Here is a 113,541-nt window from a genome sequence, read left to right on the forward strand (position 1 = left end):
AGGCGGAGGGTCGCCCTCGTACTGGACGTACTTGGGCGATCCCGACAACGCAGCGAGTGTGCGTGCTGGGCGTCGCAGGCCAGGCGGGACTTTCGCAACACGCCCTAGCCGCCGTAGCGCCGGTGGCGGGCCGCGTAGTCGCGCAGGGCGCGCAGGAAGTCGACCTTGCGGAAAGCGGGCCAGAAGACTTCGCAGAAGTAGTACTCGGAGTGGGCGCTCTGCCAGAGCATGAACCCGGACAGCCGCTGCTCGCCGCTGGTGCGGATGACGAGGTCGGGGTCGGGCTGGCCGCGCGTGTAGAGGTGTTCGGAGATGTGTTCGACGTCCACGATCTCGGCCAGCTCCTCGAAGCTGGTGCCCTTGTCCGCGTGCTCCAGCAGCAGGGAGCGGACCGCGTCGGCGATCTCCTGGCGGCCCCCGTAGCCGACGGCGACGTTCACGAGTATGCCGTCGCGTACGCCGTGGGTCGCCTGTTCGGCCTCCTTGAGCACGGACTGGGTGCGGGCGGGCAGCAGATCCAGCGTGCCGACGTGGTGGACGCGCCAGCGGCCGTCGGCGGCGAGGTCGCTGACGGCGTTCTCGATGATGCCGAGGAGGGGGACCAGCTCCTCCTCGGGACGGTCCAGGTTGTCGGTGGACAGCAGCCAGAGGGTGACGACCTCGACATCCGTCTCGGCGCACCAGCCCAGCAGCTCCTGGATCTTGCTCGCACCGGCCTTGTGACCCTGCTCGGTCGTGCCGCCCGACGCCTTGGCCCAGCGGCGGTTGCCGTCGAGGATGACTCCGATGTGCTTCGGCACCTGGGAGTGGTCGAGTCGGCCTTCCACCCGGCGTGCGTAGAGCCTGTACACCAGGTCACGCAAGTTCACAGAGTCCACCTCTCGGTTTATATCGGGCTCACCCGCCCCGGTCCGGGGCTCATCGGACCGTGGGTTCGGGGACCCGGCGCACTTCCGGGTCCGTACGGGTGACGCGGCCGGCCCCGGCCCCCGCCCCGTGCGGGGCACTGCTTCCGGGCCGTGCGGCGATCCCCTGAAGTCGCCACAGTACTGCGGACGGGCCACGGCGGCCCAACCTGGACTGTCACAAGTCCGTGATAAGGAGAGACGCGTGACTGATTCCCCTTCTTTTCTGCCCTCCGAGGACCGTTACGAGTCGATGGAGTACCGGCGCAGCGGCCGTTCGGGTCTGAAGCTCCCGGCGGTCTCGCTGGGTCTGTGGCACAACTTCGGCGACGACCGCACCCTCGATTCGCAGCGCGCGATCCTGCGCCGCGCCTTCGACCTGGGGGTCACCCACTTCGATCTGGCGAACAACTACGGCCCGCCGCCCGGGGCGGCGGAGCTGAACTTCGGCAGGATCTTCGCCGAGGACTTCTCCCGCCACCGCGACGAGCTGGTCATCTCCACCAAGGCGGGCCATCTGATGCACCCCGGGCCGTACGGGGAGTGGGGTTCCCGGAAGTATCTGCTGTCCTCGCTGGACGCGTCCCTGCGCCGGATGGGGCTGGAGTACGTCGACATCTTCTACTCGCACCGCTTCGACCCGGACACCCCGCTTGAGGAGACGATGGGGGCGCTGGCCTCGGCCGTGCAGCAGGGGAAGGCGCTCTACGCCGGTGTGTCGTCGTACAACGCCGAGCGGACGGCGGAGGCGGCGCGGCTGCTGCGGGAGACGGGGGTGCCCGCGCTCATCCACCAGCCCTCGTACTCGATGATCAACCGCTGGATCGAGGACGACGGGCTCCTCGATGTGCTGGAGACGGCGGGCATGGGCTGCATCTCCTTCGTGCCGCTGGCGCAGGGGTTGCTGACCGGCAAGTACCTCAACGGCATCCCGGAGGGCTCTCGGGCCACCCAGGGCAAGTCGCTGGACCCGGGCCTGCTGTCGGACGAGGTCGTCCGCCGGCTGAACGGGCTGAACGGCATCGCCGCCCGCCGAGGGCAGTCGCTGGCGCAGCTGGCGCTGTGCTGGGTGCTGCGGGATCCGCGGATGACCTCGGCACTGATCGGCGCGTCGAGCGTGGGACAGCTGGAGGAGAACGTCGCCGCGCTGACGGGCCCGCGGCTGACGGCGGAGGAGCTGACGGAGATCGACGCCTTCGCCGTGGACACCGAGGGCACGGACATCTGGGGCGCGCGCGGCTGAGGGCGTATCCCCCGGGGCCGGCTGGGGGCGTACCTCCGGGGGCGGCCCCGGTGGGCGCCGGCCGGGCGGACCCGGCGCCGGACAGAGAACCGGGCCGGTCCGTGGGGGGGATACGGACCGGCCCGAGGGGGGGTTTCCACCATAACCCTTCGCCGGGGCGGTCGCGGGGGTGTGCCGTCCCACAGGCCCCCGGGACGCCGTGTCCGCTGCGGCAGACGGCGGGCGCGCGAGGGGGCGCGAACCGTGCGGCGACCGGGTTCCCGGCCGGTGGAGCAGCGGATTTCCGGGCCGCGGGCGGTGCCAGGAGCCGTTACCCCCCACGAGGGACCCCCGGATGGGCGCGGAGTTGACGTCGTGTCGCGTGTCCCGGCATATCGCGTGATGGGCGGACCCGGGTGCCCCCGCACCGGCGGCCCCGGTGCGGGGCGGCCGACCGCGTCCGAGGGCGCGCGGACGCACCCGGCCCTCAGGCCGTGGGCTGCTTCATCTTGTGCCGGATGATCACTTCCATGAAGGTGTTGCCCCACTCCCCGAGCGGCTCCAGCGCTTTGTTGAGGGCGTCGCCCAGTTCGGTGAGGGAGTACTCCACCCGCGGCGGCACCTCCCGGTAGACCTCGCGGTGGACGATTCCGTCCGCCTCCAGCTCCCGGAGCTGCTGGATCAGCATCTTCTCGCTGACCCCGGGCACGTTCCGCCGCAGTTCACCGAAGCGCAGGGTCCCCCGGTCGTCCAGGGCCCACAGGATGAGCGGCTTCCACTTTCCTCCGACGACGTCCACGGCGGCGTCCAGACCACAGTGGTACGCCGGCTTGATCCTGGTCACGGCAACTCCTCGGACGACCTCAATACTTACCGTTCCGCCAGTACACCATCCCAGAGGACCCCAGGGGAACTAGGACAGAATCCGTCCTATACGGATCCTAGGGTCGGCCCATGACCACACGCGAGGTGACCTGGACCGGGGCGAACGCCCGAACACTGGAGCGGCAGGGGCTGAGCACGCCCGCGAGCGGCTCTCCGGCCGGCCCGCCCCCGGGAGATCCGGCCGGCCCGGCGGCCGACGGGGCCCTCCCCGGCTCCCCCGCCGGGGTGACGGCCGCCATGCTCGGGGCCCACGCCCAGGTGCTCTCCGCCGCCGAGCTGTCCGTGGCGACGCGCCTCGGCGGCGGCGCGACCCGGACGACGGTCCGGGACGCGCTGTGGAAGGAGGGCAGCCTGGTGAAGACGTACGGTCCGCGCGGCACCGTCCATCTGCTGGCGCGGGAGGATCTGCCGATGTGGACCGGGGCACTGTCCGCGATTCCCGGCGGCCGGGCCACCGCGCCCGGGCCGGCCGGTATGTCGGACGAGCAGACCGAGCAGGTCGTCGAGGCCATCGGGGACGCGCTCCACGGCACCTCCCTGACCGTCGACGAGCTGACCGACGCGATCGTGGAGCGCACCGGCTCCTGGGCGGGCGATCCGGTGATGGAGGCGTTCCAGACACTGTGGCCGCGCTGGCGGCAGGTGACCCATCTGGCCGCGCACCGGGGTGTGCTCGCGTTCGGCCCGAACAAGGGGCGCAAGGCGGCCTACACGAATCCGGAGATCACCCCGCTCGACGGACCCGCCGCGCTGGACGAGCTGGTCCGCCGCTATCTCGTGGCCTACGGACCCGCGACCCCGGCCCACTTCGCCAAGTGGCTCGCCGCGCCGAAGGGATGGGCGAACAGCGTGTTCACGGCGTCGGCGGAACAGGGGCTGATCGAGGAGGTGGCGTACGAGGGGGAGCGGGCCTGGATCGCGGCGGGCGACGGCTCGTTCCCGCGGGCGGCGCCGTCCGGCGTACGGCTGCTGCCGTACTTCGACGCGTACACGATCGCCTCGCAGCCCCGCGAACTGCTGTTCGCGGGATCGGCGTACCGGCGCGCGCTGGCCGGCGGACAGGCGGGGAACTACCCGGTCGTCCTCGTCGACGGAACCGTGCGCGGGGTGTGGCACCAGAAGCGGTCCGGGAAGCGGATCGCCGTGACGGTGGAGCCGATCGGGGACGAGCTGGAGCGGTCGCGGAACCGGCGGGAGCTGGCGGAGCAGGTGGAGCGGGTCGGCATGATCCTGGAGGGGACGGCGGAGTTGACGGTCGGTGAGGTCACGGTCGGTGCGCACGCCTGACCACGGACGGGATCACCGTCCCGTCGCGGCGGCGGCCGGGCGGCGGTCCGCGAGACGACGGCCGGCCGGTCGGCTTCCGGTCGGGGGCGCCGGGTCACGGTCGGTTCGGGGCGGGTACGCGGTCGGCCTGTGACGGGAGCGGGTACGCGGTCGGTCCGCCCGGCCGGGGGCGAGGTCACGGCCGGTCCGCCCGGTGACGCGTGCGCGGGGTCAGCGGCGGTCCGCGTGCCCGGCCGGGTGCCGCAGCCGCAGCAGGGTGATGCCGTCGCGCTCGGCGATCCGCCGGTAGCCGTACGTCCGCTGGGCGGCCTCCAGTTCGCCGGTCTGCTGCTCGGGCGGATAGGGCCAGTGGCCCGCGCGGTAGGGCCATGCCTCGGGGGGCCTGCTGTCGTGGATGATCCACTCGGCGGTGGGCCGGGGCAGCTTGCCCCGGTCGTACTCGTACAGCCGGGCGTCCACCGGGAACGTCGGGAAGAGGACGACCTCGCAGCGCGAAGTGAGCTGCGGTACGAGCCCGTTGGACGCGGCGACGGTCGATCCGTCGGGGATCTTCGCCAGCAGCTCGCGGGCCGCCTCGATATGGGACGTCGTCCGCCAGGTCGCCCGCTGGGCGAGCTGCGCCAGCGGAAAGCTCGGCAGCATGACCAGGGTCACGGCGAGCACGGTCGCGAGGGACGCCCGGACATGGCGGGCCGCCAGCGGATGGTCCGTACCCCGCCAGCGCCGCAGGGTGTCGACGAGTCCGGCGAACACGATCGGCATCAGGACCGCGCTGTAGTGGAACGACGTGCCCCAGTGGAAGCCGTTCTGCGACAGCATCCGCCAGGCCAGGGTGGGCAGCGCGAGCAGCGCCAGCGGTGAGCGCAGGGCGAGCAGCGCCGACGGCGCGAAGACGAGGATCAGCGTCATGGCCTTGATGTCCGGCCGCAGCGCGTCCAGCGGGGCGAAGGCGATGGTGGTCAGCAGGGAGGTGTGGGTGCCCTCGCCGAGGTTCTCGCCGTGCGCGTAACCGCCCGCCGGGTTGAACGCGGGCAGCAGCAGCTTGATCTCGATGACGGACGCGGCGACCCCGGCGACCGCGGTGAGGATGCCGAGCCGGCGCGGGCCCTTCCAGGCGATGACGCAGCCGAGCGCGGCGAGGGTGAGCCCGAGGTCCTCCTTGATCAGCACCAGCGGCGCTCCCCAGGCCACCGCGGCGCCCCATCGCCGCTGCCCCAGGGCGACGACGGCGAACGAGACCAGCGGTACGGCGAGGGCGACCTCGTGGAAGTCGAACGCGACGGCCGATGAGATGCCCCAGCTCAGTCCGTAGCCGAGGGCGACGGCATGCGCCGAGCGGCGGCCGAGCGTGCGCAGGGCCCAGCCGACCAGCGGTACGGCCCCGAGGGCGATCAGCGCGGACTGCGCGACGAGAAGGGCCAGCGGGGACGGCCAGACCCGGTAGAGGGGGGCGAGAACGGCGATGGCGGGGTGGAAGTGGTCGCCCAGCAGATTGAAGTCCTCGCCGCGCAAGGGGACGAGAGGGGGGCGCAGTTGGGAGTAGGACCGTACGGCCTGCTCGAAGATACCGAGGTCGTAGCCGGTGGTACGCATCAGGAGGTGCCGGCGCACGGCGACGGTGGCGTACAGCGCGCAGAGTGCCGCGGCCCAGCTCCAGGGGACCAGGGCGGCGGGGAAGCGGGCAGCGGGGCGTGATCCGGGCTCCGGCGAGGGCGCGGGGATGAGAACGCGCAGCACACCGCGCCGGACCGCCGGGTTGTCAGAAAATGTCCGCATACATCCGGATGCTAGACGGGGTTGACGGTGCTGTTATCTCAGGCGCGGGCGTGTCCCGGGGCCCGGTGGGGGGTGCGTGGGACCGCGGCTCAGGTGTGCGCGGTGAGCGCGCCGAGGAGCAGGCCCGCCAGCGCGCCGCCGATCATGAACGGCCCGAACGGGATCGCGGTCCCGCGCCCGGCCCGCCCGAGGGCCATCAGCCCGATCCCGTACAGCGAGCCGAGCAGGAACCCGGCGAACGCGCCCGTGAAGAGGGTGCTCCAGCCGTACCAGCCGAGGACGACGCCGAGAGAGAGGGCGAGTTTGACGTCACCGAAGCCGAGACCGTTCGGGTTGATCAGGAACAGCACCAGATACGTGGCCCCGAGGACCAGCCCGCCGAGCAGGGCGGTGGACCAGGAACCGCCCGCACCCGGCAGCGGCGACACGGCTCCGAGCAGTCCGGCGGCCGCAGCCGCGAGCGGAAGGGTGAGCTGATCGGGAAGGCGGTGGACCCGGCGGTCGACGACGGCGAGCAGTACGGCGAACGGCACGAGCAGCAGCCACACCGCCAGCTCGGGGCGGGGACCGGTGGCGGCGGCGAGGGCGGCGCAGGGCAGGGCGGTGAGGAGGGGGGCGAGGGGGGCGCCTTCGGCGGTACGGAGGGCGGGCGCGGGGGGCCCGGTGTCCGGTCGGCCGGTCACGGGGGGCCGGGCGTCCGGACCGCCGGGCGCGGGAGGCCCGGCGTCGTGACCGCCGGTCAGGGGAGGCCGGGAGTCCGGACCGCCGGTCTCAGGGGTCCCGGTGTCCGGTCGGCAGGATCCGCACCGCCCACCGCCGATCCAGCCGCGCGCAGGCCCGGTGAACGGGTGCCCGGCCGGGCAGCTGTCACGCCACGCCTCCTCCGGCTCGACGGAGAGCCGGTACGCGGCCCGGGGGACGAGCAGGCCCGCGCCCGCGCCCCAGAGGGCGGCGACGGCGATCAGCGTGACGTACACGGCAGAGAGGTTAGGGGTCCGTCCGCACCCGGTCATGGGCCCGGGGGCCCACTCCCCGCGGCCGCCCGGGCACTACGGTCGGGTCATGGGTCGACGGCGTCAATGGCGGGACGGCACGGGCACCTTGCGCGTCGACGGGCAGGGTCCGCCGGTGCCGGTCGAGATCGCGGCGACGTACGGGACACGGCGGCGGGGGCTGCTGGGCCGGGACGGCATCGACGGCGCGATGCTGCTGACCCCGTGCAACAGCGTCCACAGCTTCCGGATGCGCTTCCCCCTCGATGTCGCCTACCTGACGGCCGACTTGACGGTCCTCCACGTCCACCTGCTGCCGCCCGGACGGCTGGCACGCCCCCGCTTCCGGGCGCGCCACGTCCTGGAGGCGGAGGCGGGGGCGATGGCGCGCTGGGGGGTCCGTACGGGCAGCCAACTGGCGATCGCGCCCGAAACGCTCCGGGAGCCGTGAAGGGCCGCAGCAACCGCCCCGCCGGACGGCGGTCGAGGCGCACGGTTCCTCGCACGGTCCTCAGGCGCCGGGAGAAGTGGCGGCGCCCGGGGCGCCGGGTCAGTGAGCGGGCGGCTCCCACGCGCTCGCGCGGCGTCGGCTGCCGAGCGTCCAGACCACCAGGCCCAGCACCAGCACCGTCCCGGTACCGATACCCGAGAGGCCGATCACCCTCATCGTCGCCCTGCTCCCGTCCGTATCGCGCACGCCCCCGCCCGGCACCGCCGCCGCCTGCCGGTCCTCGTCCGAGACACCGAATCCCGCGGCGAACTCGTCACCGGCGTACGCGGGTCCCGGCCGGGCCTCTCCCTCCACGGCCACCCGCAGGGTCAGCGGCAGGGGGTTCCCGGCCCGTTCGTCGACGGAGACCCGGACGTAGTACCAGCCGGCGAACCGCATCGCACCGGTGTTGGCCTCGTCCGAGGTGCGGTTGGCGAAGGCGACCGGCGCCGTGGCCAGCGACGCCTTCGCGGACGAGCCCGAAGCCGCCGCGTCCGCGCTCTCGACGAAGCCGCGCGCCGTATTGAAGAGGGAGAGCCGCAGTCCGTCGGCGACCGTCGGCGCCCCGGCCCCGCTCCCGCTCCCGCCGAACTCGGCGTCGAGGAACAGCTGCTGGCCCCAGTCCACGGGCACCTTGTAGAAGCGGCTCTCGCCGGGGCCGAGCCGGTCTCGCCACACCCCGCGCCCGACGGCGGGGGCGTCGTTGAACCCCGTGCCGCCCCCGGTGGTCCTGGCCTCCCCGGACGTCTCCCCCGGCGGCCGGGAACTCCATGACGAGGGTGCCGACGGCGCGGTCTCACCGTCCTTCAGGCCGGGCTCGGACATGAACTTCAGCTCCACCGGCCAACTCTCGGCATCCGTACCGGACTTCGAGTCGATCCACTCGACGGTGTAGAGGTACGGCCCGGCCTCCTGGCAGGCGCGGCCCCGGCCGATCCTGCGGGTGGAGTAGTCGGCGACGGGCCGCGCCGTGGCACCGCCGAAGGTGATGTCGGTGCTGTCGCTGCACTGCTCGCGGTCGGCGGACTCCAGCGTGACCCTGATGCCGTCCGTACCGGCGACCTCGCTGCCGGGCGGCGGGGCCAGTACGGCGGATACGTAGGCGTTGCTCGTGGCGTCCAGATCGACCTGGTAGTACTTCCGCTCACCGGCGGAGATCGTGTCGGTGTACGTCCCCGGCTCCAGCGGCGGGGCCTTCGACACGGCCGTCGCCCCTTTCACCGGCCGTGCGTCGGGGGCCGTTTCATACGCGGGGGCCGCCCACCCGGGCACGGCCGCGGGGGTCGTCCAGCCGGGCGCGGCGGCACCGGCCGGCCGCGCGAACGGGACGAGGAGCTGGGCGAGGGCGAGCACGAGCAGCCCCCCGGCCCTGGCCGCTCTGCCCCGCGCGGTGGTTCCCCGGCCCCCCGTGATCGGCCCGGCGGCCGTTCTCCCGGCCGCCGCCACGGCGGTCGTCGCCCTGCCCCGGCTCATCCGCGCGCTCCTCAGCCCACTGGGTCGACAGTCCATGCGACCGTCCCCGTGCGCTCGACGGCCGGGCCGCAGCGTACTGCGGTCCGGGTGTCGAACGCATGAGTGATGCAACAGACCGTGCCGGCGCCCGTTCGGCCGGTGTTCACCGGAGCGGTGTCCGACCGGGCGCCGCCCGGGTCGACGGTGTCGGCCGGAACCGGGTGCGACGCAGGGGGGCCGACTCGGCGACGCGTTCAGGCGTGCCCCTCAGGCCGTGCCGCCGCCGCCCGTCGGGAAGGTGACCTCGACCCGGCGGTTCTTCCTGCGGCCCTCCTCCGTCGCGTTGTCGGCGATCGGATAGTCCTCGCTGTAGCCACGGACGTCGTAGGTGATCCCGGCGTCGTTCAACTGCTGGGTCAGCACCCCGTGCACCGCGTCGGCACGCTGTTTGGAGAGCACCTTGCCGTGTTCGTACGTACCGAGGTTGTCCGTGAAGCCGAAGACCCGCACCCTCTTGGCGTTGCTCTTCTTGATCTCGGCGACGATCGCCGAGACACGGCCGCCGGCCTCGGGCGTCAGCTTGGCGCTGTTCTTGCCGAAGAGGACCTCGGCCTGCAGCGCGAACGTCAGCGAGGTGGGCGTCTCCTGGCGGCGCTCCTCACCGCCCTCGGTCTCGACGATCGACACGACGTCCAGGACCCGCGGCTCGGCGAGCGTGGCACCGTCCCGCATCTTCAGCCCGGGGTCGTCGCCGTCGATCCGTGGTGGCGGGGAGGCCGGTTCCACGCCCGGGGGCGGGCCGGGGGTCTCGTCGGCCGCTGCTCCGGGCGCGGCGGTGAGCTGCGCTCCCGTGACGAGGACCAGCGCGGCGAGCGTCACGGCCGCGGGGTGCCGCGGCCCGGGGGACCTCCGCACCGGACGTGCCCCCGACACCCCGCCGGCGCGCCCAGCGCTCTCGGCGGCACCCATCAGGAGATCTCAATCGTGACGGTGGGCATCAGCGGGATCTGTACGTCGACCTCGTCGGTCCCTTCGGGCGGAGAGGGGAACTGGGCGAAGAAATCGACGGCCTGGCCCGTCTCCAGAGTGCTCAGACCCGTGGTGGTGAGCGGAAACCCGTCGGTGTCGCGGAGCACGTAATAGCGCTTCTTGTCCTTCTTGTCCACCAGCGTCATTCCGGCGAACGACGGTCCGGTCTGTTTGACCCTGGTCTCCTCTCCGCTCCACTGGAGCGGTGGTGCCTGCACATTCCCACTGGTGTTCTTGACCGATCCGGAGACCGTCAGAAAGCCCCCGCCGTCACGGACGGCGCTGTTGATGACGAACTGGAAACCGTTGGAGCCGTTGACGGTGGCGAGGGTCTTGCTGGAGTCGGGCACAACCGTGCCGCCGTCCTCGGTCTCGCCGGGCTTCTCCGAACTGCCCGAGGACGTCGATGCCGTGGCCGCGCCCTTCTCGTCCGAGCCGTCGCCACCGCTGCCGCACGCCGTCAGGGAGAGCGGCAGCGCCGCGGCCACCAGGGCGGCGGCCACCGCTCTGCGGGTCTTCGCTCCGTGCCGAGTACTCATCAGTGCTGTTCCTTTGCGTTCGGTCGCGGTCGGTCAGTCCTCAGCCAGTCGGACAGCGAGGAGGTCGGACATCTCGGGGAGGGATTCCCTGTTCTCCGGGTCGAGTTCGAAGTCACCGTCTTCGCACAGGAGTTTCCCGACGGGAGGGATGTCGGCGGGCTCGCCCTCGTCGTCGCCGGGAGACGGCTCCCCGTCGCCGGAGGACGGATCCCCGGGCGGAGGCTCGCTCTCGGGCGGGCTCGACGGGAGGTCGGGCTCGCTGGGCTCGAAGGTGCACAGAGGTTCCACGACGGCGGTGGCCGTGGCCTCGGCGTGCTCCTTGTCGGTGCCCGGCAGCACCGTGTCCCCCACGGGCTTCAGGGAACGGACCCGGACGGTGAACCCCCAGCGGCCGTCGCCCAGTTCAGCGCACTCCAGCACCGACGACCCGTTCTCGGCCGCGAGCGGACCGGCCGCGGCGCAGCCGCTGTCGCCGAGCGGCTCCCCGGAGAGGAGCCGGCGCAGGAAGTCGGGGTCGAAGGGCCCCTCCCACAGGCTGTCGCCGAGACCGTCCCGGGATTCCTGGGCGGCGGCGAGCGCGGCGGCGTCCGCGCCGGACTGGGCGCCGTTACGAGTGGCACCCGCCTGTCCGACGGCGAAGAAGGCGAGCGCGAGAAAGAGCAGGCCCGCCACCATTGCGATATAGATGGGGGCGGCCTGCCCTGCGTCATGCGTACGGCCGGTGAGCGGCCGGGCGGTTACTTCCCGCCACCGCCGCCGGAACCCAAGATTCCGGCCACCTTGCTCTTCAGGCCGTTGGCGATGTCGTTCGCCACACCCGAGCCCACGATCGCAGCGATGATCAGCGCCACCAGCACGATGACACCCACGTACTCGACCGAGCCCTGGCCCCGGTCGCGGCGCTCCTTCAAGGTCCGGGCAGTCGATGCCGTCCACGCCCCGAGGAGTACCCGGGTCCTGACCATGGCCCTCAGCGTCGTGTTCGGCATCGTGTTCCTCCTGGCCCGTGCGGACGGCAGCACCCGTGCAGATGGCAGCGCGAGGACTGTACGCCGTTCCGGTGCGGAGAAGAATGGGCCTCAGGGCCCAATACCGGGCCCAATCGGCGGACTCGGCCCGAAAACCGGAGACCTGCCGGGAATCAGGGGCGGGCTCCCGCTCGGGGTGTACGGGATGTGCCTCGGGCTGTACGGGATCTACGGGGTGCCCCGTGGACGCGGTCATGCCGGGCCCGCCCCCCTTCGGGCGAGCCCGTGCCAGATGGCGATGGCCTCGCCCCTGCTGCCCGCGTTCAGCTTGGCGAAGATGCGGTTGATGTGGTTCTTGACCGTCTTCTGGCTGATGAAGCAGGAAGCGGCGATCTGCTGATTGGTCAGTCCGGACGCGATCAGCTCCATCACCTCCACCTCCCGCCGGCTCAGTTCGGTGAGGACTCCCCGGAGTCTCTCGGCCACTCCGGGCACCGGACTCGAATGTCCCACATCCGATTGCGTATGCGAAGAGCGTTGAGGAAAGTCGAGCGCCGATCCCAGCCCGTCCGGCAGCGGGGAACTCTCGCCCGGCGCAGCGGACTTCCCCGCCGGACGGCCGCCGTCCCGTACCGGAGGGCCGGACTCCCGGACCGCCCCCCGCACCCCGGCCAGCAGCGCACCGCTCGCGGAGTGGCTGAAGGCGGCGCGGCCCGCCGTGATGTCCCGTACCGCGGTGACCAGTTGGTCGGCCGTGAACTCACCGTGCACGAGGTAGCCCCCCGCGCCCCGCCGCAGCGCCTCGTGGACGATCTCACTCTCACTGCTGTACGTCATCATCAGCACCGGGGCCAGCCGCACCAGATACGGCAGCGCCGAGATGCCGTCGACACCCGGCATCCGGACATCCAGCAGCACCACGTCAGGGCGGTGCCGCACCACGGCCTCGTACGCCTGTCGCCCGTCGGCCGCCTCCGCGACGACGTCGAGATCGGCGCGGTCCTGGAGCAGGGCGGTCAGGCCCGCCCGTACGACCGGGTTGTCATCGGCGACGACGACCCGCAGCGGCCGGGACGGCACCGGGTCCGGGAGTACCGGGAACCCGTCGGCCGTGAGCGGTGGCGCGGTGGCCGACGGCGCTCCCCCCGTGCGGCCGGAGCCGATCGGGGCGGCGTGCGAGGACGTGCGCTGCGAGACATGCGACTGACGGGTCCGGATCTGTCGTGAGCTGTGCGCGTGGTCGTCCGGCATGGCTGCAGCCTCCTCTCGGAAGGGGGACGGTCAGTGGTGGAGGGGCGCCCAGCGCGGGGACGCCCCGGCGGACGGGGTGTACGGGAAGGACGGTGGGTACGCGACGGAGGGTTCACGCCCCCGGGGCTCGGCGGACGGGACCCAGGCATGGGGCGGGGCCTGGGCCTGAGGCGGGGCCTGGGCCTGGGACGGGGCCTCGGATCGGGACGGGGACGGAGACGGCTGAGAGTACGGAGAGGGCGGACGGTACGGAGGAGGCGGAACCGGCCCCGCAGGACGGTCGGGGGCCGGACCCGCCCGGTCCGCAGCCGGGGCCGCTCTGCCGGGGGCCGGGGCCGAGGCCTCTCTGCCAGGGGCCGGGCGGACCGGACCCCTCGGCGGCGGTTCCGGCGCGGCCACCGGCAGTTCCAGGAGCACCTCCGTTCCCTTCGCCGCCCGCCCCCGCCCGATCCGGATCCGCGCCCCGATGGACGCCGCCCGCTCCACCATTCCGACCAGGCCGAAGTGCCCGGCGCGCCGCAGTCCTTCGAGGGTGGTGCCGGGAGGCAGGCCCGTACCGTCGTCGTACACACTGACCCGCAGCAGATCGCCGACCACGCCCGCCGAAACATCGAGCCGGGCCGCGCGGCCGTGGCGGTGCGCGTTCTCCATCGCCTCCGCCGCGACGGTCAGCACCTGGCGGGCGATCGGCACCGGTACGGCACGGGCCTCGCCGATACGGGTGAATCCGGCCCGCACCCCGGTCCTGCGGGCGAAGTCGTCCGTACGGGCGCCCAGTTCGGCGACGACGTCCACACCGCCGTCCAGGCCGGACCCCCGGCGCAGATCGGAGAGCAGTTCCCGGGACTCGGCGGCGGCCCGGCGGGCCGAGCGGGCGACCAGTTCGGCCTGGTGCCGGACCGTGAGCGGGTCCACCCGGTCGGCGCTGCCCGCCAGGCCGTCGGCCGCGAGCGCGAGCCCGTACAGGGTCTTGGCCACGGAGTCGTGCATCTCGCGGGCGAGCCGGGCGCGCTCCTCCTCGATCGCCTCCCCGACCGCGAGCCGGGCGCGGGCCTCGGTCAGCGCCTGGCTCGCCGCGCCGAAACCGAGCATCAGATTCCGCAGAGTGCTGCCCATGGCCCCGCTCAGGACGCACAGCCCCGGCAGCAGCAGGGCGGTGAAGCGCGCGTCGGCGTGCACGTTGACCGCGTACGCGGCGGCGATGATGAGCGACTGGAGCACCGCGAACACCGCCGCGCCCCGCCAGCCGGAGATCAGCCCGGCGAGCAGCGGGGTGCAGATGGTGACGTACGCGAGGGTCGAGTCGGGCGACGCGGTGACCAGCAGCAGCGCGCCGAACGTCATATCGGCCCCGAGCAGCCAGGGATGGCGCAGCAGCACGGGCCCGAAGCGCTCCCAGTCGCGCAGGAGGACGTACGAGGTCATGAACGTGACCAGGACCGCGGCGCCGACCAGCCAGCTCGCCGGGCCGGGCCGGGAGCCGGCGAGCGCGAAGGGCGCGGCCAGGACGATCATCGCGAGCCGGAAGCCGAAGACCTGGCGGCACAGCGCCTGGAGGGCGTTGACCTGGATGGGGAGAGGCGGCGTACGGCCGGGCCCCGCGGCCGCGGCCGGCGGCAGCGCACCGGTGTGACCACCGCTGAGGACCGGCTTTCCGGAGGACCGGCCCGGGACCCTGCCCAGGGATCCTCGGGCTCGCCGAAGGGTTCCGCCGACGGCTCGGCGGACCGCCCGGCGGACGTTCCGGTGGGCGGCTCGGCGGACGTTCCGGTCGGCGGCTCGGCGGACGGACTGGTGGGCGGCTCGGCCGATCGGGCCGGAGGGTTCAGAGAGCGGTCCGGAGGGTTCGGAGGACGGTTCGGAGTCGGGGGATCGTTTCGAGGTCGGGGTCATGGGGTTCACCTCCCGTTCACTGGTTTCCGTATGCAATGAGTACCGTCGGCGCGCGGGCGCGGTCCGGGGACGGCCGGATCAGCCCCCCAGGACGTCTCCGAGGTCCACCCCGGAGCCGTAGTAGAAGCTCATGACGATGAGGATCATGGTCGCGGGGAGCATGATCAGCGTGACCACGAGTGTGGACTTGGGAACCGCCTTGGCCGCGTCGCGCCGGGCGTTCTGGGCGTCCGTGCGGCGCATGTCGGTGGCGATCTGGATGAGGGTGTCGACGATCGGCGCGCCCAGCTCCTCGCCCTGCTGGAGGGCGGTGACGAACATCGACACCTGGTCGGAGTCATTGCGGCGGCGCAGCTGGTCGAACGCGTCACGGCGGCTCACGCCCATGTCCATCTGGCGCAGGGTGATGTGGATTTCGTCGGCCCAGGGGCCCTCGTACTTCTCCGCGACGCGTTCCAGGGCCTGGCGGAAGCCGAGCCCGGCGGAGACGACGACGGCGAGGACGTCGAGGAAGTCGGGCAGGGTGCGCTCGATGTCGGCCCGGCGTCTGCGGGTGGCGGCCCGGATGATGACGTCGGTCCAGGTCAGACCGAAGACCAGGGCGAGGATCGCGATCACGAACTGTCCGCGGAGCAGCATCGAGAACGCGGCCAGCACCCCCAGGAATCCGTACACCGCCCGGCGGGCCGCGTAGCGGTCCACGGTCATGCCGCCCGGGTTGCCCGCCTTGTCGAGCCGCCGGCGCAGGGCGTCGACCCGCTTGGGCCCCATGGCGCGCAGCACGGCGGGGGCGTAGCGCATGCCGAGCCGGTCGATGCCCGAGCCGACCGCGGTCGTCCGGGTGGAGCCCACCTCCAGCGCGAGGACGAGGTCTCCGGGGAGCTTGGCGTCGGCGCGGTACATCCGGATGCCGTGGAAGATCCCGTACACGGCGAGCGCGAGGAGCGCGGCGAGCAGCAGTCCCATCATCGGCTCCTTTCCTCAGACCTGGATCCGGGACATACGGCGGATGAGCATGCCGCCCACCGCGTACAGCGCGATGGAGACGAGCGTGGCGAGCTGGCCCAGCACCGAGCCGGTCATCTTGTCCAGGGCACCGGGTGTCATGGCGTTGATCATCAGCAGGAAGCCGAAGCCGAGCAGGGGCACGGCGAGGGCGGTGACCTTGATCTGGGAGAGCATGGTGGTGACCTCGCGGCGGGTCTCCTTGCGCTCCTCCAGGGTCTCGGTGAGGTTGCGCAGCGAGGTGACGACCTGGCCGCCTGCCCGGTTGGCGAGGATGAGCGTGGTGACGAGGACGATGAGTTCCCGGGAGGGCAGCCGGTCGCCGAGTTCGCCGAGCGCCTCGTCGAGGCTGCGGCCGACCGCGAGCTGATCGGCGACGATGCCCAGTTCGTGGCCCGCCGGGTCGTCGAGCTCCTCGGCCGCCATGGCGAGCGCGGTGCGCAGGGCGAGACCGGCCTGGGTGGCGTTGGCGAGGACGCGGGTGAACTCGGGGAGCTGGTTGATGAACGCCTCGGTCCGCTTGGCCTGCTGCCAGTCGAGGAACGCCTTGGCGCCCCAGAGACCCGCGATCGCGGCGAGCACCCCGAAGAAGGGCGTGAAGACCGCGCTGATCACGAAGTACAGGGCGAGCAGGGCGAGGACGGTGGCGACGACGTACTCGCCCGGTGTCAGATCGAGGCCCGTCGCGGCGATCTTCCGTTCGACGCGCCGGCCGGCGCGGGTGCCGCGCACCCTCCGGTCGATGCCGGTGAAGCGCCGCCGCCGCCCCGGGAGGGCGGGGAGCTGTCCGGTCTGGGACATGCGCTCGACGAGGGCCTGTCGCTGTGCGCGGCCCGACGCGTAGGTGTGCACGCCGATGACACAGAGCACACAGGCGAGCAGTGCGACTCCGATCGTCAGGAGCGGAAGGTTGTTCATGTCGGGCGCGACCTTCTCCGGTGGGTGGTGGGGGGCGGGTGTCAGGCGGTCGTTCTGCGGACGAGGAGCCGGTCGTCCGAGTCCGCGACGCCGAAGACCAGGGGCAGCACCTCGTTCTTGAGGTGCAGGCGCTCGGCGACCCGGCGCGGCACCGGGTGGTAGGTAAAGGAACCGTGGACCCGGCCGTCGGCGGACATGGGCCGGGCGTCGAAGCGGCAGACGGACACGATGCGGTACTCCTCGCGCCCGTACGAGTCGACGACGGCGATCTCGGTGACCTTGCGGGTGCCGTCGGCGTGCCGGGTGAGCTGGACGATGACATCGACGGCGCTGTTGATCTGGTCCTTGATCGCCACGAAGGGGATCTCGACCTCGGACATCGACGCCAGGGTCTGGAGCCGCATCAGCGCGTCCTCGGCGCTGTTGGCGTGGACGGTGGCGAGCGAGCCGTCGTGGCCGGTGGACATCGCCTGGAGCATGTCGAGGGTCTCGCCGCCGCGGACCTCACCGACGATGATGCGGTCGGGGCGCATGCGCAGGGAGTTGCGGACGAGGTCGCGGATGGTGACACGGCCCTTGCCCTCGACGTTGGGCGGGCGGCTCTCCAGGGTGATCACATGGGACTGCTGGAGCTGGAGTTCGGCGGAGTCCTCGATGGTGACGATGCGCTCGCCCTCGGGGATCAGCCCGGAGAGGGTGTTGAGGAGGGTGGTCTTCCCGGTGCCGGTGGCGCCGGAGACGATCACATTGAACTTGGCCCGCACCAGGCTCGCCAGCAACAGGGTCATCTGCTCGTCGAGCGAGCCGATGCCGATCATCTCCTGGAGGGTGAAGGCGCGGGGGAAGCGGCGGATGGTGAGGACCGGGCCGCTGAGGGAGAGCGGGGGGATGATGACGTTGACACGCTCCCCGGACGGCAGCCGGGCGTCGACCATCGGATTGGCCTCGTCCACCCGGCGGTTGACGGTGGAGACAATGCGTTCGATGGTCTGCATCAGCTGGTCGGTGGAGGAGAAGCGCATCGGGAGCAGTTCGAGCCGTCCACCGCGCTCGACGTAGACCTGCTCGGGCCCGTTCACCATGATTTCGCTGATGGAGGCGTCTTCGAGGAGCGGTTCCAGGATGCCGAGGCCGAGCGCTTCGTCGACGACCCGGCGGATCAGCTGGGAGCGCTCGACGCTGGAGAGCACGGGGCCCTCACGGCTGATGATGTGGCCGAGGACGCGTTCCAGCCGGGCGCGGCGGTCGGCCGCGGCGAGGGTGGACATCTCGGCGAGGTCGATCTCCTCCAGGAGTTTGGCGCGGTAGACGCCGACGAGGCGGTTGACCTCGCCCCGGCTGTCCGCCGGTTCGGGGCTGCTGATGCGCGCCCGCAGGCTCATGTCCTCAACTCCCAGGTCTCGCAGGTGCGGTGGTGGTACGGGGGACGCGCGACGGCGGTACGGGGCTGTACGGGCCGGTACGGGGGCGGGTCGTATCGCCGTGGCTCGCCGGTCGTGGCGGATGGGGCCGTGGTGGATCGTCGGGTCGTGGCGGTCGGGTCGTCGCGGATGGGTGGTGGTGTCGATCGTCGGGTCGTCTCGGATGGGGGGACAGGGGGCTGCCGGGCCGGGTCTCGGTCGGGGCCGAGCGGCGTGTCGGTCGGATCGGGTCGGTCACGGGGGCGGGCGGGTCGGGTCGGTCGTACGGGTCGGGCGCGGCGCGTCGGCCACGCGGTGGCTGGTCTTGGCGGACGTACGGGCGCTCTCGGCGTGTCGTCCTGTCGGCGGTGACGGTCGCGGGGTCCCGGCCCCGGGCCCCGGCGGACGGTGAGCGGTGGGCAGCGGGCCAGGGGACACGGGTCAGTGGGTCCGCGAGCCAGGGTCACGGGTCAGTCGCAGGGCATGGTCACGGTCCTCCTGGCCGGGTCGAAGGCGAAGACGGGCAGGATCCGGGGAACCTGCACCCTGACCGTCACCGAGATCTCGTCGTCCCCGCCGCCGCATCCGCCGTGGTCGAAGTCCGCGCCGTCGGCGAGCCAGTCGCTCATGGCCGCCGTGCCCGCCGCCACCGCCCGGCCCTCGCCGTCCTTCGTCGCGGCCGTCCGGGCCGCGGCGCGCGCGGCCGTACCGGCCTGCTGGGCGGTGTACGCGACCAGGCCGAGCTGGATCGCGGCGAGGCCGACGAGGAGCAGCAGCGTGATCACGCCCGCGTACTCCACGGCGGCCTGCCCCCGGTCCTTCCCCGGCCGCCTCATCGGTCCGGGTCCTCGTCCGGCGCGGCGGCCTCGCCGCTGACGGTGAGGGGCAGATTCGCGGCACCCGGGAAGAGCACGGGTACGCGCAGTGCGACGGTGACCTTGTACAGATCGCCCACGACACGGCAGTCGGGAGCGACTCCGCTCCAGGCGGACGGGAGGTCCTCGCGCGCCGCCGCCGCACACGCCTCGGCTCCCCCGACGGCACCCGCACGGGCCGCCGCGTCGGCCGCGTTGCCCGCGAGGGAGAACGTGTAGCCGGTGAGGGCCGCCTGCCACAGCAGGGCGAGGGTCACCAGGATGAGCGGGAGCGTGCCGGTGAACTCGACGGCGGCCTGCCCCCGGTCGTCCCGCGACCGCCATGCCGACGCGAGCCGCACACGGCGGACCTGCCACGCCGACGCGACCGGCGCACGGCGGACCCGCCGCGCCCGGGCGCCCCTCAGTCGGCCGCCGAGCCGCGGCCGTGCCTCCCGGCGCCCTTCGTCCCGCGGGCATGGTAGAGATCTCATGGCGCCATGTGCCCCCTTGCCGCCGTCATTTCGACCGTGCCCGCCGGACACCGATCGAACCCCTGTCACCGCGGAAGCGGCCCTGCCTCTGTTCCCCTTCCGGAGCGGGGCGTACGAGCCCCAGCTCGCCCGCGAGCCCCCACAGGGCCTGTTTCACCGCGGACTTGGCCTCCAGGTCCTGCATCCGCCCGGCGTCCACGACCGGCTGGAGTTCCTTGAAGGCCGCGGGGACGGCGGTCTTCGCGACCTTCGTACCGGTGATCTTCTCGATCAGCGGTGGCTGGATCTCGGTGGAGCGGGTGTGCCGGTTGACCACGACGACCGTCTCCTCCGCCTTGCGGATCTGGAGGCGGTCCCACATGCGGACCATGCGCTTGGCGGCCCGCACGGCGACCACGTCCGGGGTGGTCACCAGCAGGGTGGTGTCGGCCATCTCGATGGCCGCCGCGTTGCCGGCGGTCATCTGCGTACCGCAGTCGACGACGACCACGTCGTGGCGGTTGCGCAGGGCGCTGATGATCTGGCGTACGGCCCGGTCGTTGACCTCCTCGCCGCGCTCGCCCTCGCCCGGCGCGAGCAGCAGCCCGATCCCGGTCTGGTGGGCGAACAGCGCGTCCTGGAGAACGCGGGGCGACAGATCCTGGATCCCGGCGAGGTCCACGACGGAGCGCCGGAACTGGACGTCGAGATACGAGGCCACATCACCGGCCTGGAGGTCGAGATCGGCCAGCGCGACCGACAGCCCGGACGCCTGGGCCGCCAGCGCCAGCTGGACCGCGGTCACGGTGGTGCCGACCCCGCCCTTGGCCCCGCTGACGGTGACGACCGTGCCGCCGGGGCCGGTGAAGACCTCCGCGCCGTGCCCGAGGTGGCGGCGCACCCCGGTGGACCAGGCCGCCGCCGCCTGCACCCGCTGGGCGAGTTCCTCGTACGAGAGGGGGATCCCGACCAGACCGCGCGCGCCGGAGTCCATGGCGGCCGAGTAGAGGCCGGGACCGGCGTCGGCGGACACCAGGACGACACCGACGGCGGGGAAGCGGAGTGCCACTTCCCGGATCAGTTCGAGGGCGGGGACCGGTCCGATGCGCTCGTGGACGAGCACGACCTCGGGCAGTTCGTCGAGGGATTCGGCCGCCAGCCTGGCCAGCAGGTCGAGCAGCGAGGTCGAGTCACCCACCGGAGCGGCCGGCTCCACATCGGGCAGCTGGCTCAGGAGGGTGGTGACGGACCGGGCGGCGTCGGGGTCGCCGACGACCGGGAGGATGCGTGTGGGCATACAGCACTCACCTGTTCTTGTCTTCATCGAGGGTGTAGGTGCTGTCGCCCGGACGCAATGCTGCGGGGCTCCCCTTGGCGAGAAGGGCCAGCCGCACATTCTCCGCGAACGACTCCGCGTACGCGAGACGCTGGGCGTCGGCGGTGCCGAGGGCGAAGGTGATCGGCACGGCCTCGCGGACGCCGCTGCCGCGGTTGTCCTTCTTGGGTTCGAGGGGGGTGAGGCGGCCGACGTCGATGACCCGCGCGTTGGGGACGATGATCCGGGACTCGTTGGGGTCGCTCTGCCGGCGGCCGGAGAAGGTGGCGAAGATGTTCACCAGGTCGCCCGGGGTGATCTTGCCCGCCACTCCGGTGGCGGCGTCGATCATGATCGCGATCTCCTGCTCGCCGGGGGCCAGCGCGGGCCTGTCGACGATCATGTCCTCCTGGAGCAGCGATCCCTTCCTGAGCCGGGTGACGGCTATCTTCCCGTTGACCGCCGAGACATCGGTCACCGCGCTGTCGGAGAGCCAGCGCCGGGGAATCGAGACCTTTTCGAACTGGCCGGGCCGCAGTTCCGTGTACGGGGACACATCGGCCTTGATCCGGTAGGCGGAGACCTCCGGTCCGACCTTGGAATTCACGTCGCTGATCACGGAAATCACCCCGGCGAACGCGGCGAGTGCGCAGAGAACCGAGACGATGAGAAGGATGACGCCTCGGCGTTGGCGTGAATTCATGGGCTGGGGAACCTCGTTCGCAGACAGGGACTGACACAGAAGCGGACAGGGCTGGAGTGAACGGCGGTCGCCGGCGGTCGTCCGCGTCCGTTCCGGAGTGCGGATCCCCACCTTCTCCGGAGCGCGGATCCAAACCCGCTCCGGGGTGCGGGGCCGAATCCGGAAGCGACGGTCCGGCAGGCCGCCGCGATCGGTGCGAACCGCCCGGCGGCAGCGGGCTCAGGGTCCGTGGTACGCGGGTGTTCCATGGTCCAGGACACCGGAATTCCGGTTCGGGTGCGCACTGCGGTACGGGTTCTGCGGATCGTCCGCCCGATGGTTTCCGGCCGCGGCGAGCGGAGCGGAACAGAAACCGCAGCGGTCACCGATGAGTTCGATTCCGCACCAGGTGCACACCTCTCTGCGTACGGACGAGACCAGCTGGTAGAGAATGGAGATATCGGGCAGGAACGCGGCGAATTCGATCAGCTTGGCGGTGCCCCACCAGCCCGGCGAGTCCGCCGGGAGCGTGGCCTCCTCCAGCCCCTGGGTCCGCCACTGCGGGGCCAGCGTGCGGTCGACCCAGTCGGACTGCGTCTGCCCTTTCGCCACCACCATCCGGGTGGCGAAATCGGGTCCGCCGAGCCGTCCGGTGCCCGCGCCGATCCTGATCAGTTCGGGACGCGGATGCGCGAGCACACCGAACTGGGAGCCCGGCACCCAGGATTTGGCGTGGGCCTTCAGGCTCACCGGCACCCGGTCGAGACGGGTGACGGAATGCAGGAGCGCTCCGGCATAGACGTAGTGGGAGAGCAGACGGGCCGCGGAGGCGATAATTCCGGCGCCGAAGTCACAGATCGACAACTGCCTCAGCTGCCTCACGAGTACGGCGATGCCGAGCGGCGGAAGATCCAGTTTCAGCAGCGCGAGCCGATTGCTCTCCAGCACCGACCGGATGGTGTGCAGCCTGCGTTCATGAGCCACGGGAATGGACGCCGGATAGAGCGCCACGGCATAGCCGTACTGTTCGAGGAGAACGGTCATGTCGGCCAGCGCGGCGTCCAGCGGCTGAACATCCGGAGACGGGAGCAGGGTCGCCGTCGGTGTGTGCTGGTCCATCGGCGGTAGCACCAGATCTGCGCTGGTGACAGCTATTGCGGTCGGCACGCTGGTTCCCCGTTCGGCTCCGGTCTCCGGGGGTCCCGTGACCGCAGATACGTACTGCGCTGCTCCTGCATCTGCACTTTATCCACGACTTAAGAGCCAGAGAACACCTTCTTGAACACAGAGCCGCAACCTGTGCACGCTCCGCACAGGCCAAAGCGGGTGAAAAGGTGATGTTCCCTCAGCCGTATGACAGAGATGGGCCACGGGTCGGACGAGAACGCGGATATCAGGCCCCTCATCCACCCGGATTGGCCAAAAATCGATGATGTGAATGCCCCCTTCCGCGCGGCTCCCGTGCGGCACTCCGCCGGGCGAATCAGTGACACAGGTCTTGACAACCCTATTGGTCTGGACCAGTTTTACGACCAGCGGTGGCCACCGTCGACGATCCCCACTTCACCTCCTCCCCCCAACTCCCCCACTGGAGGCAGCACGTGGACCCCACAAAACGTTCACGAAGATGGCTCGGCGGAGCCCTGGCGCTCGCCGTGGGCGCCGGACTCACGCTCGTGGGCATCACGGGAACCGCCCAGGCGGCCGACGTCAACGTCGCCAAGAACGCCGGCTTCGAGTCGGGGCTCTCCAACTGGACCTGCTCCTCGGGCACCGGAGCCAATACCGCGACCCCCGTCCGCACCGGCGCGTCCGCCCTGAAGGCGACCCCGGCCGGCATGGACAACGCCAAGTGCACCCAGACCGTGGCCGTGAAGCCCAACTCGACGTACTCCCTGGGCGCATGGGTCCAGGGCAGCTACGTCTACCTGGGCGCCGGCGGAACCGGCACCACGGACGTCTCCACCTGGTCCCCCGGCGGCAGCGGCTGGAGCCAGCTCTCCACCACCTTCCGCACCGGCCCGAGCACCACGTCCGTCACCGTCTACACCCACGGCTGGTACGGCCAGTCCGCGTACTACGTCGACGACGTGAGCGTCTTCGGACCCGACGGAGGCGGCGGCCAGGACCCCGACCCCGTCGTGCCGCCGCCGCCCACGGGGCTGGCCGCGGGCACCGCCACCTCCTCGACCATCGCCCTGAACTGGGGCGCCGCCTCCGGAGCGACCGGCTACAACGTCTACCGCGACGGCGCCAAGATCCTCTCGGTGGGCGGGACGTCGGCGACCGTGACCAACCTGGCCGCGGACACCGCGTACCAGTTCCAGGTGACGGCCACCAACAGCGCGGGCGAGTCGGCGAAGTCGGCCGCGGTCACCGCGAAGACCCTGCCTGGCGGCACCAACCCGCGCCCGCCCGTGCCGAAGCACGCGCTGACCGGGTACTGGCAGAACTTCAACAACGGCGCCACCGTGCAGAAGCTCCGCGACGTCCAGGCGCAGTACGACATCATCGCGGTGGCCTTCGCCGACGCGACCACCACGCCCGGCCAGCTGACCTTCAACCTCAGCTCGGCGCTCGGCTACGCCAACGTGGACGAGTTCAAGGCGGACGTGGCCGCCAAGAAGGCGGCGGGCAAGTCGGTCGTCCTCTCGGTCGGCGGCGAGCTGGGCAATGTCTCGATCAACAGTGACGCCTCGGCGACCGCCTTCGCCGACAGCGCCTGGGCACTGATGCAGGAGTACGGCTTCAGCGGTGTCGACATCGACCTGGAGCACGGCATCAACGCCCTGTATCTGACGAAGGCGCTGCGCCAGCTCTCCGCCAAGGCGGGCCCGGGCATGGTGCTGACGATGGCCCCGCAGACGCTGGACATGCAGTCGACCGGCACCCAGTACTTCCAGCTGGCGCTGAACGTGAAGGACATCCTCACCGTCGTCAACACGCAGTACTACAACAGCGGCGCGATGCTCGGCTGCGACGGCAAGGTCTACTCGCAGGGCACGGTGGACTTCCTCACCGGGCTCGCCTGCATCCAGCTGGAGGGCGGTCTCGACCCGTCACAGGTCGGCCTCGGGGTCCCGGCCTCCACCCGGGGCGCGGGCAGCGGCTACATCTCCCCGTCCATCGTGAACAACGCGCTGGACTGCCTGACCCGCGGCACGGGCTGCGGCACCTTCAAGCCGGCCAGGACCTACCCGTCCCTGCGCGGCGCGATGACCTGGTCCACGAACTGGGACGCGACCGCCGGGAACGCCTGGTCGAACGCGGTCGGACCGCATGTGCACGCCCTGCCCTAGGGCGTGTTTCGAAAGTAGCGTCGTCCGCCCGGAGGGCGGGGCCTGCGGCGTCCGGTGCGTGCAATCGCAAGGCGGAGGGTCGCCCTCGTACTGGACGTACTTGGGCGATTCCGACAACGCAGCGAGTGTGCGTGCTGGGCGTCGCAGGCCAGGCGGGACTTTCGCAACACGCCCTAGCGTCTAGTACGCGAGGGCGCACCAACCTGTCGTACCGACCGCCACCCCCACGCCCAAGGTCGTACGACGCAGGCAGCAGCGCCACCGTCCTGTCCCGGTGGCGCTGCTGCGCGTTTCCGCGCGCTCGCCGGGGCGTTCCCGGGCGCGTCTCCCGCGCACCGCCACGGCCGCCTGATCCGCCCTCGCGCCCGGGAGAACCCGTGTGCGACGGCGGATACGCGCCACTGGGGCAGGGCAACCAACGTACGGACGACGAGGGTTGATCGGTACGCTGCTGCCGGATGTCACGGCAGGGGGAAACGGGGACATGAGCGGGAGTGGACCGCGGCTGCTGCCGCTCGGTGACGGGGACCCGGCGGAGCTGGGGTCGTACCGCCTCCTCGGAAGGCTCGGGTCAGGCGGTATGGGACGGGTCTATCTGGCCCGTTCGACGACCGACGGACGGCTCGTCGCGGTCAAGTCGCTGCTCGCCGAGGGCACCGTCAGCGACACCGACCGGCGCCGGTTCGCCCGGGAGGTCGCGCTCGCCGGGCGGGTCGAGAGCGCGTACACCGCCAGGGTCCGCGACTCCGACCCGCTGGCCGAGTGCCCGTGGATGGCCATCGACTACATCGCCGCGCCCTCGCTGGCGCAGTTGGTGCAGTTCGCGGGGGTGCTGCCCGCGCCCGCCGTGCGCTGGGTCGCGGCCGGGACGACCGCCGCGCTGTTCACCCTCCACCGGGAGGGCATCGTCCACCGGGACGTGAAGCCCCAGAACATTCTGCTGCCCATGTCCGGCGCGCGCGTCATCGACTTCGGCATCTCCCATGCGACGGACCTCACCCGGACCTCGGTGACGCTGGGCACGATCGCCTTCACCTCCCCCGAACAGGCCAGGGGCGAGCCGTCCACCGCCGCGTCCGACATCTACTCCCTCGGCGCCACGCTGTTCCATCTCGCGGTCGGCCGTCCTCCCTACCCGGAGGGCGAGGACACCCTGCGGCTGCTGGCCAGGGTCTCGCGCGGGGACCTCGACACCACCGGTCTGCCCGGTGATCTCACCCGTCTCGTCCACCGCTGCCTCGCCCTCGACCCGGGCGAGCGCCCCCAGCCCGGCGATCTGCTCGCCGACTTCGCCATGGAACTCGCCGCTCCCTCGGCCTCGGCGACGGGCCGCCACTGGCTCCCGGAGAGCTGGGCACGGCTGATGGCGGAGTACGAGATTGAGGGCGCGGCCCTGGCGGGCGAGGGGTCCTCGGCGACGCGTGTGCTGCGCGGGGGCCGCGCGGGCGCCCCACCGGCGGCCCCCGCGCCGGCCGGGCCGCCCCCGCCGGAGCCGGCCGTACCGACTCCCACGGCCGCGGTGACTCCGGTACCGCCGGACGCCCCACCGGCGGAGCCCTCGGCCACGCCGCACCCACAGCCCTCGCCGGAGGCGGGAGCGGGACCGGCGGCGGACGGACCGGCCGGGAGCGGCGAGATCGCCGATGCCCTCACCGTCGACGGCACCGGCCCACGCGCTCACACACCACGCCCCGGGACCGCGCCCACGCCCGGGCCCGCCACCCCGGCACCGGCGCCCGCGTCAGCCCCCGTACTCCCGCCCGTGCCTCCGCCTGCTGCCGAGCCGGGGTCCGGGTCACGGCCGGCCGGCCGGTGGTCGCGGGAAGCCGTCATCACCCTGACGGGGATGGTGGTGGTCCTCGCCGTCCTGGTGTCCCTCTCCGTCCCGGGGCTCATCGGGGTACTCGCCGCTCCGCCCTGGAGTGGGGGCGACAAGGACGACGGCGCCGGCGGGAGCAGCCCCTCCGCTTCCGCCCCGGCCTCCCGGCCGTATGTCGCCCCGACCTTCTCCGCGGCCGCCGCCCCCGAGCTGACGCCCGGTCAATGTGTCGCGTTCCCGGCGGCCGACGCGGCCGAGCCGTGCGACTCCGAGGACGCCGAGTATGTGATCACCGACGTCCTCAGGGAGCCGGTTTCGGACCCGGTCCCCACCGGCTGCCCCGTGGGGACGGGGCTGGAGCACGTCGTCCACTCCGCGGAGGGCGAGTGGACCGTGGTCTGCGTACGGAAGCGCTGAGCGACCGGCCTCCGGTCCGGGCGGCGGACGCCGGGCGCGCACGGCTCCGGCACCACCGGGTCCCGCCCCGTCCGGGACCCAGCGCGGGCGGACCGCTCGGCCCCGGCCCGGCGCGGCCCGCTCAGTCCAGTACCGCCAGCGCGTCGATCTCGATCAGCAGACCGGCCGGCAGTCCGACGTACACCGTCGTACGCGCGGACGCGGGCGCCTTGAGACCCTGCTCCTCGAAGTACGCGTTGTAGATCTCGTTCATCTCGGCGAAGTGGTCCACGTCCGTCAGGTAGACGCGCGTCATCATCACGTCGTCCCAGCTCGCGCCGCCCTCCTCCAGGATCGCCTTGACATTGGCGAACGTCTGGAGGGTCTGCTCGCGCAGGGTCGGCCCGGCGGGCGTCGGAGCCTGGCCGTCGACCGCCGGGAGGAAGCCGACCTGACCGGCGACCTGGAGGATGTTGCCCTTGCGGACACCGTGGGAGAACCTGGCCGGCGGGGCGGTGTGCGTGGCGGGGGTGATCGCGGTCTTCTCGGTCATCGGGTTTTCCTTCGCGGATGTCGGTCGGTGATACGGGCGGACGAGCAGTCGTCGTACGGGCGGTCGGTCCGGTGCCGGGTCGGCTCAGTGCGGGGTGACGGACCCGGAGTACTCCCGGCTGATCGCGTCGGCGGTCCGCCGCACCAGCGGGAGCAGGGTGAGGAGTTCCTCCGCGGTGACCACGACGTTCGGTGCGGAGACCGACATCGCGGCGACGACCCTGCCCGCCGCACCGCGGATCGGCGCGCCGATGCAGTTGATGGACTCCTCGTGGCCGCCGAGGTCGGAGGCCCATCCCTGTTCGCGTACGGCCACGAGTTCCCTCAGGAACGCCGCCGCGTTCGGCGTCGAACGGGATGTGTACAGGGGGTAGTCGAGCTTCTCGGCGATCAGCCGCCGCTCGGACTCGGGCAGATCGGCGATGAGGAGCTTGGCCACGGCCGCGACGGTGATCGCGACGGGCTTGCCGATCCGTGAGTACATCCGTACGGGGTACCGGCTCTCCACCTTGTCGATGTAGAGGACCTCGCTCTCCTCGTACACCGCGAGATGGACCGTGTGTCCGATCTGCTCATTGAGGGTGACGAGGTGCGGATGGGCGATCTCGCGGACGTCGAGGTTCTCGACGGCCTCCTGCGCGAGCGCGAACAGCCGGGCCCCGAGGCGGTAGCGCTGGTCCTGCTGGCGGTAGACGAGCCCGTGGTCGTGGAGGGTGCGCAGCAGCCTCAGCGCGGTGGACTTGTGCACGCCCAGGCGCTGGGCGACCTGTCCGAGGTCCGCGGGGCCCTGGGCGAGCAGCGGCAGGATGCTGAGCGCGCGGTCGACGGTCTGGCTCATGGCGTACGTACCTCCTCATCCACGGCTGAGGTCCAGCCGGGGCCGAGACGAAGTGTGCCCCAGGCCGCGTCGTCGAGTGCCACGAGGCGGTCGGCACGGGCGGTCGCGGGAGGTGTGCCGAGATCCCCGGGTACGGTGAGCGCGGCGGCGGCCATGAGGTGCCCGTGGCGCAGCCGGTCGCGTACGGGCAGGGCGCGCAAGGCGGCGGAGAGATACCCGGCGGCGAAGGCGTCGCCCGCGCCGATGGGTGCGATCACCTCCACCCGGGGGGCGCTCACGAAGGTCACGGTGTCCTCCGGCGCGGGGCCCGGGTCCGCCCCCGGCCGGGCGCCGTCCCGAACCGCGCCGGCCCCCTCCCGTACGGCCCGGCCCCCGTCCCCCTCCGCGCGGTGCCCGGGGGTCCACTGCCCGGGGCGGCCCGGTGTCCCGGCCTCCGGCGGGCCGGGGCGGACCCCCTCGCGGGTGAAGACGGTCGCCCCGCGCGCGCCCTGCTTGACGACGACCGTCTCCGGTTCGGGCAGGGCCGCGCGGACCGCGTCCGCGCCCCGCACACCCCACGCGGCCTCCGCCTCGTCCTCGCCGACGAAGACGAGGTCGGCTCCCCGGGCGAGGTCGAGGAGGACGTGCGCGGCGGCGGGATCGGGCCACAGGCGGGGGCGGTGGTTGACGTCGAAGGAGACGAGCGGGCGGCCGGCGCGCGGGCGGGTGAGACGGCGCATCAGGTCCAGGCAGTCGGCGGAGAGCGCGGCCGTGATACCCGAGAGATGCAGCACGCGCGCGCCGGTGACATCGGCTTCGGCGACCGTGGCGGGGGACATCGCGGAGGCCGCCGAGCCCGCCCGGTAGTAGACGACCTCGTGCCCGTCCGCCGAGCGGTCGGTCGCGGTGCGGAAGTAGATTCCGGTGGGCCGCCAGGGATCACGTCCGACGGCGGAGGTGTCGACGCCGTACGAGGAGATCTCCCGGATCAGATGGTCGCCGAAGCCGTCCGAGCCGACGCGGCTGACCCACTTCACCCGGTGCCCCGAGGCCGCGAGGGCGCACGCGACATTGGACTCCGCGCCGCCGATCGCGCGCGCGAAGGAGGGGACGTCGGCGAGGCGCCCCGGTCGCGAGGGAAGGAACGTGACCATGGACTCGCCGAGGCAGATCACCTCTGTGACGTCCGCGGCGGCGGATCCGGTCACGCTGCTCACCCTGGGGCTCCTCGCGGGGTCTGGGACCGTCGGGTCCATTGACCCGGCGCTGCGCCGGATGTTAGACAGCATTGAGCGATATGCGCAACGACCGTTGCGTATCTTGCAACAGTCATACCAGAAGGAGACATGCATGGCCGCCGATCAGCCGGGCCGGCTCCGGCACGAGCGCGTCGATCACCGCTTCAAGGCGCTGCCGCCGGACGCCGACGGACTGACCGTCGCCGAGCTGGCGGCCCAGCGGCGCGATCTGTTCGGCGGCGGCTTCACCACTCCCGTACTGGCGCTGTCCGCCGAGGCCGTCGAGCACAATCTCGCCCTCCTCCAGACCTACTCCGAGCGCCACGGCCTCGCCTTCGCCCCGCACGGCAAGACCTCCATGTCGCCGCAGCTCTTCGCCCGCCAGCTGGAGCACGGCGCGTGGGGCATCACCGCGGCCGTACCCCACCAGGCCCGGGTCTACCGCGCCCACGGCATCCAGCGCATCTTTCTCGCCAACGAGGTCGTCGACGCGGCCGCCCTGCGCTGGCTCGCCGGGGAGCTGGAGCGGGACCCAGGCTTCCGCTTCGTCTGCTACGTGGACTCCGTGCGCGGTGTCGAGCTGATGAACGAGGCCCTCACCGGCGCGGGGGCGGTCCGCCCCCTCGATGTCGTCGTCGAGCTGGGCGCGGGCGAGGGCGCCCGCACCGGGGTGCGTACGGAGGCCGGGTGCGCCGCCGTCGCCGACGCCGTCGCCGCGGCACCGGCCCTGCGGCTCGTGGGCGTCGCCGGGTACGAGGGCGAGGTCCCCGGGGCCGACGGCGAGAGTGTGCGCGCCTGGCTGCGCCGGCTGGTCGCGCTGGCCGTGTCCTTCGACGCGGAGGGCCGGTTCCGGGACGTGGGAACCCCGTCCGGGCACGGCTCCGGAGAAGACCGCATCATCGTCAGCGCGGGCGGCAGCGCCTGGTTCGACGCGGTCGCGGACGTCCTCGCCGAGATCCCGGAGCTGTCCCGCCCGGTGCTGCGGCTGCTGCGCTCGGGGGCGTACGTCTCGCACGACGACGGCCACTACCGCCGTCTCACCCCGTTCAACCGGGTCCCCGGCGAGGGCTCCCTCCACAGCGCCCTGCGGCTGTGGGCCCAGGTCGTCTCCCGGCCCTCGGCCGAGCAGGCGTTCGTCAACGCGGGCAAGCGGGACGCCGCGTACGACCTCGATCTGCCCGAGGCCCAGGTCGTCCGCGACGCCCGCACCGGGGAGACCCGCCCGGCCACGGGCATCGAGATCAGCGGCCTCTCGGACCAGCACGGCTGGGTCCGCACCGCCCCCGGGGCCGACCTGGAGGTGGGCGACTGGATCGGCATGGGCCTGTCCCACCCCTGTACCTCCTTCGACAAGTGGCAGCTGATCCCGCTGGTCGAGGCCGACGGCACGGTCACCGACTACCTCCGTACCTTCTTCTGACCGGGCCCGTGACCATGGATCTCCTCATCCGGGACGCCGGGGTCGTCGACGGCAGCGGCCGGGCCTCCTACCGCGCCGACGTCGGCGTACGGGACGGCCGGATCGCCGCCATCCGCCGCGAGGGCGACCCGCCGCTCTCCGGCGCCCGCACCCTCGACGCGTCCGGTCTCGCCCTCGCCCCCGGCTTCATCGACATGCACGCCCACAGCGACCTCGCCCTGCTGCGCGACCCCGCGCACGAGGCCAAGGCCGCCCAGGGCGTCACCCTCGAAGTCCTCGGCCAGGACGGCCTGTCGTACGCCCCCGTCGACGACCGCACCCTCGACGGCGTCCGCCGCGCGATCAGCGGCTGGAACGGCGGCGGCCCCGGCGACACGTCCGTCGACTTCGACTGGCGCACCGTCGGCGAGTACCTCGACCGTCTCGACCGGGGCGTCGCCGTCAACGCCGCCTATCTGGTCCCGCAGGGCACGGTCCGGATGTACGCGGTCGGCTGGGACGACCGCCCCGCCACCCCCGCCGAGCTGGACCTCATGCGGCGGCTCGTCGCCGAGGGACTGGAGCAGGGCGCGGTCGGCATGTCGTCCGGCCTGACCTACACCCCCGGCATGTACGCGCCCGACTCCGAACTCACCGAGCTGTGCCGGGTGGTGGCCGCCCACGACGGCTACTACTGCCCCCACCACCGCTCCTACGGCGCCGGCGCGCTCCAGGCGTACGAGGAGATGGTCCGGCTCGCCCGGGACGCGGGCTGCGCCCTGCATCTCGCCCACGCCACCATGAACTTCGGTGTGAACAAGGGGAAGGCGGGCGACCTGCTCGCCCTGCTGGACGACGCGCTCGCCCGGGGCGCCGACATCTCTCTCGACACCTATCCGTACACCCCCGGCTCCACCACGCTCGTGGCGACCCTGCCGAGCTGGGCGAGCGAGGGCGGCCCCGACGCGCTGCTGGCGCGGCTGCGGGACGACGGGACGGCCGAGCGGATCCGCCACCATCTGGAGGTGACCGGCTCGGACGGCTGCCACGGTGTGCCGATGGAGTGGGAGACGATCGAGATCTCAGGGGTGACCGATCCGGCGCTCGGCGCGTATGTCGGGCGGACGGTCGAGCAGTCCGCGCGGGAGCGCGGCGAGGCGCCCTGGGCGACCGCCCGGCGGCTGCTCGTCGAGGACCGGCTCGGCACGACGATCCTCCAGCACGTCGGTCACGAGGAGAACGTCCGGGCGATCATGCGCCACCGGGTCCACACCGGTGGCAGTGACGGCATCCTCCAGGGCGACAAGCCGCACCCGCGCGCCTACGGCACCTTCCCGCACTATCTGGGCCGGTACGCGCGCGAGCTGGGCATCCTCTCGCTGGAGGAGGCGGTCGCGCATCTCACCTCCCGTCCGGCCGCCCGGCTGCGGCTGCCCGACCGCGGGCTGGTGACCGAGGGCTACCGCGCGGACCTCGTCCTCTTCGACCCGGCGACGGTGGCCGCGGGCTCGACGTTCGCCTCCCCGCGTACGCTCCCGGTCGGCATCCCCCATGTCCTGATCGACGGCCGGTTCGTGATCGATGACGGGGTACGGACGGACGTCCTGGCGGGCCGGTCGGTCCGCCGCACCCCCGGCCGCCGCTGACCGGACGCGACCGAGGGACCCCCGGAGGCGGGGGTACCGACCCGCCGCCCGCGGACACGCGCCGCGGGGTGGAGTCCGGCCGGGCGTCCGCGGCCCGGGGCCCGGGGCCACCGACGGTGGGCGGCGCCCGCGGCCTCGGGTGACGAGGTCAGGCACCCGCTGCCCGGGGTGGACGGGCGGTCCGGCGCCCGCACCCGCGCGCCGTCCCACGGACCGTCACCGGGAGCGGTCGGGCGGTCCGCCGGGCGGCCCGCACCGCTCGCCGGCACCGGTGGTCACACGCGCCCGCGGACACGGGCGCTGCCGGTCATCACCCACCGGGCAGAAACCGCCCGGTGACAACCGTGAGGGGCGCGAGCACTCCCCCCGGCGGCGGCTTGACCGGATTCCGGTCGATCTCCCCGCCCGCGGTGCCGGTGCCATGGCCACCGTGGTGCGACTCCGGGGCGGCGTACGCGCCCGTGCCGCCGACGAGGGCCGAGACCGCCAGGGCGCGGATCAGCGCGGCTTTCCTCTAGTCCGTCGTGCTGAGCGCAACGGACCCGGCCCGCGCCGGGGCGAAGGCGGGCGCGGAGGGCGGCCTGCGCCCGATCCGGCGAACAGTTTCCCTCTGATCCGTTACCACCTACGGGTTACGGCGTTGACACGATGAAGGCCGCAAGTCCTGCGGCCGATGTTCTGATCTGCAAGGAGAACTGATGTCGCGTATCGCGAAGGCTGCTGCCGTCGTCGCCGGCTCGGGTGCCATCCTGGCGGGCGGCGCCGGTCTGGCCGCCGCTGACGCCGGAGCGCACGGTGCCGCCGCCCACTCCCCCGGCGTGCTCTCGGGCAATGTGCTCCAGGTGCCCGTGAACATCCCGGTGGGTGTCTGCGGCAACACCGTGAACGTGATCGCGCTGCTGAACCCGACGTTCGGCAACGCGTGCGTGTACGGCGGGGGCGAAAGCGCCTACGGCCACTGAGCCACCCCCTCCGAGGGCCTCTTCTTCCGGATCCGTCCGGGAGAGGGGGCCCTCGGTCGTTCCCGGGCCCCTCCGCACCACCGGTCCCGGCCGTGCGGAGGGCCTCGCCGCGTGCGGACGGCGGGCCGGGGAAGCAGGCCCCGCCCCCGTACGGCGCGAGACCCGGGCACAGGTCCCCGCCCCGCGCGGACGGATCCGAGACGGCCGGGTCCGGTACCCGGGGCGGGGCGGGAGTGGGACCGGAGCCGGCCGGGCGCGGCCCGCCCGAACGGGCCGTGACACGCTTCCCCGGCAGGTCGTGCCGACCGGGGCGGCGGAGCGCTACTCGTAGCGGTAGTGGCGTGTGTGGTCCAGCAACTCCGAGGGCCTCACGCCCCACGGCGGCATCGGCTCGTCCAGCGCGAAGACCCGCCCGTGCTGGGGATCGCCCTCGGGCAGCCGGGTCCGGGGGAGATAGCCGGAGCCGGGGTGGGCCCGCTGCCAGCGGATCCAGAGCAGATCGATATAGGCGTGGTGGAGCCAGAACACCGGGTCGTTGGGCGAGGTCGCGCCCAGCATCAGGCCGCCCACCCAGCGGTGCACCCGGTTGTGGTTGCGCCACCGCTCGGTGCTCCCGGCGCTCCACCCCTCGATGGCGTTGCGGAACCCGGTGCGCGCGGTGGAGTCCCAGGGGGCCGCGTCGTAGAGCGGCTCCTCGATCGCCCGGGCCACATCGGCCTTCGTCGGCAGGGACACCGGGTTCGACGGCCGGCCGAGGTCGCGGGTGAGATAGCGGCCGTCGGTGACGCGCGAGTTGATGCGCCAGTTCCCGTTCGCGTACGCGAAGGGCCCGGTCATCACCTGCCGGTCGCCCAGCCTGCCTGTACCGCCGAGGAAGTCGTCCGCCCACAGCGACGACGCGGGCGAGTCGTCCGTCGTCCAGTCCCAGTACGGAAGGGACACGCCGGGGTCGACCTGCTGGAGCGCGCGCTCGAACTCCAGCAGGTACCTGCGGTGCCAGGGGAAGAACGAGGGCGTCATATGAGCCGCCCTCGGGCGGTCCTCGGCGTCGGGGACATAGAAGTCGCCGTGCATCCTGACGAACTCGTCGTACCGCCCCGAGCGCTTGACCGCCAGCAGGGCGTCGACGAGCCGTTTCTTCTCCGTACGGGTCAGATTCCGCTGGTTCTTGCGGGTGTGCACCTGTGCCGTCCCTCCCGGTTTCCGTGGCTGTGCGGTTCAGTGACCGTGCGACGGCGACATCGACAGCTGGGCGGCCCCCAGTTCGTCGACGGCGGCACGGGCCACCTCGCGCAGTGTCGGGAACGACTCGTAGTGGTTCACGAGGCTCAGATAACCGCCGTCGGCACGCCGCATGATGTGCAGCGGCCTGCCGTCGATCCGGACCTCGACACTCGGCGCGGCGGCGGGCCGCGCTCCGGACGGGTCGTACGCGCCGCCCGCGGGGACCATCACGGTCGCCGTGCCCTGGATATGACGGCCGCGGTACATCTCCGCGAACCGCTCCAGGTCCGGCGCGGAACCGGCCTTCACGGCCCTCGGCCCCCGCTCCCCCGGCAGCACCGCCGGGACGTGCGTCCTCTTCCCGAGGAGAGGCGCGAGCGCTCCCGCCGTCCCCGCGACCACACCGGAGGTCAACAGCGCGCGCAGCGCGATCCGGCGGGTGACCCGGCGGGGCGCGTGACGGTCGGGGATTCGCATGGGGCCGCCCTTTCGACATAGCCGTGCATCGACCCTGTCAACGAGACGACGGCGAAAGGGTTCCTCTTACGGGTGGCCCGGATCGTACGACTGTCACTCCGCGGGCCCGCCGGACTCGGCCGTGGGCGGGCCCGCGGACCGATCAGTGCAGGGCCAGGTCCGCGGCCGGGGTGCCGGCCAGCGCCGGGGTGAGCAGAGCGGCCTCGGGGAGCACCGGCTCGGGCTGCCCGAACAGTTCGGGCCGCGGAGCGGAGAGCGGCGCGCCCAGGGAGGCACCGGGGGTGGTCAGCCGCGTGTCGGGCGCCTCGACGGCCGCGCGGGCGAGCCCGGGGGCGCCCTCGACGAGCGGGCTCTCCAGGGGAACCTCCAGCGCCGTCCTGGGCAGTCCGCTCGTGAACGGCACCTGGGGCAGCACGCGCTGCGGCAGCATCCGCCCGGTGACATGGCGCGGGCCGTCGGGCGCGCCGGGGACGGGTACCGGCACGCCCGTGCTCAGCCCCGGAGCCTCCAGCGGCAGGACCGTCTCCAGGCTCTCCAGCGGCAGCGTGACCGGCACGGAGGCGGCTGCGGCCGCGGGCGCCGCCGCGACCGCCGACGCCATACAGGCCATGAGCGCCGTGAGAGATGCTCGGGTGGTCGACTTCATCGGTGGGTGTGTCCCCTCTTGGTTGACGGCGGTCGCGTACACGCGACGACTGCCCTGGGAGAACGAGCCGGACGGCCGGACGCGGGCGACATTCCCCCGAACGCAGCAACGCTCGTGTTGACGCGCCCCCGCACAGGTCACCCGAAGGTGCCGCGAAGGCGGTAAATCACTGTCTTCAGGGCGGTTCCGGTCGGCCGGGCCGCGTCGGCCGGGTGAGCATGGCGGCCGAGCCCTCAGGAGGTTGTGGTCATGGAAATCCCCGGACAGGCGTCCCCGCCACGTGTGGAGGACGTCGATCTCGCCGATCCGTCGTTCTGGCGGCTGCCGCGCGCACGGCGGCTGGAGTCGTTCGCGCGGCTGCGTGCTCTCGGCGCCCCCGCCCGATTCGGATCCGGGCCCGGCTTCTACGCCCTCGTACGGCACGCCGACGTCCGGGAAGCGAGCCGCAGGCCCGGGGAGTTCGCCAGCGCCCCCGGGGTCACCACGCCCGAACCGGCCGCGTGGGCCAAGGCCGTCTTCGGCAACTCCATGGTCAACATGGACGGCGCCGAGCACGCGGCCCTCCGCAGGATCGTCTTCCGCGCCTTCACTCCGAGACTGCTGTCCGCCGCGGAGGACAATGTGCGGGCGGTCGCCGCCCGTATCGTCGACGAGATGGTCCGCGACCGGCCGGCGGACTTCGTGGCGTCCGTCGCCTCCCGTATGCCGTTCGAGATCATCTGCGATCTCATGGGGATCCCGGGGCCCCAGCGGACCGAGATCGCCCGCCGCGTCGACGAGGCGTCCGAGAACGTGGGGGTCACCCGGCGGAGGCTGCGGGTGCCGGGGCGCGGGCTGCGGGCACTCGCCCAGATGCAGCTGACGATGGCGAAGCTCGCGCGTGAGCGCCGCCGGGAGCCGAAGGACGACCTCATCTCGGCGCTGGTGTGCGCCGACATCGACGGTGAGGCCCTGTCCTCACGCCAGCTCGGCGCGTTCTTCTCCCTGTTGCTGGTGGCGGGTGTGGAGACCACGCGCAACGCCGTCGCGCACGGCCTGGCGCTGCTGTCCGGCCATCCCGAGCAGTACGCCCTGCTGGCCGCCGACTTCGCGCGGTACGCGGACGGCGCGGTGGACGAGATCGTCCGCCACTCGACGCCGATCATCCAGTTCCGCCGTACGGTCACGGCCGAGTGCGAACTGGGCGGGCGGGTGCTGCGCCCCGGCGAGAAGGTGGTGCTGTTCTACGCGTCGGCCAATCGCGACGAGGCGGTCTTCGAGAACCCGGACGCCTTCGACATCACCCGGAGCCCCAACCCGCACCTGGGTTACGGGGGCGGTGGCCCGCACTACTGCCTGGGCGCGCATCTGGCCCGGCAGGAGATGAAGGCCCTCTTCCAGGAACTGCTCACCCGCACCAGCGGCCTCCGCGCCCTCTCCCCGCCCGCCCTGGTCGACTCCACCTTCGACAACCGCGTCCGCGCCCTCCCGTTCACGTTCACCCCGCTCCCCCGGCCGGTCCTTCCCGCCTCGTCGACCGCCCCGACCGCCACCCGGTCCGGCCCGTCCGGCACCGGACCCGGCCCGTCCGGAGGGTGAGGACGGACCCGGACCGGGGGCCGGCGGCCCGGCAGGCGCGGCACCTTGTGAACCTCGCCCCCCGCCCGCGCGCCTTACCGCAGCCGAGTCACCCGCACCAGCACATGCGCCGCGCCCTTCAGGGTCTCCTCGTCACCCAGGAACGCCTGGAGCGTCTCCTCGGAGACCGGCCGGCCCGGCACCGCCTGCGGCCACGCGCGGCTCGCCACGACGAGGTGCGCGTGGCCCCGCGCGCCCGCCGCCGCCAGCCACTCCGGAGGAGCCACGCACTGGGCACTCAGATACGGCATGTTGAGCACCGCCTGCCCGCCCTCCACGAGCAGCCGGATCGGGGAGTTCACGGACGCGGGCGTGCCGTCGGACATGGCGCCCGGCTTCAGCCCGGATTCCGCGATCATTCCCAGCAGGGCCGCCGTGCCCGCTTCCGCACCCCCGTCCCCGTCACCGCAGGAATAGACGAGGAGATACGGCACGTCGTGCCCGGCTTCGGGGTCACCGGTCCAGGCGAGCATCGAAAGAGTGCCCAAATGGCTGCGCTGGACGGTGCTTTGGGTGGAATTCGCTGTGGTCATGGCTCGGCACCCTAATGCCCTGTCCGCCCCGGAGACCGCCCTCGTTCACCTGGACGGGGGATGCTTCAGCTGCCAGGTGACGGATGAATTCCCCAGCGTGCAGTGGAATTTCACGATGTCCGCACTTTCGGGAACTTCGAAGACGAGCCAGCCCTGCACCTGTTCACCGACCGCAAGGGTGTTCCATTTCAGCGGAAGTCCGGTGGTGATCGCCCCGGATTCCACCGCCGGGTGGCGATTCCCCTTCCCGTCGCTGACCCACGCCTTCCCGCCGCTCGCGTCATGGGGTTTTCCGCCCACGTTCACGAGCGCGACCTCCACACCGATCCGGCGCTTCCCGGCCGCGGGTACGGACCGTGACGACGTGGCCGGGCGGATGGCGATCGCGGGGTCGACGGCGGAGCGTACGGAGATCCGGAGACGCCGGCCGAAGGCACGTCCGCCGAAGTCGGCCGTGTCCCCGATCCAGGCCGTCTCCCCGGAGCGCGGCTTCTCGTCGACGGCCGCCGCCGGGGCGCCCACCGCGCGGGGGTCCGTTCCGGCGGAGGCGTCGGAGCCCTGACAGCCGGTGGCCGCCATCGCGAGCACGGACAGCAGCAGCGCGGATGCCAGGTGTCGCATCGGTCGGTCCCCTCAGGCAGGCCGTTTTCCGTATCATCACGCCCTTTCCCGCCAAAACCTTCCACCTGGGCGGCCGTCGGGCGCCGTGTCGCGGATCGAGCACCCCAACGCGCTATCGGCGCACGGGGGAAGGCCGGGTGACCCGGCGCGCGCTCCGGAGCGCGCCCCACGTCGCACGCGGCGCAAGGAAGCGGACCCGTGAGCGCAACACGCGCGGCGCGATCCTCGAAAAACCGTTCCTGCGTTCCCCCGGCGGCCCGCCCCGGCAGTGACTTCGTCCCCCGGACCCCCGTTGGCTGTCATATGGCAAGGACAACCGCGCCTGCCCGATGGCAGCGCGTCCAGACGTTCTCGGCTCCGCACGCGACCACGAGCACGTACCCGGACCGGGCTTCCCGCCCGGGCGGCGTGCCCCCCGACGAGTCCCCGATCTATGAGGAACTCGTACGTCAATGGGCCGCGGCGGGCCGCACTCTGCCGGGCGCGAACGACCTGGAGTGGGCCCGGCTCGTCCGGTTCCCGCCACCGCAGGCCGCCCCGCCCGACCCCTTCACCGGCTCGCCGTCCCCGTACCGGGGCCGGCTCCACCTCAGCCGGCACCCGGCCTGACGGCCCTCCGCCCGCCGGGGTGCGACCCGGCGACCGCACCACGGCGGTGATACGCCTCCGGATCAGCCCTCCCGCACCGGCCGAGGCCCCTCGGCCGAAGTCACCGCGGGGGACGCGGAGGTCGCGGAGGTCGCCGGGGTCGCCGCGGCCGGGACCGGTCCGGAAGGAACCGGTCCGGCGGGGCGCGGCACCCGGACCGCAGCACCCGCCCGCAGCCGCCGCCGCACCCCGGCGACCAGTCGGCGGGCGGTGAACGTCGCCCCGTACACGAAGCGCATGGACGGCCCGAACGAGGGCGCGGTCAGCAGCCCCGCGAAGAACAGCCCCGGGGCCGAGGACTCGAACCCGGCGCTCAGCTCCGGCGCCCGGGTGCCCGGGACCGTGCCGACCGCCGACCGCAGCGGGGTGTCCAGCAGCGCCAGCCGGTCGAGGTCCGGGGTGAACCCGGTCGCGGCGACGACGTGGTCGGTGTCGACGGTCTCGGTGCCCCCGCCGGGGGTGTTCAGCGTCAGCCGCAGCCGGCCGCCGCCGGCCTCGGCACCGCGCAGGCTGTGCCCGAGCAGCGCGGGCACCCGGCTCTCGTACCGCTCCCTGAGCCACCACGCGCCCGCCGGGCCGAGTGCCGTGCTCGCGATGTGCGCGCGGGTGCTCGCGGGCAGCTTCCGTACGGCCCAGGGGATCTCCGACCAGACCCAGCTGGTCCAGCCGGTGCCGAGGCCGCTGTGCGGGGTCCGCAGCGAACGGAGCGGTCCGCGTTCGAGGGGCTGGGGCACGGTGTTCCAGTTCAGCCGGTCCGTACGGGCCACCAGCCGTGGCCGGGCGCCCTGTTCGGCGAGCAGGGTCGCGGTCTCCAGCGCCGCCTGGCCCGCGCCGACGACGGTGACGTCCTTGCCCCGGAATCCGCCGAGGTCGCTGTGTCCGCTGCTGTGGGTCACGTACCGCGAGGGCAGACCGGCCAGCGCCTCGGGGATGTGGACGAACGGCATCACCCCCACGGCGAGGACGACCGTGCGGGCGGTGACGCCGCCGCCGTCGGCGGTCTCCACCCGGAAGCCGCCGTCGGCGGGTGCGACGAGGGTGACGGTCCGCTCGTCGGCCTCCGGGACGGCGTGCCGCGCGAACCACAGGCCGTAGTCGGTGAACGCCCCGATCGGGAGCGGGCTGCCGTGGACGGTCTCGAAGCCGCGTTCCGCGCCGAAGCGGGCGAGGGTGTGCGCGGCTGCCGGGTCGGAGAGGTTCGACGACCAGGGCTCCGACTTGAGGAACATGCCGTCCGGCATGTGGTCGCGCCAGGACGCCATCGCCCGGCCGAAGACCTTCAGGCTCAGCCCGGCCGCCGCCGCGTGGGCGGCGATGGACAGTCCGTAGGGACCGGCGCCGATGACTGCCACGTCGTACATGGTGTGTTCCTTTGCGCGAGGGGCTCCGGAGACGTGGAGGGGCTCCGGGGCCGAGAGGTGTGCGGGGTGTGGAGGGTGGTTCCGGGGGGGGCGGGAGGAGTGTTCGGGAGCGTTGAGGTACGAGGGCCGGACGGTTCAGGTCCGTCCGGAATGCCGGAAGGGACGGTTCGGGGCCGGGAAGCCGGGGCGGGTTCAGGTCCGGGAGGTGCGGTCGGTGGCGCTGTCGGCGGGCTCACGCGGCCGGGGCGGCGGGCCGGCCGCGGGCACGGACGGGCGGCGCGCGGCGCGGGTGGCCGTCCGTACCCGGTGCACGGCCTTGGCCAGCCCCCGCCCGAGCCAGGCCCGGGTCATCGCGAGGAACGGCAGCGGATCGTCGCCCGCGAACCACGCCGTCTCCACGCCTTCCCCGCGAACCCCCGGCCGCCGCGCGCCGGGGTTCTTGTCCCGTACGGAGACGACCGCCGACAGCAGCGCGTAGTTCTCCGCGACGAAGACGCGCCCCGGCCGGCCCGAACGGCGCGGCACCCGCTGCCCGGTGAGATCGAGGTACAGGGCGCGTACGACGTCGAGGCCGCCGGGATCGGTGAAGAGCCGGAACTGCGCGCCCGGCCGCGGGTTGGCGTCCAGGAGCCGGTACGTGCCCGCGGAGGCGTCGCGCCGGAAGTCGAGGTCGAGGATGCCCCGGTAGCCGACATGGGAGACCAGCCGCAGCGCGGCCTCCTCGACCTCGGGGTTGGGGTGCCAGCGGCCCTTGGCGGTGAGACCCGTGCGCGTCGGCCACGACAGTTCCTTGCGCCCGCTGCCGCCCGCCAGGCACACCGGGCCGTCACCGGAGAAGTAGCCGTGGAAGAACCAGTCGTTGTCCGGCGCGTCCGGCAGATAGCGCTGGAGGAGCAGCCGGCTCCCGGCGGTCCGGCCGCGTTCGTGGAGCGCGCGGGCCGCTCCCGGGGAGGTCACCAGGGTGGTGCTGCGCAGCCCGGTCGCGGGGGTCAGCAGCCAGGGGTGGCTCCACTTCGCCACCAGTGGCAGCCCCAGTCTCCGTACCGCGTCGGCGGCTTCGGCCGGGGTGCCCGGGACGACGGTGTCCGGGTGCGCGATGCCCGCCGCGGCGCACAGCCCCGCGAGTTCGGCCTTGTCGGCGAGGCGGCCGGGCAGTTCGGCGGGCTGGTCGGGAAGGAGATAGCGCTCCCGGAGCCGCGGCGCGTGGGCCGCGGTGTGGATCGCGCTCAGATCGTCCATGGCGATCAGCACCGCGCGCCGGCCGATGCGGTCCGAGACCCGCAGCAGCATCTCCACGAACGCGTCGGCCGCGTCGGCCCCGGGGGGCCTCGGGTGGGCCCGGTGCAGATAGCGGGAGCGGGTCACGGGACTCGCGGCCGCCTCGACCACGGCGTGTACCTCGACACCCGCCCGGCCCAGCGATCTGACGGCACCGAGGGTGCCGTGGTGAAACGGATTCCGGTCGAGGCGCAGCACAAGAGCGGGTACCCGGGTATCGAATGCGTGCTCCGCATCCACTGCGTCCATTGCGTCGAATGGTGGCATCAACGTCACAACTTTCACCTGGATGGACCTGAATATCGCGGTGGGTTTCGCGAATGGCCTAGTGACGGGCCTTTGGACCGTTCACCCGTATGACTTTCTGCCTACGGTCGAACAGGCCGTTACGAAGACGGCACGGACATCGCTCTTGGAGGAGCCCATGACCCGACGGCGCCGTCTCACCAGCATCTGTATCGGGACGGTTGCCGCGGGGCTCCTCGTCTCCACGGGTGTCCTCGGGGAACGGACGGCGGGCGTCGCCCGTGCCGCGGAAGTACCGCCGTCGCCGGTCGCCATGGGTGCGTATCTCGACTACGGTCCGGCCGGTGTGCGGCGCATGACCGAACTCTCGCGCTGGCTGGGTGGGGCGGAACTGAGGGTTGGTCACACGTATCTTCCGGGTGACCGGTGGAGCAATATCGAGGGCCGGGTGAGCTTTCTGGAGGACTGGGCCCGCTGGCGGCAGGGCGCTGCCGACCGGATGTTCGTCCTCAACGTGCCCATGCTGGAGCGGAACGAGGCCCGGGTGCCCGACGGGGAGGTCCGCGGTCTGCTGAGGGCGGGCGCCTCGGGCCGCTTCGACCACCACTTCCGGAATCTGGCCTCCCGGCTGGTCGAACTGGGCGTCCCGGACACGGTGATCGTGCTCGGCTGGGAGATGAACGGCACCACGTACACCCATCGCTGCGGCCCGGACCCCCAGTCCTGGAAGGCATACTGGAATCGCATCGTGGCGGCTATGCGTTCCGTCGAGGGGCAGGAATTCCGTTTCGATTTCGCCCCCAACAGGGGTACGGACGCGATTCCCTGGACCGAGTGCTACCCGGGCGACGATGTCGTGGACATCATCGGGATGGATTCGTACGACCAGGCTCCCGGGCGCACCTTCGAGGAGCAGGCGGCGGCTCCGTACGGGCTGCGGCAGCAGGTTGAATTCGCGCGCGAGCACGACAAGGAGATCTCGTACCCGGAGTGGGGGCTGTTCCGCAACGGCGACAACCCCGCGTACATGCGGGGCATGCTGGAATGGATCGAGCGGCACCGGCCGCTTTATCAGACCATCACGGACTACTGTCCGCACGGTGTCTGGCAGTGCGATGACAACCCCAAATCGTCGAATGTGTTCCGTTCGCTGCTGTACGCGAGGCCGACCGTGCCCGTCGAGCCCACACCGCCGGTACCGACGCCGACCGTTCCGGTGCCGCCGGTACCGACGCCGACCGTCCCGCCGGTGCCGACGCCACCGGTCACGCCCACGCCGCCGGTCGTCGTCCCGACGCCGCCGGTGGTACCGACGCCGACCGTCCCGCCGGTGCCGACGCCACCGGTCACGCCCACGCCGCCGGTCGTCGTCCCGACGCCGCCGGTACCGACGCCGACCGTCCCGCCGGTGCCGACGCCCTCCGCGCCGACACCCACGCCGACTCCCGTTCCGGTCGAACCGACACCGGTTCCGACACCAACGCCGACACCGACCGAGCCCGTCGAGCCGACGCCGAGTCCGACCCCGACACCGACACCGACGCCGACGCCGACGCCGACGGCACAGCCCACGCCCACGCCGACACCGACGCCCTCCCCGACCCCGACCCCGACCCGGCCGGTGGTCGGGCCGGGTCCCGCCGAGTGGTGTGTGCCGCTGGGCCGGCTCGGGGAGTGGATCGGCCGGTGGGTGCCCGACCGCACGTTCTGCGTCACGCTCCCGTGGGCGGGCGGCCGGCTCCCGCAGCCGTCCCCCGAGCCGGTTCAGCGGGCGGGCGGGGAACGGGGTTAGGGCGCGGGAGGCCGCCTGCGTACCAACGCCCGCCAGTCGTTCAGCCGGGCGCGCCACTCCCGCACGGCGGGGAACCGTTCCCGGACGGCCCCCGCCGCGCGGTCGCGCCAGCCCGCCCGCGCCGCGTGCAGCCGCAGCGCGGGTTCGAGCGCGTACGGAGCCATCAGGAGCCGCTGGTTGGTGACGGCCTCGGGTCGCCAGCTGTTCTTGTACGCCTCCTTGCCCCGCAGCAGGCTCACCACCCGGCGGCCGGTGCTCGCCGCGAAATCGGTGTCGTGGCGCAGCAGCATGGTGGCGACGTCGACCTTGCGCTCCCTCAGCTCCGGGTGGGCGCCGTAGAGGTAGCCGCCGGTGAGCTGCCCGGACAGCAGCGCCACACTCGCCGCGACGACCTCGCCGTCCAGCCGGTACTCGGTGAGCGCGGCGTCCCCGTCGCGCACCATCCGCCGGGTCGCCCGCACCAGGTGCTCCGCGAACCTCGGCCGCAGATGCTCGGCGGTGACTCCCCGGCCGCGCCACTGGAGTTCGTGCAGCCGCAGGAGATGGCCCATGGTGTCGGGGACACCGTGCTCACCCACCCGCACACCCTCGATGTTCAGCGCGTCGATCTTGCGCAGCTTGGCCCGTACGCGCTGGGCGCGGTTGGCCGGCAGCCGCTTGACCAGTTCCTCCATGGGCGCGGCCGGCAGCTCCAGACAGACGGAGTCCGCCAGCCGCTGCTTCGCGCCGGTCCACTTCGCGTACAGCCGCTCGGCGGCGGCCCCGGGCCGTACCTCCCGCAGATCGATCACGGCGTGCCGGGCCGCGCGCTGAAGTCCGCGCTCCAGGGCGGTGATCGCGGCGTCGGCGGCCCGGCCGGTCGGATCGCTCTGGTCGTCGACGAGGATGTCGCTGTAGTCGGAGATCCCGCCGCCCAGGGAGACGAGCATCGGCATCGGCCGGTGGACGAGCATCAGCGGCGCGGCGGCGACCAGCCGCCCGTCACGGCGTACGAGGACGATCCGCAGCCGCCCGTCGACCCCGTACGAGAGCCACCAGGAGTCCAGCCAGGAGTGGCTCTGGAAGGGGGTCGCGGTGGAGCACCGGCGCTGGAGGTCGTCCCACTCGGACCGCAGCCGGGCGAACGCGCGCTGGTCCCGGCAGAGCGTGACGACGATGCCCGTGCGGTGCCCGCCCCGCTCCTCGGACGCCATCAGACGCGCTCCATCTCTGCCGCGTACTGCCCGGCGCCGGTGGCCTCCTGCGGTCCGGCGGGCGCGGGCACGGTCGCGGCGGCGGTCCGGCGCGCCGGGCGGGGCCGTACGAGCAGGACGAGCCCGCCGATCAGCCCGCCCGCGCACCCGCCGACGGCCCCGGCGATGGGGGCGGACGGTGATACGCGACGGGTCGGCGGGATCGCCTGGGAGAAGCTCACCAGCCGTACGCCGGTGCTCTTGGCGACCTGATTGCTGCTCACGAACACGGCGTCGGCGACCGCGTTGGCGATGTCCGCGGCCTCTCCGGGCCGGTTCGAGGTGCCGGTGATCGCGATCATCGGCGAGTCCGGGGAGGTTTCGGTGCGTACCCGGCTGCGCAGCCGGTCGGCGGGCATCCCGGCCGCGACCCGGGCGTACGCCATGGTGGAGTCGCCGGTCGCGATCCGCCCGTACGCCTGGGCGAACCCGACCGCGGCGCCGGGCTGCGCGTCCTTGGCGGGGACGGCGACGACATAGCTGGTGGCCGCGTACTGAGGGGGCGCCAGCAGTCCGTACGCGGTGCCGCAGATCGCGCCCGTGGCTGCGAAGACGGGCAGCGGCCACCACCGGAGCACCGCGCGGATCCGGCCGGTCTTCCTGCCGGTCCGCCCACGGGCGGGTGCGGGCTCGCTCACGGGTGCTGCCTTCGGGCCGGCCGGCTCGGTCGTGGTGTCGTTCGGGTCGGTCGCGTCGTTCATCGGGGTGCTCTCTCGGTCGGGCGGGTGTGTGTGCGGGGGGCGGGAACGGCGAGGACCCGGGTGTAGAGGTCCATCAGCCGCCGGCCGCTGTGCTCGATGTCGTAGTGCCGGGCGACCGGCGCGGGCGGCAGCCGCCGCGCCCCGGCTCCGGACCAGGTCCGCAGGACGGCCGCGAGTTCGCCGGCCGTGCCCCCGAACCGCTGGGCGCCGGGGGCCTGGTGGGGTGGCAGATCGTCGATCGCGGGGCAGGTGCTGTGCAGGACGGGCAGCCCGGCGGCGAGCGCCTCGACGACGGCCAGCCCGAACGCCTCCTCCCGGGACGCGGACACAAAGGCGTCCAGGGCGCAGAGCAACGACGGCACGCTGGGTGCGCCGAATCCGGCACCGATACCGATACCGGCACCCGTACCCGCACCGGATCCGGCACCGGTGTCCGGGGCGGGCCCGTCCGGCCGGGCGGCGCCCGCCTCCGGCCCCCGGGCCGCGCCCGTGCGGGCCGGGCCCGGAGCGCCGGGGCGGCGGGGAGCGGCGATCCGCGCCGGGGCGTACGGGGGCCGGTACGGGGACGCGTCCGAAGACCCGGGCGCGGCCGGGGACATGTCGCACTCCCCCGGGAAGCACACCCGTTCCGTGACGCCCAGCCCTGCCGCGAGCCGCTCCAGCGATGCGCGTTCCGGGCCGTCGCCCGCGATCACCAGGGCGGTTCCCGGCAGCGCGGCCACCGCCCGCACCAGCACGTCGAAGCGCTTGCCGGGCACGAGGCGGCCGACACCGCCGACGACGAAGGTGCCGGGGGCGATGCCGAGGCGGGCGCGGACGGCGAGGCGCTCGGCGGCGTCGAAGCGGAAGCGGGCGGCGTCGATCCCGTTGGGGACGACGTGGATGCGCCCGGCGGGCACCCCCCACTCCCGCAGCCGTGCGGCCACCGTGTCCGAGACGGCGACCGTCGCCGTGCCGAGCCGTTCCGTGGCCAGATAGAGGGCGCGGGTGCCCGGGGTGAGCGGACGGCCCTCGATCTCCGCGTCGCCCAGGGAGTGTTCGGTCGCCACGGTGGCCCGGACGCCCGCGAGCCGGGCCGCGAGCCGCCCGTACACACAGGCGCGGTACAGATGGGTGTGGACGAGGTCGTAGCGGCCACGGCGGATGAGCCGGGTGAGCCGGGGCAGCGCCGTGAGGTCGCGGTTGCCGCGCATCCCGAGGTCGAACACCCTCACGCCGTCGGCGCGCAGCCCCTCGGCGACCGCTCCCGGATTGGTCAGCGTCACCACGTCGCAGTCCACGGGCAGCCGGCGCAGCAGGAGCCGCAGCTGCTGTTCGGCGCCGCCGACCCCGAGGCCGGTGATGATGTGCAGGGCCTTCACCGGGCGCCCGCCCAGTGGCGCAGCCGCTTCACCCAGAGCCGTCCGCCGCGGTCGGCCTGGCTGATGTGCGTACGGGCGAGGGCGTACGGGCCGGGGAGCCCGGCGGGCGGCCGGATCGCGCAGCCGTAGCGGTATCCGGCGTCGCGCACGGCGGCGACGACCCGTTCGTCGACGGCGCCGTACGGATAGCAGAACCCCTCGGGCGCCCGGCCGGTCAGCTCGCGCAGCCAGGTCCGGCTGCGCAGGGTCTCCTGGTGGAGCGCCTCCTCGCCGAGAAGTGTGAGATCGACGTGGTAGAGGCCGTGGGAGGCGATCTCGGTGCCCGCCTCGGCGGCGGCGCGGATCGCGTCCTCGTCGACGAGGGCCCGGCGCGGTCCTTCCGGGTCCCACTCGTTGGTGCCGCCGAGCCGTCCGGGCAGGACGAACAGGGTGGCCGTGCAGCCGTGGTGGCGCAGCACGGGCAGGGCGTCGGCGATGAAGTCGGCGTATCCGTCGTCGAAGGTCAGGCCGACGAGCCCGCGGGCGCTGCCGTCGGCGGCGGCGCGCAGCAGGGTGCCGACGCCGACGCCGGTCAGGCCGCGGCGCCGCAGCCAGCCGAGATGGAGGTCGAGGCGGTCGCGGGCGACGGTGATGCCGTAGGGGTCGTGGGCCGGGTCGGCCACCGAGTGGTACATCAGGATCCACGGCCGGGCGGTGGTGGCGGCGGGCGCGGGGGCCGTCGCCGTACCTGCGGTGTCAGCGGACATGACGGGTGATCCTTCGTCGGGTGAACCTCTGTCGGACGGGGGCGAGGAGATGGAGGACTTCGGGGGACCGGACGGCGAGTCCGGTGCCCGCGAAGACCGCGGGGACGAGCAGAGCGCCGAGGGCGAGGCTGAGGAACGCGTCGCCGATGAGCGGGGCGGCGAGCCGGCCGGCCGCCGCGGCCGCCGCGGCGGCCAGCGCGAGGCGCCCGAGCGCCCGGCTGATGGACCGCACCTGGATGGAGACGATCCGGGAGCCGAGGCCGTGCAGGAGCAGCAGCGCGGTGGTGCTGATCCCGGCGGCGTTGGCGGCGGCGATCCCGTACACGCCCCACTCGCCGACGGCGGCGGATCCCGCGGCGACGGTGACGGCGAGCCCGGCGGCCATGGCCGCGGCCGGGTACCAGGTGGGCCGCCCGGAGGAGAAGAACGGGCGCCCGAGCGCGCCGACCAGGGTGTGTCCGAGCAGCCCGACCGCGTAGACGCGCATCACGGTGGCCGTGGTCTCGGTGTCGCGGGCGTCGAAGGCGCCGCGCTCGAAGAGGACTTCGACGATCTGGGGGGCGTAGCCGAGGATGAGCGCGGTGCCGAGGAGGACGACCAGTCCGGCGAGCGCGAGGTCGTTCTCGACGCGGCGGCGGGCCCGCTCCCGGTCGCCCTCGGCGATCGCCTTGGCGACGGCGGGGAAGGTGACGGTGCAGAACATCAGCGACAGCACCATCGGCATCTGCGCGACCTTCTGCGCGTAGTTCAGATGGGAGATCGCGCCGCTGGGGAGCGAGGACGCGAGGAAGCGCTCGACGAGCACCTGCGACTGACGGCTGACGGCGAACAGGACGATGGGCGCGAGGACGGCGAAGCCGACGAGACGGGCGCGTCCGCGCTGCCGGGGCACCCGCGCCCGGCACGGGCGGGCCCGACCGCCCGTCACCTGGGTGACGAACATGGGGAGCTGGATGAGCACCATCAGCAGTCCGCCGACGGCGACGCCCGCCGCCGCCGCGCGGACGCCCCACAGGGAGTGCAGGACGACGGTGGTGGCGATGATGCCCGCGTTGTACGCGACGTAGACCCCGGCGGGGAGCAGAAAGCGGCCGTGGGCGCGCAGGGCGGCGCTGAAGTATCCGGCGATGCCGAAGGTGAGGACGGTGAGCGCGGTCAGCCGGGTGCAGTCGACGGCGAGCCGCGGATCGGCGAACCCGGGGGCCAGGGCGTGGACGAACTGCGGGGTGAGGACGATCAGCAGCCCGGTCGCGCAGGCCAGTACGGCGAACAGCACGGGGAGGGTGCCCCGGACCAGGTCCCGTACGGCGTCGGGTGAGCGCCCGGCGGCCCGTTGCGCGAGCGCGAGGCTGAACGCGGGCACCAGCAGCAGCGCCATCGCGTCCTCGATGAGGAGGGTGGCCGCCATCTCGGGCACGGTCCACGCGATGAGGAAGGCGTCGCTGTCGAGGCTCGCGCCGTAGATCTGGGCGATCGCCTGGTCGCGTACGAGACCGAGGAGCGCGCCCGCGACGGTGAGCCCGGCGGTGATCGCGGCGGCGCGGGCGAGGACGTTGCCGAGCCGCGGCGGCCCGGTCCTCGGGGCGGTGCCGGTCCGGGTGTCCACCCCGGTGTCGGTTCCCGTCATACGGGCCGTGCCCCGTCCCGGCCCGCGGGAGCCGGGTCCCACCGCGCCGCGTCCCGGTGGGCGGGCGCTTCCGTCCCTCTCGCGTCCGCGGGCTCTCTCCCGCCCGCGGGCGCCAGGGCCCACCGGGCGGCGAGCCCGAGGACGATCCCGGTCAGCACGGTCGAGGGCCCGCCGATGTCGGCGTACAGGAAGTCGACGGTCTGCCAGAGCATCAGGGCGACGGCCACGAGCCCGCAGTCGGCGGGTCCGGCGCGGCGGAGCAGTCTGCGGATGCCGCCGGCGAGCAGGGCGGCCCAGCTCACGGCGAACGCGGTGAGGCCGATGAGCCCCTGCTCGCCGAGGATCAGCAGATACATGTTGTGCGGGGACAGCAGAGGCTGCTTGCGGAACGTCTGTCCGGCGCCCGCGATGTCGCTGCCGGAGGAGAGCCCGATGGAGGCGTGGGCGTCGCGGTGGGCGGGGAAGCCCTTGAGGCCGACCCCGGTGACGGGTTCCTCCCGCCACATGCTCGCGGCGGCGGCCCACATCGTGTACCGGTCGCTGACGGAGCGGTCGGGGGCGGCGGTCACCTGGGTGATGCTGCCGAGCCGCTGCGAGATCATCTCGGAACCGACGCCGAAGCCGCCGACGAGGACCACGGTCACCGCCGTCAGCACGGCGAGCGTCGTGACGGCCCGGCGGAGTCCGGCCAGCAGCAGCATCGTGAACGCGGCGGCTCCGGTCGCGATCCACGCGCCCCGGCTGAACGACAGGCCCAGCGGGACGACGAGGAGGGCCGCCGTTCCGGCCGCGGCCACCCGCAGCCGGCGGGGTGCGCCCGGCGGGGTGCGCAGGGCGAACGCGGCGGCGGCGAGCAGTCCGTACGCGACCACGGTGGCCATGCCCATGACGTCGGTGGGACCGAAGGTGCCGACGGCCCGGACGTCCTCGCCCCGGTAGGAGGCGCCGGCCCCGGTCGTGTACTGGTGGATCCCGATCCCGCCCTGCACCAGGGCGAGGACCACCAGGGAGCCGGTGACGATCCGGAAGTCGTGTGCGTCGCGCACCAGGAGGACGACGGCGGCGGGCACCAGCACGAAGACCTGGAGATAACGCACGAATCCGGGCAGGGCGGCCGTCGGGTCGGCGGCCGTGACGGTGGCGATCGCGACCGCGGCGGCGGGGAGGGCGAGCACCGCGGCGGCGGACGGTGTCAGCGCCGCCGCCCGGGTCCGGAGCACCCGCACGGCGCAGAAGAGCACCAGCGCGCCCGACGCCAGATCCGCGGGCACGAGCCCGCCCGCCCCGGCCCGGCTTCCCTCCGGCAGGGGCGCGGCCAGCAGCAGGACGGTCCCGATCAGCGGCAGCAGCGGCCAGCGGCGGGCGAGCCGGCGCAGCGTGTGACGGGCTCCCCCGTCCGTCTCCGGCGCCGGACGCGGTGTCCCGGTCGGCGCCGCCGTGAGCACGGCCATGGTCAGCTGCCCCCGAGCCGGAACAGCGAGGCCGCCGTACGCGCCATGATGCACATGTCCTGCCAGGGCGACCAGGTCTCGATGTAGTGGTTGTCGAAGCGGGCCCGCTCCTCGATCGAGGTGTCGCCGCGCAGCCCGTTGACCTGCGCGAGCCCGGTGATGCCGACAGGCATCCGGTGGCGGGCCCGGTATCCGGGGTGGGCGTGGCCGAACTTGGCGACGAAGTAGGGCCGTTCGGGCCTCGGGCCGACCAGGCTCATGTCGCCGCGCAGCACGTTCCACAGCTGCGGCAGTTCGTCGAGCGAGGTGCGGCGCAGCACACTGCCGGTGACGCTCATCCGGCGGTCGTAGGCGACGTTCCACCGGGTCGCGGACTCGTGCTCGTTGGCCGGGGCGAGCGTACGGAACTTCAGCAGGGTGAACGGCCGCCCGTCCAGGCCGATCCGCTCCTGCCGGAAGATGACGCCGGGCCCGTCCGCCAGCCGTACGGCGAGCGCGCACCCGGCCATCACCGGGGCGGCGGCGACCAGCGCGACCGCGGCCAGGACGGTGTCGATCGTCCGCTTGACGGCCCGGGCGACGGGCCGGTGCAGCCCGCTGCGCAGAGGGCGTACGGAGAAGCCCCACAGATGGTCGTGGCCCACGGCCCGCCGCCAGACGTTCCCGCTGGCGGTGCCGCCGTCGACGAGCCACAGCCGGCAGCCGTGCTCGGCGAACAGGGCGATGAGCGCGGCCGATTCGGTGTCGGAGCCGGGCGGCTGGGTGAAGACGGCGTGCCGGACGGCGTTCTGGATGACCGCGCGGCCGATGTCCTCGGGCGCCGTGAGCACCGGGAGCGTCCCGGCGTCCTGCCGGTGCCCCGAAGGGTCGGGCCGTCCGTCGTCGACCTGGCCGACCGGCCGCATGCCGTACTCGCCGTGCTCGCCCAGCGCGGCCGTCACCTGCTGGGCGAGCGGCCCCCGGCCGACCACCAGCGCCGACTGCGGCCTGCGGGCGCGCACCCGGCGGCGAGCCGTGTACAGCAGGGCGCGGGCGCCGCAGGCGAACACGGTCTGCGCCCCGGCGGCGAGGGTGAGGGGGAGCCAGCCGGCGCGCAGTCCGGGGTCGTACGCGGCCAGCGCCTCGGCGACCGCGAACCACTGCAGCAGCGCGAGCCCGGACAGGGCGGGCACCTCGGCGAGCGGCGACGGCGACAGGCTCGGCCGGTACAGCCCCCGGCAGGCGTACATCACGGGCTGCGCGGCGGCGAACAGCAGGAGTACGGCGGGGGGCCACGGCAGCGGCGGCAGCAGGGCCGCGGTGAACGCCAGGGCGCACACATCGGCGGCCAGCAGCCCTGTCAGGGGCCCGAGCCGGCCGGTGGCGCGCCTGCCGACGGCCGCGTCCCGGCGGCGGACGGTCCCGCGAGGCGGCAGGAGCGCGGTCCGCACCGCTGTGCGCGCCGGTGGTCTGCGGGTGGCGTGGGGGGTGTGGTGGGGCGCGGGAGCACTCTCCGTCGTCATCGCTTGGTGCGCTTCCTCGTCGTCATGGGGGGCGAACTGAGCAGGTCCTGATAGAGGCCGGAGACGGCGGCGGCCGTCTTCCGTACGTCGCAGGTCGCCCGCATATGGGTCTGCGCCTCGCGGCCGAGCCGGGCGCGTAGTCCGGCGTCCGCCAGCAGCGCGGTGAGCGCGGCGGCGAGCGCGTCCGGATCGTCCGGTGGTACGAGGCTGTGGTGCTCGTGGCCGGGCGGCAGGCTCTCCCGGGCGCCGCTGACATCGGTCACCACGACGGGCCGGCCGCAGGCCATGGCCTCCAGGGGGGCGAGTGCCATGCCCTCCCAGCGGGACGGGAGGACGACCAGGTCGGCGGCGCGCAGCCAGGGCCTGATGTCGGGGATCGCCCCGGCGAACAGCACGCCGGGCGGGGCGAGCCGGGTGAGCTGTTCGCGGTCGGGGCCGTCGCCGACGAGCAGCAGCCGGGCGCCGGGCGCGTCCGCGAGCACCCGCGGCCAGGCGGCCAGCAGGATGTCCTGTCCCTTCTGCCGGCACAGGCGCCCCACGCACAGGACGAGGGGTGCGCCGGCCGGGACGTCCGTCAGCTCCGGCAGCGCGTCCCGTGCGCGCTGGCGCTCGTGCTCCGGGCCGGTGCGGGGCCCGGAGCCGGGGGCGCACACCGGCGCGAAGTGGCCGATGTCGATGCCGTTGCGGATGACCGCCCAGCGTGCGGCGATCCCGGCGCGCTCCCCCGCGCGCCGTTCGGTCTCGCTGACGCACAGCGTCCGGGTGGACCAGCGGGTCCCGTACCGCTCCCAGGTGAGCGCCAGGCCGGCCGCGCGGCCCTCCACGGCGTCGAAGGACCAGGCGTGCGGCTGGAAGACGGTGGGTACGCGCCCGCGTACGGCGAGCCGGGCGACGAGTCCGGCCTTGGCGCTGTGCGCGTGCACCAGATGGGGGCGGCAGCGGCGGATGAGCCGGGAGGCGGTGAGCACTTCCCGGGCGAGCCGGGGGCCGGGGGCGCGTCCGGCGGGCCAGGTGTGCACCCGGGCACCGGCCTCGGCGGCGCGGTCGGCCAGTTCGCCGCCGGACGGGCAGGCGACCACCGCCCGCAGTCCCTCGGCGACCTGCGCCCGGACCAGGTCGGTGACGACACGGGCGACTCCCCCTTCCACCGGCTGTACCAGATGGAAGATCGTCAGTTGGCTCGGCTCAGTCCGGGTTCTGTGCGGCACGTGCGGCTCTCTTGGTACGTGGAGTGATCTGGCTCGGGGCGAGCAGCGCCGCGGCCGGGATTCAGCGGCGGGTTTCTGCCTGCACGAAGAGAACGCCGAGGAAGTATCCGAGGTTTTCGGCAGTGAAGCGGAAACTCAAACTGGTGCCCCCGGACATCAGTGCGGGACTGATATCGAAAACGTCGGAGTCGTAGCCAAGCGTGTTCATATGGGCGGGTTGACGCTTGATCGAACGGCCCGGACCGGCGATGGTGGAGTTCATGACATCCCTCGCCGGGTTGACGGGGTCGCCGAGCCCGAACACCTTCCCGTTTTCCGTGCGCACGTTCACGGTGTCACCCTTGACGCCGCGGTCGCCGTCGTAGGCGACCATTCCGGCGCGCCCGCCCGCCTGCGCGGGAATGCGCAGTCCGGGCAGGGTGATCTCCTGGCTCCCGCTCTGTGTTTTCAGCGTCTCGAATCCGTCCCAGAGGGAAAGATGGCGCTGTGGTTCGACGCTGTTCTCATAGGCGACGGCCAGCGTCCAGCCTCCCCAGGCGCCGACTTCGGAATGCCCCATCGCCACATTGATCTGGGCGACGGTGTAAAGGCCGGAACCGCTCCGGCGGACCAGCGGGGTGACATCGGCGGACGCCTGGAAGGCATCGCTGCCGTCGGCGTCCCGGTGGGCGATACGGGTGTCGGCGAGGACCTCCTTGTACTGGCCGCCCGACTCGGCGATGAGGACGCGGCCGTTGTCCTTCGGCGGCTTCTGCTCGCCGACGCGCAGGTTGCCGCCCCAGTACAGCCGGGCGTAGGTGACCTTGGCGCCGCTCGGCAGAGCCAGTTCACCGCGGCTGGAGTTGTAGGTGTTGGGGTCGTCGTCCTCGTCGACGTAGTACATCCCGAAGTCGCCGTTGACCCCCGCCCCGCCCCCGCGCACCGAGGCACAGGAGCCCGCAGACGCGCTCACCCGGGTCCGGCAGGTGATGGCGGAGTTGGCCGCGCGCACGATTCCGCCGTGCTGCACGGCCTGATAGCGCTGGGTGAACTCAATTCTGGGGGATTCCTGGGTGTCCGGTGCGCCGCTGGCCGTGAGCGGGACGGCCGAGAACGCGAACAGAAACACCGAGCCCAGAAAGCCTCTTACTGCGAAGCCCGCCGACTTGGACATGACGTGCCTCTCCGTCTCGACCGGCATGACAAAAACAGAAGTGCACTTTGACAGAAACCATGAGGCGAATCACGCCGGACTCGCTTGTAACCCCCATCTGGCATTGGGGAGGCTTTAAGGAAATAAACCTTCGAGTGATCCCGCACATCTCTTTCCGGAGACGCTCGTTGTGGCTGTATCTCTGCCCGAACGGATGGGGGCGGTGTCACACGGTCGAGTGAAACGAGCCGGACGGCATCCGCACGGCCCGACAAGTGGCTGATACGAGAATCTCCGCGGGGGTTTCCCGGCGGGGCCGCCCTCGTTACCCGTTCAACGGCGGCGACGACCGCCGCCGGAGAAAGGGATGCGAACAGATGAGGTACTCGAGGGTTGCCGCGGTCATCGTCGGCTCGGTGACCGCGATCGGCGCGGCGGCTCCCGCGATGGCGGCGACGCCGTCGGCGATGCCCCCCATGAGCCTGAACGGCGGGCTTGCCCACACCCTCAGCTCGACACCGCTGCTGAACGGCGGCAGCGGGAACGTGGTACAGGACGTCGCCGGCACCGCGACCGATCTGAACAACGTCAGGGGCGACGCCCCCGAGCAGGTCCTGAAGTCGGCCGGTGAGCTGACCCCTCTGCTGGGCGGTGTCGAACTGGGCGGCTGAAGCCGTCGGCCCCCGTGCGGGGCCGGGGTCCGGGAAGGGGTGCGGCCGGCGGCGGCCGCACCCCTTCGCGTATGCCCGTCCGCGCGCCCGTTCCCCGTGCCCGGCCCACGGGAGGTCCGGGGCCGGGAGGTCCGGCAACGGCAAAAGGGTGGCGCCCCCGGTCGGTACCGGGAGCGCCACCCTTCACGCGGCGGGGGAACGTCAGCCGTTGGCGGCCACGTTGCCGAAGGCCGGGTTCAGCAGGCCGATCACGTTGACGGAGTCGCCCGCGACGATGATCGGGATGTGCACGGGGACCTGGCCCACGTTGCCGGACAGGACGCCCGGGGAGTGAGCGGCAGCGCCGTTCGCCTCGCTGCTGGCGAACGCGGAACCGGCGGCGGCACCGGCGGCGATACCGGCGGTGGCGAGCACCACGGCGGCCTTCTTGGCAGTCTTCATGGGAAATAGCACCTTCTGTTCGATGTTCTGCCCTGTGCAAGGGCTCACACCGATCGCAACGGGCCACCCGTGGTGCGGACACGGGTACCCGGCTGGTTGACCCCCGTTCGGCCCAATGCCTCAACGCGCCCCGCACCCAGGGCCATTGGAGTGAACCGGGAGAACCAAACGCAGGAGGCCGTGGTTGTCAGAGCGCTCCAGTTGCGGGCATCCACGAGACAGAAGGACGGAACATGCTCAAGAAGGTTATGGCGACCGCGGCGGTCACATTCTCCGTGGTGGGCGCGGGCGCGACGATGGCACCGCAGGCTATGGCCATCGGCGACCACGAGGGCACGACCTCGGTCAGTGGCAACGGTGCCTCGCAGACGTACGGCAACTCCGAGACGCACGGGGACATGAGCCCGCAGATGGGTCTCGTCCAGGGGTCGCTGAACAAGCCCTGCATCGGCCTGCCGGTCAAGGGCAACGTCGGCTCCGTCGCCGGCGCCGTCCCGGTCTCCGTGCAGGACGTCCCGATCCTCTCGGCGCCGCAGAACCAGCAGTGCACCGAGAACTCCACGCAGGCCAAGGGCGACGAGCCGCTGTCGCACATCCTGAGCAACATCCCGATCCTGTCGGGCAACGGCGTCGGCAACAACTGACCCACTCCGGCGGCTGGTCGGCGGCGACCGACGGCACGGACACCCCGAGGACCCCGGCACCGCCTGGTGCCGGGGTCCTTGCGCCGTCCGGGCCGGGCGCGGTCGGACAATCGCATACGAGCACGCCCCATTGGCCCATTGTTTCGAATTGATTCACTCCCTGGGAATTCATTCCGCAAACGGGTGAATACCGACCCCATTCGGCCGCGCGCCGATGCTTGAATGACCCCGCAGATCGCTCATGGATCTGTTCCGGATGCACGCCTCCAGCCGGCGGCGCATTGCGTCGTGGGGCGGTCGTGCTTCCTGTTGGCATGACGCGTCCGGATGCGCGCGGCGATCTGCCCGGTCGGGGGAGGGCCCCCTCGCGGGCCCTCCCTCGATATGCGTACGACATCACCCGTGGAGACATTGCAACTTTCGGGTGAACGGGCAGAACCAAACGGACCGAGAGCAGTTGATCAGTCTGCTCCGCGATCGATCGTTCATAGTGAAAAGGGAACAATCAAATGATCAAGAAGATTCTGGCTACCGCTGCGGTCACCGCTTCGATGGTGGGCGCCGGCGCCACGATGGCCGCCCCGGCCATGGCCATCGGCAATGACAACGGCACCACCTCCTTCAGCGGCAACGGAGCCTCGCAGACCTACGGCAACTCCGCCACCCACGGCGACATGAGCCCGCAGATGGCGCTGATCCAGGGCTCGCTGAACAAGCCCTGCATCGGCCTGCCGGCCAAGGCCAATGTCGGCTCCGTCGCCGGCGTCGTCCCGGTCGCCGTGCAGGACGTCCCGATCCTCTCGGCGCCGCAGAACCAGCAGTGCACCGAGAACTCGACCCAGGCCAAGGGTGACGAACCGCTGTCGCACATCCTGAGCAACATCCCGGTTCTCTCGGGCAACGGCGCCGGCAACAGCTGAGCGATGAATCCCTGATGTGTGCCCCCGAGCGCGATGCGCCCGGGGGCATGCCCCATTCAGGGCAATTCACCGTCGGCGCTTTCCTCGGAGAATGAGGAAAGGCGCATACGAGTGACTTTTTGAAGCGATGCTATAGGCAAGTTTCCCGGCGGGAAGCACGTCGTTACTAGATCTGTGGGGGTGCATATGAACAGGAAACTGTCGGCGCAGTGCGCGAAGGTCGTGCCTGCGTTCCGTGCCGCCGCTGAAAGGATCGATGAGATGAAGCACAAGAAGGCCGCCGCTGTTGTCGCCGGTGTCATCATGGCCCTGGGTTCCGCCGCTCCGGCCATGGCCGACACGGACGCCCACGGTGCCACCATCGGGTCGCCCGGCGTGCTGTCCGGCAACGTGATCCAGGTCCCGATCAACATCCCGATCAGCGTCTGCGGCAACTCGATCAGCGTGATCGGGCTGCTCAACCCGGCCCTCGCCAACACTTGCGCGAACGGCTGACATTAAGTCAGTATGAGAAAATGAGAATCGCTGACATTTAGTCAGAGTTCAGCGGCCCTGATGCGCGCGAATAGTGCGTATCGGGGCCGCTTGCATGTCAATTCACGCCATGCCACCGGGCAAACCGCCTTAGCTGGGCTAGCCAGCTTGTTGTTTGGTCTCTACCATTCAACCCGTCCGGGCCTTCGACAAGCGCAGTGAAATGGTTGAAGAGGTGACATGCCCATGATCGTCCGCATGTCTTTTCCGGGCAGCCCCTCACTTTTCCCGATGGGAGAACAATGTCTCGTGCACTTCTTGTAGGCGGCGCGGCTACGGCGATGCTCGGATCGCTGCTCACCGCCCAGTCCGCCTCGGCGGCCACGCGCCTGCCGCCGCCCGCGCCCGACAAGATCACGATCGAGGTCGCGTCGATCAACGGTTCGGGCTGTCGTCCGGGATCGGCCGCCATCGCGGTGGCCGAGGACAACACCGCCTTCACCGTGACCTACAGCGAGTACCTGGCGAAGGTCGGCGTCGGCGCCTCGCCGACGGACTTCCGCAAGAACTGCCAGCTCAGCCTGATCGTGCACGTCCCGCAGGGCTTCACCTACGCGATCTCCAGCACCGACTACCGCGGCTTCGCCAGCCTGCAGAACGGTGCGATCGGCACCCAGAAGGCCTCGTACTACTTCCAGGGCTCCCCGGACACCGCGTCCAGGTCCCACACCTTCCGGGGCCCGCTGACCGACAACTGGCAGGTCACCAACGTCAACGAGTGGGACCAGCGGATCTACAAGCCGTGTGGGGAGTACCGCAACTTCAACATCAACACGGAGCTGCGGGTCAACGCCGGCACGTCCGACCCCACCAAGACGACCAGCTTCATGGCGATGGACTCCACCGACGGCGCCATCAACACGAAGTACCACTTCCACTGGAAGACCTGCCCCTGACACACACCGCCGCCGTCGCCGGCCTCGTCGCGGCGCCCGGCTCCGCCACCGTGGGCGGTCACCCGGTCGCACGATGGATCCAGCTGCCGGAACTGCCGGTGCGAACGGCTGACATTAAGTCAGTATGAGAAAATGAGAATCGCTGACATTTAGTCAGAGTTCAGCGGCCCTGATGCGCGCGAATAGTGCGTATCAGGGCCGCCCTCCTGTTAATTCACGCCATTGGGCCGGGCAGCCCGTCGGCTGCACTGGCCAGCCCGTTGCCTGGTCTCTACCATTCGATCAGTCCCGCCCTTCGACAAGCGCAGTGAAATAGTTGAAGAGGTGACATGCCCATGTCTATTTGGCATGTCTTTCCGGGCAAGCCCCTCACTTTTCCCGATGGGAGAACAATGTCTCGCGCACTTCTCGTTGGTGGCGCCGCCGCGGCGATGATGGGGTCGCTGCTCAGCGCCCAGACCGCTTCGGCGGCTCCGTCCCTCGCCACGCCCGGCCCCAACAAGGTCACGATCGAGGTCGCGACGGTCAACGGTTCGGGCTGTCGTCCCGGAACCGCCGCCGTCGCGGTCTCGGAGGACAACACCGCCTTCACCGTGACCTACAGCGAGTACCTGGCGAAGGTCGGCGTCGGCGCCACGCCGACGGACTTCCGCAAGAACTGCCAGCTCAGCCTGATCGTGCACGTCCCGCAGGGCTTCACCTACGCGATCTCCAGCACCGACTACCGCGGCTTCGCCAGCCTGGAGCGGGGCGCGATCGGCACCCAGAAGGCGTCGTACTACTTCCAGGGCTCCCCGGACACCGCGTCCCGGACCCACACCTTCCGGGGCCCGCTGGCCGACAACTGGCAGGTCACCAACGTCAACAGCTGGCCCCAGCTGGTCTGGAAGAACTGCGGTGAGAACCGCAACTTCAACATCAACACCGAACTGCGGGTCAACGCCGGCACCTCGGACCCGAAGAAGACCACCAGCATCATGGCGATGGACTCCACGGACGGCGTGATCAAGTCCGAGTACCGCTTCGCCTGGAAGACCTGCCCCTGAGCAGACGCTCTGAGCACGGTTGACCGATCCAGCCGTCCCGGCCGCCCCCTGGCGGCCGGGACGGCTGTTCGGCGTCGTCGCGTCACTCCCAGCGGTGTAGGTGACGAGGGCAACACCTGTTCGCTTGCGTCCCCCGGGGGCAGTGTGAAGCGCAGGCGAAAAGGCGCTTCCGGTATTGCATTCGAAGGGCATGCGGCGATTTCGCCGATTGAAAGCATCAATGGGGACATTCCCGTAAACCCGTCCGCGGGAAAAACACGCGGCGACCGGAGTTACACGCCCGTAAGCTCGCGGACATGCAGGTGATCCAGTCGACGAAGCTCGCGAATGTCTGTTACGAGATCCGTGGTCCGGTCCTTGAGGAGGCGATGCGGCTGGAGGCGGCAGGTCATCGCATCCTCAAGCTGAACACCGGCAACCCGGCGGCGTTCGGGTTCGAGTGCCCGCCCGAGATCCTGGAGGACATCCTCCGCAATCTCGGCGACGCGCACGGCTACGGTGACGCGAAGGGGCTGCTGTCCGCGCGCCGCGCGGTGATGCAGCACTACCAGACCAAGGGCATCGGCCTGGACGTCGAGGACGTCTACCTCGGCAACGGGGTCTCCGAGCTGATCCAGATGTCCATGCAGGCGCTGCTGGACGACGGTGACGAGGTGCTCGTACCCGCTCCGGACTATCCGCTGTGGACCGCGTCGGTGTCGCTGGCCGGTGGGACGGCCGTGCACTACCGGTGCGACGAGCAGTCCGACTGGATGCCGGACCTCGCCGATGTGGAGCGGAAGATCACCGATCGCACCAAGGCGATCGTGATCATCAACCCGAACAATCCGACCGGGGCCGTCTACGACGACGAGATGCTGCGCGAGCTCACCGAGATCGCCCGCCGCCACCGACTGGTGGTCTGCTCCGACGAGATCTACGACCGGATCCTCTACGACGGCGCCACCCACACCCCGACCGCCGCGATCGCCCCCGATCTGCTGGTGCTCACCTTCAACGGGCTCTCCAAGAACTACCGGGTGGCCGGATACCGCTCCGGCTGGCTGGCCGTGTGCGGGCCCAAGACCCACGCCTCCTCCTATATCGAGGGCCTGACCATCCTCGCCAATATGCGCCTGTGCGCGAACATGCCCTCGCAGCACGCGGTGGCCACCGCGCTCGGCGGGCGGCAGTCGATCGAGGACCTGGTGCTGCCGGGCGGGCGGATCCTGGAGCAGCGGGATGTGGCGTACGACCTGCTGACGCAGATCCCCGGGGTCACCTGTGTGAAGCCCAAGGGGGCGCTGTATCTCTTCCCGCGGCTCGATCCCCAGGTCTTCAAGATCAAGGACGACCGGCAGATGGTGCTGGATCTGCTGCGGGCCGAGAAGATCATGGTCGTGCACGGTACGGGGTTCAACTGGCCGGAGCCCGACCACTTCCGGATCGTGACGCTGCCCGCGGTGCAGGACCTGGCGGACGCGGTGACCCGGATCGGGTCCTTCCTCGACGGCTACGGACAGCACTGAACGCCCGTCCCCGGCGGCCCGGGACGGGCGGGGACGCCGGTCTCCTCGCGATTCCCGACAAGGGCGAACTTTAGACTGAATCCAAGCTAGGATGGTCTCCTGACAGTGAGCAGGAGGCCATCCCCATGTACGAGCCGATCCGCACCAGGTCCGTCCACACGGTGACCCAGGACGCGCAGTACCCCCACCGCTCGCGCGAGGAGGAGCTGGACATCCAGCTCGCCGGCCATCTCTCCGCGCTCCTGGCCGTCACCGACGACCTGGCACTCACCGAGGCGGCCGAGAGCATCGCGTCCCAGATCGCGCGGCTGCGGGGCGCGCCGCCCGCGCGCCGTACGGCCGGCGGCGGCCGGGACCCCGAGGCGCTGCACCGCCGCGCCCACGCGCTCGCCGGGCGCGCCCTGGTCGTGGCGGCCTCTCGGGCCGACACCGCCGTGGCGATCCTCGCCGCCGAGCGGATGGACGCCCACACCGCGGCCCTCGACGCCCTCCGGCTGGTCGGCGCCCCCTGACGGCCCCGGTCCACGGGCCGCGAAGGCGCGTGGACCGGGTGCCACACCCGGCGCCCCGGCCGGGCCCCTCCCCCCGGGTCCCGGCCTGGGCGCACCCCGCCGTGCCCCGTGCCCTACGGCACACCCCGGCCACGGGGACGCCTATGCGCTGGTGCGGCTTCGGCGGCAGCAGCCGGTGCTCACAAGGGGCCGGCCCCCGGAGCCTGAGGGGGCACCGGGGGCCGGGACGCGGCAGACCCGGGCGAGACTCCACAGGTCAGGGCGGTTGTCAGGCGGTCCGCCGCGATGTATCGGTGACGCTCGACCGGCCCCGCCGGAAGCCCGGAACACCCTGCCGGTCCGGACCGGGCGGTCGGCGCGCGGTCAGCCCAGCCGGGCGACCAGCGAGCGGTACTCGTCCCACAGCTCCTTCGGAGTGTGGTCACCGAAGGTGTTCAGGTGCTCGGGGACCAGGCCGGCCTCCTCGCGCCACACCTCCTTGTCGACCTTCAGCAGGAAGTCGAGGTCGTCGGCTGAGAGGTCGAGGCCGTTCGTGTCCAGCGCCTCCGCGGTCGGCAGGATGCCGATCGGGGTCTCGACGCCGTCGGCCGTGCCCTCCAGGCGCTCCACGATCCACTTCAGGACACGGCTGTTCTCGCCGAAGCCGGGCCAGACGAACTTGCCCGCGTCGTTCTTGCGGAACCAGTTGACGTAGTAGATCTTCGGCAGCTTGGACCGGTCGCCCTTCTCCGCGGCGGCCTCGCCGACCTTGATCCAGTGGGCCATGTAGTCGCCCATGTTGTAGCCGCAGAACGGCAGCATCGCGAACGGGTCGCGGCGCAGCTCACCGACCTTGCCCTCGGCGGCGGCGGTCTTCTCGGACGCCACGTTCGCGCCGAGGAAGACGCCGTGGTTCCAGTCGAAGGACTCGGTGACCAGCGGTACGGCGGAGGCGCGCCGGCCGCCGAAGAGGATCGCCGAGATCGGCACGCCCTTCGGGTCCTCCCACTCGGGCGCGGCGATCGGGCACTGCGCGGCCGGGACGGTGAACCGGGCGTTGGGGTGGGCGGCCGGGGTCTCGGACGCGGGCGTCCAGTCGTTGCCCTTCCAGTCCGTGAGGTGGGCCGGAGCCGCCTCGGTCATGCCCTCCCACCAGACGTCGTTGTCGTCGGTGAGCGCGACGTTGGTGAAGACGGCGTTGCCCCAGAGGGTCTTCATGGCGTTGGCGTTGGTGTGCTCGCCGGTGCCGGGCGCGACACCGAAGAAGCCGGCCTCGGGGTTGATCGCGTACAGCCGGCCGTCCTCGCCGAACCGCATCCAGGCGATGTCGTCGCCGATGGTCTCCACGGTCCAGCCGGAGATCGTGGGCTCCAGCATGGCGAGGTTGGTCTTGCCGCAGGCGGACGGGAACGCGGCGGCGATGTACTTGGACTCGCCCTGCGGCGGGGTGAGCTTGAGGATCAGCATGTGCTCGGCGAGCCAGCCCTCGTCCCGCGCCATGACGGAGGCGATACGCAGGGCGTAGCACTTCTTGCCGAGCAGGGCGTTGCCGCCGTAGCCGGAGCCGTACGACCAGATCTCGCGGGTCTCGGGGAAGTGCGAGATGTACTTGGTGGAGTTGCACGGCCACGGAACGTCCCGCTCGCCCTCGGCGAGGGGGGCGCCCAGGGTGTGGACGGCCTTCACGAAGAAGCCGTCCGAGCCCAGCTCGTCGAGGACGGGCTGTCCCATACGGGTCATGGTGCGCATGGAGACGGCGACGTACGCGGAGTCGGTGATCTCGACGCCGATGGCGGAGAGCGGCGAGCCGAGCGGGCCCATGCAGAACGGGACGACGTACATCGTCCGGCCCTTCATCGAGCCGCGGAAGATGCCCTTCTCGCCCGCGAAGATCTCCTTCATCTCCGCGGGGGCCTTCCAGTGGTTCGTGGGGCCCGCGTCCGCCTCCTTCTCGGAGCAGATGAAGGTACGGTCCTCGACCCGCGCGACATCGGTCGGGTCGGAGGCGGCGTAGTACGAGTTCGGGCGCTTGATCGGGTCCAGCTTCCGGAAGGTTCCCTTGGCGACGAGCTCCTCGCACAGGCGCTCGTACTCGGCCTCGGATCCGTCACACCAGACGACGCTGTCCGGCTGCGTGATTGCTGCGATCTCGTCGACCCAGGAGATCAGTTCCTGGTGTTCGGTGGGGACGGTGCTGGGAGCCGCGATGTCGCGCGCCACGATCGCTCCTAAATGAGGGGTTCGACGTTCTTGATCTGTTTGCCCCGTGGGGGCCGCGACCCGGATGCTTCGTAGCCCGCTCATCCGGTGCCGACCGCACTCATCTGATCATCCGTGCCATGCGCCCATCTGTCCAGAGGACCACTCACGTGAGCATCGCCACTCACGTCGCGCGCATGCCAGCCGGGCGGGCTGGAGATCATGCCTGGTCAGGGCGTGCAGGGCGGCCGGATTCGTACCGGAATACGGGCTCCGACATCCCGTACCTACGGGTCCGTAGGTACCATCCAACGCATGACCTCCGCCGCGTCCGAAGTGAACGAGATAGAACCTCCTCCGGTGAAACCGAGGCTGCGCGGCTGGCTCCACGCCGGCATGTTCCCGGCCGTTCTGGTGGCGGGTCTCGTTCTCACCGCGTTCGCCGGCTCGACCAGGGCGAGGGTGGCCTGTGCGATCTACGTCCTGACCGCGTGCCTGCTCTTCGGGGTGAGCGCGCTGTACCACCGCGGCAACTGGGGTCCGCGCGGCGAGGCCGTACTCCGGCGGCTCGACCACGCGAACATCTTCCTGATCATCGCGGGCACCTACACCCCGCTGACCATGCTTCTGCTCCCCGATTCGACCGCCCGGCCCCTGCTGTGGGCGGTCTGGGCGGCGGCAGCGGCGGGAATCGCGTTCCGCGTCTTCTGGGTCGGCGCGCCGCGGTGGCTCTACACGCCCTGCTACATAGCGATGGGCTGGGCCGCGGTCTTCTTCCTGCCCGACTTCCTGCGGGCCGGGGGCATCGCGGTGCTCGTCTGCGTGATCGTCGGCGGGCTGCTGTACAGCGCGGGCGGGGTGGTCTACGGCATCAAGCGGCCGAACCCGTCCCCGCGGTGGTTCGGCTTCCACGAGGTCTTCCACTCGTTGACGCTGGCGGCGTTCGTGGTCCACTACGTCGGGATCTCGCTGGTGGCGTACCAGAACTGAGAGCAGCGGGCCGATGGCCGTGACGGGGAGTCGCGGTACGGCCCATCGCCGTCACCGACCGCGAGCAGCGGAGGACCCGGCGTCCAGTTCCACCACGGTGCAGCCCTCCAGCCGGACGATCAGCTGGGCGGCACGGATCCAGCGAATGCGCCGGTCAACGAGATGACCCTGGGCTCAGCCTCCTACATCCTGGAGTACGACTTCGGGGCATAGGCGGCCCCGTCGTGCGCGCACCCGGACCGATCCGGAACCGGCCACCCGGGGCCGGTCGCGATGGCCGACAATGACCGCATGGCAGCCACCGCACGTATCCCCGCCGGTAACCCGTCGCACATCTCCGCGCGCGACGCGCTCACCGCCGGGGCCCGGCCGCCGATGGGACTGCGGGAGCGCAAGAAGCTCAAGACGCGGATCGCGATCCGGAGCGCGACGTACCGGCTGATCGCCGAGCGGGGATACGAGGCGACCACGGTCGAGCAGATCGCCCGGGCGGCGGAGGTCTCCCCGTCCACGGTCTTCCGCTACTTCCCCACGAAGGAGGACATCGTCCTCTCCGACGAGTACGACCCGGTGCTGGAGGAGCGGCTGCGGGCCCGGCCGCGGGACGAGGATCCCCTGGAGTCGTTGCTGCACGTCTTCCGGGAGAGTCTGTCCTCCCTCGCCTCCGACGACGCCGGGGAGGTCGCCGGCCGGGTGAAGCTGCTGCTGGAGGTGCCGGCCGTACGGGCCCGGATGAGCGAGACGATGGCGGACACGTCACGGGTGCTCGTCCGCGCCCTTGCCGACCGCACCGGCCGTGACGGTGACGATCTCGGCCTCCGCGTGTTCACGGCGGCGGTGACGGGGGCGCTGCGGGAAGTGATCGTGGTCTGGGCGGAGCGCGGCCACCAGGACGATCTGTTGGAGCTGGTGGACGAGGCGCGGTCGGTGCTGAGGGGTGGTCTGCGGCTGTAGGGGGCGAGGGTCGGGCCCACCGCGGGGCGCGGGCTCTTGCAGGGGCTTTGCCCCCTGGTCAGGCCAAAGGCCCGGGGGAAACCCCCCGGGCCCAGGCAGACGGGTGTCAGCGGGCCGTGTCCCCCTTTCCGCAGGCGGTGCCGTCGCGGTTGCGGTCGAGCTTCAGGGGGTCGGCCTTGCCGTTGAGCTTCAGACGGCCGTACTTGTGGGCCTTCAGCCAGTCGCAGCGGGCCTGGGTCGTCGGCTTCACGGCCTTCGGGAAGGCCGTGGGGACACAGACGCCCGCGGAGCCGTAACTGCGCTCACAGCCGGAGATCTTGGGGCTGACGGGCGCCGAGGCCCGCTTCTTCAGGGGCTTCTTCGCGGGCTTGGCCAGGTCGTTCGCGAAGTCGTGGACATGGGCCGACGGGCTGTCGTGCGACGCCGACCGCGCGCCGGAGCCGGAGCCGGCAGGACCGAGGTGGACCCATTCGGCGACGGAGGGGATGCCGTTCGCGTCGACGGCGAAGAGCATGTACCAGCCGGGAGGCGCCAGATTCGGGTTGCTGGTGACATTGAGGTCGATGTTGTTGCCGTTGACCGTCAGCGGCAGATCCACGAAGCGCTGGTTGGGGTCGGAGGAGTGGGTGACCGCCGCCGGGCGGATCAGTTCCGCCTTGGCGATGGGCCGGTTCACCGTGATCCGCTGGGTGTCGCCGTAGTTCCAGCGGTTGTCGGCGACCGACGTGATGTCCGGCCGGTTCCCCTTGAGCAGATACGGCGGGGTGTAGATGGACACGTTGTGGTTGTACGTGCCGTTGCCGGGGTTGTCGCCGACCGACATCACCCGCCCGTCGGGCAGCAGGAACGACGACGAGTGGTACCCGCGCGGAATCGGGTCCTTCGCCAGGCCCTCCTCGTAGGTGTTGGTCACCGGGTTGAAGAAGGACGCCTCGAACACCGGGTCCGCCCGGTCGTGCATCCCGCCGCCGGTCTCGAAGACCTTGCCGTCGGGCAGCAGCACGGCGGACACGTACATCTTGCCCTCGGCGCCCGTCTGCGGCCGCCTGCCCGCGCCCTGGTCGACCTCGCCCCGCGGCAGCAGCGGGCCCGGCTGGTAGGCGGGGCTCGGCGCCTTGAGGTCGATGATGTCGGTCAGCCGGTTGGCGACCGGGTTCTGCTCGTTGTTGCCGCCGCCGATCGTGAGGACGCGCTGGTCCTGCGCGGGCGGCAGGAGCACGCTCGCGGACTGGTCGCGCTGGTCCTTGTTCTGCAGACCGGGCACATCGGTGATGGTGTTCGCGTTGTAGTCGTAGATCGACGCGCCCGTGCCGGGGGTGCCGTTGCCGAAGACGTGGTTGCCCGAGTAGAAGAGCCGCCCGTCCTGCATCAGGATCATCGACGGGTACAGACCCCAGTACGACCAGGTCTGGTTGACCTGGTTGATCGGCAGCCACCGGTTCTGCGCGGCGGAGAACTTCTCGGCCGTCACATTGCCCGTGGAGTCCTCCTTCAGCCCGCCGAAGGAGATGACGTCACCGTTGCCGAGGATGGTCGCCGACGGGTACCAGTGGCCGTCGTGCATGTCGTTCGTCCTGGTGTAGGACTCGGTGGCCGGGTCGAAGATGTACGAGTCCTTCAGGCCCTGGTAGCCGACCGTGCCGTCCGCCGACGGGTAGCCCTTGTTGCCGCTCATGATCAGGACCTTGCCGTCCTGGAGCTGGACATGGCCCGCGCAGAACATGTCGACGGGCGTGGGGATCTGACGCCAGGTCCCGTTCGCGGGGTTGTACACCGCCGAGGTGAACGTGCCGGCCGCGAACATCGCCGGATCGTTGCCCGAGCCCGCGATGACCAGCACCTTGCCGTTGTTCAGCACCACGGAGTGCATGGAACGCACCGGGTTCTGGGTCGGCAGCACGTCCCAGCGGCCCTTCACGCACTCGACGGGCGTCGCGGTGCACTCGGGGTCGGGTGTGGGAACGCCGACTTCCTCCATGGTGTAGTCGTCGGTGGTGACGGACCCGACGCCGTACACCGACACACCCCACGCGATCCGGTCCGTGCCCGGCGGCACGGCGGGCGTACGGACCTCGGCCCGCGCGTACCCCGCGCTGACCGGCAGGGTCATCAGGTCGGTCCAGTACTGCCAGCCGTTCGTGGCGTCGTGCCGGAAGAGGGTGACGGCGGTGTCGGGCGTCGTGCTCTTGTACCAGAGGGACAGGTCGTACTGCCGGTCCGGAGTGACCACGGGTGCGCAGGTCGCGTTCTCGGTGACCAGGGCCTTGCGGTCGCCGCTGACCCGGCGGGTGAGCGAGACCTTCATCGCGGCGGAGCCGGAGTGCGCGTCGGTGACGGTCTGGAACGTGAAGTCGTTGTCACCCCAGCCCGACTTCTTCCAGCACGCGGGCATGCCGTCGTTCCCCGGTCCGCCCGCTGTCTCGAAACCGGGGTTCTGGACCAGATTGGGCCCGGCGGACGCGGGCGCGGGCGCGGTCACGAGGAGTGCGGCGGTCATCGCCGCGACGGCCAGCAGCGCGGTGGATCTGTGCCGGCGGAATGCTGATGGCATGGCGGTTCTCCCTTCTGCTCGGCGCGAGGGGTCCCTGCTCGGCGCACGGCCGACTCGCGCGGGGTGGGTTGTCGGTGCGGCGTCCCATCTGCTCGTGGGACTGACGGAGGCCGGTGGCCCGGCCGCCGGGTCGTGTTCCGCCGGGGGTACGGACGCGGTGCTCCGGTCCGTACGGCGGCGGGGCTCAGGCGTCCTGGCGGGGCCCGCGCGCGCGGGAGCCGCGCGAGGATCGCGGCCCGCGGCCCTTGCGCGGGAGATAGACCAGTGTCTCCGTGGCGGCGTACCGCAGAACGAAGGTCAGCAGCAGCGCCAGGCCCGTCGCGGGCAGCACCGCCATCCCCAGCCATCCCACGAACAGCGCGATCAGCGGAATCCGCAGCAGCAGATCGGCGTTGGCGAGCAGCGCGAATCTGCCCACCCGGTCCGCCCAGTGCCGGTGTCCGCGGCGGTCGCGGAAGATCAGGACCTCGATGAGGAGGAAGTTCCAGACGACACCGAACTGGTTGGCGACGACCTCGGCGGGCAGATAGTGCATCCCCGCCCTCGTCAGCAGGTGCAGGGCGACCAGGTTCGGCAGAAAGCCCGTCAGCCCGATCAGCCCGAACGCGAGCATCCGGGCGAGCGGCGACGAGGTCCGCAGGCCCGAGAGGTGCTTGAGGAAGCGGACGCCTTCCCTCGGCGTCGACTTGGACTCGCCCGCGAACCGCTCCCGGAACACGAACGGCACCTCGGCGACCGTCCGGGGGCGGCAGCGGACGGCCAGCTCCAGCAGGATCTTGTAGCCCAGCGGCTTGAGCGCGCCATCGGCGACCGCGCCCTTCACCGCGCTGCGGCGGATCGCGAAGAACCCGCTCATCGGGTCGCTGATCCCGCGCAGACCGCGCGGGAAGAGCGCCTTGGTGAGCCAGGTGGCCGTACGGGAGACGGCGACCCGGTAGCCCCCGGCCAGGCCCTCGCGGCTGCCGCCGCGGATGTACCGGCTGGCGACGACCAGATCGGCGTTCGTCCGCTCCCCCTCGGCGACCAGGTCGGGGACGAGGGCCGGCGGGTGCTGGAGGTCCGCGTCCATGACGACGATCCAGTCCGAGCCCGCACTCCGCAGCCCCTCGACGACGGCGCCGCCGAGCCCTCCGGCCGGGGTCTCGCGCCGGATCACCGTCACGGGAAACGGACAGTCCTGCGCCGCGCCGGCGATCTCCTCCGGTGTGCCGTCCGTGGAGTCGTCCACGAACAGGACCTCGCAGGGCAGCCGGGACGGTACGGACTCGGTGAGCCGGCGCAGCAGCTCCCGTATGTTCCCCGCCTCGTTGAAGGTCGGGATGACGACGGTCACCGCTCCCGGTTCGGCCAGCTGGGCGGCGCCGAGTTCGGGGTCGCCGCGTTCCTCGGCGCCGGTGTGCGGGGCGGTCATCGTCCGCCCCCGGCGGACGCGTCCGCGATCCGGGCGGTACCGGTCTTCGCGGCCCCGGTCTTCGTCGCACCCGTCTTCGTCGTGCCGGTCTCCGTGGCACCGCTGTCGCCGGGCCGGGCGGCCGCGGCACCCGCGGTACCGGTGTCGTCGACCCGGCGGACCTCGACGCGGTCCTCACCGGAGCCGAAGACGGCGACGGGGGTCGAGTGCCGCAGCGCCGCCCTGACGTTCGGCAGGTCGACCGCGTCCCGTCTGACCGTCAGGGACGACACGACGTAGTCGATGTCCCGCCAGCCGCGCGGCATCGTCTTCGTCACCGCCGGGTCGAGGTCCGCCTTGTAGAACCAGATCGCGCCGGTGCCGGGCTCGAAGCCCTGGTGGACCAGGTCCAGCCAGAGCGCGTCGTCGACGAGTACGCGGGTCGACGCCGGGTCCTCCACCTCGTCCCGCAGCCAGGCCGCGGCGGCCCGGTAGGGCGCGTTCGCGTCCACGGTGAGGGCGTCGCGGTTGCCGTCGATCCAGCGGGGGACGAGCAGGACGGCGGAGGTGACGGCGAGGGCGGCCACACACGCGCGGCGGGCGAACAGGGCGCGGGGCGTGAGTCCCTGCCGCGGATCGCCGGTGCCGGGCGCGGGCTCTGCCGCGTCCTCGGCCGGGTCCACCGCGGGCTTCGCCGCCGGCCCCCCGCGCGTCAGGAACGGGAACGCCGCCCGCTCCCGCCGGGGTTTCCCTCGGTGCAGGATCCCGTACGCCACGCTCGCCGTCGCGCCCGCGAGGACCAGCGCGAGGAACGGCAGCGCCTGGATGACGTACATCGCGGGCAGATAGCCCGACGGGCGGAGCGCCACCAGCGCGAGGATCGCGACGGCGAGGGCGGGACCGGCGAGGGCGCGAGCGGTGACGGACCACCGCAGGGTCAGCAGCAGGAGCAGGGCCGCCGCCAGACCGCCCAGCGGGAGGACCGGGTCGTAGTAGAGCCAGGAGTGGAAGGTCTTGTGGGAGCCGGTGCCCGGGGTGAGGAGGAAACCGGAACCCTCACGGCTCATCTGGTACGTGATGCCGTCGATGAGGGAGACCCTCTCGGAGCTGGGGAACAGCTCCTTGTTCAGCAGCGCGTACAGCGGATACGACAGACCGATCAGCGCGCAGGAGGTCACCGCGCCCGTCACCGCGAACTTGCGGGTGTCGCGGTGGCTGTGCCGCCACATCGTGACGAGGAGGGCCGGCAGGACGAGGAGCATCGTCTCCTTGGTGAGGACGGCCGTCGCGCCCGCGAGTCCTGCCGCGAAGTGGTGCCAGAGGTGGCGGCTGGGGGACGCGGCCAGGCAGAAGGCCAGCAGCATCCACAGGACCGCGAGGTTGTCGAGGAAGATCTCCCGCTGGAAGTAGACGGACAGCGGGGAGAGCCCGGAGAGCGCCATGGCGAGCCCGGCGGCCCAGCGGGGCAGGAACAGCCGCCGCGCCAGCACATAGACGAGGACCGCGGAGGCCGCGCTGACCCCCAGCATCACCCAGCGCATCGGTGCCACCGTCATCGACTCGGGCGCGATGAGGGAGGGTATCCAGGTGAGTCCGGCTATCTGGAGCCAGCCGAGCGGCGGATGGTCGTACCAGTACGTGTAGTGGGCCAGGCCCTTGCCCTGCTGGACCGCCCACGCCTGGGCGAGGTAGGTGCCCTCGTCGTCGCTGAGTGTCGGGAAGCGGGTGATGTTCCAGCCCTGGACGAGCACGATCACGGCCAGCAGGCCGAGGCAGAGCAGCACATCGGGCCGGGAGTTGCGGAAGCGTACGACGGGCCGGGGCAGGACACGGACCCGGGCCCGGATCCGGGCGGGCAGGGCCTCGGACCTGTCCTTTCCGGTGTGCGACCGCTCGGGCGCGGTGACGGCGGCGGAGGCGGTGCCGGCCGTGCCCGGCGTTCCCTCGGCCGTCGTGCCCGGGGCCGCCTCGGCCGTCGTGCCGGAAGCCGCCTCGGCCGTACCGTCCGGCGTCCCGCCGGGTTCTGAAGCGCCGTCGGGTTCCGGAACTCCGTCCGCTTCCGGTACTGCGTCCGGTTCCGGTAACCCGCCCGTCCCGGGTGCGGCACCGTCCGGTCCGGGGGTACCGGCACCGTCCGGTGCGGGGGTCTTCTCGTCGGGGGGCAGGGTGGTCGTCACCGGTGGGCGTCCTCTCGGGTTTCGGTGAGATGCGCGCCGACATGGCTGGTCAGCTCCCACTCGTTGCGGCCCCGCTGCTCCCGCCAGACCGCGCGCACGGCCGCGCCGGCGAGGAGTACCTGGTAGAAGGGGCCGCCGACGATGAGCTTGAGGTAGTGCACCGACCGCACGCGCAGCCCGTACTGCTTGCCGAAGTCGTGCAGTCCCACGATCTCGAAAACAAAGGTGATCATGGCGGTGATCAGCGGCAGGAAGGTCACGATGGCAACGCCCACGGGGACGTCGACAAAGAGCGCGATGGCCACGTTCAGCGGGATGACGACGCCGGTGAACGCCTGGAGGAACGGTGTCATCAGGGTGTAGCGGGCGAGCAGCCGCTGTCCCCGGCTGGGCAGCCGGCGCCAGTCCTTCTTCCGGTAGACCTGGAGGAACCCCTGGTTCCAGCGGGTCCGCTGCTTGAGCAGGCTCATCAGGCTGCCGGGGGTCTCCTCGCGGGTGACCATGTCGCTGTCGTACGCGACGACGACCTTCTTGCCGACGGAGGAGAGCCGTACCCCCAGATCGCAGTCCTCGGCGAGACACTCCGGATCCCAGCCGTCCGCCTCCCGCAGGACGTCGGTGCGGACGAAGACGGTGTTGCCGCCGAGGGGGATGAAGCCCTTCTGCGCGTGCAGATGGAGCCTGCTGCGGAACCAGAAGAAGTACTCCAGGCAGTTGCGGAGGCTGTACCAGCTGGAGTGGAAGTTGATCAGCTGCACTCCGCCCTGGACGACATCGGCGCCGGTGCTTCTGAACGCGTGGTCCACATGGGCGAGGAGTTCGGGGTGGACCTGGTCCTCCGCGTCGAAGACGCCCACGATGTCGCCGCGGCAGTGCGGGAGCGCGGTGTTCAGCGCCTTCGGTTTGTTCTTGGACTCATGGGTGTCGGTGACGACCCGGACCCGGAGGGGATCCTTCCGGGCCGCGCGCTCGGCGACCGCCGCGGTCTCCGGATCGTCGTGGCCGACGATGACGATGATCTCGAAGTTGGAGTGGCTGGACTCCAGGAGCCGCTCGATGGTGTGCTCCAGCACCGCCTGTTCGTGCCGGGCGGGCAACAGCAGGGAGAACGAGAGTCCCACCCCGCCGTCCGGCCGGTCGAAGCTGGTCGCTGCGAGCGTCTCAGGCGTGCGCCAGGCGTGCATCTGCCACCACAGCGTGAACGCCGCCATCCAGAAAAGGGCCATGGATATGGCCACGACCAGCACCGATAACAGCACGAAGCCCCCCTTGGCCCCTCGCGCGTGGCGTCAGGACCCCCCTGGCCAGAAAGCGCGCGTGTGCGGCCGGGTGGTCTCATGCACTCCCCTTGCGCATGTTCCCGGCCACGTCTTGTGTGGGGACCATATCCGCGGAATGTGAAAGTCCGGCGATCATCCGACAAACGCCATCGCATTGCTGACACTTGGCGTGCTGGAGGCCGCGGAACTTTCACATGTGTCCGCTCAGCGGACCGTACGCGACCGGGTGTCACCGTCTGAGGGATTCCCGCCACGGACCGGGCCCTCGTGGTCTAGGGCGCGGGAAGAGGGCTCGGCGCGGGCAGGGTGACCGAGATCGTCAGCCCGCCGTCCGGGTTGGCGACGGTGGTCAGGGGCGCGTCGTGCGCGTCGGCGATCGCGGCGACGATGGACAGGCCGAGGCCCGCGCCCTCGGCGGGCAGCCCGCCGGGCCCCTCGTCCCCGGGCCCGGCCGTGCGGGGGACGCGCAGCCGCCGGAACGGCTCGTACAGCTCGGGCACCCGCCCGGCCGGCACCACCGGACCGGTGTTGGTCACCGTGATCCCGCCGGAGCGTGTGGTCCGTACGAGAACCCGGCCGCCCGGGTGGTTGTACCGGACGGCGTTGTGCACCAGATTGCCGATCAGCCGGGTGAGCAGGACCGCGTCGCCCTCGACCACCGCCGGTGCGAGATCGGTCTCCAGCGCGATACCCGCCCCGGTGGCGGCGCCCCGGTACTGGGCGGCGGCCTCGACCGCCAGCTCGTCGAGCCGCACCGGCTCACGGGATTCGAGTCCCCGCTCGCCCTGGGCCAGCATCAGCAGCCCGTCGATCAGCTTCTCGGTACGGATGTTGGCGTTCAGCAGCTCCTGGCGCATCTCGGCGAGTTCCTGCGGGGTCGGCCGGTCGAGGCCGATGTCGATGGCCGCCCGCTGGACGGCGAGCGGGGTCCGCAGCTCGTGCGACGCGTTGGCGATGAAACGGCGCTGGGTGTCCGCCGCGCGCTGGAGTCGTTCGAGCATGTCGTCGAAGGTGTCGGCCAGTTCCTTGAGCTCGTCGCGGGGGCCGCGCAGCGCGATCCGCTCGTCCAGCCGGGAGAGGGAGAGCCGCTTCGCCGTCGCCGTGACCAGGTGCAGCGGACGCAGCAGCCGCCCGGCCAGCCACCATCCGGCGGCGACGGAGACCAGGGCGAGGACCCCGACGGCGATCCAGGTCACGTCCCACTGGTAGGCGAGGACGGTGTTCTTGAACCGTTCGGCCGAGCTCTCGGAGCTGCTCCGCACGTTCGCCGACGGTTCGCCACGGGTCGGGGGCGGGGCCGTCTTCCCGGGGGACGTACCCGATGACGTACCCGGCTCCGACAGCTCCGGCGCATCGGGGTTCTTCGGTGCCGCCCGCGAAACGGAGGGCCCGGACGGCTTCTGTGTCCCGGGCCGCCCGTTCGGTCCGTCGGACGGATACCGGCCCTGGGAGGCGTACGGCTCGTACGACTCGTGCAGCGTCCCGGCCTCGCGCTCCAGGACCCGGCCGAGCAACAGGTTCACGGTGATGAGGAGGATGGTGACGGCCGTGATGAACAGTCCGCTGTAGAGGGCCGTGAGCCGTACGCGTACGGAAGCGCGCCGCCCCCGTACGACATCCCGGGCCCGGCTCACAGCCGGTACCCCCCGCCCGCGACGGTGAGGATCACGGCGGGCTCCCCCAGCTTGGCGCGCAGCTTGCTCATCGTCACCTTCACCACCGTGGTGAACGGGTCGGTGTGCTCGTCCCACGCCCGCTCCAGCAGTTCCTCGCTGCTCACCACCGCCCCCCGCGCGCGCAGCAGCACCTCCAGCACGGCGAACTCCTTCGGGGTCAGCGGCAGGTACCGCCCGTCCCGGTACGCCTCTCTGCGGCCGGTGTCCAGGCTGATGCCCTCCCTCTCCAGCACGGGCGGCAGCGGCGGGCCACTGCGCCTGCCCAGGGAACGGACACGGGCGAGGAGTTCGGCGAAGGCGAAGGGCTTGGGCAGATAGTCGTCGGCGCCCAGGCCGAGGCCGGTCACCCGCTCGCTCACCGCGCTCGCGGCGGTGAGCATGAGGATGCGTACCGGCGCCCCCTCCCGGACGAGTCGGCGGCAGATCTCGTCGCCGTGGACCCCGGGCAGATCCCTGTCCAGGATCAGGACGTCGTAGTCGTTGACCGCCAGCCGTTCGAGCGCGGCGGAGCCGTCGTACACCACGTCCACCGCCAGGGCGTTCCGGCGCAGACCGGTGGCGAGCAGTCCGGCGAGCGGGCGTTCGTCCTCGGCCACGAGTAGTCGCATGACTGTCTTGGTAGCTCGCGTCCTGTAAGGAGGCGGTGAACGCCCGGGTCACCGGCGCGAAACCCCCGCCGGGGCAGCGTTGCGGCCATGAATCAGCATGTGCGACACCCGGAACGGCCCGGGCACACGCCCCGGCACCCGGCCGCCCTTCTCACCCCTGTGCTTCCCACGGCCACCACCGCCGCGCTTTCCACGGCGCCCGCGCCCGCCCCCGCCGCGCCCCGTCCTCCCGGACGCCGGCGCGGGGTCCGGCTGCTGCCCGCCCTCGCGCTCCCCGCCCTGCTGCTCGCCGCGCTGACCGGCTGCGGTTCCTCCGGGGACACGGGCGAGGCGGCCGGCGCCGAGAGCCCCTCCCCCAAGGCGGGCCGGGACGGGGTGGCGTACGCCACGTGCCTGCGCGAGCAGGGCATCGACGCGGCCGACCCGGCCGCCGACGGCGGCTCCCGCATCAAGGTCCCCGAGGGCGGTGAGGCCAAGCTGAAGGCGGCGGAGGCCGCGTGCAAGAAGTACGCCCCGGAGGACAGGGACACCCCCGGTGATCCCAACGCCCACGACAAGGACCTCAAGCTGGCCCGCTGTCTGCGCGCCAACGGCCTCGACGTCAAGGACCCCCAGTCCGGAAAGCCGCTGGAGCTGATGTCCAGGGCGGGCGAGGAGGCCAAGGTCGAGAAGGCCCAGCGGGCCTGCCAGAAGGAGGCCGGCCCGCCCGAGGACGAGAAGGGCACCTCGTCATGACCGTGGTGGAGACCGGTCCCCCGGGGCCACCGGGGGAGCCGCCCGTCCCGCCGCGCCGGAGCCGGGTCCGGCGCGGGCCGGCCGTCCTCGTCGCCGCCGTCCTCGTCGGCGGCGCGGCGGGTGCCGCCGCCTTCTTCGTACCGGACCGGGGGAAGGACGGCCCCGGGACCGGTCCGCGCATGTCCACGGCCCCCGTCGTCCGGACCGATCTCGCCCAGCGCACCCAACTGGACGGCACGCTCGACTACTCCGGCAGCCACAAGGTGACCGCCGGGGCGCGGGGGACGATCACCTGGCTGCCCGCCGAGGGGGAGGTGATCCGGCGCGGACAGCGGGTGTACGGCGTCGACGGGCATCCCGTTCCCCTGCTCTACGGCGCCACTCCGCTGTGGCGGGCGCTGACCCGGGGCATGACCGACGGCCCGGACGTCACCCTGCTGGAACGCAATCTCGTCCGCCTCGGCCACGGCTCCTCCCTCGCGGTCGACGACCACTTCAGCGCGGCGACGGCCGCCGCGGTCGAGAAGTGGCAGAAGGACCTGGGCGTCACCGCGTCGGGAACCGTGCGGCCGGGCGACGTGGTCGTCAAACCGGGCGCGCTGCGCGTCACCTCCGTCACCGGAGTGCTGGGGGCGCAGGCGGCCGGCGAGGTGTTCACGGCCTCCGGCACCGAACGCCGGATCCTGGTGGACCTGCCCGTGGCACAGCAGGAGCTGGCCGTCGCCGGTGCCGCGGTGCGGATCCAGTTCCCCGGCGGGAAGCCGGCCACGGGCAGGGTCGCCTCCGTCGGCAAGGTGGCCACCGGCGGCGACGGCGACGACGAGCAGCAACCGGGCGCCGGCACCGAGACGGCCACCCTCCCCGTGGTGATCACCCTCGACCGCGCCGCGGACGCCGGACGGTTCGACAAGGCGCCGGTCACGGTCGGCTTCACGAGCGGGGTGCGGAAGAACGTCCTGGCGGTGCCGGTGAGCGCGCTGGTCGCGATGCCGTACGGCAGCTACGCGGTACGGGCCGTGGCGGCGGACGGCGGTGTACGGCGCGTCCCGGTGGAGCTGGGGGTCTTCGCCGACGGCAAGGTCGAGGTGACCGGTGCCCTGACGGCCGGGACCACGGTGGAGGTGCCGGGCGCATGACGACCGATTCCCGGACCGGCGGCGCCGTGCCCGTGGTGGAGCTGCGCGCCGCGTCCAAGGAGTACCCCGGCAGCGTACGGGCGCTGCACCGGGTCTCGCTCACCATCGGCCCCGGCGAACTCCTCGCCATCGTCGGCCCGTCGGGCTCCGGAAAGTCCACGCTGCTGCATCTGATGGGCACGCTCGACCGGCCGAGCACGGGCCTGGTGACGGTACGGGGCCACGATGTCGCGGCCCTGTCCGACCGGCGGCTCGCGGCCATCCGGGCGCGCTGGATCGGCTTCGTGTTCCAGCAGTTCTTTCTGACCTCCCACCTCTCGGCGCTCGACAACGTGGCGACGGGCCTGCTCTACAGCGGCATTCCGCTGCGGCGGCGCAGGGCCCTGGCCGCCGCGGGTCTCGAACGGGTCGGCCTCGGCCGCCGGATGAGCCATCGGCCGGGACAGCTCTCCGGCGGGGAGAAACAGCGGGTCGCGATCGCCCGCGCGGTCGTCCACCGCCCGGCCCTGCTGCTCGCGGACGAGCCCACCGGCGCACTCGACTCGGCGACGGGCACGGGGATCATGGAGGTCCTCGCGGAGCTGAACCGGGACGGCACGTCCGTCGCGGTCATCACCCACGACCACGCGCTCGCGGCCTCGCTGCCGAGACGGGTCGAGCTGCTGGACGGCCGGATCCGTACGGACACGAAGGCGGCCCCGCGCACGAACACAGGCGCGGACACCAGCACCCACGCAGGCACGGTCCTGGCCACAGACACGGACCCGGGCACCCACACAGGCACGGACCCGGCCACTGACACGGAGTCCGTACGCGGGAAGGGGTCCGGATGACGCTCCTCGCGCCCTCCCCGGCGGATGCGGCAACGCCCCACCCCCTCCCCGTGCCCGCCCGTCTCAGCACGGTCGATCTGGCCCGCGTCGGCCTCGGAGGTCTGCGGGGACGCCCCCTGCGCGCGGCCCTGTCCGCGCTCGGCATCGCGATCGGCATCGCCGCGCTCGTCTCCGTCCTGGGCATCAGTACGGTGAGCCGGGCGGGCCTGCTGAAACAGGTCGAGGCCCTCGGCACCAACCTCCTCACCGCCGCCCCCGGCCAGTCCCTGCGGGGCGACGACGCCAAGCTGCCGAAGGACGCGGTGGGCATGGTCCGGCAGATCCCCGGTGTCGAGTCGGTCTCGGCGGTGGGCACCGTCCCGGACGCGACGGTACGGCGCACCGACCGCATCCCCGTGGCGGAGACGGGCGGCATCGGGGTCCAGGCCGCCCGGCTCGATCTGCTGCGGACGATCGGCGGCTCGGGCGACCCGATGGCGTCCGGGGTGTTCCTCAACGCGGCGACCGCCCGCTATCCCTCCGTCGTCCTCGGCTCGGTCGCGGCACGGCGGCTCGGCTTCGACCGGCCCGGGGAGCAGGTCTACACGGCGGGCCGCTGGGTCACGGTCATCGGCATCCTCAAGCCCCTGCCGCTGGCCCCCGAGATCGACCGTGCGGCGCTGCTCGGCTGGGAGTACGCGGCCCAGCTCGGATTCGACGGTCACCCCACCCGTATCTACGAGCGTTCGAAGGACTCCGCCGTCGAGCGGGTGTGGCAGGTGCTCGCCGCCACGGTCTCGCCGGAGCACCCCCAGGAGGTACGGGTGAGCCGGCCGTCGGACGCGCTGACGGCCCAGCTGGCTGCGAAGTCCGTGTTCAACGGACTGCTGCTCGGCCTCGGCGGGGTGGCACTGTTCGTCGGCGGCGTCGGCATCGCGAACATCATGGTCATCTCGGTCCTGGAGCGCCGTCAGGAGATCGGGCTGCGGCGGGCGCTGGGCGCGACCCGGCGGCAGATCCGGACGCAGTTCCTGACGGAGGCGGTGGCCCTGTCGCTGCTGGGCGGGCTGCTCGGGCTGGTCATCGGGATGGGCATCACCCTCGGCTACGCGGTCCATCGCGGCTGGCCCCTGGTGCTGCCCGCGGAAGCGGTGAAGGGCGGGGTCGGCGCGGCGGCGCTGATCGGCGCGGTGGCGGGGCTGTATCCGGCACGGCGGGCGGCGAGGCTGCCCCCGACAGAGGCGCTCGCGTCGTCGTGACGAGCCCGGCGTTGCCGTGACCCGGCCCCGGCGGAGGCGCTCGCGCTGTCGTGGCGTGCGTCCCGCCGGGGGCGTCGCGCGGTTGCGGGAGCGCCGGGCCTCCGGGTCACCGCCCGGGGGGGGCCGGGGGCCGCCGAGTGCCCGGACCGCCGGGGTGCCGCTCACTTCAGCTGCTCGGCCAGCTCGGCCGGTTCGTTCGTGGGCCGCCGGCAGGTGAAACCCCGGCAGACATAGGCGGCGGCCCGCCCGTCCACGAGCGGGCGGCCCCTCAGCAGCGGGAACTCGTCGCCGTCGGGCGGACCGGCGGCGACGACCGCGCCGGGGGCCGTTCCCAGCAGGGCCGTCCGGTGGAGTTCCCCGGCCGAGGGGTCGCCCTCAAGACCGACGACGGCCACCTCACGCGGCCCGTCGAGCAGCGCCTCCGCCACGGCGAGCCCCCATCCGATGAACCTGGGCGCGCGCGGCCCCAGCGCCTTCACCACACCCAGCGCGCCTTCCGCCGTGCCGCGGTGGGCCTCGGACCCGGTGTGCGCGGCGTACGACAGCAGCGCCCCGGCGGCGGCCGTCCAGCCGGAGGGGGTGGCGTTGTCGGTCGGGTCCTGCGGCCGGCGGATGAGCGGTTCGGCGTCGTGGGCGGTGTCGTAGAGGGTCCCGTTCTCGCCGGTGAACCGGTCGATGACGTGGTCCAGCAGGAATCCCGCGAAGTCCAGCCACACCCCTTCCCCGGTGACACCCGCGAGGGCGACGAAGCCCTCGGCGACATCGGCGTAGTCCTCCAGGACACCGGCGTTCGCACCGGCCGCGCCGTCCTTCGACGTACGGGTGAGGCGGGCGCCGTCGTCCATGTGCAGCCGTACGAGCAGATCGGCGGCCTCGGTGGCGCGTTCGACGAGGTCCGGGCGGTCGAAGTAGGCGCCGGTCTCGGCGAGGGCGGCGACGGCCAGCCCGTTCCAGGCGGCGACGATCTTGTCGTCCCGATCCGGGCGGGGCCGGCGCTCGCGTGCGGCGAAGAGCCGTTCCCGTACGGACGGATCGGGCTCCGCGCCCGGCAGCCGCAGCACGGACGCGCCCTCCTCGAAGGTCCCCTCCTCGGTCACCCCGTACAGCTCGGCCGCCCGCTGCCCGTCCTCGTCGCCGAGGGCCTCGCGCAGCTGCCGCGGAGTCCATACGTAGTACGCGCCCTCGACCGTCCTGCCGTCGAGTTCGCTGTCCGCGTCCAGCGCGGACGCGAAGCCCCCCTCGGCGGTCCGCAGCTCCCGCACCATGAAGTCGGCGGTCTCCAGCGCGACCCTGCGGGCGAGGGCGGACCCGGTGGCGCGCCAGAGGTGGGCGTACACCCGGCACAGGAGCGCGTTGTCGTAGAGCATCTTCTCGAAGTGGGGGACGATCCACTCCCGGTCGACGGAGTAGCGGGCGAAGCCGCCGCCGAGCTGGTCGTAGATCCCGCCCCGGGCCATCGCCTCACAGGTCGCCGCGGCCATCTGGAGGGCCCCTTCGGCACCGGTGCGGGCATGGTGCCTCAGCAGGAACTCCAGCACCATCGACGGCGGGAACTTGGGCGCGCGCCCGAATCCCGCGTGCCGCTCGTCGTAGTCCCGGGTGAGCCCGAGCAGCGCCTGCGACAGCTCCGGTTCCCCGGGCACTCCCTCCCCGCCGTGCGCGAGCGACCGCCCGGACAGATCCCGGGTGATCTTCCCCGCGACGTCGGCGACCTCGTCCCGCCGGTCCGCCCAGGCGGCCGTGACCCCTTCCAGCACCTGCCTGAAGGACGCCATGCCGTGCCGGGGCTCGGGCGGGAAGTAGGTCCCGAAGTAGAACGGCCGGGCGTCGGCGGTCAGGAACACGGTCATGGGCCAGCCGCCCTGCCCGGTCGCCGCCTGCACGGCCTCCATGTACACGGCGTCGACATCCGGCCGCTCCTCGCGGTCGACCTTCACCGGCACGAAGTGCTCGTTCAGATAGGCGGCCGTCTCCTCGTCCTCGAAGGACTCGTGCGCCATCACATGACACCAGTGATCAGTCGGCTAAGTGGCACGACGAATAGCCCACCGAGAGAAGGATGGGTACGTCGCGCCGCTTGGCCTCTTGCATCGCCCCCTCTCCCCATGGCCACCAGTCGACTGGATTGGTGGCGTGCTGGAGGAGATAGGGCGACTGGGAATCGGCCAGTCGGTTCATGCCTCTACCTTCCCATGCCCACACGGCCGGGGTCCCGCAGCGCGGGCAGGGAAACCGTCGACGCGAAGCCGGACCATCCGTATCCGGTCATGAAGCGCCCACCAGCAGCCAGCACTGTAATACACCTTGCCGTACACTGCTGGCATGAAGCCGACCCGCGCCGGGATGACCGAGAACATTTCCGTCTCCATGCCCGCCGACCTGGTCACTGAGCTGCGCTCACGAGCCGGACGCCGCGGTGTGTCCGGCTACATCACCGAGGCGGTCCGGCACCAGCTCGCCATGGACGGCCTCGCCGAGATCGTCGCCTCACATGAAGAGGAACATGGCGCGCTCACAGAGCAGGAGGTCGAAGCCGCGCGCCGCGAGCTGTTCGGGGAAGTGAACTCTCAGGGCACCGGGTGGAGCGCCGCGTGAAGGAGCAGCCCGCCCGATCCCTGGTGCTCGGCTCCGAGGCGCTCTCCCTGCTTCTGCGCAATGACCGCAAGATGGCAGCTCGCATCGAAGCCTCCCGGCAGGCCGGAGTTCCCGTCCTCGTGTCCGTCCTGACCATCGTCGAAGCGGTACAGGGGAAGACGGACTCGGCACGGTTGAACTGGGTTCTCTCCCGGCTGCGGGTAGAACCGGTCAGCCAGGAAGACGCACTGACCGCGGTAGCGCTGCTTCGGGATGCCGGCGGTCTGCACGGGCACAAGTACGCCATCGACGCCCTCGTCGCCGCACTGGCTCTCCGCGCCCCGGCGCCCGCCATCGTCCTGACCTCCGACCGCGACGACTGGTCGAAGCTCTGCGGCAGCCGCGTCGTCATCCGAGAGATGTGAAGGACTGCTGCGGTACCAGAACGCCCCCGCCCCCACCCAGCGGACAGCCAAGCGGACCGCCCGCCGCACCCCGCTTCCGGCCGCCTCCGCCCTCCCCTTTACCCCTTGGGCCTGGTGAGTGAGCCGAAGGGGACGGTGGGTGTTCGCGCCCGCCTGTTCCGCCCCGCTTCCGGCCGCCTCCACCCTCCCCCTCACCCCATGTGCTTGGTGAGTGAGCCGAAGGGGGTCGTGGGTGTCGAAAGAGAGAACGCGCGGAGGCCGCGAGGAACGAGCGGTCGAGCACGATCGACCGTCGACACACACTAAAGGCCCCCGGTGGGGGTCCCCCCGGACGGAGTCTGGGGGAGAGGGAGCCACAAACAAAGGCGCGCGCCGGTCACTGTCCGGAGTGCGGTCCCACGGCCCACCCAGCACCATCGACCGCCACCCCCCGCCAAAGGCGATGGGGCCCCCGGACGGAGTCTGGGGAGAACGAACCCCAAAAAACACGCTCTCTCGCGCAGACGCACAACACGCAGGACACTTGTGTCCGGATCGGAACCGGACACGGAGGGGGCTCGTATGCGGGACAGCCATCGGACCGAAGCCGAGCGGCTGTTGGTACGCGCCGTGGAGGAAGAGGCACGGCGTTCGGGCGGGCAGGCGGACACCGGCACCCTGCTGGCCCGCGGCAGAGCCGCTCTCGACGTGATGGCCACGAACGCGGCCGAGGAGTACGCCGCTTACGAGCAGGCGCTCGCCGAGGCGGAGGCGGCACGGCAGCCGCTGTCCGCGCGGCTGAACCGGGCGAATCTGTCGACTCCCCTGCTGGTGACGGCGGTTGCCGCCGTCGCGGCGGCCGGGGCAGACCTCGCGCTCGGCACGGCATCCGGTACGGCGCTCGGCGCGGGGGCGGTCGTCGCGGTGGCCGGGGCGGCGACGACGGTGCTGAAGGTGACCGCGTCGCACTGGCCGGCCGCGCACCGCAGGGCGGGCGCGCTCGGACAGCCGGGCGGGGCCGAGCAGTTGAGGCTCCAGTGGCTGACGGCGTTCGAGGTGCGGGGCGTACGGCCGTTCCTGGACCAGCAGCGGATGCTGCTGGCCACCGCGCGGCCCCGGCCGGTGCGGTCCGGGCAGCAGGGCACCACGCCGCAGTTGCGGGGCGGCGACCGGAGCGCGGCGGCGCGCAGGAGGTCGGTGCTGGAGCAGTCGTTCGGGCATCTGCCGCTGCGGGAGGGCCCGTTCGCGGGCCGTCGGGAGGCGATGAGCCAGATCACGCAGTGGGTGCACGCGGCCCGTGCGTCGACGGAGACGAAGCCGACGATCGTCGTCCTGCACGGGAAGCCCGGATCGGGCCGCACCACCCTCGCCCTGCGGGCGGCGCACCATCTCAAGGACCAGTTCCGGGGGGCGTGTGTCGTCGATCTGCGCGGCGAGGGCGACCATCCGCTGTCCACCCGGGACGCGCTGCTGCATCTGCTGAACCGGCTGGGCGCGCCGCGCGAGCAACTGCTGTTCCGCGAGCGGTCGTCGGCGGAGCAGCAGGTGCGGCGGCTGAGCGAGCTGTACCACCAGCATCTGACGGGGCTGCCCGTCACGGTCGTCCTGGACGACGCGGCCGATCCGGCGCAGGTGCGCACCCTGGTACCGGAGCGTTCCGACAGCCTGGTGCTGGTGACGTCCCGGGCGCCCCTCGAACTGCCCGGGGACATCCCCGCGTGGGTGCACCAGTTGCCGGTGGACGCACTGGACGAGGCGGGCGCGGAGGAGTTGCTGCGGGCGGTGGCCTCGGCCCCGTCCGAGGGACCGTACGACGCGCAGGGAGCCGACCGTGTCGCCCGTCTGTGCGGCGGGCTGCCGCTGGCGCTGCGGATCGCGGGATCCTCGCTCGGGCCGCGTACGGCGGAGCGGCTGTCCGCCGATCTGGAGGCGTACGGCACGCTCGAACCGGTCGAGCGGGCCCTGTGGCTGCGCTACACCGACCAGAGCGAGCAGTCCCGCCGGCTGCTGCGCCGGCTCGCGCTCGCCGGGCGGGCGTCCCTGGGCGCGGCAGCGGCGGCGGCGCTGCTGGCCACGGACGAGCAGGAGTCGGAGCGGCTGCTGCGGGAGCTGGCGGACGCGGGGCTGATCGACCGGGTGCGCTCCAGCCGCTACCGGCTCCACGACATCGTCCGCGCCTTCGCGCGGGCGCGGCTGCTCGACGAGGAGGAGGCGTCGGAGCGTACGGCCGCGCAGGAGCGGCTGATCCAGAACTACGCGGACCTCGCCGGGGCCGTGATCCGTATGGTCGACGGCAAACTCTCCACCCGGGCGGGGAAGTTCGGCGCGCACGGCTTCTCCTCGCTGGAGTCGGCGCTGCGCTGGCTCGACGACGAGTCCAGCTTCATCACCTCGGCGCTGCGGCACGCGGAGGGTGTGGACCAGCAGAGTGTGCTCAATCTGCTGGGCGCGCTCGCCGACTACTGTCTGCTGCGCGGCGATCTGTACCGGCTCGGGGAGATCAGCGAGCTGTCGCAGGCGGTCGACCAGGGGCTGCTGGAGCGTTCCGTACGGTGGCGTACGGGCATCGCGGCCCGTCAGCTCGGCGAGCTGGACAAGGCGCGGACGACCCTGTCGTCGGTGGTCGGGCTCTACCGGGAGGCGCAGAACGAGGCCGGGGCGGCGCTCGCGCTCTGCTCGCTGGGGATCACCCTGCACCACCAGGGCAATCTGACGGAGGCGGCGGCGAAGCTGGACGAGGCGATCGCGCTCCAGTCGTCGGACGAGCTGGCGGAGGACCGGGCGTGGTCGCTGCACGCGCTCGCCTCGGTACGGCGGGACCAGGCCCGTCTCGCGGAGGCGCAGACGCTGCTGGCGACGGCGCTGGAGCTGCACCGCGAGGGCGAGTCGCTGCACGGTGAGGCGTGGACGCACTTCCAGCTGGGTCAGGTCTGTCTGCGGATGGGCGATGTGCCGCGCGCGGAGTCGGAGCTGCGGACCGCGCTGGACCAGTACGGGCGTACCCGTGACGGCCGGGGTGAGGCGTGGGCGCTGACCCAGCTGGCGCGGGCCCGGCTGGTCGACGGCGATCCGGTGCCGGCGGTGGACCAACTGCGGCAGGCGCTGTCCCGGCACCGGGACAACGAGGACGCGCGCGGTGAGGCGTGGACGCTGTACTACCTCGGGCAGGCGCTGGAGGAGCGCGGCGACCGCGACCAGGCGGTACGGGAGCTGGAGCGGGCGCGGACGATGTTCTCGCGGATGCGGGACGTGTACGGGCTGGCGTGCGCGCGCCACCACTCGGGACGGGTCACCCGCGACCAGCGCGCGGCCCAGACCGGCAATCTGCGCAACTCCGGTTTCGCCCGCCAGCTGCTGGTGGACGCGCGAGCGGACTTCCGCCGGATCGGGGTGGCGCACGGCGAGGCGTGGACCTGTCTGGAGCTCGCCCTGATCGACGCGGGCAACAGTCGCGCGGCGCAGGCGCTGACGCTGTGCGACGAGGCGCTCGGGCTGTTCACCTCGTACGACGACGAGCGGGGTGCCGACTGGGCCCGCTTCCTGCGCTGCACCCTGCTCCCCTACGCCTCCCCCGGCGGTACGGAGGTGGGCACGGTGGTCGCGCAGGAGGAGCTGTCCCGCCTGATCGCGGCCCGCCACCCCACGCGCGACGGCAAGCTGGAGGACTGTGCCGAGGCGCTCTCGGTGATCCTCGACCGGGGCGTCCGCCTGGAGGACGGCTGGGGGGCCTGGAATCTGGGCCTCGTCCCGAACCGCCACGCCCGGGAGGTCATGGGGGTCCCGGTGGTGGCGACGGGCTGAACCGGGGGTGGGCGGCCCGGACCGGCCGGGCCGCCCCGTCCACGAAGCGGGGCGGTTCGGTGACTCCGGTCACCGACCGGGCAGCTCGATGGCACCGGTCACGGCAGACCCTGCCACCGCCAGCCCACCCGTACGCCAGACACGCCCCGCCTGCCCGCCACAGAAGACCACCGGACAAAGCCGCCGGCACACTCCACGGCGGTCGCGCCAGCCCGCCCCTACGCCAGACACGCTCCCGCCTACCCGCCACAGAAGACCACCGGACAAAGCCGCCGGCACCCGCCACACCGGTCACGGCAGACACCGGTACACCGGTCGTGACCGGGCCCGCACCGCGTGCCGTCCGACAGGCCGTGGAGGCCCGGCGGACGGGGCGGGCGACGGTACGGCGAGGCCGCCGCCGGGCGCGGTCGGGGCACCCGGGGCGGCCGGAGAGCCGGCGGACCGGCGTTACACCGTGCCCGTCTCCGACGACGACGCCGTCTGCGACGAGGACTTCGGCGCGCGGGCGTCCGGCACGGCGGACTCCTCGAAGTCGATGCGGCCCATGTGCCGGTTCATCGACTTCATGAGGAGCCACACACCGACGGCCATGACCGCGAAGATGAGGAAGCCCAGGACACCCGGGGTGACCTTGTTCTCGTCGAGCTCCTTCGCCAGGGTCGCCGCGTGCGTGATTGCGAGGTTTGCGCTAGCGCTCATGTCAGGCATTCTCGCGGATGCCCGCGAAGAGGTCGTCCTCGGGGAGGGAGGTGTCGACCAAAGACGTCGCCAGCTCGTACTCCTCCGTCGGCCAGACCTTCTTCTGGAGCTCCATCGGAACGTTGAACCAGCCCCCGTCGGGGTCGATCTGCGTGGCGTGCGCGATCAGCGCCTTGTCACGGATCTCGAAGAAGTCGGCGCAGGGAACATGCGTGGTCAGCGTGCGCTCGGCGCGCTCGAACTCCTTCCAGCGCTCCAGCCACTCCCCGTACGGGGACTCCAGACCGTTCGCGAGGAGCGCCTCGTGGAGCGCGACCGTGCGGGGGCGGTTGAAGCCCTGGTTGTAGTAGAGCTTCATTGGCTGCCAGACCGGGCCGAACTCGGACTCGGGGAAGCGCTCCGCGTCGGCCGCGCCCTCGAAGGCCACCATCGAAATCTTGTGGGTCATGATGTGGTCGGGGTGGGGGTAGCCGCCGTTCTCGTCGTAGGTGGTGATCACCTGGGGGCGGAACGAGCGGATCGACCGCACCAGGCGGCCCGCCGCGCTCTCCACGTCCTCCAGGGCGAAACAGCCCTCCGGCAGCGGCGGCAGCGGGTCGCCCTCGGGCAGCCCGGAGTCGACGAAGCCGAGCCACTCCTGGTCGACGCCCAGGATCTCGCGGGCCTCGTCCATCTCCTTGCGGCGGACCTCGTGGATGTTCTCCTCGATATAGGCGTCCCCCTGGAGCTTGGGGTTGAGGATGGAGCCGCGCTCGCCGCCCGTGCAGGTCACGACCAGCACGTCCACCCCCTCGGACACGTACTTGGCCATCGTGGCCGCGCCCTTGCTCGACTCGTCGTCGGGGTGGGCGTGAACGGCCATCAGTCGCAGCTGCTCAGTCAAGACTCAATCCTCAGGATTCGTCGCATATGGTCGGTGCCGTCCCGTTCGGGACGTCGGTGAGGGGCGGGTGGTCGGGAGGCGGGAGGGCGTCTCTATAGTGACCGAATCGGGGGGCGGAAAAATTCCGCCGGCCCCGGGGGAGATCCGTCCGAGAGGAATGACCATGACCGGCGTGCGCGAGCAGCTTCCCGAGGGGCGTTACGGCCGCTCGGCGGACCGGCGCGCGGACCGGCGGCTCAAGGTCGTGGGCGCCGTCCTGGGAACGGGACTGATCGCCATGGTCGGCTGGTTCGGTTACGACTATGTGGCCGGGCAGAAGATCAGCGCCGAGGTCATCAAGTTCTCGGTGGCCTCGGACTCCGAGGTCCAGGTGCATCTGGAGATCCGCAAGGACGCGGACTCCGCCGGCACCTGCACCCTGCGGTCCCGCTCGGAGGACGGCACGGAAGTGGGGCGGCTGGACGTCGCCGTGGAACAGCGGGGCGACACCCGGATCGACCGGGTGGTCACCATCCGGACGATGGCGCGGGGCACGACCGCGGAGCTGGTGCAGTGCACCACCTCATAGCCGCCTGAGCGGACCCCGCAGGAAACAGCCCGCGCGGCACGGCAGCACTTCAATGCCTGACCTGCCTTGACGCGATTCTCAGGGCTTTTGTTCTCCCCCTTTCGCCACGAAATTGTTAGGGTCGTGGTTTCGCCCTTCCATGAAGGCACATCCTTCTGGGTAGGGCGTTGCTTTGTATCCCAGTACCTACGAGGAGCACCTGTGACCCAGACCAGTGAAAACGTCACCTGGCTTACCCAGGAGGCGTACAACCAGCTCAAGGCCGAGCTGGAGTATCTGTCTGGTCCCGCGCGCACCGAGATCGCCAAGAAGATCGAGGCGGCTCGTGAGGAGGGCGACCTGCGGGAGAACGGCGGGTACCACGCGGCCAAGGAGGAGCAGGGCAAGCAGGAACTCCGTGTGCGCCAGCTGACCCAGCTCCTGGACACCGCGAAGGTCGGCGAGGCCCCGCCGGACGACGGCATCGTGGAGCCGGGCATGGTCGTCACGATCGCCTTCGACGGCGACGAGGACGACACGCTGACGTTCCTGATGGCGTCCCGCGAGTACGCGAGCGCGACCGTCGAGACCTATTCACCGCAGTCGCCGCTGGGCACCGGGGTGAGTGGCAAGAAGGTCGGCGACGTCGCCGAGTACGAACTGCCGAACGGCAGGACGGCCTCGGTGAAGATCCTCGCGGCCAAGCCGTACTCCGGCTGACAAGAGCGCTCGCGCGACCGTCGGGTTGCGTACGACACCGGACAGACAGAAGGGGCCGGACCGCGTGAAAGCGGTCCGGCCCCTTTCCCGTGCGCGGATTCCCGGCCGCCACCCGCGCGGATTCCCCTCCGCGGATAGCGCGGACACCGTGGATTCCCCCATCGCTTTCCGGACGCCGATCAGGGAGTGATTCAGGACACTGATCGGATACGGGCCGAAACGGCGGGGCCGGCACACCGGGCGCCGGCCGGCGCCACCGGGCAGGGACCGGTATCACCGGTCCCCGGCCGACCCGGCCGGGGACCGGCTCGGCCGGGCGCGTCAGGAGGCCGCCGAGCGGTACTTGCGGACCGCCAGCGTCCGGAAGACCACGATGATCAGCACGGACCACAGCAGGGACGCCAGGATCGGATGCTGCATGGGCCAGGCGTCCGGGGTCTTGAACCCGGGCGGAAGGTTGCCGAACAGCTCGCGGCACGCCTGGACGGTCGCGCTGAAGGGGTTCCATTCGGCGATATGGCGCAGGAAGCCCGGCATCTGGTTGGCGTCCACGAAGGCGTTCGAGATGAACGTCAGCGGGAACAGCCAGATCAGTCCGCCGGAGGTGGCGGCCTCGGGGGTGCGTACGGACAGGCCGATGAGGGCGCCGATCCAGGAGAACGCGTATCCGAGCAGAAGCAGCAGCAGGAAGCCGAGGAGCACCTTGCCGATGTTCTCGTGGACCCGCCAGCCGACGATGACGGCGACGACGGCGAGGACGACCAGGGTGAGCGCGGTCTGTACGAGGTCGGCGAGCGTACGCCCGGTGAGCACCGCGCCCCGGGCCATGGGAAGCGACCTGAAGCGGTCGATCAGGCCCTTCTGCATGTCGTCGGCGATGCCCGCGCCGGCACCCGCGGTGGCGAAGGTGACGGTCTGGGCGAAGATTCCCGCCATCAGGAACTCGCGGTAGGTGTCGGCGGACGTGGAGCCGCCGACCTTGATCGAGCCGCCGAAGACATAGGTGAACAGCACGACGAACATGATCGGCTGGATCATCCCGAAGATGATCATCTCCGGGATGCGGGTCATCCGGATCAGATTGCGCCGGGCGACCACGAGCGAGTCGTTGACCGACTGCGCGATGCCGCCCCGGGGCCGGGGGCCCGCGATCTTGACGGCTTCCGTTGTGGTGGTCACTTCGCGCTCTCCTTACGGGGCTTGCGGCTCTTGCGGCCGGCTGCGGCCTCGGGAGCGTCGCCGGACTCCTCCGGCAGGATCTCGGCGGCGTGCCCGGTGAGGGAGATGAAGACGTCGTCCAGGGTCGGGCGGCGCAGCCCGATGTCGTCGATCTCCACCCCCCGGGTGTCCAGGTCCCGGATGACCTCGGCGAGCAGCTTGGCGCCGCCGGTGACGGGGACGGTGAGCTTGCGGGTGTGGTCCTCGACGGCGACCTCGCCCTTGCCGAGGGCGAGCAGCACCTCGCGGGCGGGGTCGATCTGGTCCCGCTCGTGGACCACGACCTCGACGCGCTCGCCGCCGGTCTGGGCCTTGAGCTGGTCGGCGGTGCCACGGGCGATGACCCGGCCGTGGTCGACGACACAGATGGTGTCGGCGAGGTGGTCTGCCTCTTCGAGGTACTGGGTGGTGAGCAGGAGGGTCGTACCGCTTTTGACCAGTTCCTGGATGACGCCCCACAGCTGCTGGCGGTTGCGGGGGTCGAGGCCGGTGGTCGGCTCGTCCATGAACATCACCGGCGGGGCGACGACCAGGGCGGCGGCCAGGTCGAGCCGGCGGCGCATACCGCCGGAGTAGGTCTTCGCGGGCCGGTCGGCGGCGTCCGAGAGATTGAAGCGCTCCAGCAGCTCGACCGCGCGCGCCTTCGAGTCCCGGGAGCTCATCTGGTAGAGCTGCCCGACCATGTGCAGGTTCTCGCGGCCGGTCAGATATTCGTCGACCGCGGCGAACTGCCCGGAGAGGCCGATGGAGCGGCGGACTTCGTTCGGCTGCCGCAGGACGTCGAGTCCGGCGACGACGGCCTTGCCGCTGTCGGGCTGGAGCAGCGTGGTCAGGACACGGACGGTGGTGGTCTTGCCGGCGCCGTTCGGGCCGAGCAGTCCCAGGACCGTACCTTCGGGGACGTCGAGATCGACGCCGTCCAGAGCCTTTACCTCGCCGAAGGTCTTGACCAGACCTTCGGCGTAAATGGCGCCTGGCATATGAGTCTCCCAGGGTGCAGATGACAGTTCGTCACATCGGTGCGTGCGTCGTGTGGGCGGGCGGGCTGGCGCGGCCTGCGGTGGTGCCGCCTCGGGTGCGGCACTCGTGCCGGCGCGGGTGTCGTACCGGTACCGGTGTGTGGTGGTACCGGTGTCGTGTCCGGGCTGGTGCTGGTGCTGGCGCTGGTGCTGGTGTGCGGTCGAGCGGTGTCGGTGTGGTGCGGGCGGTACTTGCGGAGTGGTGTCGTGCGCGGTCGTTCCGTACGGCGGTGCCACCGGGGAGCGGCTTACATGGGATGTACAGGTTTACAGCACTTTGCGGCATTTTCCATACGAGCCGTCCAGGCCGGAGTTCCTGACAGGAGCACGGCAGAGCCTCACCATAACGCGATGTATCGCGTTACTCAAGAGGCATCGCGATGCATCGCGTAGGGCCTGCGGACGGGTTCCGCCGGTGGTGCCGCCCCCGCGGACCCCGGCCTCGGCCGGGTCTCCCGCGCGGGGAGCCGCGTCCCCCGGTCACCCGGTGTGAGCCGGAACGCCGGGGCGCTCAGTCCGTGCCCATGACCCCGTACCCCGCCTCCCTCAGCGCCGCCGCGACCTCGTCGCAGTGCTCCGGGCCCTTGGTCTCCAGTTGAAGTTCCACCTCCACCTCGGTGAGCCCGAGCCGCGGATCGGTCCGTACATGACTCACGTCGAGCACGTTAGCGTCCAGCACTGACAACGCCGCCAGAAGGGCCGCGAGGGCCCCCGGGCGGTCCGTCAGCCGCAGCCGCAGCGACAGATAGCGACCTGCCGCCGCCATCCCGTGCCGCAGGATCCGCTGCATCAGCAGCGGATCCACATTGCCGCCCGACAGCACGGCGACGACCGGCCCCCGGAACGCCCCGGGCTCACTGAGCAGGGCCGCGACCGGACTCGCCCCCGCCGGTTCGACCACGAGTTTCGCGCGCTCCAGGCAGAGCAGCAGCGCACTGGACAGTGCGTCCTCGGAGACCGTACGGACCTCGTCGAGGAATTCGCCAATGATTTTGAACGGCACGTCCCCGGGGCGGCCCACCTTGATGCCGTCCGCCATCGTCACCGGGCTGTCGAGGGAGACGGGGTGCCCTGCCGCCAGCGAGGGCGGATACGCGGCGGCGCCCTCCGCCTGCACCCCGATCAGCCGCACGTCCGGGCGCAGCGCCTTCACCGCCACCGCGATGCCGGCCGCGAGGCCCCCGCCCCCGATCCCGACGACGATGGTGCGCACCTCCGGGCACTGCTCCAGGATCTCCAGTCCGACCGTGCCCTGACCGGCGATGATGTCGGGGTGGTCGAAGGGGTGGATGAAGACCGCGCCCGTCCGGCTCGCGTACTCCTCGGCCGCCTCCAGGGTCTCCTCGATCACCTGACCGTGCAGCCGTACCTCCGCGCCGTACTCCCGCGTCGCGGCGACCTTCGGCAGCGGGGCGCCCACCGGCATGAACACGGTCGAGTGCACCCCGAGCAGTGACGAGGCGAGCGCTACCCCCTGCGCGTGATTTCCGGCCGAGGCGGCGACGACGCCCGCCGCGCGCTCCTCCGGGCGGAGCCCCGAGATCCGTACATAGGCGCCGCGCAGCTTGAACGAGCCGGTCCGCTGAAGGTTCTCGCACTTGAGGTGCACCGGAGCGCCCACGAGCTGGGAGAGGTGCCTGCTGCCCTCCATCGCGGTGGTGCGCGCCACCCCGGAGAGCATCTTCTGCGCACCCCTGATGTCATCGAGGATGACGGGGCGGAAGGTGTCAGGCGTGCGGAAGGTCATGACGCCAGTCTCGCAGCTCAAAGCGGGCCCGCAGCCCACCGTTTCGCATTCACCCACCGCTTCCGTACCGCTTCTTTGCCGGTTTTCTCAGGCCCCGTACGGACTGCCCCGGGGCCGCGTAATCTGTCCCCCACCAATCGACCGCCCCCGCACGAGAGAGCCCTTTGCCATGCCCACTTCTCAGGACATGACGACCCATCTAGACCCCGGCCTCCTCGATGCTCTCCAGCACCAGGTCGCCCTGTTCGCCCGCCGTGCGGAACAGACCCGGCTCGGTGGAGTCGGGCAGGTCCGCAATTCGATGGACCGTGCCGCTTACCTGCTGCTCAACCGGCTCGACCGGGAAGGACCGATGGGTGTGAAGGCGCTCGCCGCGGGGATGGGGATCGACTCGTCGACCGTCACCCGCCAGGTCGCTCCCCTCGTTGACACCGGTCTGGTCAAGCGCACATCACACCCGGAGGACGGCCGAGCGGTCGTCCTCCAGTTGTCACCGCGCGGGCAGGCCCGCCTGGAGGAGGTCCGCTCCTCCCGCCGAGGCTTGATGGAACGGGTGACGGAGGGCTGGACGGAGTCGGAACGCGAGTTGTTCTGCACCTTGCTGACCCGCTTCAACACGGCTTTGGCGGCCCGCCAGTCCGGGGCGGATGTGCCGCCCGCCACCTCATAACCCTGCGCGTTCCCCCGTCCCCGTCTCTGCCGTGAGCCACCGAACGGGACCGCGTGGGCCGAGCCTGCCGCACCGGCGCAACGACCCTGGTACGCCGACCACCTGGGTCCGCCGGACGTTCCGGCCCGGACCGCGCGCTCTCCCGGCGGCCTCCCGCGGGCGACGGCGAAAAGAAGCCCTTTTCCGGCGGCGTTATCAAGCCGCACTCGATCGCGATACCCGTCCGAGTACCCGGCCGCGGCACTGATCCGCGCACCCGCGGTGCCCGGCCGGCCGCGGTACGAAGCGGTGCCGACGTCTTGACCCCGGCCGCGCGTCTGCCTCTATATGAGGACGTGGGCGAGCGGCGGGCCGAGTCGACACGTCGCCGCACCCGCGAGTTCGAGGCGTTCGTCGCGGGCGCGGGCGGCCGGCTGCTGCATGCCGCCACTCTCCTCACGGCGGAGCTCCCCGAGGACAACCCGGACGCCCGGCGTCTGCTGACCGACGCGCTGGCGCACACCTACGCGGCCTGGGACCGGCTGCGCGGTGAGGATCCGTACAGCCGCACCCGTCAGGATCTCGCCGTTCGCTTCGCACGCGCCGCGTGGCGCCGCCACCGGGCGGGCGGCGGCGTCCTGTGCCGGCTCACTCCGCGGGAGCGGCTGGTCCTGGTGCTGCGGCTGTACGAGGGGGTCACCGAGGAGCAGACGGCGGCGCAGCTGGGGCTTCCCGTGGAGCGCGTCCGGGAGATCTGCCACCGGGCGGTCGCGACGGTGCACACCCCGCAGGCGCGGCCCCCGGCGGCCCGGACCGCCCCCGCCGAGGCGCTGTGATGATCAGCGGCCAGACGCGCAAGCAGGCGGACGTCCGCCGGATGCTGGGCACCCCGCACCTGCCGGTCCCCGCAGATCTGGCGGCCCGCGCGAGGGAACAGGGCACCCGGCTGCTGCGCCGGCGGCGGGCGCTCCGGGCCACGGCGTGGACGCTGCTGCTCGCGGCGGTGATCGCGTTCACGGCGTGGGCGGCGGTGGCGGAGCCGTGGGAAGGCCAGCCGACGCGGACGACGCCGCCGGTCGTGGGCGTGTGACCCGCGCGGTGTCCGGACGGACCGGGGTCCGGGCCCGTACCGGACAGGAATCGGGGCTTGCACATGAGTCCGGGCTCGTGCAGGACAGCGCCTCTCGCCCGTTGTGACCTCGTCCGTACGAATCTCCGGACCGTGCGGTCCTATCCTGGAAACAGCGGTGTACGGACAGCTCCAAGGAGGGTCGTCATGACCAGGAAAGTCGCCGATTGCCGCAAGTTCCCGAGCGAGACGGACTGCACGCTGACCATCTCCGGTGAGGAAGAGGAAGTCGTGAAGGCGGCGACGGAGCACGCGGTCTCCGTGCACAGCCACACCGACTCCCCCGAGCTGCGGGACCAGATCCGCGGCATGCTGGAGGACGAGAAGGTCCCCGCGCAGCACTGACACCTGCCCGGTACCGGTGGGTGTCCTGGACGGCCACCTGTCCGGCGGGCCAGGGAACACCGGTCTTGTCCGGGTACCCCGGACGGCGACGGCGAGCCGGCGTCCCTCACGGACGCCGGCTCCCGTGCGCCCGCCCCGCCGTACGCCGCGGAACGGAGCCGTACGAAGCCGCCGCACGGCCCCGGAACCGTACGGGCGGCGTGCAACCGGCGGCACACGGCCGCCGGTTCCCGGCCTGCCAGGACCGCACGGATCCGTGCGGAGCCGTACCCCGTACCCGTACGACCGGCAGGTACTCCGTACGACCGGAATCGTCCTGCGAACCGGACCGAACCGTACGCGCGGGGATACGAGGCGGTACGGAGCCCTGCGGTGCAGGCCGGGCCGTGCGGAGCCGTAACGTCACTGCTGGCCCGCTGCTAGCCCAGCGCCCGCTGAAGGTCCGCGAGCAGATCGTCGGCCGCCTCGATGCCCACCGACAGCCGCACCAGATCCGCCGGCACCTCCAGCGCGGACCCCGCGACCGACGCGTGGGTCATCCGGCCCGGGTGCTCGATCAGCGACTCGACTCCGCCCAGGGACTCACCGAGCGTGAACAGCTCCGCCCGGTTGCAGACCTCGACCGCCGCCTCCTCGCCGCCGCGGACGCGGAAGGAGACCATCCCGCCGAAGGACTTCATCTGCTTGGCCGCGATCTCGTGGCCCGGGTGGTCCGGCAGTCCCGGGTAGAGCACCTCGGTGACCTTCGGGTGGCGCGACAGCATCTCGGCGACCCGTCCGGCGTTCTCGCTGTGCCGGTCCATGCGGACGGGCAGCGTCTTGATCCCGCGCAGCACCAGCCAGGAGTCGAAGGGGCCCGCGACCGCGCCCATCGCGTTCTGGTGGTAGGCGAGTTCCTCGCCGACCGCCGCGTCCGCCGCGATCAGCGCGCCGCCGACGACGTCGGAGTGCCCGCCCATGTACTTGGTGAGCGAGTGCACGACGATGTCCGCGCCGAGCGCGATCGGCTGCTGGAGATAGGGGCTGGCGAAGGTGTTGTCCACCACCAGCCGGGCGTTCGCGCTGTGGGCGATCTCTGCGAGCACCGCGATGTCCGTGATGCCGAGCAGCGGGTTGGAGGGCGTCTCGACCCAGATCAGCTTGGTCCTGGGAGTGATGGCGGCCCGCACGGCGGCCGCGTCGGAGGTGTCGGCGACCGACCACTCGACGCCCCACCGCGCGACGACCTTCGCGAAGAGACGGAAGGTGCCGCCGTACGCGTCGTTCGGGATCACGACATGGTCGCCCGGTTCGAGGAGCGTACGCAGCAGGGCGTCCTCCGCCGCGAGCCCGGACGCGAAGGCGAGCCCGCGCCGGCCGCCCTCCAGCGCCGCGAGGTTCTCCTCCAGCGCGGTACGGGTCGGGTTGGCGCTGCGGCTGTACTCGTAGCCGCCGCGCAGCCCGCCCACCCCGTCCTGCTTGTACGTGGACACCTGGTAGATGGGCGGGACGACCGCGCCGGTCAGCGGGTCGGCGGTGTTGCCCGCGTGGATCGCGAGGGTTTCGAGGTTGTGGAAGCTGTGCTGGTGGCTCATGAGGCCCGAGGGTAACGCCGCGGGAGCCCACTCGTGGCAGCCGTCCGGCGCGGTCCGGGACAATGGCGACATGGAGATTCTCTGGTTCCTGATCGCGATGGCGCTGCTGGTCGGCATCCTCGTCCCCTTCGTCAACCGCCGCCGCTCGGGCCTCCAGCAGGTCGACCCCCGCTCCCCGGACGCGGCCAACCCGGACGACTACGGCTTTCTCCGCCAAGAGGAGCTGGACATCCGGCTGCCCGGCCCCGACCAGGATCTCCTCGATGTGCTCGACGTCGTCCAGCGCACCCAGAGCTGGCAGGCGGCCTCCCAGCTGCTGGCGGGCACGCCCGCGGAGGGGGAGGTCCGCTGGCAGCGGGTCCAGGCGTTCGCCGGTGCCGCGTCACTCGAACTCGCGCAGAAGCCCGGCGTGGGCGGGGCCTGGCTGCGGACCTGGCGGGCGGAGGCACCGAAGGACGCGGGCGGGGCGCAGGTGCACGCGGAGTTCCTGGTGCAGCAGGCGTGGCGGTCCTCGTCCGTCGGCGAGGACGACTTCCGGATCATCCTGGAGGAGGCGCGCGGGGTCTGCGAGGAGGCCGCGCTGCTGGCTCCGGGCGACCCCGTTCCGTACATCGTGGAGCTGGCCGTGGCGCGTGGCCTCGGCTACCCCCACGACCGCTTCGACCAGGTGTGGGCGAAGGTGATCGACCGCGCGCCGGAGCACATGGGCGCGCATCTGGCGGCGCTGCACTACTGGTGCGAGAAGTGGCACGGCAGCCGTGAGGAGGCCGACCACTTCGCGACGACGGCCGCGGCCCGCGCGCCCCAGGGCTCGCTGCTGGCCGCGCTGCCCCTGTTCGCCGTCCATGAGCACATCCCGGACCTGGTCCTGGTGCAGGGCTTCTATCAGAGCGCGGTCGTCACCAAGGCCGTCGAGGGCGCGCTGTACGCGGTCCACTCCGCCCGCCCGGGCGACCCGATGCTGGCGCACGTACGCCATCTGCTCATCGGCTTCCTCGTACGGTCCGAGCGGTGGGCCGAGGCGATGAACCAGCTCATCTGGGTGGACGGCCACGTGGGCGCCCTGCCGTGGACGCTGAGCGACGACCCGGCGGCGGAGTACACCGTGTACCGGAACCTGGCGGTGGCGGGCTACGAGGCGAACGGCGGCAGCCCGGTGACACTGCGGCGGTAGCGGGCGGGCCGCCGTCACCGGGCAGGCAGTGGGCGCGGGCGCGCCCGGGCCCGGGGCGGGGTTCGGGCCCGGGGCGGGGTTCGGGCGCCGGGATGGACGCTGGGACGGGGGCGGGTGCCGGTGGCGGCGGGTCCGGGCCCGGCGCCGGTGGCGGGGGCCGGGGAGTGCTCCCCCACGGCACCCGGAGGAATGCCGGAAGCGCCCCGCGCGTTCCTCCATTACCGAGATACCTCCGAGGAGGAGCACGCATGTTCCTGTCCCGCCGCGCCCCCGCCCTCCCCACCCCGGACGAGGCCCTCCCCGGCCGCCCCACCCCCGCCTTCACGGTGCCCGACCGCCACACGGTCCTGGGCAACCCGCTGCTGGGCCCGTACCCCGGGGGTCTGGAGATCGCGGACTTCGGCCTGGGCTGTTTCTGGGGCGCGGAGCGAAAGTTCTGGCAGACCCCCGGTGTCTGGACCACCCTCGTCGGCTACCAGGGCGGCCACACCCCGAACCCCACCTACGAGGAGGCATGCTCCGGCCTCACGGGCCACACCGAGGCCGTCCGCGTCGTCTTCGACCCGTCGGTGGTCTCGTACGAGCGGCTCCTGAAGCTCTTCTGGGAGTCCCACGACCCCACCCAGGGCTTCCGTCAGGGCAATGACGTCGGCACCCAGTACCGTTCGGCGATCTACGCCCACTCCCCCGCCCAGTCCGCGACGGCCGCCGCCTCCCGCGAGGCGTACCAGCGGGTCCTGACGGCCTCGGGCTACGGCACGATCACCACCGAACTGCTCCCCGCGGAGGGCCGCCCCTTCTACCCGGCCGAGGCGTACCACCAGCAGTACCTCGACAAGAACCCCGCCGGCTACTGCGGCATCGGCGGCACGGGCGTCGAGCTGGATGCCCCGTTCGAGACGAACTGGGGGGCGTCGTGCCCGACGGGCGTGGCTCCGGCGCCCGAAACCCCGGAGAAGTAGGCCCTCGGAGGCCGCTTCCGCCGGGATCACCCGACCGGACGGCGGCCGCCGGGGAGCTGTCCGGTGTGCTGGTGGAGGCTCTGGGGGCCGGGCCGGGCTGAGGGACGGATCCATCGGAATGACGCTTGTGCGCCGGTCGTGGCGTGCCCCGCACGCCTCCGGCTCCCCGGTGGGGATCGCCCTTATCGTGCGAGCAATCTGTCCGGATACCGGACAACGTCTCGCCGCTCCGGCGAACCCCTGGAGGTCATGATGCCCAGTCCACCCAAGCCGTTCGGCACCGTCGTCAGCAACATCGGCGTCAACCTGCGGAAGTATCCGAGCACGGACTCCTCCGTCATCGGCAACCTGAACCAGGGCGCCGAGGTCGGTCTGCGCAGCAAGGTGCACGCCCAGACCATCGACGGCAACAGCATCTGGTACCTGCTCCGCGACAAGGCCGCGTGGGTCGCCGCCCGGCACGTCGACAACACCGGAGACGTGTCGCTGTCCAAGGACGTCGAACCGGCGTCCCCGCAGGGCTGACGGCGGACCAACCCCTTCAGAGCCGCCCGAAGCCGTCCCGGGGCAGCCCCGTGGCTCCCCCGGGACCGGGGCTGTGCCCGGCGGGCGCGGTGGTACCGGCGCGAGCACCGCACGGGAGCCGGCCGTCCCCGGGACCCCCGCCGCGGCCGGTGGGCCGGCCTCGCTCGTACGGGAACGCGCACGGCGGCGCCCGCCCGCGTGCGATTCCCGCCGTCCCGGGCTCCACCTGTCCAGCGGATATCCGCGTGCGCGGGAGCGGCCCCCTGGCTAGCCTGGGCGCATGGGTTCGCACAAGCACTACTTCTTTCTCTGATTCCGGGCGCGGACGCCGCGTCGAGCCACTCGCTCCGACCGTGAGCGAGTGAGTTCCGCTGCCGTCCGCCGTCGCCCGTCCCTCACCGAACCCTCTTCGTCATCAGGGAAAGAACCATGCGCGAACGCGCCCAACTGACCATGAAGGACGTCTCCAAGGCGTACGGCACCCGCCCCGTCCTCGATCAGGTGTCGCTCACCGTCCGGCCCGGCGAACGCGCCGGAGTCATCGGTGAGAACGGCTCCGGGAAGTCCACCCTCCTCCGCCTGATCGCCGGAGCCGACGCGCCCGACACCGGCGAGATCACCGTCGGCGCCCCCGGCGGGACCGGGCATCTCGCCCAGACGATCGCCGAGACCTTCGGGCTCGGGCCCGGACACACCGTCCGCGACGCCGTCGATGCCGCGCTCGCCGGACTGCGTGACCTGGAGCGGCGGCTGCGGCAGGCCGAGAAGGACCTCGAAACCGACGCGGGCGAGGAGGCGCTCACCGCGTACGGGGATCTGCTGACCGCGTTCGAGGAGCGCGGCGGATACGCGGCGGACGCCCGTGTCGACGCCGCGTTCCAGGCTCTCGGGCTGGCCGGGATCGGGCGCGGGCGCAGGCTCGGCACGCTGTCGGGCGGGGAGCAGTCGCGGCTCGCGCTGGCGTGTGTGCTCGCCGCCGCACCCGAGTTGCTGCTGCTCGACGAGCCGACGAACCATCTGGACCGCCGGGCCACCGAGTGGCTGGAGGACCGGCTCAGGCAACACCGGGGCACGGTCGTCGCCGTCACCCACGACCGGGCGTTTCTGGAACGCGTCGCCACCACCATCCTGGAGGTCGACCGGGACACCCGCGCGGTGCACCGGTACGGCGACGGCTGGGAGGGCTACCGCACGGCGAAGGCCGCCGCCCGCCGCCGCCGGGAGCAGGAGCACCAGGAGTGGCTGGACGAGCTGGCCCGTACGACGGAGCTGGTCGCGGCGGCCGGACAGCGGCTGGCGACGAGCGGGAAGGACCCCCGCCAGGGCTTCGGCAAGCACCGCCGCTCGCACGACGCCAAGCTGTCCGGGCAGGTCCGGGCCGCCCGTGTGCGGCTGGAGCGGCTCCGGCGGGAGCCCGTGGCCGCGCCGCCCGAGCCGCTGCGGTTCAGGGCGCGGCCCGTCACCTCCGGCCGCACGGGACTCCTCGCCGAGCTGACGGACATCGCCGTCGGCGACCGGCTGCGGCTGGACGGGCTCCGGGTGGAGTCGGGGCACCGGCTGCTGGTGACCGGCCCGAACGGCGCGGGCAAGACGACCCTGTTGCGCGTCCTGGCCGGTGAACTGCGCCCCGACCGGGGCACGGTCCACCACCGGGAACGGGTGAGGATCGGATATCTCCGCCAGGAGCTGCCGCCGGTCCCCTCGCCCGAGCCGCTGCTCCGCGCCTACGCGCGCGGGCGGCGCGGGCTGCCCGAGGAGTACGCGGACGAGTTGCTCGGGACCGGGCTGTTCCGGGAGGAGGACCTGACCGTCGCGGTCTCGGCGCTCTCGGTGGGGCAGCGGCGGCGGCTGGAGCTGGCCCGGCTGCTGGCCTCGCCCGCGGATCTGCTCGTCCTCGACGAGCCGACCAACCATGTGGCGCTGAGTCTGGTGGAGGAGTTGGAGGAGGCGCTGGCGTCCTACCGGGGCGCGATCGTCGCGGTGTCGCACGACCGGCGGTTCCGGAGCGGCTTCGGGGGTGAGCGGCTGGAGCTGCGTTCCGGACGGCTGACGGCGCCACCTCGGACGCACCGGCCGGCGCCGCGAACGGCACCGCCGACAGCAGCGCGAACGACTCCGAAAACGGCACCGCCCACCGCGCCGCTGACGGCCTGACCTCACGGATCCGATCGAACGACGCTCGAACATGGCCCGGACGCGGCGGCCGTGTGGCGCGATCACGCCGTTAGGGTTTCCGCGTGGGAATCAGTGAGCAGCGGGCAGAGACGACGGTGACGGCGGCCGTGCCGGGGCGCGCGGAGGACGAGCGGGACGCGGCACCCCGGTGGCGCGTCCCGCTGTGGCGCGTTCCGCTCGTCGCGACCGCCGTCGCCGTGCCGCTGTACGTCCTGTGGGCGGGCTGGCTCGCCACGGGCGGCGGCGATCTCGCGGCCCAGCTGGCGTGGACGGGCTTCACGGAACGGCATCCGTCGTCGGCGTACAACCTCTCCTGGTACGGCGGAATGCACACCGCCAACTACAGTCTGCTGGCCCCGCCGTTGATGGCCGTGTTCGGAGTGCGGGCGGTTTCGGTCGCCGCCGGGCTCCTCGCGACCTGGGCGCTGGCCCGGCTCGTCGTCCGCAGCGGGGTGACGCGTCCGCTGTGGCCCGCGCTCGCCGGGACGGGCGCGCTCTGGGCGAACATCGCGTCCGGGCGCACCACGTTCGCGCTGGGCGTCGCGATCGCGCTGCTGGCGCTGCTGTACGTCCGCAGACCGGTGCTCGCCGGTGTGTGCGCGGCGCTCGCGACGATGGCGAGCCCGGTCGCCGGCCTCTTCCTGGTGGTCGCGGGAGCCGCGTATCTGCTGGACCGGCGGTGGCGTCCGGCGGTGGCGCTGGTGGTGCCGCCCGCGCTGGTGGTGGCGGTGACGACGCTCCTCTTCCCCTTCAAGGGCGAGATGCCGATGCAGGCGGAGAAGCTGTGGCTGCCGCTCGTCGTGTCGGCGGCGGTGGCTCTCACCGCGCCGCGCGAGTGGCGTGTGGTGCGGTACGGAGCCCTGGTGTACGGGCTCGGAGTCGTCCTGACCTACGTCATCCCCTCGCCGATCGGGCGGAACGTCGAGCGCCTGGCGGGGCTGGCGGGGCCGCCCGTGCTGCTCGCGGCGGTGGTGACGGGGGTGAGCGCCGCGGGCGGAGTGGCGGCCTTCCTGCGCGCCGGGGGCGGTACGGGTCCCGGCACCGCCCCTCCCGCCACGGCCGGTGCCGAGGCGGGTGCGGGCGGTGACGCCGGTCGTGGCGGCCGGGCCCGGACCCTCGCGCTCCGGTTCGCGCTCGTCGCCGCCCTCGCCGTCAACACCAACTGGCTGATCGACAAGACCGAGGACGATCTCGCCGTCTCCAACAAGGTCCCGTCCTGGGCCGCGAACACCGGCGGTGTCGTACGGGAGCTGGAGCGGCTCGGCGCGGACCGTACGCGCGTCGAGGTGGTCCCCGCCCGCAACCACCGCGAGGCCACCGTCCTCGCCCCGCACATCAACATGGCGCGCGGCTGGAACCGCCAGCTCGACGTGGAGCGGGGGCGCCTGTTCTACGACGGGTCGCTGGACCCCCGGACGTACCGTGCCTGGCTGGACCACTGGGCGGTCGGCTACGTCGTCCTCCACCACGGCCGGCCGGACGGCCCGGCCCGGGGCGAGGCCGCGATCGTACAGAGTGAACCGCCGTGGCTGGAGCGGGTCTGGCGCGACGACGGCTGGACGATCTACCGCGTACGGGACGCGGTGCCCCTGGTCTCCTCCCCGGCGACGGTGGTCCGCGCCGACGCCGCCGAGCTGGTCGTCCGGATGCCCGCGGCCGGCTCGGTGACGGTACGGGTCGCCCACTCCCCCTGGCTCCGCGCCGAAGGCGCGTGCCTCCGGCAGGCGGGCGAGTGGACCCGGCTGACGGTGGACCGCCCCGGCGACTACACCCTGGCCTCCCCGTACCGCTTCCCGCGCTCCTCCGGCGCGGCCTGCTGACGGCGCACCCGCGCCGGAGGCGAGGGCCGCAAACGAAAGGCGCGGTGCCCCCGAGGGGACACCGCGCGATCCGGAGCGTCGGCCGGAGCCGGGGCCGGGTCTGGGCCGGAGCCTGGGCCCGGGTCAGACCTGCGAACCGGCCTTCCAGTCGGCCCAGTTCATGTTCCAGCCGTTCAGGCCGTTGTCCGGCTTGATGGTCTTGTCCTTGGAGTTCTTCACGATGACGACATCGCCGATCATCGAGTTGTCGTAGAACCAGGCGCCGGGCTTGTTGGGGTTGTTGGCCCCCTGGGAGTCCTCCAGCCCGACACAGCCGTGGCTGGTGTTGGAGTTGCCGAAGACCCCGCGGCCCCAGTAGTTGCCGTGGATGAACGTGCCCGACGTGGACAGCCGCATCGCGTGCGGGACGTCCTTGATGTCGTACTCGCCCTTGCCGTCGGAGTCCGTGAAGCCGACCGTCGCGCCGTTCATCCGGGTCTCCTTGAACTTCTCGGAGATCACCATCTGTCCGTTGTACGTCGGCGTGGAGGGCGCGCCCGCGGAGATCGGGATGGTCCTGACCGTCTTGCCGTCCTGCGTGACCGTCATCATCTTGGTCCGGGCGTCGACGGTGGAGACCTGATTGCGGCCGATCGTGAAGGTCACCGTCTTCTGCTGGACGCCGAAGACGCCGTTCGCGCCCTCGACCCCGTCCAGCGCGAGCTTCAGCGTGACGGTGGAGCCCTCCTGCCAGTACTGATCCGGCCGGAAGTCCAGGCGCTGGGAGTTGAACCAGTGCCCGACGACCTCCTGGCCGCTGGTGGACGACACGGTGATGCCGGACTGCACGGCCTTCTTGTCGGTGATCGGCTTGTTGAAGTTGATCGACACCGGCATGCCGACGCCGACGGTGGAGCCGTCCTCCGGCGTGAAGTTGCCGATGAAGCTGTTGTCCGGCGAGACCGTCGTGAAGGAGGAGTTCTCGTGGGCCTCCAAGCCGTTGGCGTCCTTCGCGGTGGCGGTGACCTTGTACGCGGTGGACCGCTCCAGCGCCTTGACCGGGGTCCAGCTCTTGCCGTCCGCGGCCAGCTTGCCCTCGACGGCCTTGCCGTCGGCGGTGGCCAGGGTGACGTCGGTGAGCGTACCGGCGGTGACAGTGACCTTGGCGTTGTTGATGCTCGCGTTGTTCGTACCGGTCCTGGGCTCGATGACTATTCGGGCTTCGGAGACCTTCTTCGCGGCCGCCTCGTCGACCTGGGCCTGCGACGTCTTCGTGCTGTCCGCGCTGCTGCCGCCCTTGTCCCCGCCGTCACTACAGGCCGACAGCACCAATGCACCGCCGAGCACAGCGGACGCGACCATGAGGCCCTTGCGCCGCTTGCTGTCCCTCTTCACACGCTTCTCCATCGTCGCCGAGTCCCCTGACCGAACTACCGAACCATTGGGGACAACATCTATCTCGGGGTACCCGGTTCCACATCCTTCGCAGAATGTGGCGAATACCACTCGCCGTACCCTGGCCTTCCGGCCGCCGTACGCCCCACGTATCCCCGGTTGTCCGGGTTCACCGTGGCCGTCGCACGGCTCGATCCGGCCGGCCGCCCCTCCCTGATCTCCCGCCATCCTGCTGGTCGGGGTCCCGCCCGACCGCATCGGGGTCGCGTTCGATCCGATCTTCAGGAGTGATTCCTCCGTCAACCGTACATACCGTGATGACTCAGCAGCGGTCATATGCCCGAGGTCAGGGCCCGGAGCGGCCCGGCTTTCCCGCGGGCCGCCGGGTTCACTAGCATCAGCCGACGCCCAAGTCCACGATGTGCCAAGGGAGATCGAGTTCGTGTCCGTCACACGCCGTCCGCTTCTGACCGCCGCGGCCGCGGGGTCTCTGCTCTGTGCGCTGTGGTTCGTTCCGTCGGCGAACGCCACGGCCGAGAACGAGGACGACGGCAGACAGCACAGCTCCGCCGGAACGCAGGGCACGGACTCCCAGGAACTGCGGCTGGCCGCCACGGGCAGCTTCGACACCACCCCGTACCTGATCGGCGGGACGGCGTTCCTCGGGGTCGGGGTGGGGTTCGTGACCTATGCGACGCGCCGGCGGGGGCCCGTCCGGATGTGAACGGACCCCGCGGCCCGCAGGGGCCCGGCGACGGGCGGTGAACCGTGCGCCGAACGGGTGACGGGCGGTGCACAGCCCGTGCTCTCAGGCGAGCGGGCCGGTCACCCGCTCCACCGCCGCGATGAGCCTTCCCTCCCGTACGAACGCGTCCACCGCCTCCAGATCGGGCGCGAGGTAGCGGTCGGGCCCCGGCCCGCCCACCCCGGCGGCGCGCAGCGCGTCGATGGCCGCGCGTGAGGCGGGCGCGGGGGTGAGACCGTGCCGCAGCTCGATCGCCCGGGTCGCCGCGTACAGCTCGACCGCGATGATCCGCCCGAGCGCGGCGACCGAGGTCCGGAGCTTGCGGGCGGCCGACCAGCCCATCGACACATGGTCCTCCTGCATCGCGGAGGACGGGATCGAGTCGGCGGACGCCGGGACCGCGAGCCGCTTCATCTCGCCGACCAGGGCGGCCTGGGTGTACTGGGCGATCATCAGGCCCGAGTCCACACCCGCGTCGTCGGCGAGGAAGGGCGGGAGGCCGTGGCTGCGGTTCCGGTCGAGGAGCCGGTCGGTGCGGCGCTCGGCGATGGAGCCGAGGTCGGCGGCGACGACGGCGAGGAAGTCGAGGACGTAGGCGACGGGGGCGCCGTGGAAGTTGCCGTTGGACTCGACCCGGCCCTCGTCCGGCAGGACGACGGGGTTGTCGACGGCCGAGGCCAGTTCGCGGTCGGCGACCAGACGGGCGTGCGCGAGGGTGTCCCGGCCCGCGCCCGCGACCTGGGGGGCGCAGCGCACGGAGTACGCGTCCTGGACGCGCGGGGCCTCGTCCTGCTGGAAGTGCCCGGTGAGCCCGGATCCGGCGAGCACGGCCCTCATATTGGCGGCGGACGCGCCCTGCCCGGGGTGGGGGCGGAGGGCGTGCAGCTCGGGGGCGAGGACCTTGTCGGTGCCGAGGAGCGCTTCGAGAGAGAGCGCGGCGGTGATGTCGGCGCTGGTGTAGAGCCGCTGGAGGTCGTCGATGGCCAGGAGGAGCATGCCGAGCATGCCGTCGGTGCCGTTGAGGAGCGCCAGCCCCTCCTTCTCGCGCAGCTCGACGGGGGTGATGCCGTGCTCCGCGAGCAGCTCGGCGGCGGGCCGGATCCGGCCGTCCGGCCCCTCGGCGTCGCCCTCGCCCAGGAGGGTCAGGGCGCAGTGGGACAGCGGTGCGAGATCTCCGGAGCAGCCGAGGGAGCCGTACTCGTGGACGACGGGGGTGATACCGGCGTTCAGTACGTCGGCCATGGTCCGCGCGACCTCGGGGCGTACGCCGGTGTGCCCCGAGCAGAGGGTCTTCAGCCGCAGGAACATCAGCGCGCGCACGACCTCCCGCTCGACGTGCGGGCCCATGCCGGCGGCGTGCGAGCGCACGATGTTGCGCTGGAGCCGGCCCCGGAGATCCTGGCCGATGTGCCGGGTCGCGAGCGCGCCGAACCCGGTGGAGACGCCGTACACGGGCTCGGGCTTGGCGGCCAGCGCGTCCACGACCGCCCGCGCGGCGGCGAGGGCGTCCAGGGCGGCGGCGGAGATCTCCACACGGGCGCCCCCGCGGGCCACGGCGATGACGTCGGCCGCGGTGGCGCCGGACGTGTTCACCACGAGTGTCTGCATATGCATATTCAGCAGCGTACGGATTGAATTGCGATACGTCACCAGTGGTGGCCGGGGTGACTCCTTACCGGGCGGGAGGCACCGGGCCGGGTGCCGGACGCGCGGAGCCGGGCCCGGCGAGTCGGGGACAAAAGGCCAGGGCCACGGGATCAGGGCCGAGAAGATCAGCGGCCGAGAGACCAAGGTTGGGGGATCAGGGCCGCGAGACCGCCGAGAGACCGCCGCGGGATCAGGGCCGAGAGGACCAGGGCCGGGCGTCGGGCGCGGCGGCTCAGGGCTCGCTCCACGGCTCCTCGGCGTCCTCCGGCGCCACACCCCGGAACCGGCGCCGCTCCTGCGGCTGCGGGCGCGGCGGGGTGTCCGCGAGGCGGAGTACGGTGCCGTCCCGGCCCGCGACCACCGGCTTGGGCGAGCGGGCGGCCTTGGCCCGGTACTGGGCCGCGTCCGCGAGCCGGAAGAGCCTGCGGGCGCTTCCGACCCGCCCGATCGGGTCCCCGGTCGAGGCGACCCCGCACGCCACGCCCTCCCCCAGCTCCAGCTCGGCGGCGCGTACGCAGAGCTCGTCGGCGACCCGGACCACCTCGTCGGACGACGGCCCCACACACAGGAGGCAGAACTCGTCCCCGCCGAGGCGGGCGGAGAGCGCGTCCGACAGCATCGCGCCGCAGAGGGACAGCACCGAGCCGAAACGCTCCAGCAGCCGGTCGCCGACCGCGTGGCCGTGGGTGTCGTTCACCCGCTTGAGCCCGTTGAGATCGCAGACCACCAGACTGACGACGACCCCGTCCTCACGGTGGCGCTCCAGCGCCTCGTCGAGCCGTATGTCGACGGCCCGACGGTTCGCGAGGCCCGTGAGCGGATCCGTGAACGCCAGCCGGCGCACCTCCTCCAGCCGCTCGGTCTGCGCGATCCCGGCGGCGATGACGGACGCGAGCACGGTCGCGAAGTCGGCCTCGTCCCGGTCGAAGACGGGCGCGCCGAGCGGGCGTGCGACATACAGCTCGCCCCAGGCACGCCCGTGCAGCACGATCGGCGCCACGACACAGGACCCCCGGTGCCGCCGCCGCAGGGCCGCGGCCCGCCCTTCGGCTCCGCCGGGTACGGGAGGCACGGAGGGGTGGCGGTAGCTGCGGGGCGCCGTGGCGGGCGGCCCGTACTCCGGGACCACCGACCCCCGCCCGGCCTCCTCCCAGGCCGCCCCGCCGACGGGGTGATGCCCGGCCCCGGGTGACCCGGATGCCCCGGAGTCCTGGTGACCCGTCTCCGTCTCAGGAGACCCGGCGGCCGGGGAGCCGGGGGCCCTGGGGCGCGGCTCGGCGGGTGTCCCGGGCCCCGGTACCCCGGCGGCCGTACGGGACGCGGCACCGGCACCCGCCGTCCCGGAGGCTGATGCCGGGGGAGGCGCGGGCGGGAAGTCCGGCGCGAGCTCGGCCGTTTCGACCCAGGCTTCCGGTGCGCCGCCGCCCGCCCAGCGTTCGTGGAGGAACTCCGTGATCTCCGGGAAGCGGTTGACGGGATAGGTCTCCGACTCCGGGAACTCCTCCTCGTCCGGAGCCCGCCGCCCCGCGTTCACCAGCACCTTGAGGCGGCCCAGCTCCCGCTCCCACACGGACAGCGCGGCGAACGACCCGGTGAGCGCGGCGCAGGCGCCCTGGGCCGCCGCGCGCCAGAAGTCGCGCGGGGTCTGCGCTGCCGCCATCGCCTGCGCCAGCGCCACTACGGCCCGCAACCGCCGATCCTCAGCCATCACCCCAGCTTAGGAGGGTTTCCATGGTTTTGATCGGTTGAACGGAGCCGGGCCATATGACGGTGAGTGATGACATATGCGTATGGCGTGAGCCGGTCCGTCCACACGCCCGTTCGCCGCACCGACCGCGTCGGGGCTCGTCCAGCCGTTCGTCCCGGTGCTCGTTCCGGCGCAGGATTCGGCGCTGCTTTCGGCGCCCGCCCGGTCGCCGGTCCGTCACTCCCCCGGCCACTTCGGCTTCCGCTTCTCGTTGAACGCGGCGACACCCTCCGCCCGGTCGCCGGAGAAGGCGACCGACCGCCAGGCCGCGTCCTCCACCTCCAGCCCGGCGCGCAGATCGAGCCCCTGCCCCAGCCGGAGCGCGCGCTTGGCGGCGCGCAGCCCCACCGGGGAGTTCTCCGCGATCCGGCCGGCGAGGGCGAGCGCCTCCGTACGGGCGTCCTGGGCGAGCAGATCGACGAGCCCCAGCTCCCGCGCCTCCTCCGCCGCCACCCGGCGGGCCGTGAAGACCAGCTCGGCGGCGCGCGCGGCGCCGACCCTGCGGGGCAGGAGCTGGGTCCCTCCGCCCCCGGGAACGACACCGACGGAGACCTCCGGCAGCCCGACGACGGTGGTGGCGTCGGCCACGATGACATCGCAGGAGAGCGCCAGCTCGAAGCCCCCGCCGAGCGCGTACCCGTGGACGGCGGCGACGGTGGGCATCGGCAGCTCCAGCACCCCGGTGTACGCGGCCCTCGCGGTGGGCCGCTGGCGCAGCAGCTCGGCGTCGCTGAAGGAGTTGCGCTCCTTCAGGTCGGCGCCGACGCAGAACGCGCGATCGTTCGAGGAGGTCAGCACGGTGACGCGGACGTCCCGGTCGGCGGCGAGCGCGTCACACGCGGCGGCGATGGAGCGGCCCATCTCCGTGGAGACGGCGTTCATGGCCCGGGGACGGTCGAGGACGAGTTCGGCGACATGGGCGTGTGTGCGGACGAGGACGAACTCGCCGAAGCGCTGCTCGGACATCTGGGCACCCTCCCGGTTAACGATGGTTCACCGGATCATAGGCGCTCGCCCACGAGGGCCACCGTGCGGGAGAAACGGCCCGCGCGCAGGACCCGCCGGGCCCGGTGCGGCTGTACCCGGCGACCGCCCGCGCACAGGACCAGCCCGTAGGCAGCGACCGCCCGCGCGCAGGAACGGGCTCACGCCCAGGACCAGCCCGTAGGCAGCGACCACCCGCCGCAGGAGCCGCCGAGCCCGGTGCGGCCCGTACGCGGGCCCGGCACGGGAACGGGGGCCGGCGTGGCCCGTACGCGGCAACAGCCCGCCCAGGAAGGCCCGTACGCGGGAAGACGGCCCATACGCAGGCGCCGACCCCCGCCCGGGGGCCATCCGCGCCCGGGACAACCCGGGCCGCACGCCCGCACCTCACCGGGTGGGGCGCCCGCTCACTCCCGGCGGGACAGCAGCCAGGGCTCGACGACCCCGAGCCCTCGCACCGGCCGCTGCCACATCGGCTGCAGGGCGAACCGGTACGGCGGCGGGGGCTCGCCCTCCTTCTCCGCGGTGGCCGCCTCCTCCGCCGCCTGGGTCTCCGACTTCGGGGCGTCGCCCGTGCGGATCAGCTCCAGCGCGAACGCCCCGTCCACCAGCACCGCGTCCTTGGGCGCTATCGACGTCAGACGGCTCGCCAGATTCACGGTCGTGCCGAAGACGTCGCCCATGCGCGTCGTGACCGTGCCGAAGGCGATGCCGACGCGGAGCGCGGGCATCGACTCGTCCTGGTTCATCGCGTCGATGAGCCGGAGCGCGATCTCCGACGCCGTGCCGGCGTCGTCCGCCGCGTAGAGGACCTCGTCGCCGAGGGTCTTGATCAGCCGGCCGCCGTGGGCGGCGACCAGGTCGGCGGAGGTGGTCTCGAACGCCTCGACCAGCTCGCCGAGCTCCTCCTCCTCCAGCCGCCGGGTGAGCCGGGTGAAGCCGACGAGGTCCGCGAAGCCGACCGCGAGCCTGCGGTCGACCATCTCCTCGTCGTCCGCGGCCTGGACGACCCGGCCGGTCGCGGCCGCCAGCTGCCGCCGCCAGACGTAGACCAGGAACTCCTGGAGTTCGGGCAGGAGCAGCTCGATCAGGGGGTACGTGACCTCCGTACGCGTCATCCCCGGCTCGGGCGGCTCGGTCAGACCCTCCAGGAAGGAGTCGATCTGCCACTCCGCGAGCCGGGCGGTGGTCTGGCCGGTGGAGCGGGCCACCTGGATCGCCATGGGCTCGCTCAGCAGGCCCGCCTCCACGAGGCCCGCGAGCCGCCGCAGCGCGAGGACGTCGGCCTCGGTGAGGGCCTTCGCCTGGCCGATGTCGGCGAAGCCCATGGCCCGCCAGAAGCGGGATGCCAGCTCCATGGAGACGCCGGCCGTGCGGGCCGCCTGGAAGGGGGTGTAGCGCCGGTCGGCGCCGAGGATCAGCTGTTCGAGGCGGATGGCGAGGGGGTCGTCGGTCGGCTCGGCGGTGTGGTCGACGGCGTGGTGCGGCGTCGGATGGACCGCCCCAGAGGAGCCGTAGGGCACCGGCGCCGCACCGGAAGCGGAACCTCCGGAAGCCTCGGCGCCGGAAAGCCCGGCCTGCGCATCGGGCGGGCCCTCGGGTCCGGCCGGCCCCGGGGCCCCGGAAGGCCCTCCGGAGAACACCGGCCCCCCGGCGGACCCCGGCGCTCCGGATGCCTCGCCGGCCTCGGCCCGTGCCCGCTCCCCGGAGCCGGAAGCCCCAGCGCCAGAAGGCCCGGAGGGGCCCGAGACGGAAGGACGGGGAGTACCGGAAACACCGGAAGCAGTACCGGGAACACCGGAAGTGCGGGGAGCGCCCGAAGCACCGGGTGAGCCCGGGGCCCCGGCGGCACCGGACGGTCCCGCGGCCCCCGGCGCTCCGGACGCCCCGGGGGCTCCGGATGCCGTACCGGAATCGGACACGGACGCGGACCCACCGGACGCGCCCGCGCCGGAAGTGGTGTCGTCGACGGTCACCAGCCGCCTCCTGCCCGTTCCCTGCGCAACTGCCCTGCCGATCTGTCGCTCGATCGCCTCAACGATACGGCAGGTGTGCCCTGGCTCACGTCCCCGTGGCCGTTCCGGTTCGGGCGGGGCGGACGACGGTCAGCCGGCCGGCCGCAGATGCACGATGTCGCCCGCGCCGACGGCCTGCCGCTCCCCGTCCGCCAGGGTCAGCACGAGCCGGCCGTCCCCGTCCAGCGCCACCGCCTCGCCGGTCACCGACCGGTCGCCGGGCAGTTCGGCCCGTACGGTACGGCCCAGGGTCGCGCACCCCGCCGCGTAGGCCGCCTGGACCCGGGAGAGCGCGGGGTCGCCGCCCGCCGCGCGCCAGGCCCCGTACCACTGCTCCAGCGAGCGCAGGACGGCCCGCAGCAGCGGGTCGCGATCGGTGGAGACCGCGTTCGCGAGGCCCAGGGACCCGGCCGTGGGGACGGGCAGTTCACCGGCGCGCAGGCTGACGTTGATGCCGATGCCGACCACCACCGCGTCGTTCCCGGCCCGCTCGGCGAGGATGCCGCCGGTCTTGCGCTCCTCGCCGCCCACCGTCACCAGCAGGTCGTTGGGCCATTTGAGGGACATGTCGACGCCCGCGGCCCGGCTCAGCCCGGTCGCGGCGGCGACCCCGGCGAGCAGCGGCAGCCAGCCCCAGCGCTCCACCGGCACCTCGGGGCCCGGGCGCAGCAGTACGGAGAAGAAGAGCCCCGAGCGCGGCGGCGCGCTCCAGGTGCGGTCCAGCCGCCCCCGCCCCGCCGTCTGCTCCTCGGCGACCAGGACGGCCCCCTCCGCCAGACCCTCGGCGGCGCGGGCCGCGAGATCGGAGTTGGTGGAGCCGGTGGCGGGCACGACGGTGAGCGAGGTCCACAGCCCGCCGGGCCGCAGCAGGGCCCGGCGCAGTGCGGGGGTGTTCAGCGGCGGCCGGCCGAGGTCGGACCAGCGGCCGCCGCGCGCGTTCCCGGATGCATCGCCGGGCGCATTCTGAGGCGTCATGCAAGCCAGGTTAGGTGTGGTAAACGCCGCACTGCCGATCCGTATCGGCGCGGATACGCTACGAACCAGTAGCCAACGGCAACGACCCCCACACCTCCACCACCCCCCGTGACCAGGCAGGGAGCCGCATCCCGATGTCCGAGCCGGAACAGACCGCCCGTTCTCACGAACCCAGCAGCCATACGACCGCGGGCAAGATCGCGGATCTTCGGCGCCGTATCGACGAGGCCGCCCACGCCGGCTCCGAGCGCGCGGTCGAGAAGCAGCACGCCAAGGGCAAGCTGACCGCCCGGGAGCGCGT

97 protein-coding genes and 3 pseudogenes (1 of these 100 only partly in view) are annotated in these 113,541 nt (G+C 72.2%); 41 read left to right on the forward strand and 59 right to left on the reverse strand.

Going from position 1 to position 113,541, the window contains the following annotated elements:
• Positions 1-104: 104 nt before the first annotated feature.
• Entirely contained in the window at positions 105-869 is a 765-nt protein-coding gene (locus ACFYT4_RS10345) for an isoprenyl transferase (RefSeq protein WP_389267355.1), read from the reverse strand.
• A 241-nt stretch (positions 870-1,110) separates the two neighbouring features.
• Between ACFYT4_RS10345 and mgrA the strand changes: the two genes are divergently transcribed.
• Complete coding sequence (gene mgrA, locus ACFYT4_RS10350) at positions 1,111-2,148, forward strand: L-glyceraldehyde 3-phosphate reductase (RefSeq protein WP_389267119.1); 1,038 nt, start codon at positions 1,111-1,113, stop codon at positions 2,146-2,148.
• Positions 2,149-2,614: 466 nt separating this feature from the next.
• Here mgrA and ACFYT4_RS10355 read toward each other — a convergent pair whose 3' ends face one another.
• Positions 2,615-2,971, reverse strand: coding sequence for a winged helix-turn-helix transcriptional regulator (locus ACFYT4_RS10355; RefSeq protein WP_389267120.1), 357 nt, complete (start codon positions 2,969-2,971; stop codon positions 2,615-2,617).
• A 110-nt stretch (positions 2,972-3,081) separates the two neighbouring features.
• On the opposite strand from ACFYT4_RS10355, the gene ACFYT4_RS10360 reads away from it, so the two are divergent.
• Positions 3,082-4,299: a winged helix DNA-binding domain-containing protein gene (locus ACFYT4_RS10360; protein WP_389267121.1), complete on the forward strand. Its 1,218-nt coding sequence runs from the start codon at positions 3,082-3,084 to the stop codon at positions 4,297-4,299.
• A 210-nt stretch (positions 4,300-4,509) separates the two neighbouring features.
• Here the strand turns inward: ACFYT4_RS10360 and ACFYT4_RS10365 are convergent, their stop codons facing one another.
• Together ACFYT4_RS10365 and ACFYT4_RS10370 are read right to left on the reverse strand one after the other, a co-directional pair.
• Positions 4,510-6,075, reverse strand: coding sequence for a DUF2079 domain-containing protein (locus ACFYT4_RS10365; protein WP_389267122.1), 1,566 nt, complete (start codon positions 6,073-6,075; stop codon positions 4,510-4,512).
• A gap of 89 nt (positions 6,076-6,164) precedes the next feature.
• A complete protein-coding gene (locus ACFYT4_RS10370; protein WP_389267123.1) occupies positions 6,165-7,088 on the reverse strand; it encodes a prepilin peptidase in 924 nt (307 codons plus the stop codon).
• 49 nt (positions 7,089-7,137) lie between these two features.
• On the opposite strand from ACFYT4_RS10370, the gene ACFYT4_RS10375 reads away from it, so the two are divergent.
• Positions 7,138-7,518: a DUF192 domain-containing protein gene (locus tag ACFYT4_RS10375; RefSeq protein WP_389267124.1), complete on the forward strand. Its 381-nt coding sequence runs from the start codon at positions 7,138-7,140 to the stop codon at positions 7,516-7,518.
• 99 nt (positions 7,519-7,617) lie between these two features.
• Here the strand turns inward: ACFYT4_RS10375 and ACFYT4_RS10380 are convergent, their stop codons facing one another.
• From ACFYT4_RS10380 to ACFYT4_RS10450, 15 genes and pseudogenes are all read right to left on the reverse strand, one after another.
• Positions 7,618-9,030: a hypothetical protein gene (locus tag ACFYT4_RS10380; protein WP_389267126.1), complete on the reverse strand. Its 1,413-nt coding sequence runs from the start codon at positions 9,028-9,030 to the stop codon at positions 7,618-7,620.
• A gap of 246 nt (positions 9,031-9,276) precedes the next feature.
• Positions 9,277-9,978 (reverse strand): OmpA family protein, encoded by a 702-nt coding sequence (locus ACFYT4_RS10385; RefSeq protein ID WP_389267127.1) that lies wholly within the window; start codon positions 9,976-9,978, stop codon positions 9,277-9,279.
• The gene (locus ACFYT4_RS10390) at positions 9,978-10,577 is read right to left on the reverse strand and encodes a hypothetical protein (RefSeq protein WP_389267128.1); all 600 of its coding nucleotides are present in this window, start codon (positions 10,575-10,577) and stop codon (positions 9,978-9,980) included. The genes ACFYT4_RS10385 and ACFYT4_RS10390 overlap by 1 nt, the downstream gene beginning before the upstream one ends.
• 33 nt (positions 10,578-10,610) lie before the next feature.
• A pseudogene (locus tag ACFYT4_RS10395) lies at positions 10,611-11,267 on the reverse strand (pilus assembly protein TadG-related protein); the annotation flags it as partial.
• 47 nt (positions 11,268-11,314) lie between these two features.
• Complete coding sequence (locus ACFYT4_RS10400) at positions 11,315-11,566, reverse strand: hypothetical protein (protein ID WP_389267129.1); 252 nt, start codon at positions 11,564-11,566, stop codon at positions 11,315-11,317.
• Positions 11,567-11,797: 231 nt separating this feature from the next.
• The gene (locus ACFYT4_RS10405) at positions 11,798-12,796 is read right to left on the reverse strand and encodes a response regulator (protein WP_389267130.1); all 999 of its coding nucleotides are present in this window, start codon (positions 12,794-12,796) and stop codon (positions 11,798-11,800) included.
• Between the two features lie 366 nt (positions 12,797-13,162).
• A pseudogene (locus tag ACFYT4_RS10410) lies at positions 13,163-14,416 on the reverse strand (sensor histidine kinase); the annotation flags it as partial.
• Positions 14,417-14,767: 351 nt separating this feature from the next.
• Positions 14,768-15,655, reverse strand: a complete 888-nt coding sequence (locus ACFYT4_RS10415) for a DUF5936 domain-containing protein (protein WP_389267356.1) — start codon at positions 15,653-15,655, stop codon at positions 14,768-14,770.
• Positions 15,656-15,670: 15 nt separating this feature from the next.
• The gene (locus tag ACFYT4_RS10420) at positions 15,671-16,612 is read right to left on the reverse strand and encodes a type II secretion system F family protein (protein ID WP_389267131.1); all 942 of its coding nucleotides are present in this window, start codon (positions 16,610-16,612) and stop codon (positions 15,671-15,673) included.
• A gap of 41 nt (positions 16,613-16,653) precedes the next feature.
• Complete coding sequence (locus ACFYT4_RS10425) at positions 16,654-17,994, reverse strand: CpaF family protein (RefSeq protein WP_389267132.1); 1,341 nt, start codon at positions 17,992-17,994, stop codon at positions 16,654-16,656.
• A 488-nt stretch (positions 17,995-18,482) separates the two neighbouring features.
• On the reverse strand, positions 18,483-18,848 hold the full coding sequence (locus ACFYT4_RS10430; protein ID WP_389267133.1) for a TadE family protein: 366 nt from the start codon (positions 18,846-18,848) through the stop codon (positions 18,483-18,485).
• Positions 18,845-19,228 carry a TadE/TadG family type IV pilus assembly protein gene (locus tag ACFYT4_RS10435; RefSeq protein WP_389267134.1) on the reverse strand — a complete coding sequence of 128 codons (384 nt, stop codon included), beginning with the start codon at positions 19,226-19,228 and terminating at the stop codon, positions 18,845-18,847. The genes ACFYT4_RS10430 and ACFYT4_RS10435 overlap by 4 nt, the downstream gene beginning before the upstream one ends.
• 157 nt (positions 19,229-19,385) lie before the next feature.
• The gene (locus tag ACFYT4_RS10440; protein ID WP_389267135.1) at positions 19,386-20,636 is read right to left on the reverse strand and encodes a CpaE family protein; all 1,251 of its coding nucleotides are present in this window, start codon (positions 20,634-20,636) and stop codon (positions 19,386-19,388) included.
• A gap of 7 nt (positions 20,637-20,643) precedes the next feature.
• Entirely contained in the window at positions 20,644-21,357 is a 714-nt protein-coding gene (gene cpaB, locus ACFYT4_RS10445) for a Flp pilus assembly protein CpaB (RefSeq protein ID WP_389267136.1), read from the reverse strand.
• A 219-nt stretch (positions 21,358-21,576) separates the two neighbouring features.
• A complete protein-coding gene (locus ACFYT4_RS10450) occupies positions 21,577-22,455 on the reverse strand; it encodes a hypothetical protein (RefSeq protein WP_389267137.1) in 879 nt (292 codons plus the stop codon).
• A gap of 482 nt (positions 22,456-22,937) precedes the next feature.
• On the opposite strand from ACFYT4_RS10450, the gene ACFYT4_RS10455 reads away from it, so the two are divergent.
• Both ACFYT4_RS10455 and ACFYT4_RS10460 read left to right on the forward strand, forming a co-directional pair.
• A complete protein-coding gene (locus ACFYT4_RS10455; protein WP_389267138.1) occupies positions 22,938-24,635 on the forward strand; it encodes a chitinase in 1,698 nt (565 codons plus the stop codon).
• A gap of 484 nt (positions 24,636-25,119) precedes the next feature.
• A complete protein-coding gene (locus tag ACFYT4_RS10460; protein ID WP_389267139.1) occupies positions 25,120-26,871 on the forward strand; it encodes a serine/threonine-protein kinase in 1,752 nt (583 codons plus the stop codon).
• Positions 26,872-26,992: 121 nt separating this feature from the next.
• On the opposite strand, the gene ACFYT4_RS10465 is transcribed toward ACFYT4_RS10460, so the two are convergent.
• From ACFYT4_RS10465 to ACFYT4_RS10475, 3 genes are all read right to left on the reverse strand, one after another.
• Complete coding sequence (locus ACFYT4_RS10465; protein ID WP_389267140.1) at positions 26,993-27,403, reverse strand: RidA family protein; 411 nt, start codon at positions 27,401-27,403, stop codon at positions 26,993-26,995.
• 84 nt (positions 27,404-27,487) lie between these two features.
• Positions 27,488-28,240 (reverse strand): IclR family transcriptional regulator, encoded by a 753-nt coding sequence (locus tag ACFYT4_RS10470; RefSeq protein ID WP_389267141.1) that lies wholly within the window; start codon positions 28,238-28,240, stop codon positions 27,488-27,490.
• Complete coding sequence (locus tag ACFYT4_RS10475) at positions 28,237-29,436, reverse strand: sugar kinase (RefSeq protein WP_389267142.1); 1,200 nt, start codon at positions 29,434-29,436, stop codon at positions 28,237-28,239. Before ACFYT4_RS10475 ends, ACFYT4_RS10470 begins: the two co-directional genes overlap by 4 nt.
• Positions 29,437-29,569: 133 nt before the next feature.
• Between ACFYT4_RS10475 and ACFYT4_RS10480 the strand changes: the two genes are divergently transcribed.
• The 3 genes from ACFYT4_RS10480 (at position 29,570) to ACFYT4_RS10490 (ending at position 33,464) form a co-directional block, all read left to right on the forward strand.
• Positions 29,570-30,877, forward strand: a complete 1,308-nt coding sequence (locus ACFYT4_RS10480; protein ID WP_389267143.1) for an amino acid deaminase — start codon at positions 29,570-29,572, stop codon at positions 30,875-30,877.
• A gap of 14 nt (positions 30,878-30,891) precedes the next feature.
• Positions 30,892-32,502 (forward strand): amidohydrolase family protein, encoded by a 1,611-nt coding sequence (locus ACFYT4_RS10485; RefSeq protein WP_389267357.1) that lies wholly within the window; start codon positions 30,892-30,894, stop codon positions 32,500-32,502.
• Between the two features lie 698 nt (positions 32,503-33,200).
• The gene (locus ACFYT4_RS10490; RefSeq protein WP_389267144.1) at positions 33,201-33,464 is read left to right on the forward strand and encodes a chaplin; all 264 of its coding nucleotides are present in this window, start codon (positions 33,201-33,203) and stop codon (positions 33,462-33,464) included.
• Between the two features lie 321 nt (positions 33,465-33,785).
• Here ACFYT4_RS10490 and ACFYT4_RS10495 read toward each other — a convergent pair whose 3' ends face one another.
• The 3 genes from ACFYT4_RS10495 to ACFYT4_RS10505 form a co-directional block, all read right to left on the reverse strand.
• Entirely contained in the window at positions 33,786-34,646 is an 861-nt protein-coding gene (locus tag ACFYT4_RS10495; RefSeq protein WP_389267145.1) for a tyrosinase family protein, read from the reverse strand.
• Between the two features lie 36 nt (positions 34,647-34,682).
• On the reverse strand, positions 34,683-35,165 hold the full coding sequence (locus ACFYT4_RS10500; RefSeq protein ID WP_389267146.1) for a tyrosinase family oxidase copper chaperone: 483 nt from the start codon (positions 35,163-35,165) through the stop codon (positions 34,683-34,685).
• Positions 35,166-35,307: 142 nt separating this feature from the next.
• A complete protein-coding gene (locus ACFYT4_RS10505; protein ID WP_389267147.1) occupies positions 35,308-35,811 on the reverse strand; it encodes a hypothetical protein in 504 nt (167 codons plus the stop codon).
• 249 nt (positions 35,812-36,060) lie between these two features.
• On the opposite strand from ACFYT4_RS10505, the gene ACFYT4_RS10510 reads away from it, so the two are divergent.
• A complete protein-coding gene (locus ACFYT4_RS10510; protein ID WP_389267148.1) occupies positions 36,061-37,389 on the forward strand; it encodes a cytochrome P450 in 1,329 nt (442 codons plus the stop codon).
• A 74-nt stretch (positions 37,390-37,463) separates the two neighbouring features.
• Here ACFYT4_RS10510 and ACFYT4_RS10515 read toward each other — a convergent pair whose 3' ends face one another.
• Positions 37,464-37,961: a DUF5949 family protein gene (locus ACFYT4_RS10515; protein ID WP_389267149.1), complete on the reverse strand. Its 498-nt coding sequence runs from the start codon at positions 37,959-37,961 to the stop codon at positions 37,464-37,466.
• 45 nt (positions 37,962-38,006) lie between these two features.
• Positions 38,007-38,582: a DUF4352 domain-containing protein gene (locus tag ACFYT4_RS10520; protein ID WP_389267150.1), complete on the reverse strand. Its 576-nt coding sequence runs from the start codon at positions 38,580-38,582 to the stop codon at positions 38,007-38,009.
• A gap of 303 nt (positions 38,583-38,885) precedes the next feature.
• Between ACFYT4_RS10520 and ACFYT4_RS10525 the strand changes: the two genes are divergently transcribed.
• Positions 38,886-39,191: a hypothetical protein gene (locus ACFYT4_RS10525; protein ID WP_389267151.1), complete on the forward strand. Its 306-nt coding sequence runs from the start codon at positions 38,886-38,888 to the stop codon at positions 39,189-39,191.
• A 62-nt stretch (positions 39,192-39,253) separates the two neighbouring features.
• Here the strand turns inward: ACFYT4_RS10525 and ACFYT4_RS10530 are convergent, their stop codons facing one another.
• Positions 39,254-40,591, reverse strand: a complete 1,338-nt coding sequence (locus ACFYT4_RS10530) for an NAD(P)-binding domain-containing protein (protein ID WP_389267152.1) — start codon at positions 40,589-40,591, stop codon at positions 39,254-39,256.
• A 192-nt stretch (positions 40,592-40,783) separates the two neighbouring features.
• Complete coding sequence (locus ACFYT4_RS10535; RefSeq protein WP_389267154.1) at positions 40,784-42,118, reverse strand: ATP-grasp domain-containing protein; 1,335 nt, start codon at positions 42,116-42,118, stop codon at positions 40,784-40,786.
• A gap of 175 nt (positions 42,119-42,293) precedes the next feature.
• Here ACFYT4_RS10535 and ACFYT4_RS10540 point away from each other — a divergent pair, with 175 nt between their 5' ends.
• Complete coding sequence (locus ACFYT4_RS10540; RefSeq protein WP_389267155.1) at positions 42,294-43,907, forward strand: glycoside hydrolase family 26 protein; 1,614 nt, start codon at positions 42,294-42,296, stop codon at positions 43,905-43,907.
• On the opposite strand, the gene ACFYT4_RS10545 is transcribed toward ACFYT4_RS10540, so the two are convergent.
• The 9 genes from ACFYT4_RS10545 to ACFYT4_RS10585 form a co-directional block, all read right to left on the reverse strand.
• Positions 43,904-45,100, reverse strand: coding sequence for a GNAT family N-acetyltransferase (locus ACFYT4_RS10545; protein WP_389267157.1), 1,197 nt, complete (start codon positions 45,098-45,100; stop codon positions 43,904-43,906). The two genes, ACFYT4_RS10540 and ACFYT4_RS10545, sit on opposite strands and share 4 nt — an antisense overlap.
• Positions 45,100-45,840, reverse strand: a complete 741-nt coding sequence (locus ACFYT4_RS10550) for a lipopolysaccharide biosynthesis protein (protein ID WP_389267158.1) — start codon at positions 45,838-45,840, stop codon at positions 45,100-45,102. The genes ACFYT4_RS10545 and ACFYT4_RS10550 overlap by 1 nt, the downstream gene beginning before the upstream one ends.
• Positions 45,837-47,201 carry a glycosyltransferase gene (locus tag ACFYT4_RS10555; protein WP_389267159.1) on the reverse strand — a complete coding sequence of 455 codons (1,365 nt, stop codon included), beginning with the start codon at positions 47,199-47,201 and terminating at the stop codon, positions 45,837-45,839. Before ACFYT4_RS10555 ends, ACFYT4_RS10550 begins: the two co-directional genes overlap by 4 nt.
• Positions 47,198-47,947, reverse strand: a complete 750-nt coding sequence (locus ACFYT4_RS10560) for a polysaccharide deacetylase family protein (protein WP_389267160.1) — start codon at positions 47,945-47,947, stop codon at positions 47,198-47,200. Before ACFYT4_RS10560 ends, ACFYT4_RS10555 begins: the two co-directional genes overlap by 4 nt.
• Complete coding sequence (gene murJ / locus ACFYT4_RS10565; RefSeq protein ID WP_389267161.1) at positions 47,937-49,574, reverse strand: murein biosynthesis integral membrane protein MurJ; 1,638 nt, start codon at positions 49,572-49,574, stop codon at positions 47,937-47,939. Before murJ ends, ACFYT4_RS10560 begins: the two co-directional genes overlap by 11 nt.
• A complete protein-coding gene (locus ACFYT4_RS10570; protein ID WP_389267162.1) occupies positions 49,571-51,025 on the reverse strand; it encodes an O-antigen ligase family protein in 1,455 nt (484 codons plus the stop codon). Before ACFYT4_RS10570 ends, murJ begins: the two co-directional genes overlap by 4 nt.
• Positions 51,026-51,027: 2 nt before the next feature.
• A complete protein-coding gene (locus tag ACFYT4_RS10575) occupies positions 51,028-52,527 on the reverse strand; it encodes an exopolysaccharide biosynthesis polyprenyl glycosylphosphotransferase (RefSeq protein ID WP_389267163.1) in 1,500 nt (499 codons plus the stop codon).
• Positions 52,524-53,735: a glycosyltransferase family 4 protein gene (locus ACFYT4_RS10580; protein WP_389267164.1), complete on the reverse strand. Its 1,212-nt coding sequence runs from the start codon at positions 53,733-53,735 to the stop codon at positions 52,524-52,526. The genes ACFYT4_RS10575 and ACFYT4_RS10580 overlap by 4 nt, the downstream gene beginning before the upstream one ends.
• Positions 53,736-53,796: 61 nt before the next feature.
• The gene (locus ACFYT4_RS10585) at positions 53,797-54,915 is read right to left on the reverse strand and encodes a DUF3344 domain-containing protein (RefSeq protein ID WP_389267165.1); all 1,119 of its coding nucleotides are present in this window, start codon (positions 54,913-54,915) and stop codon (positions 53,797-53,799) included.
• A gap of 329 nt (positions 54,916-55,244) precedes the next feature.
• On the opposite strand from ACFYT4_RS10585, the gene ACFYT4_RS10590 reads away from it, so the two are divergent.
• Complete coding sequence (locus tag ACFYT4_RS10590) at positions 55,245-55,538, forward strand: hypothetical protein (protein WP_389267166.1); 294 nt, start codon at positions 55,245-55,247, stop codon at positions 55,536-55,538.
• Between the two features lie 201 nt (positions 55,539-55,739).
• Here the strand turns inward: ACFYT4_RS10590 and ACFYT4_RS10595 are convergent, their stop codons facing one another.
• Positions 55,740-55,979: a chaplin gene (locus ACFYT4_RS10595; RefSeq protein WP_389267167.1), complete on the reverse strand. Its 240-nt coding sequence runs from the start codon at positions 55,977-55,979 to the stop codon at positions 55,740-55,742.
• Positions 55,980-56,212: 233 nt separating this feature from the next.
• Here ACFYT4_RS10595 and ACFYT4_RS10600 point away from each other — a divergent pair, with 233 nt between their 5' ends.
• From ACFYT4_RS10600 to ACFYT4_RS10630, 7 genes are all read left to right on the forward strand, one after another.
• Positions 56,213-56,623 carry a rodlin gene (locus tag ACFYT4_RS10600; protein WP_389267168.1) on the forward strand — a complete coding sequence of 137 codons (411 nt, stop codon included), beginning with the start codon at positions 56,213-56,215 and terminating at the stop codon, positions 56,621-56,623.
• Between the two features lie 509 nt (positions 56,624-57,132).
• The gene (locus ACFYT4_RS10605) at positions 57,133-57,543 is read left to right on the forward strand and encodes a rodlin (protein WP_389267169.1); all 411 of its coding nucleotides are present in this window, start codon (positions 57,133-57,135) and stop codon (positions 57,541-57,543) included.
• A gap of 261 nt (positions 57,544-57,804) precedes the next feature.
• Positions 57,805-58,038: a chaplin gene (locus ACFYT4_RS10610; protein WP_389267170.1), complete on the forward strand. Its 234-nt coding sequence runs from the start codon at positions 57,805-57,807 to the stop codon at positions 58,036-58,038.
• Between the two features lie 281 nt (positions 58,039-58,319).
• Positions 58,320-58,973 (forward strand): DUF4360 domain-containing protein, encoded by a 654-nt coding sequence (locus tag ACFYT4_RS10615; protein WP_389267171.1) that lies wholly within the window; start codon positions 58,320-58,322, stop codon positions 58,971-58,973.
• Positions 58,974-59,365: 392 nt separating this feature from the next.
• The gene (locus tag ACFYT4_RS10620; protein ID WP_389267172.1) at positions 59,366-60,019 is read left to right on the forward strand and encodes a DUF4360 domain-containing protein; all 654 of its coding nucleotides are present in this window, start codon (positions 59,366-59,368) and stop codon (positions 60,017-60,019) included.
• 296 nt (positions 60,020-60,315) lie between these two features.
• Positions 60,316-61,527, forward strand: a complete 1,212-nt coding sequence (locus ACFYT4_RS10625) for a pyridoxal phosphate-dependent aminotransferase (RefSeq protein ID WP_389267173.1) — start codon at positions 60,316-60,318, stop codon at positions 61,525-61,527.
• Positions 61,528-61,652: 125 nt separating this feature from the next.
• A complete protein-coding gene (locus ACFYT4_RS10630) occupies positions 61,653-62,039 on the forward strand; it encodes a hypothetical protein (protein WP_389267174.1) in 387 nt (128 codons plus the stop codon).
• Between the two features lie 363 nt (positions 62,040-62,402).
• On the opposite strand, the gene ACFYT4_RS10635 is transcribed toward ACFYT4_RS10630, so the two are convergent.
• Complete coding sequence (locus ACFYT4_RS10635) at positions 62,403-64,238, reverse strand: phosphoenolpyruvate carboxykinase (GTP) (RefSeq protein WP_389267175.1); 1,836 nt, start codon at positions 64,236-64,238, stop codon at positions 62,403-62,405.
• Positions 64,239-64,532: 294 nt separating this feature from the next.
• Here ACFYT4_RS10635 and ACFYT4_RS10640 point away from each other — a divergent pair, with 294 nt between their 5' ends.
• Positions 64,533-65,207, forward strand: coding sequence for a hemolysin III family protein (locus ACFYT4_RS10640; protein WP_389267176.1), 675 nt, complete (start codon positions 64,533-64,535; stop codon positions 65,205-65,207).
• 291 nt (positions 65,208-65,498) lie between these two features.
• Positions 65,499-66,161 (forward strand): TetR/AcrR family transcriptional regulator, encoded by a 663-nt coding sequence (locus ACFYT4_RS10645; RefSeq protein WP_389267177.1) that lies wholly within the window; start codon positions 65,499-65,501, stop codon positions 66,159-66,161.
• Between the two features lie 106 nt (positions 66,162-66,267).
• Here ACFYT4_RS10645 and ACFYT4_RS10650 read toward each other — a convergent pair whose 3' ends face one another.
• From ACFYT4_RS10650 to ACFYT4_RS10675, 6 genes are all read right to left on the reverse strand, one after another.
• On the reverse strand, positions 66,268-68,712 hold the full coding sequence (locus tag ACFYT4_RS10650) for a galactose oxidase-like domain-containing protein (protein WP_389267178.1): 2,445 nt from the start codon (positions 68,710-68,712) through the stop codon (positions 66,268-66,270).
• A 184-nt stretch (positions 68,713-68,896) separates the two neighbouring features.
• The gene (locus ACFYT4_RS10655) at positions 68,897-70,123 is read right to left on the reverse strand and encodes a glycosyltransferase (RefSeq protein WP_389267179.1); all 1,227 of its coding nucleotides are present in this window, start codon (positions 70,121-70,123) and stop codon (positions 68,897-68,899) included.
• Positions 70,120-71,961, reverse strand: a complete 1,842-nt coding sequence (locus tag ACFYT4_RS10660; RefSeq protein ID WP_389267358.1) for an ArnT family glycosyltransferase — start codon at positions 71,959-71,961, stop codon at positions 70,120-70,122. Before ACFYT4_RS10660 ends, ACFYT4_RS10655 begins: the two co-directional genes overlap by 4 nt.
• Positions 71,962-72,275: 314 nt before the next feature.
• Positions 72,276-73,538, reverse strand: a complete 1,263-nt coding sequence (locus ACFYT4_RS10665) for a glycosyltransferase (RefSeq protein WP_389267180.1) — start codon at positions 73,536-73,538, stop codon at positions 72,276-72,278.
• 293 nt (positions 73,539-73,831) lie between these two features.
• A complete protein-coding gene (locus ACFYT4_RS10670) occupies positions 73,832-75,193 on the reverse strand; it encodes a sensor histidine kinase (protein WP_389267181.1) in 1,362 nt (453 codons plus the stop codon).
• Positions 75,190-75,843 carry a response regulator transcription factor gene (locus tag ACFYT4_RS10675; RefSeq protein ID WP_389267182.1) on the reverse strand — a complete coding sequence of 218 codons (654 nt, stop codon included), beginning with the start codon at positions 75,841-75,843 and terminating at the stop codon, positions 75,190-75,192. The genes ACFYT4_RS10670 and ACFYT4_RS10675 overlap by 4 nt, the downstream gene beginning before the upstream one ends.
• 87 nt (positions 75,844-75,930) lie before the next feature.
• On the opposite strand from ACFYT4_RS10675, the gene ACFYT4_RS10680 reads away from it, so the two are divergent.
• From ACFYT4_RS10680 to ACFYT4_RS10695, 4 genes are read left to right on the forward strand one after another with little or no spacing between them, the layout of a single operon-like run.
• Positions 75,931-76,578 carry a hypothetical protein gene (locus ACFYT4_RS10680; RefSeq protein WP_389267183.1) on the forward strand — a complete coding sequence of 216 codons (648 nt, stop codon included), beginning with the start codon at positions 75,931-75,933 and terminating at the stop codon, positions 76,576-76,578.
• Entirely contained in the window at positions 76,575-77,714 is a 1,140-nt protein-coding gene (locus tag ACFYT4_RS10685; RefSeq protein ID WP_389267185.1) for a peptidoglycan-binding protein, read from the forward strand. Before ACFYT4_RS10680 ends, ACFYT4_RS10685 begins: the two co-directional genes overlap by 4 nt.
• Positions 77,711-78,547 (forward strand): ABC transporter ATP-binding protein, encoded by an 837-nt coding sequence (locus ACFYT4_RS10690; protein WP_389267186.1) that lies wholly within the window; start codon positions 77,711-77,713, stop codon positions 78,545-78,547. Before ACFYT4_RS10685 ends, ACFYT4_RS10690 begins: the two co-directional genes overlap by 4 nt.
• Positions 78,544-79,785 carry an ABC transporter permease gene (locus ACFYT4_RS10695; protein WP_389267187.1) on the forward strand — a complete coding sequence of 414 codons (1,242 nt, stop codon included), beginning with the start codon at positions 78,544-78,546 and terminating at the stop codon, positions 79,783-79,785. The genes ACFYT4_RS10690 and ACFYT4_RS10695 overlap by 4 nt, the downstream gene beginning before the upstream one ends.
• Before the next feature lie 161 nt (positions 79,786-79,946).
• Here the strand turns inward: ACFYT4_RS10695 and ACFYT4_RS10700 are convergent.
• Positions 79,947-81,963: pseudogene (locus ACFYT4_RS10700) on the reverse strand (thioredoxin domain-containing protein).
• A gap of 144 nt (positions 81,964-82,107) precedes the next feature.
• Here ACFYT4_RS10700 and ACFYT4_RS10705 point away from each other — a divergent pair.
• The 3 genes from ACFYT4_RS10705 to ACFYT4_RS10715 all read left to right on the forward strand — a co-directional run bounded on the left by ACFYT4_RS10705 (position 82,108) and on the right by ACFYT4_RS10715 (position 86,564).
• Entirely contained in the window at positions 82,108-82,380 is a 273-nt protein-coding gene (locus tag ACFYT4_RS10705; protein WP_389267188.1) for a hypothetical protein, read from the forward strand.
• On the forward strand, positions 82,377-82,784 hold the full coding sequence (locus tag ACFYT4_RS10710) for a PIN domain-containing protein (protein ID WP_389267189.1): 408 nt from the start codon (positions 82,377-82,379) through the stop codon (positions 82,782-82,784). Before ACFYT4_RS10705 ends, ACFYT4_RS10710 begins: the two co-directional genes overlap by 4 nt.
• Before the next feature lie 561 nt (positions 82,785-83,345).
• The gene (locus ACFYT4_RS10715) at positions 83,346-86,564 is read left to right on the forward strand and encodes a tetratricopeptide repeat protein (RefSeq protein ID WP_389267190.1); all 3,219 of its coding nucleotides are present in this window, start codon (positions 83,346-83,348) and stop codon (positions 86,562-86,564) included.
• 450 nt (positions 86,565-87,014) lie between these two features.
• Here the strand turns inward: ACFYT4_RS10715 and ACFYT4_RS10720 are convergent, their stop codons facing one another.
• Entirely contained in the window at positions 87,015-87,275 is a 261-nt protein-coding gene (locus tag ACFYT4_RS10720; RefSeq protein WP_389267191.1) for a hypothetical protein, read from the reverse strand.
• Complete coding sequence (gene mca, locus ACFYT4_RS10725; protein WP_389267192.1) at positions 87,268-88,149, reverse strand: mycothiol conjugate amidase Mca; 882 nt, start codon at positions 88,147-88,149, stop codon at positions 87,268-87,270. Before mca ends, ACFYT4_RS10720 begins: the two co-directional genes overlap by 8 nt.
• Positions 88,150-88,312: 163 nt before the next feature.
• On the opposite strand from mca, the gene ACFYT4_RS10730 reads away from it, so the two are divergent.
• The gene (locus tag ACFYT4_RS10730; RefSeq protein WP_389267193.1) at positions 88,313-88,717 is read left to right on the forward strand and encodes a DUF4307 domain-containing protein; all 405 of its coding nucleotides are present in this window, start codon (positions 88,313-88,315) and stop codon (positions 88,715-88,717) included.
• Positions 88,718-88,918: 201 nt separating this feature from the next.
• The gene (gene greA / locus ACFYT4_RS10735; protein ID WP_389267194.1) at positions 88,919-89,416 is read left to right on the forward strand and encodes a transcription elongation factor GreA; all 498 of its coding nucleotides are present in this window, start codon (positions 88,919-88,921) and stop codon (positions 89,414-89,416) included.
• A gap of 321 nt (positions 89,417-89,737) precedes the next feature.
• On the opposite strand, the gene ACFYT4_RS10740 is transcribed toward greA, so the two are convergent.
• The 3 genes from ACFYT4_RS10740 to ilvA form a co-directional block, all read right to left on the reverse strand.
• Positions 89,738-90,568: an ABC transporter permease gene (locus ACFYT4_RS10740; protein ID WP_389267359.1), complete on the reverse strand. Its 831-nt coding sequence runs from the start codon at positions 90,566-90,568 to the stop codon at positions 89,738-89,740.
• A gap of 23 nt (positions 90,569-90,591) precedes the next feature.
• Complete coding sequence (locus ACFYT4_RS10745) at positions 90,592-91,614, reverse strand: ATP-binding cassette domain-containing protein (protein WP_389267195.1); 1,023 nt, start codon at positions 91,612-91,614, stop codon at positions 90,592-90,594.
• Positions 91,615-92,164: 550 nt separating this feature from the next.
• Positions 92,165-93,400: a threonine ammonia-lyase gene (ilvA, locus tag ACFYT4_RS10750; RefSeq protein WP_389267196.1), complete on the reverse strand. Its 1,236-nt coding sequence runs from the start codon at positions 93,398-93,400 to the stop codon at positions 92,165-92,167.
• 169 nt (positions 93,401-93,569) lie between these two features.
• Here ilvA and ACFYT4_RS10755 point away from each other — a divergent pair, with 169 nt between their 5' ends.
• The 4 genes from ACFYT4_RS10755 (at position 93,570) to ACFYT4_RS10770 (ending at position 95,523) form a co-directional block, all read left to right on the forward strand.
• On the forward strand, positions 93,570-94,070 hold the full coding sequence (locus ACFYT4_RS10755) for a MarR family winged helix-turn-helix transcriptional regulator (protein ID WP_389267197.1): 501 nt from the start codon (positions 93,570-93,572) through the stop codon (positions 94,068-94,070).
• Between the two features lie 335 nt (positions 94,071-94,405).
• Positions 94,406-94,885, forward strand: coding sequence for a sigma factor-like helix-turn-helix DNA-binding protein (locus ACFYT4_RS10760; RefSeq protein WP_389267198.1), 480 nt, complete (start codon positions 94,406-94,408; stop codon positions 94,883-94,885).
• The gene (locus ACFYT4_RS10765; RefSeq protein WP_389267199.1) at positions 94,885-95,139 is read left to right on the forward strand and encodes a hypothetical protein; all 255 of its coding nucleotides are present in this window, start codon (positions 94,885-94,887) and stop codon (positions 95,137-95,139) included. Before ACFYT4_RS10760 ends, ACFYT4_RS10765 begins: the two co-directional genes overlap by 1 nt.
• A gap of 186 nt (positions 95,140-95,325) precedes the next feature.
• The gene (locus ACFYT4_RS10770; RefSeq protein WP_389267200.1) at positions 95,326-95,523 is read left to right on the forward strand and encodes a DUF1059 domain-containing protein; all 198 of its coding nucleotides are present in this window, start codon (positions 95,326-95,328) and stop codon (positions 95,521-95,523) included.
• Between the two features lie 419 nt (positions 95,524-95,942).
• Here the strand turns inward: ACFYT4_RS10770 and ACFYT4_RS10775 are convergent, their stop codons facing one another.
• The gene (locus tag ACFYT4_RS10775) at positions 95,943-97,097 is read right to left on the reverse strand and encodes a cystathionine gamma-synthase (protein ID WP_389267201.1); all 1,155 of its coding nucleotides are present in this window, start codon (positions 97,095-97,097) and stop codon (positions 95,943-95,945) included.
• A 70-nt stretch (positions 97,098-97,167) separates the two neighbouring features.
• Here ACFYT4_RS10775 and ACFYT4_RS10780 point away from each other — a divergent pair, with 70 nt between their 5' ends.
• The 5 genes from ACFYT4_RS10780 to ACFYT4_RS10800 all read left to right on the forward strand — a co-directional run bounded on the left by ACFYT4_RS10780 (position 97,168) and on the right by ACFYT4_RS10800 (position 103,753).
• On the forward strand, positions 97,168-98,271 hold the full coding sequence (locus ACFYT4_RS10780; protein WP_389267202.1) for a hypothetical protein: 1,104 nt from the start codon (positions 97,168-97,170) through the stop codon (positions 98,269-98,271).
• A 248-nt stretch (positions 98,272-98,519) separates the two neighbouring features.
• Complete coding sequence (msrA, locus tag ACFYT4_RS10785; protein WP_389267203.1) at positions 98,520-99,233, forward strand: peptide-methionine (S)-S-oxide reductase MsrA; 714 nt, start codon at positions 98,520-98,522, stop codon at positions 99,231-99,233.
• 249 nt (positions 99,234-99,482) lie between these two features.
• Positions 99,483-99,758, forward strand: a complete 276-nt coding sequence (locus tag ACFYT4_RS10790; protein WP_389267204.1) for an SH3 domain-containing protein — start codon at positions 99,483-99,485, stop codon at positions 99,756-99,758.
• A 429-nt stretch (positions 99,759-100,187) separates the two neighbouring features.
• A complete protein-coding gene (gene abc-f / locus ACFYT4_RS10795; RefSeq protein ID WP_389267205.1) occupies positions 100,188-101,912 on the forward strand; it encodes a ribosomal protection-like ABC-F family protein in 1,725 nt (574 codons plus the stop codon).
• Positions 101,913-102,094: 182 nt separating this feature from the next.
• Positions 102,095-103,753, forward strand: coding sequence for a glycosyltransferase family 87 protein (locus ACFYT4_RS10800; RefSeq protein WP_389267360.1), 1,659 nt, complete (start codon positions 102,095-102,097; stop codon positions 103,751-103,753).
• A 123-nt stretch (positions 103,754-103,876) separates the two neighbouring features.
• Here the strand turns inward: ACFYT4_RS10800 and ACFYT4_RS10805 are convergent, their stop codons facing one another.
• Positions 103,877-105,139, reverse strand: coding sequence for an Ig-like domain-containing protein (locus tag ACFYT4_RS10805; RefSeq protein ID WP_389267206.1), 1,263 nt, complete (start codon positions 105,137-105,139; stop codon positions 103,877-103,879).
• 430 nt (positions 105,140-105,569) lie between these two features.
• Between ACFYT4_RS10805 and ACFYT4_RS10810 the strand changes: the two genes are divergently transcribed.
• Positions 105,570-105,851, forward strand: a complete 282-nt coding sequence (locus ACFYT4_RS10810) for a hypothetical protein (protein WP_389267207.1) — start codon at positions 105,570-105,572, stop codon at positions 105,849-105,851.
• Positions 105,852-105,935: 84 nt separating this feature from the next.
• On the opposite strand, the gene hutH is transcribed toward ACFYT4_RS10810, so the two are convergent.
• The 5 genes from hutH to ACFYT4_RS10835 all read right to left on the reverse strand — a co-directional run bounded on the left by hutH (position 105,936) and on the right by ACFYT4_RS10835 (position 113,240).
• Complete coding sequence (gene hutH / locus ACFYT4_RS10815) at positions 105,936-107,480, reverse strand: histidine ammonia-lyase (protein ID WP_389267361.1); 1,545 nt, start codon at positions 107,478-107,480, stop codon at positions 105,936-105,938.
• Between the two features lie 271 nt (positions 107,481-107,751).
• Positions 107,752-109,227, reverse strand: coding sequence for a diguanylate cyclase domain-containing protein (locus ACFYT4_RS10820; protein ID WP_389267208.1), 1,476 nt, complete (start codon positions 109,225-109,227; stop codon positions 107,752-107,754).
• A gap of 216 nt (positions 109,228-109,443) precedes the next feature.
• Positions 109,444-110,232, reverse strand: a complete 789-nt coding sequence (locus ACFYT4_RS10825; RefSeq protein WP_389267209.1) for an enoyl-CoA hydratase/isomerase family protein — start codon at positions 110,230-110,232, stop codon at positions 109,444-109,446.
• A gap of 425 nt (positions 110,233-110,657) precedes the next feature.
• Positions 110,658-111,773, reverse strand: coding sequence for an adenylate/guanylate cyclase domain-containing protein (locus ACFYT4_RS10830; RefSeq protein ID WP_389267210.1), 1,116 nt, complete (start codon positions 111,771-111,773; stop codon positions 110,658-110,660).
• 582 nt (positions 111,774-112,355) lie between these two features.
• Positions 112,356-113,240, reverse strand: coding sequence for a biotin--[acetyl-CoA-carboxylase] ligase (locus tag ACFYT4_RS10835; protein WP_389267211.1), 885 nt, complete (start codon positions 113,238-113,240; stop codon positions 112,356-112,358).
• 134 nt (positions 113,241-113,374) lie between these two features.
• On the opposite strand from ACFYT4_RS10835, the gene ACFYT4_RS10840 reads away from it, so the two are divergent.
• Positions 113,375-113,541: the 5' portion of an acyl-CoA carboxylase subunit beta gene (locus ACFYT4_RS10840; RefSeq protein WP_389267212.1), read on the forward strand. Its footprint extends 1,444 nt past the window's final position; 167 of the gene's 1,611 nt are visible here — the first part of the coding sequence; its start codon is at positions 113,375-113,377; the stop codon falls past the right edge of the window.

Source organism: Streptomyces sp. NPDC004609, from assembly GCF_042873655.1.
Taxonomy (GTDB): Bacteria; Actinomycetota; Actinomycetes; order Streptomycetales; family Streptomycetaceae; genus Streptomyces.

Excerpts from the sequence above, each read along its gene's own strand:
- ACFYT4_RS10360 (WP_389267121.1), top strand. The coding sequence starts at position 3,082 with ATGACCACACGCGAGGTGACCTGGACCGGGGCGAACGCCCGAACACTG.
- ACFYT4_RS10365 (WP_389267122.1), bottom strand. The coding sequence starts at position 6,075 with ATGCGGACATTTTCTGACAACCCGGCGGTCCGGCGCGGTGTGCTGCGC.
- ACFYT4_RS10370 (WP_389267123.1), bottom strand. The coding sequence starts at position 7,088 with ATGACCGGGTGCGGACGGACCCCTAACCTCTCTGCCGTGTACGTCACG.
- ACFYT4_RS10375 (WP_389267124.1), top strand. The coding sequence starts at position 7,138 with ATGGGTCGACGGCGTCAATGGCGGGACGGCACGGGCACCTTGCGCGTC.
- ACFYT4_RS10380 (WP_389267126.1), bottom strand. The coding sequence starts at position 9,030 with ATGAGCCGGGGCAGGGCGACGACCGCCGTGGCGGCGGCCGGGAGAACG.
- ACFYT4_RS10385 (WP_389267127.1), bottom strand. The coding sequence starts at position 9,978 with ATGGGTGCCGCCGAGAGCGCTGGGCGCGCCGGCGGGGTGTCGGGGGCA.
- ACFYT4_RS10390 (WP_389267128.1), bottom strand. The coding sequence starts at position 10,577 with ATGAGTACTCGGCACGGAGCGAAGACCCGCAGAGCGGTGGCCGCCGCC.
- ACFYT4_RS10400 (WP_389267129.1), bottom strand. The coding sequence starts at position 11,566 with ATGCCGAACACGACGCTGAGGGCCATGGTCAGGACCCGGGTACTCCTC.
- ACFYT4_RS10405 (WP_389267130.1), bottom strand. The coding sequence starts at position 12,796 with ATGCCGGACGACCACGCGCACAGCTCACGACAGATCCGGACCCGTCAG.
- ACFYT4_RS10415 (WP_389267356.1), bottom strand. The coding sequence starts at position 15,655 with ATGGGACTGCTGCTCGCCGCGCTCCTCGCGCTCGCCGTGTACGGGATC.
- ACFYT4_RS10420 (WP_389267131.1), bottom strand. The coding sequence starts at position 16,612 with ATGAACAACCTTCCGCTCCTGACGATCGGAGTCGCACTGCTCGCCTGT.
- ACFYT4_RS10425 (WP_389267132.1), bottom strand. The coding sequence starts at position 17,994 with ATGAGCCTGCGGGCGCGCATCAGCAGCCCCGAACCGGCGGACAGCCGG.
- ACFYT4_RS10430 (WP_389267133.1), bottom strand. The coding sequence starts at position 18,848 with ATGAGGCGGCCGGGGAAGGACCGGGGGCAGGCCGCCGTGGAGTACGCG.
- ACFYT4_RS10440 (WP_389267135.1), bottom strand. The coding sequence starts at position 20,636 with ATGCCCACACGCATCCTCCCGGTCGTCGGCGACCCCGACGCCGCCCGG.
- cpaB (WP_389267136.1), bottom strand. The coding sequence starts at position 21,357 with ATGAATTCACGCCAACGCCGAGGCGTCATCCTTCTCATCGTCTCGGTT.
- ACFYT4_RS10450 (WP_389267137.1), bottom strand. The coding sequence starts at position 22,455 with ATGGACCAGCACACACCGACGGCGACCCTGCTCCCGTCTCCGGATGTT.
- ACFYT4_RS10460 (WP_389267139.1), top strand. The coding sequence starts at position 25,120 with ATGAGCGGGAGTGGACCGCGGCTGCTGCCGCTCGGTGACGGGGACCCG.
- ACFYT4_RS10465 (WP_389267140.1), bottom strand. The coding sequence starts at position 27,403 with ATGACCGAGAAGACCGCGATCACCCCCGCCACGCACACCGCCCCGCCG.
- ACFYT4_RS10470 (WP_389267141.1), bottom strand. The coding sequence starts at position 28,240 with ATGAGCCAGACCGTCGACCGCGCGCTCAGCATCCTGCCGCTGCTCGCC.
- ACFYT4_RS10480 (WP_389267143.1), top strand. The coding sequence starts at position 29,570 with ATGGCCGCCGATCAGCCGGGCCGGCTCCGGCACGAGCGCGTCGATCAC.
- ACFYT4_RS10485 (WP_389267357.1), top strand. The coding sequence starts at position 30,892 with ATGGATCTCCTCATCCGGGACGCCGGGGTCGTCGACGGCAGCGGCCGG.
- ACFYT4_RS10490 (WP_389267144.1), top strand. The coding sequence starts at position 33,201 with ATGTCGCGTATCGCGAAGGCTGCTGCCGTCGTCGCCGGCTCGGGTGCC.
- ACFYT4_RS10500 (WP_389267146.1), bottom strand. The coding sequence starts at position 35,165 with ATGCGAATCCCCGACCGTCACGCGCCCCGCCGGGTCACCCGCCGGATC.
- ACFYT4_RS10505 (WP_389267147.1), bottom strand. The coding sequence starts at position 35,811 with ATGAAGTCGACCACCCGAGCATCTCTCACGGCGCTCATGGCCTGTATG.
- ACFYT4_RS10510 (WP_389267148.1), top strand. The coding sequence starts at position 36,061 with ATGGAAATCCCCGGACAGGCGTCCCCGCCACGTGTGGAGGACGTCGAT.
- ACFYT4_RS10515 (WP_389267149.1), bottom strand. The coding sequence starts at position 37,961 with ATGACCACAGCGAATTCCACCCAAAGCACCGTCCAGCGCAGCCATTTG.
- ACFYT4_RS10520 (WP_389267150.1), bottom strand. The coding sequence starts at position 38,582 with ATGCGACACCTGGCATCCGCGCTGCTGCTGTCCGTGCTCGCGATGGCG.
- ACFYT4_RS10525 (WP_389267151.1), top strand. The coding sequence starts at position 38,886 with ATGGCAAGGACAACCGCGCCTGCCCGATGGCAGCGCGTCCAGACGTTC.
- ACFYT4_RS10530 (WP_389267152.1), bottom strand. The coding sequence starts at position 40,591 with ATGTACGACGTGGCAGTCATCGGCGCCGGTCCCTACGGACTGTCCATC.
- ACFYT4_RS10535 (WP_389267154.1), bottom strand. The coding sequence starts at position 42,118 with ATGGACGCAGTGGATGCGGAGCACGCATTCGATACCCGGGTACCCGCT.
- ACFYT4_RS10540 (WP_389267155.1), top strand. The coding sequence starts at position 42,294 with ATGACCCGACGGCGCCGTCTCACCAGCATCTGTATCGGGACGGTTGCC.
- ACFYT4_RS10545 (WP_389267157.1), bottom strand. The coding sequence starts at position 45,100 with ATGGCGTCCGAGGAGCGGGGCGGGCACCGCACGGGCATCGTCGTCACG.
- ACFYT4_RS10550 (WP_389267158.1), bottom strand. The coding sequence starts at position 45,840 with ATGAACGACGCGACCGACCCGAACGACACCACGACCGAGCCGGCCGGC.
- ACFYT4_RS10560 (WP_389267160.1), bottom strand. The coding sequence starts at position 47,947 with ATGTCCGCTGACACCGCAGGTACGGCGACGGCCCCCGCGCCCGCCGCC.
- murJ (WP_389267161.1), bottom strand. The coding sequence starts at position 49,574 with ATGACGGGAACCGACACCGGGGTGGACACCCGGACCGGCACCGCCCCG.
- ACFYT4_RS10570 (WP_389267162.1), bottom strand. The coding sequence starts at position 51,025 with ATGGCCGTGCTCACGGCGGCGCCGACCGGGACACCGCGTCCGGCGCCG.
- ACFYT4_RS10575 (WP_389267163.1), bottom strand. The coding sequence starts at position 52,527 with ATGACGACGGAGAGTGCTCCCGCGCCCCACCACACCCCCCACGCCACC.
- ACFYT4_RS10585 (WP_389267165.1), bottom strand. The coding sequence starts at position 54,915 with ATGCCGGTCGAGACGGAGAGGCACGTCATGTCCAAGTCGGCGGGCTTC.
- ACFYT4_RS10590 (WP_389267166.1), top strand. The coding sequence starts at position 55,245 with ATGAGGTACTCGAGGGTTGCCGCGGTCATCGTCGGCTCGGTGACCGCG.
- ACFYT4_RS10595 (WP_389267167.1), bottom strand. The coding sequence starts at position 55,979 with ATGAAGACTGCCAAGAAGGCCGCCGTGGTGCTCGCCACCGCCGGTATC.
- ACFYT4_RS10600 (WP_389267168.1), top strand. The coding sequence starts at position 56,213 with ATGCTCAAGAAGGTTATGGCGACCGCGGCGGTCACATTCTCCGTGGTG.
- ACFYT4_RS10605 (WP_389267169.1), top strand. The coding sequence starts at position 57,133 with ATGATCAAGAAGATTCTGGCTACCGCTGCGGTCACCGCTTCGATGGTG.
- ACFYT4_RS10610 (WP_389267170.1), top strand. The coding sequence starts at position 57,805 with ATGAAGCACAAGAAGGCCGCCGCTGTTGTCGCCGGTGTCATCATGGCC.
- ACFYT4_RS10615 (WP_389267171.1), top strand. The coding sequence starts at position 58,320 with ATGTCTCGTGCACTTCTTGTAGGCGGCGCGGCTACGGCGATGCTCGGA.
- ACFYT4_RS10620 (WP_389267172.1), top strand. The coding sequence starts at position 59,366 with ATGTCTCGCGCACTTCTCGTTGGTGGCGCCGCCGCGGCGATGATGGGG.
- ACFYT4_RS10625 (WP_389267173.1), top strand. The coding sequence starts at position 60,316 with ATGCAGGTGATCCAGTCGACGAAGCTCGCGAATGTCTGTTACGAGATC.
- ACFYT4_RS10630 (WP_389267174.1), top strand. The coding sequence starts at position 61,653 with ATGTACGAGCCGATCCGCACCAGGTCCGTCCACACGGTGACCCAGGAC.
- ACFYT4_RS10640 (WP_389267176.1), top strand. The coding sequence starts at position 64,533 with ATGACCTCCGCCGCGTCCGAAGTGAACGAGATAGAACCTCCTCCGGTG.
- ACFYT4_RS10645 (WP_389267177.1), top strand. The coding sequence starts at position 65,499 with ATGGCAGCCACCGCACGTATCCCCGCCGGTAACCCGTCGCACATCTCC.
- ACFYT4_RS10650 (WP_389267178.1), bottom strand. The coding sequence starts at position 68,712 with ATGCCATCAGCATTCCGCCGGCACAGATCCACCGCGCTGCTGGCCGTC.
- ACFYT4_RS10655 (WP_389267179.1), bottom strand. The coding sequence starts at position 70,123 with ATGACCGCCCCGCACACCGGCGCCGAGGAACGCGGCGACCCCGAACTC.
- ACFYT4_RS10675 (WP_389267182.1), bottom strand. The coding sequence starts at position 75,843 with ATGCGACTACTCGTGGCCGAGGACGAACGCCCGCTCGCCGGACTGCTC.
- ACFYT4_RS10680 (WP_389267183.1), top strand. The coding sequence starts at position 75,931 with ATGAATCAGCATGTGCGACACCCGGAACGGCCCGGGCACACGCCCCGG.
- ACFYT4_RS10685 (WP_389267185.1), top strand. The coding sequence starts at position 76,575 with ATGACCGTGGTGGAGACCGGTCCCCCGGGGCCACCGGGGGAGCCGCCC.
- ACFYT4_RS10690 (WP_389267186.1), top strand. The coding sequence starts at position 77,711 with ATGACGACCGATTCCCGGACCGGCGGCGCCGTGCCCGTGGTGGAGCTG.
- ACFYT4_RS10695 (WP_389267187.1), top strand. The coding sequence starts at position 78,544 with ATGACGCTCCTCGCGCCCTCCCCGGCGGATGCGGCAACGCCCCACCCC.
- ACFYT4_RS10705 (WP_389267188.1), top strand. The coding sequence starts at position 82,108 with ATGAAGCCGACCCGCGCCGGGATGACCGAGAACATTTCCGTCTCCATG.
- ACFYT4_RS10715 (WP_389267190.1), top strand. The coding sequence starts at position 83,346 with ATGCGGGACAGCCATCGGACCGAAGCCGAGCGGCTGTTGGTACGCGCC.
- ACFYT4_RS10720 (WP_389267191.1), bottom strand. The coding sequence starts at position 87,275 with ATGCCTGACATGAGCGCTAGCGCAAACCTCGCAATCACGCACGCGGCG.
- ACFYT4_RS10730 (WP_389267193.1), top strand. The coding sequence starts at position 88,313 with ATGACCGGCGTGCGCGAGCAGCTTCCCGAGGGGCGTTACGGCCGCTCG.
- ACFYT4_RS10745 (WP_389267195.1), bottom strand. The coding sequence starts at position 91,614 with ATGCCAGGCGCCATTTACGCCGAAGGTCTGGTCAAGACCTTCGGCGAG.
- ilvA (WP_389267196.1), bottom strand. The coding sequence starts at position 93,400 with ATGACCTTCCGCACGCCTGACACCTTCCGCCCCGTCATCCTCGATGAC.
- ACFYT4_RS10755 (WP_389267197.1), top strand. The coding sequence starts at position 93,570 with ATGCCCACTTCTCAGGACATGACGACCCATCTAGACCCCGGCCTCCTC.
- ACFYT4_RS10765 (WP_389267199.1), top strand. The coding sequence starts at position 94,885 with ATGATCAGCGGCCAGACGCGCAAGCAGGCGGACGTCCGCCGGATGCTG.
- ACFYT4_RS10770 (WP_389267200.1), top strand. The coding sequence starts at position 95,326 with ATGACCAGGAAAGTCGCCGATTGCCGCAAGTTCCCGAGCGAGACGGAC.
- ACFYT4_RS10775 (WP_389267201.1), bottom strand. The coding sequence starts at position 97,097 with ATGAGCCACCAGCACAGCTTCCACAACCTCGAAACCCTCGCGATCCAC.
- ACFYT4_RS10780 (WP_389267202.1), top strand. The coding sequence starts at position 97,168 with ATGGAGATTCTCTGGTTCCTGATCGCGATGGCGCTGCTGGTCGGCATC.
- msrA (WP_389267203.1), top strand. The coding sequence starts at position 98,520 with ATGTTCCTGTCCCGCCGCGCCCCCGCCCTCCCCACCCCGGACGAGGCC.
- ACFYT4_RS10790 (WP_389267204.1), top strand. The coding sequence starts at position 99,483 with ATGATGCCCAGTCCACCCAAGCCGTTCGGCACCGTCGTCAGCAACATC.
- abc-f (WP_389267205.1), top strand. The coding sequence starts at position 100,188 with ATGCGCGAACGCGCCCAACTGACCATGAAGGACGTCTCCAAGGCGTAC.
- ACFYT4_RS10805 (WP_389267206.1), bottom strand. The coding sequence starts at position 105,139 with ATGGAGAAGCGTGTGAAGAGGGACAGCAAGCGGCGCAAGGGCCTCATG.
- hutH (WP_389267361.1), bottom strand. The coding sequence starts at position 107,480 with ATGCAGACACTCGTGGTGAACACGTCCGGCGCCACCGCGGCCGACGTC.
- ACFYT4_RS10820 (WP_389267208.1), bottom strand. The coding sequence starts at position 109,227 with ATGGCTGAGGATCGGCGGTTGCGGGCCGTAGTGGCGCTGGCGCAGGCG.
- ACFYT4_RS10825 (WP_389267209.1), bottom strand. The coding sequence starts at position 110,232 with ATGTCCGAGCAGCGCTTCGGCGAGTTCGTCCTCGTCCGCACACACGCC.
- ACFYT4_RS10835 (WP_389267211.1), bottom strand. The coding sequence starts at position 113,240 with ATGACGCCTCAGAATGCGCCCGGCGATGCATCCGGGAACGCGCGCGGC.